This is a genomic window from Aeromicrobium sp. UC242_57 (assembly GCF_044452305.1).
Lineage (GTDB): Bacteria > Actinomycetota > Actinomycetes > Propionibacteriales > Nocardioidaceae > Aeromicrobium.
The window spans coordinates 1,098,262-1,208,325 of the sequence record NZ_JBIOAM010000005.1 but is presented as its reverse complement, the minus strand read 5'-3'; the positions used below and the strand labels follow the sequence as shown (position 1 = coordinate 1,208,325).

Genomic DNA, 110,064 nt, shown 5'->3' with positions numbered 1-110,064 from the left:
GTCGCGCAGGTGCGGCAGGACGTACGGGTTGTCGGCGTCGCGGTCGGCTTCTGCGCGAGGCCGAGTCCGACGGTGCGGTGACCCCAGCCCAGCACCTGGGCCAGCGGCGTCGCGTTGACGCCGGGGTTGTTGCGCAGATAGGTGTCGTTGACGAGCACGACTCCGGCGCCGCCGTCGGTCACCTGGCTGCAGTCGAAGCGGCGGATGCGTCCTTCGACAACGGGGTTGCTCGCATCGTCGCGTCCGACACCGCCGACGAGGTCGGGCACGTCCCAGCCGCGGGTCTGAGCGTTCGGGTTGCGCTTGGCGTTGGCGAAGTTGATCTGGGCGATGGCTCGCAAGTGGACGTCGTCGATGCCGTAGCGCGAGTCGTACTCGTCAGCGACCTCGCTGAACATGAACGGCCACATGTAGGTCGCGTCCTGGCCTTCGTGGCCGACCCAGGCGGCTGCTCCGAGGTGCCCGGCCGCGGCGTCGCCGCTGACGGTCTTCTCCAGCTCGATGCCGACGACCAGGGCGCTGTCGTAGTGACCGGCCTTGAGGTCGGCCATCGCGGCCAGCACCGCGATGCTGCCCGAGGCGCAGGCGGCTTCGTGCCGTGACGACGGCGTGCCCCACAGGTCGGGGCGGACGGTCGCGGGCATCGCGCCGGCTGGCCCTGTCCGGCGAACAGCTGGCCGAAGGCGTTCGCGACGTGGACGACGCCGATCGAGGCTCCGCCGATCGACGCTGCTTCGAGCGTGTGGTCGACGACTTCGCTGGTCAGATCGGCGAAATCCTTGCCTTCGCGCGTCAGGTTGCGGGCGAAGTCGCTCTGGTAGCCGCCAAGGACCCAGATGTTCTCGCTCATCACGCTCTCCTCTTCGTCGCCGCACAGCGGGGTTGCCAATGTGCGGCAACCGTACTACAACTAACAGAGTATCTCCACCAGTTGAATCAGTCACTCGAATGAGGAAGCGATGTCTGAAGCCTTCGTCCTGGACTACGTCCGGACCCCACGCGGCAAGGCCAGCCCCAAGGGCGGCCTGCACGCCCACTCGGCCCTCGACCTGGTCGTCCACCTGCAACAGGCGCTCGTCGAACGCAACGACCTCGACGTCGAGCAGATCGACGACATCGCGATCGGCTCGGCCTCCCAGGTCGGCGAGCAGGGCAGCAACATCGCCCGCACCGCGGCGCTCCTCGCCGGCTGGGGCGACAGCGTCCCCGGCTACACGCTCAACCGGTTCTGCGCGTCCGGCGTCGACGCCGTCGGCCAGACCGCTGCACGCATCCGCGGCGGCGACCTGCAGCTCGCCGTCGCCGGCGGCGTCGAGAGCGTCTCGCGCGTGCCGATGTTCGCCGACAAAGGTCCGCTGTGGGCCGATGACGACATCATCCGCACGATCGGCTCGGTGCACATGGGCATCGCCGCCGACCTCAACGCCACGATCGAAGGCCTGAGCCGCGAGGACTCGACACCTACGGCCTGGAGACCCAGCTCAAGGCGGCCAAGGCCCGCACCGACGGTGTCTTCGCTCGCTCGCTCGTGCCCGTCCCGGCCAAGGGAGACAGCCCCGGCCTCGACCACGACGACTCGTCCGGCCCGGCACCACGCTCGAAGGACTCAGCCAGCTGCCGCCAGCATTCGCCGAGCTCGGCGCCTCGGGACAGGACGCCATCGCACTCGGTGCCTTGAAGGAGATGGGTGCCTACTCCGGCGTCTCGGAGATCCAGCACCTGCACACCGTGGGCACCGCCCCCGCGATGGCCGACGCCTCCGCACTGCTCCTGGTCGGATCGGCCGAGGCCGCCGAACGCGCCGGAGTCGCACCGCGGGCCCGCATCATCGGATCGGCATCCACCTCGGTCAACCCCGTCGTGATGCTGACCGCTGGCCAGAGCGCCGTCGAGCAGGTCATCGCCCGCGCCGGCCTGACGCCCGCCGACATCGACGTCTTCGAGTTCGCCGAAGCGTTCTCGGCCCTGTGCCTGCGCTTCCGGCGCGACCTCGACGCCGGCCCCGACCGGATGAACCCCAACGGCGGAACCATGGCGATGGGCCACGCCTTCGGTGCCACCGGCGCGATCCTCGTCGGCAGCTGCGTCGAAGAGCTCGAACGGCGCGGCGGACGCTACGGAGTCGCCGCCGTCAGCGGTGCCGCCGGGCTCGGCGTCGCCGTCCTCGTCGAGAGGATCTCGGCATGAGCCGCCCGCTCGAAGGACAGGTCGCCATCGTCACCGGTGGCGGCAAAGGACTCGGCCGCGCCTTCGCGCTGCACCTCGCCTCGCAGGGTGCCGCGATCGTGGTCAACAACCGCAACCGAGTCGTCGACGCCGACGGCCGCAGTGCCGCCGACTACGTGGTCGACGAGATCGTCGCAGCAGGTGGCCGCGCCGTCGCCAACTACGGTGACGTCGCCGACGCTCCAACCGCCGACGCGCTCGTCCGGGCCGCACTCGACACCTGGGGACGTCTCGACATCTGTGTCACGAGCGCCGCGATCAGCGCACCGCAGCTGTTCCACAAGCTCGACGTCGACGACTTCACCCGGCTCATCGACATCAACGTGACCGGCACGGCGCTCATCGCGTCAGCCGCGATGCGCGTCATGCGCGAAGCCGGACACGGCCGCATCATCCTGGTCGCGTCCACCTCGGGCCTGCACGGGTTCCCGACCGTCGCGGCCTACGCCGCCAGCAAGGGCGCCGTCATCGCGCTCGGTCGCACCGTCGCCGCTGAAGGTGCCGGCAAGGGCGTGCTGACCAACGTCATCCTGCCGTACGCCACGACGCAGATGACCGAGGACGGCATGGACATGCAGTACGCCGACACCCTGCAGCCCGACGCCGTCGCCCCCATCGTCAGCGTCCTCGCCGATCCCGCCTCGACGATCAACGGGCAGGTCATCGTCGCCGCCGCCAACGGCCTGCGGGTCGCCGATGCGGTCGAGGGCGGAACGGTCACCTTCGACGGCTCCACCCTCGGCCCCAACACCCTCGCCGAGCTCATCACCCAGAGCCGCGACGGCAAGCAGCACACCTACACCCACGCGCACGAGGCGTTCCTGGACTTCGCGTCGCGCCGCCTGAGCCCCACTTTGTTGGTTGAGGCGCCCGAGGAACGAGGGCGTCTCGAAACCAATCTCACCCCTTCACCAGAAAGCCACTCATGAACGACATCCCCTGGGGCGATCTCGCCCTCAACCTGCTGGCCGTCATCGCCGCCACGATCGTGTTCATCGGCGCGATCATGGCCACCGCGATCAAGATCAAGAACCAGTCGATCATCGACATCTTCTGGGGCCCCGGATTCGTCGTCGCCGCCGTGGTGTCCTACCTGGTCTCGGCTCGCGGCGACGGCAACGACACCCGCCGCCTCGTCGTGCTGGTGCTGACCGCCGTCTGGGGCCTGCGCCTCGGCGCCTACATCGGCAAGCGCAACATCGGCCACGGCGAGGACCGGCGCTACACCTCGATGATGCGCCAGCGCAAGGATCAGGCACTCATCCCGTTCCTGATCCGTCGCATCTACGGCATGCAGGGCGGGCTGATCATCCTGATCTCGCTGCCCGTGCAGTTCGCGATGTACCAGAGCGAGGCGATCGGCATCATCGGCTCGATCGGTATCGCGATCTGGCTCATCGGCTTCCTGTTCGAGGCCGTCGGCGACTGGCAGCTGGCCCGGTTCAAGGCCGATCCGGCCAACGCCGGCAAGGTCATGGACCGGGGACTGTGGGCGTGGACCCGTCACCCCAACTACTTCGGCGATGCCTGCGTCTGGGTCGGCCTGTTCCTGCTGGCACTCGGCGCCCCGTGGGGTCTGGTCGCCATCGTCTCCCCGATCGTCATGACCAAGCTGCTCACGAGCTTCAGCGGCAAGGCCGTCCTCGAGCGCGGCATGCGTCGCAGCAAGGGTGAGGCGTACGAGGCCTACGTCGCAAGCACCAGCGGCTTCTTCCCGCTTCCGCCGCGTCGCAACAAGACCGTCACCCCGAGCTGATGCACACCACCGGGACCCTCACCGGCTGTTCGTCCTCGAACGGACCGGTGACGACATCTGGGTCGGGAAGACCGACGGCGTCAAGCTGCCGCAGCTGTTCGGGGGGCAGCTCGTGGGCAGTCGATCATTGCGGCCGGCGCCAGCGTGGACGACAAGCTCGTCCACTCCAGCCACACGACGTTCCTGCGCGGCGGGCTGTCGGGGCTGCCTGTGACCTACCAGGTCAACCGGTTGCGGGACGGTCGGAACATGGCGACCCGCGAGGTCAGCGCCTGGCAGGGAGATCGGCTGCTGTGCCGTTCGACGATCTCGTGCGCCGCACCGTCCGAGGGCTTGTCGCACAGCCGGCTTGCGCCGCAGTACCCCGGACCCGACGACTGCCCCAGCCTGCAGGAAGTGTCGGCCGTCGACGGCGGGCTCGGCGAGTACTGGGACGACTTCTCGACCGTCGAGGTGCGCCTGGCACCTGATCCGGCCGAGCAGGCCCCGCACTCCGCCGCCCCACCGAATGCCATGTGGATGCGGTGCACCGACCAGCTGCCGGACGATCCGCTCGTGCATCGTGCGACGTTGGCCTACATCAGCGACCTGATGTTGATGTCGACCGCCGTCACGCCGCACGGTCACGTGTCAGGTCACGAACGTAGCCTGGCCAGCCGCTGGAACGCCGTCTCCTTGGACCACTCCATGTGGTTCCGCGGTGACATCCGGGCCGATGAGTGGATGCTGTTCGAGCACACCACTCCCCTGGCCCACGAAGGTCGTGCCCTCATCGAGGCCGCCGTCTTCGACCAGGCCGGCACGTCACTGTGCCAGGTCGCCCAGAAGCTTCTCATCCGTCCCATCTGACATCGGAGAACCCATGACCCAGTCCACCCACCCGAACATCGTCCTGCTCGACCGGATCATCGCCGCCGCCGAGGCCGGCGACCCGGCCGATCTGTTCGACATCTACACGCCCGACGCCGTCATCTGGCACAACCACGACAACAAGGAGCAGACCGTCGAGCAGAACGCCAAGCTCCTCGTCGGGATGAGCCGTTGGGTGTCGGATCGTCGCTACACCGAGCGTCGCGTGACGGCGTTCGAGGGCGGCGCGGTCCAGCAGCACGTCCTGCGCGGGACCCGGGTCTCGACCGGCGAAGAGGTCGCCCTCCACGCCTGCGCCGTGATCACCGTGAACTCTGAAGGCAAGATCACGAGGTTGGACGAGTACATCGACAGCGCCGAGGCCGCCCAGCTCGCCCCCTAACCACGCTGAGGAGGGGGTTACCGCCCTTCGAGGAGGTACTTGTGGCCCCGCGACGAAGTTGTCGCAGGGCCACAACCACCTCGTCGCGGGGCGGTAAGTACCTCGTCAGCGGTCAGCCGCGGAGCTGAGCGGAGAGCGGGCAGTCGAAGGGATCGCGGGCCCGGATGCCGACATTGTTGAGGTAGTCGATGACGATCCCGTACGACGTGAACAGCCCGACCTCCATGTAGTCGATGCCCTCGCGTTCACAGTGCGCCTTGACGTACGGCTGGGCCTTGCGCAGGTTGCAGCGCGGCATGCTCGGGAAGAGGTGGTGCTCGATCTGGTAGTTCAGACCGCCCATCGCCCAGTCGACGACCGGGTTGCCCTTCACGTTGCGCGACACCATGACCTGGCGGCGCAGGAAGTCGAGCTTCATCCCGGCCGGGATGATCGGCATCCCCTTGTGGGCCGGCGCAAACGAGGCGCCCAGGCAGAAACCGAAGACAGCCATCTGAACCGCGAAGAACGCCAACGCCTTGCCCAGCGGCAAGAAGGCCAGCAGCACCCCGACGTACACCGTCAGTCGCGTGACGACGAGGAACAGCCGACCCGGCGCCACGGCTGGGTGGACGTCTTGTCGCGGGCAGCACGGATGCTCTCGGCGTGCAGGTTGAGCCCTTCCAGCGTCAGCAGCGGGGAAGAACAGCCAGCCCTGCCGCTTGACGAACCAGCCGGCGAAGCCCGTCGTCCGCTGGGCCACGATGCCGGGGGTGAAGGCGATCGCACCCGGACCGATGTCGGGGTCGTAGCCTTCGAGGTTGGGTCCCTTGTGGTGCATGTTGTGCTTGGCCCGCCACCAGGCGAAGCTCAGACCGGCGAACCCGCCGGCGAGGATGCGCGCCGTCCACGCATTCCACGACGCCGAGGTGAACATCTGCCTGTGCGCCGCATCGTGACCGAGAAAGCCGAACTGGGTCACGATGACACCGAGCAGGGCGGCCAGGATCAGCTGGAACCACGAGTTGCCGAGCCAGAAGAATCCGACCCCAGATAGCGAAGAACGCCGCGACGTGCGCGCCGATCTGCCACCAGTAGTAGATGTGCCGCCGCTCCAGCAGTCCTGCTTCGCGGACGGTCTGCAACAGCTCGGTGAAATGGCTGACGTACGGCTCGCTCGGAGCCTGCCTGACCGGAAGTTCCTGCGTCATGTGTGGCCCCTTTTCATCCATCCTGACACAACCGGCCCATCCCGCCCACCAACTTTGTCGGTTTCCCACGAGGCCCAGGGAAAACAGCACCGTCCGAGGGTGCCATCACGCACCAAGGGTCTTCCGCACGTACCTCGCGCTGTAACACGAGGTACGTGCAGAAGACCCTAGGTCTCGTGGGAAACCGACGCGGCGGGAGCGGTCGGGGGCGGCTAGGCCAGGACGAGCAGCAGGTCGCCGCCTTCGGCCTGACGGGTGTCACCGATGACGAGCCTGGCGACGGTTCCGGCGTTGGGCGAGGTGATGGACGCTTCCATCTTCATGGCCTCGATCGTGGCGACCGTCTGACCGACCTCGACCGTGTCGCCCTCGGCGACGAGCGCGTGGACGACGCCCGCGAACGGCACCGCGACGTGCTTGGCGTTGCCGGTCTCGGCCTTCTCGGCCGTGGCGACCTGGAGTCGACCGACTGGTCGCGCACCTCGGTGGGCCGCAGCTGTCCGTTGATCGTGCCGAGGACGTTGCGCATGCCGCGCTCGTCGGCATCACCGATCGCCTCGACACCGAACAGCAGGAGCTGTCCCTCGGCGACCTCGACCTCGGTCTCGACGTCCTGCTTCAGGCCGTACAAGAACGCCTCGGTCGGCACCATCGTCAGATCGCCGAACTCGACGCGCGCTGCGTCGAACTCCTTGGTCGGGCCAGGGAACAACAGCCGGTTGAGCGTGTGTCGACGGTCGTTCTCGAGCCCCGCGATGTCGTCGGACGACAGCTCGGTCACGGCCGGCTTGGAATGGCGCCCCTGTAGGGCCTTGGTGCGGAACGGCTCGGGCCAGCCGCCGGGCGGATCGCCCAGCTCGCCAGACAAGAAGCCGATGACCGACTCGGGGATGTCGAACGAGGCCGGGTCGTCGGCGAAGGCCGCCGGATCTGCACCGACGGCGACGAGGTGCAAGGCGAGGTCGCCGACGACCTTGGACGACGGCGTCACCTTGACGACGTTGCCGAGGATGTCGTTGGCCGCGGCGTACATGTCCTCGATCTGCTCGAACTTCTCGCCCAGCCCCAACGCGATGGCCTGCTGGCGCAGGTTCGACAGCTGTCCGCCGGGAATCTCGTGCCGGTACACCCGGCCGGTCGGCGCAGGCAGGCCCGACTCGAACGGTGCGTACAGGCGGCGGGTCGCCTCCCAGTACGGCTCGAGCGCGTTGACCGCGTCGATGTCGAGTCCCGTGGTGCGGGCCGCGTAGTTCGTCGCTGCGACCAGACCGGACATCGACGGCTGCGACGTGGTGCCGGCGAGCGCCGCCGAAGCGACGTCGACCGCGTCGACACCCGCCACGATCGAGGCGACGAGCGTCGCCATCTGACCGCCGGCGGTGTCGTGCGTGTGCAGGTGCACCGGCAGGTCGAAGCGCTCGCGCAATGCCATGACGAGCGTCCGTGCGGCCGGGGCACGCAGCAGACCGGCCATGTCCTTGATCGCGAGGATGTGCGCTCCGGCCTCGACGATCCGGTCGGCCAGCTCGAGGTAGTAGTCGAGCGTGTAGAGCTTCTCGGCCGGATCGGACAGGTCGCCGGTGTAGCAGAGCGCGACCTCGGCGACTGCCGTGCCAGTGGCCCGCACCGCCTCGATCGCGGGGCGCATCTGGTCGACGTCGTTGAGGGCGTCGAAGATGCGGAAGATGTCGATGCCGGTTGCTGCCGCCTCGGCCACGAAGGCATCGGTGACCTCGGTCGGGTACGGCGTGTAGCCGACGGTGTTGCGCCCCCGCAGCAGCATCTGCAGGCAGATGTTGGGGCGCCGCCGCACGGATCGCGGCCAACCGGTCCCACGGGTCTTCCTTCAAGAACCGCAGGGCCACGTCGTAGGTCGCGCCGCCCCAGGCCTCGATGCTCAACAGCTGTGGAGTCATGCGGGCGACGTACGGTGCGACCTGCACCAGGTCACGGGTGCGCACGCGGGTCGCGAGCAGCGACTGGTGGGCGTCGCGGAAGGTCGTGTCGGTGACGGCGACATTGTCCTGCTGGCGCAGGGCCGCCGCGAATCCCTCGGGGCCCAGCTCGAGCAGCTGCTGACGCGAACCCGCAGGCGCCGGAGCGGTCAGGTCGATCTCGGGCAGCTTGGACACCGGGTCGATGCTGGTCGGCGATGCGCCGTTCGGCTTGTTGACCGTGACATCGGCCAACCACGACAAGATCTTGCCGGCCGGGTCGGAGGCGCCTTGGGCCTCCAACAGCTCGGGGTGCTCCTCGATGAACGACGTCGTGACGTGTCCGGCCCGGAAGTCGTCATTGGCCAGCAGACCCTTGAGGAAGGGGACGTTGGTCGACACGCCGCCGACGTGGAACTCCGACAGCGCCCGCTCAGCACGGGTCACGGTCTCCTCGAAGTTGCGCCCACGACACGTCAGCTTTCGACAGCAGCGAGTCGAAGTGGGCACTGACGACGGCGCCGGTGAACGTCGTGCCGCCGTCGAGGCGCACGCCTGGTCCGCCCGGCGACCGGTACGACGTGATGGTGCCGGTGTCGGGGCGGAAGCCGTTGGCCGGATCTTCGGTCGTGATGCGGCACTGCAGCGCGAAGCCGCGCGCCAGGATGTTCTCCTGCACGTCGAGACCCAGGTCTGCGAGGGTCTCGCCCGCCGCGATACGCATCTGCGCCTGCACCAGGTCGACGTTGGTGACCTCTTCGGTGACCGTGTGCTCGACCTGGATGCGGGGGTTCATCTCGATGAAGACGTAGCGCCCGTCAGCGCCGAGCAAGAACTCGACTGTGCCGGCACATGCGTAGTTGATCGAGCGCGCGAACCTGACGGCGTCGGCGCACATCGACTCGCGGATCTCTTCGGGCAGGTGCGGTGCCGGAGCGATCTCGACGACTTTCTGGTGCCGGCGCTGCACCGAGCAGTCACGCTCACGCAGGTGGACGGCCGAGCCGGCCGAGTCGGCCAGGATCTGCACCTCGATGTGACGGGCGTCGACCACGGCCTCTTCGATGAAGCAGGTGGGATCTCCGAAGGCACCGTCTGCTTCACGCATCGCCGCTTCGATGGATTCGCGCAGCTTGGCCGGATCGTCGACCCGGCGCATGCCACGGCCGCCACCGCCGGCAACAGCCTTGACGAACAGCGGGTAGGTCAGCACGTCCGAGGCGCCCAGGAGCTCGTCGACGTTGGCCGACGGCTCGACGGACTTGAGCACCGGGAACGCCTGCGGCCTTGGCCGCTGCGATCGCCGAGGCCTTGTTCCCGGGTGGCTCGAGGACTTCTTTCGGCGGACCGATGAAGGTGATGCCCGCAGCGTGGCACTCCTCGGCCAGATCGGGGTTCTCCGACAAGAAGCCGTAGCCGGGGTAGACGGCGTCGGCACCTGCTTTGACCGCGGCAGCAACGATCGCCTTCGGGTCGAGGTAGGCCCGCACGGGGTGCCCCGCTCACCGATCTCGTACGCTTCGTCTGCACGTACGCGGTGTTCGGAGCCTCTGTCCTCGTAAGGGAAGACTGCTACGGTTTCGACGCCCAGTTCATGGGCGGCACGGATGGCACGGATCGCAATTTCGCCGCGGTTGGCGACCAGGATCTTCTGGAACAACGGGATCGTCCTTGCTCGAAGAAGTGAAACCCCAACCCTAGTCGCCAGATGTTCCAACTAGCGAGACCCCCGTCTCACATAATGGTACGCCATCTCGGTCAGAGTGGTGTCAGCCCCGAGATCTTCCACACCTTTCCGACCTTCTTCGCCTCGATCGACAGCTGTGCCGCCGGATAGCTCGCCTCATTGTCCTTGGCCCGCTGGCTCGACTGGTCGAGGAACACCAGCAGGCTCGCCTTGTCGTCGCTCAGCGACTTGACCCCAACTGCCTGCACCGTCGCCGTGAGCACGAGCTTTGGCCGGGCGCTCGCTTCGCGAGCGACTCGATCAACGTCTCGTACTCCTTGCTCGCGTCACCGGTCAGCACCTCCCGAGCCGCCGTCTGCGTGCGGGCAGGATCTGCGTAGTCGTAACTCAGGACGCTGGTCAGCGCCCTCGAGACCTCGGACTGCACCCGCGACGTCGCCGCCGAGTCAGTCAGCGCCTTGTTCTGCGCCGAGTCGGTCGAAGTCAGGTCGTGCGCCATCCACCAGCCGAGCAGGCCGACCGCGACCAACAGTCCTGCCAGGGCGATGCGCCGGCTGTTGCGAACTACCGTCATGACAGGTCCACCGCTACTTGCTGCAAGTTCTCCAACTTCCATTCACCCTTGACCTTCACCAGATCTGCACTGAATCGGTTGCGCTTGACCGTCGGCTCAGCATCGGGCTTCGCATCGTCGGTGACCGTGATCTCGACGGCGGCGATGACCGTGGCCGTCGTGTCGTCGAGGCTCGTGACCGCGGCGTCGATGACCTTGCCGACCGAGATCTTCTTCTGATCGGCCAGCAGCTGACGATTCTCTTGGTCGACCTGCGCCAGCTGGTCGTTCAGCGTGCCGGTCGTGACGGCCGCCCAGCCCTTCAACCCCTCGTCGACCTTGCGGTAGTCGAGCGAGTTGAGCGTCACGATGTGCTGGCGCGCCGTCATCAACACGGTGTCGCGAGTCTTGGCCAGGGCGACGGCATCGTCGTTGGCGGCACTGCGCCATGCGAAGAGCCCGGACGCGGCGACCGCGAGTGCGAGAACGACCAGCGCCCACTGCAGCCACGGCTTGCGGGACGCAGGCGCATCGACGGCCCCTGTCGTGGAGTCTGACGTCGTGGACTCGTCCTGCATCGGGACCTCTATCTGTTGGGTGCTCATTCGCCGCCGCCCATGAGGTCTTCCAGGGACGTCGGGACGCTGATCTTTGCCGCGACCGGAGCGCCACTCTTCGACGCCTTGCCCTTCGCGGGCTTCGACGCCGATTTTGGCACGCTCTTGGGTCCGCGCACGTTGACCCCGGTCGACGGTGCCCGCGTGCAGCCAGCCGAGGTGTTGAACGCCTTGCCACCAGAGGTCTGCAGACCAGGTCGCACCGTGGTTCCGCCATATCCGCTCGTGCACGGAAGCGGATCGAAGTAAGTCTGGGCGAGCCCGAGATTGACCCCCTTGGAGGTGTTGATCGCCCAGCCAATGCTGAGTGCCTCGGGGATGCGGATCAGCGCATCCTCGACTCCCGCAGCATTCGTGCCGAAGACCTGCGCCGTCGACACAAGATTGCTCATCAGCACGCCCAGCGGGGTGCCGACCTCGTCGAACAGACGATTGAACGAACGCGCGGCCGCCGGCGAGTTCGCGATGAGGATTCGCAGATCCCCATCGGAGCTGGCCAGTGTCTCGGCAAGCAGGCTCAGATCGCTGCTGAAGTTCTTGATGCTCGTCGCCGATTCCTGCTGCGTGCTGAGCACCGTCGAGGAGTTCTTGATCAGACCGGCGGTGACCAAGAAGTTCTTGTCAGCGGTCTCGGCGAACTCCTCGGACGTCTCGAGCAGCCTGGTCAGGTCATCGTGAGAGCCGCGGAACCACTCATATCCTTCGTCGATGACGGTCTTGAGCGAGTCTTGGGGCACCGAACCAGCGAAGTCGCGACCCGAGCGAAGCACCTCGTCGATCGGCGGTGGCAGCGACTCGGCCGTGCCGACGAGGTGGTCACCGTCGGCCAGCACCTTGTCGGTCGTGCCGGCGCCGCGCAGATCGATGTACTGCTCACCGATCGTGGAGCGGTTGGCGACCCGCACCGTGACATCGGCCGGGATCTGCGGCGCACCGGACTCGATGTGCAGCCGGGCCGTCATCCCGTCCCTGGTGGGGAGTCAGCTCCTTGATCCGGCCGACTGGCACACCTCGGTAGGTCACCTCGCCGTTGGCGAAGGTTCCGCCGGCATCGGGCAGGGCCACCGTCACGCTGTACCCCCCACCGAACACGTTGAGGCCGACGTACTTGACGCCGAGGTACAGCGTGGCGAGCGCTCCGATCACCGCGAAGGCGACGAGCTTGATCTTGATGCGACCGGTCAACATCAGTTGTCACCGTCCTTGTTTTCACGGCTCGGATCCGGCGAGGGTGAGTCGCTGGACGACGGCGTGGTCGGATCTGGGCTGGGAGTGGAGCCCGACGTCTCAGACGGTTGGGGCGAGGGCGAGCCCGTCGGGGACGGCGAGTCGCTGGGCGACGGCGTCGGCACCGTGATGGTGGGCTCGGTCGCTCCGGGAACCGGCGAGCTGGTCGGCGGGAGCAGCGTCGGAGCAGCGTCCTCTTCAGATGCTCCTCGGAAGCTCGTGCCCGACACCCCTGAGGCTCCGACGGGCTGCGGCCAGACACAGCCGATCGCAGCACAGCCCGACGGCACGGTACGGAAGTTGGTCTCGATGAAGACGTTGAGGTAGTCGCCCTTGATGGCGCCGAGCACCGAGTCGGGGAACGGGTACGTCAACAAGATCTCGAGCGAGTTCGGCAGGTCGGCGCCAGCCTTGGCCAGCTGCTGCAGGATCGGCTCGAGCGCCTTGAAGTCGGCGATGATGTCTTCTTGCGCCTTGTCGAGCGTGTCGACCGTGACGCCGGACAGCTTGTCGAGTGCCGTGAGCATCGCGACGAACTGCTTGCGCTGCTCGACCATGACCTTCATGCCGGGGCTGGCTCGTCGAGCACCTTGACGATCTTGTCCTTGTCGGCGTCGAGGGTCTTGGACAGCTCGTTCAGTCCGTCGAGGGCTGCGGTGATCGACTCCTTGCGGTCGTCGAGCCCGGAGACGAAGGTGTTCATCTCGTTGAGGAAGCCCTTGATCTGCTCGGGTCGTCCCACGGAGATCTGCTGCAGCTCCCCGCGAGATCTCCTGGAACTGGCCGATTCCGCCTCCGTTGAGCACCATCGACAACGCTCCGAGAACCTGCTCGACCTGTGCGGCCTGCGAGGTCTCGGCGATCCCGAGCTTGGCTCCGGTCTTCAGAGCCGGCCCGGCGACCGGTGTCTCTGGGCGCACCAGGGCGACGTACTTCTCGCCCAGCAAGGAGGTCTGCTGCAGGCGGGCGGTCGTGCCGGCCGGCAGGTCGACGTCACCGTTGACCTTGATCCTGACCCGGGCGCTGTGTCCGTCGGAGTTGAGCCGGATCTTGTCGACTCGTCCGACTGCGACGTTGTCGACCTTGACGCTCGACTGCGGCACGAGGTCGAGGACGTCGTCGAAGTCAGCCTCGATCGTCATAGGACTCGAACCGAGGTCGGCACCGCCGGGCAGTGGCGTGTCGTAGACACCGCCGCTGAGCATCCCGCAGCCGCCCAGTGTCAGGGCGGCAGCCGCCGCGACGGAGGCGACGGATGCGATCTTGAGCTTCCTCATCAGTTGCCTCCCACACCGGGCAGCAGCACCGGCGGCGCGGACTTCGAGGTCTGCGCGCTGAGACCATCGTCGGCCCAGATCGTGACCTCGTTCAGGTTGCCGCGGCCATCGAGCGAGTTCTGCTGCGGGTTGTAGGCCTTGAGGTAGTTCTGCAGCAGCAACGGGATGAGTCGCACTGATTCCTCCAGGGAGTCCTTCTGCTTGACCAAGACCTGTGTGGGACCGAGCAGGTTCTCGACGCTGGTCTTGAGGTTGTCGCGGTTGTCGTCGATGAAGTCGTCGACGATCCCCAGCGCGTCACCCAAGTTGGCGACGGCCTCGGCCAGGTCTTGGCGGTCTTCGGCCAGGTAGTCGGTGACGGCCGCGAACTGCCGGTTGACGTTGGCGACGCCGCGGTCATTGGCCACGAGCATGTCGTTGAACTCCTTGAAGTTCGCCAGGGTCGCGAAGAAGTCGTCACCGGTGTCGGAGAGGGTTCCGGTCGCCTCGCCGAACTCGGAGATCATCTGGTTGATGTCGGCGCCCTGACCCTTGAGGTTCTCGGCTGCGACGTCGAGCAGGTCGGAGAGCGCACCGTCTTTGTTGGCGCCATCGGGCCCGAGGCGATCACCGGCATCGATGAGGCTCGCATAGAGATCGTCGATCTCGACCGGAACAGCCGTCCGCGACGTGGCCAGCACGTCGCCGTCCTTGAGCTTGGCGCCACCGTCGTAGGGCTCGGTGAGCTGGACGAACCGGTCGCTGACCAGGGTCGGCGCCACGATCACCGCATTGGTGTTCGCCCCGACGTCTTGGCCTTTGTTCGGCTTCATGGAGACCGTGACGCTGCCGCCGGTCGGCTCGACTGCGGTGACGGTGCCGACTCGTACGCCGAGCACCTGCACCTCCGATCCAGGGTAGAGACCGATGGTCGCATCGAACTTGGCCTTGAACTCGGTGCCTTGGCCGGAGACCACCGTGCGGTAGCCCACGAATCCGGCGAGCAGGACCGCCGCGATCAGCGCGAAGCGGATTGTCTTGCGGCGCGTCATTCTCCGCCTCCCTTGGCAGGATCACAGTTGCGTTCGACATCGTTCTGCAGCACTGGGTTTCCGCTGGCGTCGAAGAGGCCACATATATAGGAGTCGACCCATCGGCCGTTGCCCAGCGCGGACGCGAGGACCCGGTAGTAGGGGCCGAGCTTCTCCAGGGCCGCATCGAGGTTCTCCTGGTTGCGGCTGAGGATCGCCGAGACACGGTCGAGCTTGGCCAGAGCCGGCTTGAGCTGCTTCTCGTTGTCCTTGACCAGGCCGGACAGCTCGACGCTGAGCAGCGAGGTGCCCTTCAGCATCTTGCCGACCGCCTCGCGGCGCTGCTCGAGCTCGCCGAGAAGCGAGCTGCCGTCGTTGATGATCTTGGCGAACTCGCCATTGCGGTCCTTGAGGGTGCCGCTGACCTTCTTGGTCGACTCGAGCAGCCCGGCGAGCTCGTCGTCGCGGCTCGAAATCGTGCGGGACAGATCAGTCAGGCCGGCGACCATCGTGCGGACCGACTCGGGGGTGTCCTTGAAGACGTCGCTGAGCACTTCGAAGCTCTCTTCCATCTTCTCGGTGTCGATCTCCTCGATGTTGGTCGACAGATCGGAGAAGGCGGCGTTGACGTCGTAGGGCGTCGTCGTGCGAGCCAGGGGGATGGCGCCCTTGAGCGGCTTGCGCCCCTGCGGGTCGAGCGACAGGTACTTCTGCCCCAGCATCGTCTTGACCTTGACTGCGGCGGAGGTCTGGTCGCTGAGGTCGACGTCCTTGACCCGGAACTTGACCTCGACGACCTTGCCCTCGAGGGTGAGGTCGGTGACCTTGCCGACCTTGACGCCGGCGATGCGGACCTCGTTGCCCTTCTTGAGGCCACCGGCCTCGGCGAAGTTGGCGCTGTAGATCTTGCCGCCGCCGATGATGGGCAGCGAGTCGGCGCGGAACGTCACGATGAAGATCAACGCCAGGGCGGTGAGCCCGGCCAGCGCGACGACGACGAGGTTCCGTTCGGCGAACGCTACGGGGTACTTCTTGCGGGCCATCAGCGGCACCTTCCTGCGATGGGCTTGACTCCCAGGTCGCCCATGTAGCCCTCAGGCAGCGGGATGCGGCCCTCGATCGAGCAGACATAAAAGTTGAGCCACGAGCCGTAGCTGCCGATTCGGCCGATGCGGTCGAGCTTGGTGGGCAGCGTCTTGAAGAACTTGTCGAGCGTCGGCTCGGCGTCGGCGAGGTTGGTCGACAGGTCGTCCAATGCCGCGATGGATCCCTTGAGCGGCGCCCTGGTCTGCTCGAACAGCCGCCGACACTGGTCGTCAGGTCGCCGAGGCCCTCGAGGCTGCTGCCGATGGCCTTGCGGTCCTCGGCCAGACCGCTAACGCTTGCTGCAGCGTGATCAGGGTCGTGTCGAGCTGGCTCGACCGATCGTTGACGACCGTCAGCACCGAGTCGAGGTTGGTGATGAGCTCGCCGATGACCTGATCTTTGTCGGCCAGGGTCGAGGTCAGGCTCGCCGCGCTGGACAACAGCCCTTCGACAGTTGCCCCCTCACCTTGGAAGACCGAGATGATCTGCTCGCTGAGCTTGTTGACGTCGTCGGGGTTGAGGAACTTGAACAGCGGCTGGAAGCCGTTGAACAGCATCGTCAGGTCGAGCGCCGGCCGGGTCTGGTCGAGCCCGAACGTGTAGCCGGCGGTCAAGGCGGTTCCGGGCGTCGTCGGCGGGGTCAGCGAGATGTAGCGCTGCCCGACGAGGTTGCGGAACCGCAGCTCGGCTGTCGTGCCGGCAGTCAGCGGCGTCGAGTCGAGGATCGTGAACGTGACCTTGGCGACCCGGTCATCGACGACCTCGACGCTCTTGACGGTGCCGACCTTGACCCCGGCCATGCGGGCGTCATCGCCCTTGTTGAGGCTCGTCGCATCGGAGAAGAGCGCGTGGTACTCACGCGCCGAGCCTCCGGTGGAGTTGCGGATCGTCGCCGCGAGGGCTGCGGTCGCGAAGACCGTGACCAGCGTGAAGACGATGCTCTTGATGAGGACGTTGGTCATGAAAGCGTCACCTTCGTGTTGCGCAGGGTCGGCCCGACCAGCAGGCTGCCCCAGTCTGGGTACTCCGCCGGCGCCATGGCCTGCGTCGGTGCCAGCAGCTCAGCGATCAGCTGGTTCTCGGCCGGCGAGTTGGCGTCGCCGAGGCCGGTCGCAGCCAGGTTGCGGAGCTTGTCGGTGGGCGGCGGCGCGATCGTCTCGGGCTCGTCGGAGCTGTCCGACTTCGAGGCCACGATCTTGTCGGAGGCGGGCTTGGTGCCCGTCCGGCCGGTCACGTAGGGGCACCGGGCCTTGCCGCCGCTGGTGTACTTGACCGCGTCCTTGCCCGGCAGGTACTTGCCTCGTCCCTCGACGACGTTGAGTCGCACGTGGATGCCGGGCTCGGTCGTGCCCTTGCCGAGGGTCTTGTCCATCTCGGGGATGAACTGACGGGCAGCCTTGAGCAGGCACGGGAACTGGCTGGCGTACGGTGCGGTGGCCTCTAGTGCTGCCCGGCTCTCGTCGGACAGGATCTCGATCGTGTCTTGGTTGTCACTGACCCATCCGGTCGTCGTGTCGGCGGCGCCGATGACGCTGGCGTAGACGTCGGCGAGCTTCGTCCGTTCGGCGACCATGGTCTTGGACGTCACGGTCAACGACTCGAGCGCCGACAGCAGGTCGGGCACGGCCTCGTTGTAGGTCGAGGCGACCGAGGCGAGCTTCTCGAGGTCTTCGGTCATGGTCGGGACCAAGGGATTGAGTCTTCTCGAGGTAGCGGTTCCAGGTCTCCAGCGAGTTACCGATGTCGGCACCTCGGCCGCGCAACGTCGTCGCCATCTCACCGAGCAGCGAGGAGAGCTTTTCGGGCTGGATCGACTTCAGCAGCGGCAGCAGCTCGTCGAAGACCTCTTCGCGCTCGACGGCCTGGTCGGAGCTGTCCTGGGCGATCGTGTCGCCGGCGCTCAGGGTGTCAGCCCCGGTCGCCGCAGCAGGGACGATCAGCGAGACGAACCGCTCACCGAACAGCGTCTTGGGCAGCAGCCGCGCCGTGGTGTCCTTCGGCAGCTTCTTGGCAGCCGATGGCTCGAGCGCCAGGGTCAGGATCGCGCCACCGGGTGCGGTGCCGACGCTCTTGACGGTGCCGACCGGCACACCGTTGAGCTGACGTCGGAGCCGTCTTGCAGGGCGTTGCCGATCGTTCCGGTGGTCAGCTTGATGTCGGTGGTCTTGACGAAGGTCTTGTTGTAGGCCGCCATCGCGACGAACAGGAACACCCCGATCAGGACGAGGTAGCCGACGCCGAGGATGGCGTCGCCGAGGCGAGGTGGTTTCATCCGGCGATCCTCACGGTCGTGGTGGTGCCCCACAGCGCCATCGACAGCACGAGGTCGAGCACGGCGACGATCACGATGCTGCGCCGCACGGCGGTGCCGACGGCGATGCCGACGCCAGCTGGGCCGCCCTTGGCCTTGAAGCCCGCCCGGCAGTGGATCAGGATGATCAGGACCGAGAAGACGAGCACCTTGAAGAACGACAGCAAGATGTCGATCGGGGGCAGGAACAGGTTGAAGTAGTGGTCGTACGTTCCGGCGGACTGGCCGTAGAAGTAGACCGTCACGAGTCGCGCGCCGACGTACGAGGTCAGCAGGCCGATGACGTACAGCGGGATGATCGCGATGAAGCCGGCGATGACCCGGGTCGTGACGAGGTAGGGCACGCTCGGCACCGCCATGACGTCGAGCGCGTCGACCTCTTCGTTGATGCGCATGGCGCCGAGCTGGGCGGTGAAGCCCGAGCCGACGGTGGCTGACAGTGCCAGCGCTGCGACCAGCGGCGCGATCTCACGGGTGTTGAAGTACGCCGAGATGAAGCCGTTGAGGGTCGACGTGCCGATCTGGTCGAGGGCCGCGTACCCCTGCATTCCGACGACGGTGCCGACGAACAGGGTCATGCCGAGCATGACGCCGATCGTGCCGCCGATGACGGCGAGGCCGCCGGCGCCGAAGCTCACCTCGGACAGCAGGCGGGCGATGTCGCGGGGGTAGCGCCGGAGCGTGGCTGGGATCCACAGCAGCACGCGAGCGTGGAACCGGATGTCGGCTCCCATCTCGGCCAGGTTGTCGACCGGCTTGTCGTACCAGCGCGGGTCAGGGACGTTGATTCCGGTCATGTCAGGCTCCCTTGCCCGGCACCAGCTGCAGGTACAGCGTGGTGATGACGAAGTTGACGAAGAACAGCAGCAGGAAGGTGATGACGACCGACTGGTTGACCGAGTCGCCGACGCCCTTCGGGCCAGGAGCGGTGTTGAGACCGCGGTAGCAGGCGATGACGCCGGCCAAGAAGCCGAAGATGACGGCCTTGATCTCGCCGACCCACAGGTCGGAGATCTGCGCGAGTGCTGTGAAGCTCGAGAGATAGGCACCCGGGGTGCCGCCTTGCACGACGACGTTGAAGAAGTAGCCACCGAGCACGCCGACGACCGAGACGAGGCCGTTGAGCAGGATGGCTGCTCCCACACAGGCGAGCACACGGGGCACGACCAGGCGTTGGACCGGAGAGACACCCATGACCTTCATGGCGTCGATCTCGTCACGGATGCTGCGTGCACCGAGCTCGGCGCAGATCGCGGCACCACCTGCGCCGGCGATGACGAGCGTCGTCACGATGGGTGCCGCCTGTTGGATCACCGCGAGCACGCTGGCCGCGCCAGTGAACGACTGCGCGCCGACCTGCACCGTCAGGGTGCCGAGTTGCAGCGCGATGACGGCACCGAACGGGATCGCCACCAGGATCGCGGGGACCCACGAGACGCTGACCACGAACCAGAATTGTTCGAGGGCCTCACGAGCCGCGAACGGCCTCTTGAACATCAGGCGCACGGTGTCGAGCGCCAGGGCGAACAGGTCGCCTGTCGAGCTCAGGGCACGGGTGACGAGCCCACGTCCGGGGTAGGCCAGGTGCTCGCTCACGTTCATCGTCGTCGGCGACGTACAGGGGGCGCTGCGCCGGAGGCAACCCGGTCGCGGTGACGTTCGCCGCTCGCACGGGGTGCACCCGAGCGGGGCAGCAGCTGCCGCGGCAGCACCTCGATCGAGCGCGCACCGGCGTGGCGCGACATCAGCATCGTCTCGCCACCGGGGTATGGCGGGGAGGCATCGTGATCGATGGGCTCCTGCGTCCGGTGGTCGGTCTCTTCGCTCATGCCGATCGGGCCGTCGGGGGTCGCCGCTCATGAACTGCGAGACGACCGGGTGGTCGGTCAGCAGGAACTCTTCGCGCGGACCGAACATCACGAGCTCGCGGCGGTACAGCATGCCGAGGTTGTCGGGCAGCGTCCGCGCGAGCTCGATGTTGTGGGTGACGACGAGCATCGTGGCGTCGGTCGCGGTGTTGACGTCCATCAGCAGCTGGGCGAGGTTCGAGGTGCGGACGGGGTCGAGGCCCGAGTCGGGCTCGTCGATCAGAATGATGTCGGGGTCGGTAACCAGCGAGCGGGCCAGACCGGCGCGCTTCTTCATGCCGCCGGAGATCTCACCGGGCACCTTGTGCTCCTGGCCGACCAGGCCGACCATCTCGAGCTTCTCCATGACGATCTGGCGGATCTCGGTCTCGTTCTTGCGGGTGTGCTCACGCAAGGGGAAGGCGACGTTGTCGTAGACGTTCATCGAGCCGAACAGCGCGCCGTCCTGGAACAGCACGCCGAACTTCTTGCGCATCTCGAGTCGCTGGGACTCCTTGGCGCGCACCATGTCTTCGCCGTCGATCAGGATCGAGCCGGCCTCGGGCTGGACGATGCCCATGACCGACTTGAGGAACACGGACTTGCCGGTGCCGGAGGGGCCGAGCAGGGCGGTGATCTCGCCTTGCGGGAAGGTCAGGGTCACGTCACGCCAGATGTTCTGGCGTCCATAGCCTTGGTGAGTCCTTCGACCTCGACGGTGCCGCCCATGCGTCCTCCGGTTCATGGCCCGGCGCCGGTGCACACGGGACTAGTTGTCTAAGTACTTCGTACTGAGTGGTGTCTGGTGGGACGGCGTCGAACGACCTGATGGGTGGTCGACGCCACGTCCGAGAACCTAGGTGTGTCTCGCGTCACGGCGCTACCAATGAGCATCGAGAGGCACTTTCGTAATCAAAACGTAATCTTTACTTGTCAGCGGGGTTACAAGATTTGGATGACCTTGGCCCGACCCGGCTATCGCCCCTTGCCGTTGAGCCCCGTCGGTGAGTAGAACGGTCTCGTTGCCCTTGCGTCCTGCGCCCTGCCCGCATGGAGTCGGGCCGCGAACTAGGGGAGCCATGGAGTCCGTCACACACCGCGCACGCGCGCACACGCCACCGCAATATCCGTCACCCGATGAGCTGTCCGACCACCGTCTCGACATGCTCCGCGGGCGCATCACCGACTCGATCCTGCAGGCTGCCGGCGGTCGCGACGACGACCTGCTGGGCGAGATCGTGCGTGCCGCCGTTCGGACGTTCGTCGAGTCCCGCGCCGACGTCCAGCGCGCGGTCGACTCGATCGCTCCCCTCATGGAGGAGATCGGCGCCCGTCAGGCGCGGCGCGGTTTCGACGCTGCCGACCTGTCCGCATCGTTCCGCACGGCGCTCGTGGCGACGCAGCGCGGACTCACCCTCGTCGTCGGCGACCTGGTCAACCGCGACACCCTCGTGCAGCTGCGCGAGGACCTCGTGGCCTATCTGACCGAGCTTACACATCCACACCCATGCCGGGCTCGTGCGCGACCCGGCGCCGGCTCGAGCCGACTCCGGAGCAGCGCCGCGGCCGGCTCGAGCGGCTCGCCTTCGGCGCCGACCCCGGCAGCGAGCTGCGACAAGCTGCTCACCGCCGACGGCATCGACCCGCGCCAGCCCGTGCGGGCCATCGTCTCGCTGTCGACGGCGATCCCCCGATCCATCCGCGACCACCCGATGACGCTCGGCGGCCCCTCCCCCTGCGAGGTGCTGGTCCCCGACACCTGGGATCTCGACCAGCTCTCCGCCCAGCTCGACGGGCAAGCGACCGTCGGTCCCCCGACGCCGTTGCTCGAGGCAACCGAGGCCATCACCTTGGCCCGTCAGGCCGCGAGCCTGCTGCGTGACGGCAGCGTCGTCGACCCCCGCGCGCTCGTCCCCTGCACCGACATGCTGAGCGACCTCGTCGCGCGGGCGAACCCCATGCTGGCCAGGCTGATGATCGACAAGCACCTGCACGAGTTCCACGCGATGTCCGTCCAACGACGGGTCGCACTGGGCGGCCTGCTGCTGCAGACGCTTGAGAACGGTCAGCCGATGTCGGCCGCGGCCCGCGATCTCGGGATCTCTCGGCAGACGGCGTTCAGTCGCATGAAAGCCCTGAAGGCGATGTTCGGCGAGTCGCTGAACGATCCGGCCCAGCGGCTCGAGCTGATCGTCGCGATGCGGGCGGCCCTGCTCGGTTGGCGCAAGGAGCTGCACCGCCGACCAGGCACACCTCGCTCAGTGATGCTACTCATGGGTCTGTAGATCCATGAGTAGCGCTGGGTCCAGAGTTGTCCGGGTGACCAACGAACTACAGCAGGCCCTCGGACGCAACCTGCGCAAGCGGCGCGAAGCTGGGCCTCAGCCAGGAGAAGTTCGCCGACCAGCTCGGCTACCACCGCACGTATGCGGGCGCCCTCGAACGCGGCGAACGCAACGTGAGTCTCAAGTCGCTCGAGCACCTCGCCGAGCTGCTGGACGTCGACCCGCTCGACCTCCTGCGCGACTGAGCAACCGCCTCTCGCAGGCACCCAAGAGCCCACTCGGACACCGTCGGTGCTACTGATAAGTATGTAGACCTATTCGTAGCGCTTCACCACTCTTGGCCCCATGGAGAACTCGCTCAAGCGCCGCATGGGGCACAACATCCGCCGCATTCGACGTGCACGAGGCCTGAGCCAGGAGGGCCTGGCCGAGCAGCTCGGCTTCAGCCGCAGCTTCGCCCAAGCGCTCGACAGCGGTCGCAAGAACGTCAGCCTCGACAAGCTCGAGGAGTATGCCAGCAAGCTCGGAGTCGATCCACTTGAGCTGCTTCAGGAGCCGGCCGATGCCGACCTGGACCCCGTTGCTGACAAATAAACTGTCATGCACGTGACAATATACGGTCGCTCGCACCTCCCCAGCGGCAAAAATCTGGACTCGTGATCCCACCCCTGAGTTAACTGTCGACCTGAGCATTCTTGTTGCCACTTTGAGTCTTGTCAGGTCGAGCCGTTCCGCGTGAGGGCTCCGGGAGGGAGCCACACATGACGGAGCCGAACCGGCCCGCCCGCACAGGACAGCCTTTCTCCGTCGATGACGTGCCGGTCGATCTGACCCAGATCATGCGCTCCGTCGCCCCACAGGCCGTCGAACGCATCGCGCTGCGGGTCCAGCTCGAGGTTCCGGCCTACGCGGGTCCGATCGATGGCGACCGTCACCGCCTCGTCCTCGGGACGGTCGACCAGGCAGTCAGCCACTTCCTCGACGTCGTCGAGCACAAGCCGACGTCGGATGCGCGCGTCTTCAGGCTCGTCAGCCAGCTCGGACAGGCCGAGGCCGCCGAGGGCAACTCGCTCGACTCACTGAGAGCCGCCCATCACATCGCGACCCAGGCTGCGTGGGAGGAGATCCGCAAGGCCTTGAAGGAGACCGACGCGGATCCCGAGGTTCTCAACCGCCTCGTCGACGGCCTGTTCGTCTACGTCGACCGGCTCTTGTCGTCCGTCGCCGCCGGGCACAAGTCCGTCTCGAGAGGGACCGACAACACCCTCCAGCAAGCTCGACGCAAGCTGCTCATGTCGATGCTCGCCGGCCATCCTCCCGAACGCTACGCACAACATCTGGCGGCGGCCGACTGGGAACCGCCCGAGGAAGCTCGCGGTCGCCGCCGGCGCACTCGCACCCGATGTCGACTACGCCAGCCTGCCCAAGTTCGGTCGCGAGGTGCTCGTCGGGATCATTCGCCAGCGGATCACCGTCGTGGCCAGCCCTGAGCAGGTCCACTCACTGAGCCAACAGCTGATGAAAAGCTTCCCGGAGTCAGCAGCGTCGCGGTCAGCTGGACCTTGCCGATCAACGAGGTCCGCGATGCGTGCCGATGGGCATGCCGGGCACTCGACCTGGCCGACCAAGGGCTCATCAACGAACCCGGCATCATCGACTGCTCAGAGCATCGACTGACTCTGTGGCTGCACGCCGATCCGGCCTTGGCGCGACTCGCTGCCGAAGCTGCTCGCACCGCTGCTGGCGCAGAAGCCGCACTACAAGCCGACGCTCGCCGAGACGCTCATGTGCTGGCTGCAGGCCCGAGAGAGCGCACCGATCTTGGCAGAGCGGCTCAACGTGCACTCCAACACCGTCCTGACCCGCCTGAGACATCTCAGAGACCTGTTCGGCAATCAGCTCCTCCGATCCACAGCAAACCCTCGCACTGCTCAGCGCCCTCGAAGTGGTGGTGCCGATCTGGCGAGAACAGCTCCAGTCCGGAAGCACACGCAAGTCACCGACGTGAACCGACGCAAGATCACCTGCGCTTGCTGGCAGGTGGTGCGGGAGGCAACGTTGCCTTGAGCGCGAGCAGCGCAGCAAAGGCATCGTCAGGGTCGGCCAGATGACTTCCGAACAGCACGGCCAGCTTGCGGAGCCGGATGCGCACCGACTGCGGGTGCAGGCCCAGCTCACGCGCCAGCACCGGGGCGCTCGGTCGCCGCTCAAGCCAGACCATCAACGTGCGGGCCAGCGCTTCACGACGCCGCGGGGTCTCGTGGTCGAGAGGCGCGAGCAACCGTTCAGCAAGCCGATCACGCAGCATCGGTTCTGATCGCAACCACAGGACCAGCCGTGGTCGGCGCAGTCGACGACGTCGGCGCGCGGAATCACGCCGCAGTCGGCCAACCACAGCGCACGTCTGACCAGCCTCATCGACTCAGCGATCTGTCCTACCGCGCTGGGCAGACTGACGGCAATCATCTCGACCCCCAGCACGGCGCGCACCTCGTCAGGCCAGCCGTCGCCGCCGCAGGCTTCGCCCACGACGAGAACCTCTCCCCGGTCAACCACGACCAGGACGTCGGCGCCGAACAGCCCGGGACGACCGGACCCAGCTCCTCTCGCCACGGCCCGCAGGCGATCAGCATCCGTTCGGGGATCCCCCACCGGGCGATGGCGGCCAGCTCGTTGATCTCAGCGCCGTCGCCACCTTCGAGCAGCTTGCGGCCCAGGCGCTCACGGGCAAAGTGCGGATCAGCCGCCCGCTCGTCGAGGCCAGCGCGGTGGCCCACCTCCAGCTCATCGCGTAGATGACCGACCTGGTGGAACAGCAGATCGACGACCTGGCCCAGGACGTGCGGCGTCACCCCCTGAGTGAGAGCAATGAGATGCAGCCGTCCCATGCCTCGCGTGTTGCGATGTCGAGCGCAGCCCTCATGGCTTCGAGCGTGTGCCCGGCCTCGGCCTCGGCACGACCCATCTGGCGGAAGAGGTCGTCGACCTCTGCCTCCGGCCTGGCGCGTCCCCTGCAGCAACGCACCCAGCCCGCGATGTCCGGCGACGACAGCGGTCTCGATGTGCTTGCGACGGCGACCGAGCACCGGGCCACGGTAGGCCGGGACCTCGGCCTGGATGGCCGAGGCCGTTCGGGCCGTCACCCGTGGGAGGGCAGCACGAATCTCGGCGATCACCCGGTCGGAAACGACCCTGGTGTGCACTTTTCGCCTGCTGCGGGCCACGCATCCTCCTCGACCTCTACGCTACCTATCAGTAGCATAGAGGTCGAGGCTGACAGTGTCCGAAGATCAGCCGATGACGCCGTTCGTCACCTGCAGATCGACCGTGTTGCCCGAGCCGGGGACCAGCAGGTTGATCAGCCAGGTGTTCAGGCCGCAGTGCTCGAAGTCGCCGATCGTGTACTCGCCTTCGAGGTTCCCACCCTGCGTCAGGTGGAAGTTCTCACCTGCCGGGGTGTTCGCCGGGATCGACACCGGAACCTTGGTGCGGCAGTGCGAACCGGTGAAGGTCGGGAATCCGACGATCTTGATATTCGACAGCTTGATGTAGTAGCTGGCAGTCGACTCGATCGAGGCATCGAGACCGAAGAGCTTGATGTGTCCGGTAACCGGGGCCGCTTCGACGAAGTCGACCTTGGCCGTCACCGGGATCAGCCCGATGACCTCGAAGCGGGTCGTCGTGCCGGGCAGAGGCATGGAACCGGTGAAGTTTCCGGTGTTGGCATCGATGTCGGTGCTCAGCGTCGCCGGGCCGAGATTGATCGTGGAGTCGGTGCTGGCGATGAGCGACGTGCCTGTGACGTCGTAGTCGACGCCGATCGTGACGGCATGGGCCGCAGCGGGCACGAGGGCGATCATCGCGCCAGCGCCCAGGACGGCAGCGCGGCGACGCCAACGGCGGATGGAAGTGGTAGTCATAGGTGTCTCCTCAGATGTGTGATTCGCATGGATGTGGTAGCCGCATCGGCGGGAGTGCTTGCAGGGGAACCAGCACTCCCGCCGACGCCGACCGGGTCGTCAACTACGGCTTGGCGTTGATCAGGCCGTCAGGCGAGGTGACGTTGTACTCACCCTGGAAGTGGGCCTCGTCGCCATTGGTGATGGCACCAAAGCAGCCCACGACGTTGTCGACAATCAAGTTGCCGGACGTCTCGTTGACCACCAGCGCCTGGGCATAGACCGCCGGCGGGCCAGCACTCTTCAGCTTCCGCTCGTGGAAAGCCATATCGGCAGAGCCAGTCACGTCGAACTCGCACAGCCCCGGAATCTTCGAGGCGACATGCGCAGAGACACCCGTGATCTGGCCCGCGATGACATCGGCGATCGGCGCCGTCGGTTTGGGCGTGAGATCGAAGTTGAGCGCCCAGTTGCCGATCTGGGTCACGTTCATGTCGATGCCACCCGGACCCACACACGGCGCGTAAGGGGTCGGCTTGGTGCCCCACGTGGTGCCGGTGATCCTGCCGACGTTGAGGCCGGTCGTCGTCGTCCCTGCCGTGACCGTGCCGGTCGCCGTGGCCGTGGAACAGCCCATGCTCACCGGAACGCCGTTGTGGTAGACGTCGAAGTCGATGCCGGGCGCCTTGGCCACCGCCGTCCAGTTGTGGACGCCAGTCGTGTTGGCTCCGACATCGATCTTGATCGGCCCCGCAGCCATGGCGGGATTCGCGAGCACCGCGAGGGCCGCGGCACCCAGCAGGGCTGCTGTCATCTTGATTCTCATGAGTATTCTCCTCATTTGAGTGATCGGCCCTGACGGATGTCATGGCCACGAAGAGAACGTCTACCCGCACTTCGGCAAGCGAGTACAGGACCAGAAGCGCCAAAAATCCTGCAATACCAGAAAAACTGTCATGCACCTGACACTTTTGGACGCTTCAGCTCGACGTGAACACGCCCCCGCCGTGTGTGACGAGGTGACAAGCGTGGCCAGCGCTTCCACCCCCCATCAAGCCGCTCTCGTCTTGCATCTCGTGAGCGCTTTCCTTGCGAAGGGTCGACGACGGAGGTCGAAGGCGGGAGAGGCTCGCCTACTGACACCCACCGAAGGGGGCCAGCCCTGTGCTGATCGAAAGATGCCGGGATAGGCGAAAACTGTCACGCGTCTGACACTTTTCTGCTGGTGACGGCAGAAGAATCGTCGGCCTGTGGCAACTTGCTTGCCGCCGCCCAGCCTGGCTGAAAACGTTGGGAATGTGCTGAAAACCCGACGCAAGCGCCCACTTCTCCGCGCCGCACTCTTGGTCTCTGCAGCGGCAACGCTGACCTGCAGCTACGCGATCGCGAACGCTGCCGATGGCCCCTATCCAGGGCTACCGCGCTACACCCAGCAGGGCGGCTGGGCCGGCGCAACCCAAAGCGGCGTGACTGAAGCCGCCAAGGCCCGTCAGTGGATGAGGGTGCCGATCCAGGTGGTCGCCGCCTTCACCTTTGGCAAGCCCGTGCCTTTGCAGCCATCAGATCCGTGGGAAAATGTCGAAGAGCGTGGAAACTTCATCTTCCTGGTCTCCCCCGTCGGCTCCGCACAAAACTACGGCATCTCTCCAGAATTCACGGTTCGAACTGTCGCCTTCGGCAGCATCCCGGTCGAGGCCACCGTGCAGTTGATCCAACGGCGCGAAAACGGCTACCCGGTACCCGTTGTGGCCAAGAACCGTCGTCAGATCTGGAAGAACCCTCCCGCCGGTCACACCTCGAAATACGAGGAAGCGGACACATTTGTCGCCGACTCGCTCACGGTGCGAGTCAACCGGCTTGCCGCCGACGGAGTCGAGCCGACTTGGGCAATGAATGTCGGACCGTCGAACCTGCTGCTCTCACTCTCCGGGGACGCGGAATGTTCGATGACCAGCTGGCGACCGGAGAGGCCGACGGGCTCCGCCCATGGAGGACCGGGCACTACGTTCCTGGCAAGGGGGGCCGGTTGAACGGGACCGTTGATGTTCCGCCCTTCACCGGATGTGTCACGACTGGCGGAGAGGACGTGTCACGGCTCTTGACTGCGACGGTCTCCGGCCCCAACAACGAGGTCGTGATCCACGCCAGCGCGCCAGTGTGCAGCAGACCGATTCCACCCGCAACAGTTGGCAATGGGCCTCCTCCACCAGGTTCGGCAACACCTGAAGACGCTGGTTGCAATCCCGACTTCGTTCCACCAGACGTGCCCTTGCCGTAACCCCCAGGTTGTGGCAGACACCACACTCTTGCACTCTTTTTCACTGCAACAACAAGCAAACCCTAGACGGGTTGACAGCCCCCTGCATTACTGATCGCAGTGAGCCCCGGCCTTCCAGGGGCAGCTTCTCGGTCACCAGCGCAAGGGGGGCGACATGCACACCCACAGCGGGTCTCAGCGCCTCCGCCACACCCAAGCGACGCTCCGAGCAAGCCTGCTAGTCGACCAGCTCGAAGGCGATCTGCTTCGAGGCCTCGCTCCCACGACGCCGGCACTGACCGACCGAATCGCGTCACAGATCCAGAGCGAGGTCAGCTCCTATGCGGGAGCCTCCACTGGACGCCGACGCAACCTCATCGTGCTGGCGGTCGGCAGCGCCGTGGATCACTTCTGTTCGCGTCGTCGAGCACGAGCCGCACTACGGTCCTGACGTCGAGCACCTGTTCCAACAGCTGGGCTATCGTGAGGCACAAGATGGTCACAGCCTCGACGCAATGCGCGCGGCCTATCAGATCGCGACTCGCGAAGCTCGGATCCACTTGCATGATTTGGCAGCACGACGGGCAATACCAGCGGACCTGCTGCCACAGCTGACCCAGGCACTGTTCTTCTACATGCAGTGGCTGACCGAGCAGGTGACGCTCGGCCACGCCGACGGCGAGCCGAAGGCCGGAGACGATGGCGTGGTCACAGCCCGGCATCAGCTCACTCGCCGACTGCTCGACGGTCGATCTAGCCCCTCCGTCGAACAACTCAGCTCTCGCCGCAGGTTGGCCCGTCCCCAACGAAGTGATCGTCGTTCGAGCGGAGTTCGACCTGAGCATCCGCTTGACCGAAGCTTCGACCAGGCCGCCGCACGCCACACCTGACGCATTGGTCCGCGATGAGGCGCACACCCTCACCGCTGTCGTCGCCGCTGAGGAGTCCGATCGCTTGGCACGCCATCTTCTTTCACTGCCCGGCAGCCTGCGAGTCGCGTACAGCTGGCCAGTTGCCGTCGAACACACGCGATTCGCGGCCCTGTGGGTTCGTCGCGCGCTGCACTTGAGCAGGCGCGGGTTGATCGAGGCAGACCGCATCGTCGACTGCGCCGAGCACCGCACGCAGCTGTGGATGCACGCCGACCCGGTGCTGATGCGGCACACGGTCGAGGCAATCCTCGACCCTCTGCTGCGCGAGAAGCCGCACAGCAAAGTCGTCCTGGCCGAGACCCTTCAGCTATGGCTGGAGTCACATGCCAGCGCCCCCAAGATCGCTGGTCAGCGGGGTGCATGAGCAAACCATCCGACAACGCATGCGCCGACTCAAGCACTTGTTCGGCGACCGGCTCGTCAATCCACCGCAAGCGCTCGCACTGCTGATGGCTCTTCGACAGTCGAGAGCGCTGAACCTGCTCACCGACAAAAACACTCACGCGCATGACACAAAACCGCCCCCCCATTCAAGATTCGTAGGCCGGTCCAGCCCCGTCTTCCCACGACCGCATGTCTAGAAGGCTCGCCCAGATCTAGCGTGACGTGGATCACGACTTGTGACGACTGACCGACAAGAAGGAGACCCACATGGTGTGGACACCCGGCCTGCGCAGTGCCGCCGGAGCACTCACAGTCACCCTGGCCATGGCCAGCCTGACGGCACCTGCCCAGGCAGCTGAGTCCGTAGCGACGGCCAGGGCCGGCACCCTGATTGGATGGGGAACGGCATCGACCGCGGCCGCTACGACACTCCCTGAGAGCCTCCAGGACACCCCGTTCACGGATATCGCGACGGGCGGCGGCTTCACGGTAGCGCTGACTGCGGCTGGCAAGATCGTGGTGCTCGGTGCCAGCACTGCCCCCGGTTTGGAAGCTCGAAGTCATCCCACCGGAGCTTCCAGACGGCGGGGGCCACTGAAGTGACAGCCAGCGCGAACAATGCCGGCGCCATCACTGCCGCCGGTAAAGCCGTGATCTGGGGCCAGAAGTCACCCGACACCGCCGATCCGACCGACGTGCCAGCAGACCTGGAGAATGTCGTGTCACTGGCGATCGCCAACAACTCAGCCGCAGCCGTCAAGTCCAATGGCGAGGTCGTCGCCTGGGGTCTCAACAGCTTTGGCGAAGCCACAGTCCCGGTCGGGCTGACCGGCGTCACGTCGATCACCGGCGGCGGGGCCCAGTTCTATGCTCTGAAGAGTGACGGAACAGTCGTCGCCTGGGGCCGGACGACCAACAGTCAGCTTGCGCTCCCTGCTCTGCTGACCGACACGACCGACAGCATCCATGTCGTCGATGTCTCTGCTCGCGCCCAGGGCGGACTCGCTCTGATGAGTGACGGGTCGCTGGTCAATTGGGGACAGTTCTCTGCTGGCACGAACGCTATCCCGCCTGCATTGACCGGCAAGCAGATCGCGGCCATTTCCACGTCGAACCTCAACAACAACCTGGTGCTCGCCACTGACGGAACCTTCGCCACCTGGGGTCAAAGCGACGGCATTCCCGAGTTGTCGGCATTCCCCCCGTCCTTGGCCGGTGCTGATGTTGCCGCCCTCAGCATCGGAGGTCAGCATGCCATCGCACTGGTCACCAAGGTCCTCCCCCTCGCCAAGCCGACCATCGCCGGTGCACCCACGGTCGGCCAGACGCTGACCGCGACGCCGTCAGAGTTCTCGGGCGCGCCGACAGCGGTGACGGGTCAGTGGCTGGCCGACGGAACAGAGATCGCCGGTGCCACCGCGACGACGTTGACGCTCACGGCGGCCGAGCTGGGCAAGAAGATCACCTACGCCTCGACGGCCACCAAGGCGCCTGCCGCACCGGTCATCTCGATCTCTGCGCAGACAGCAGCCGTCCAGCCTGATGTCGTGGCATCGACGACCGCGATCAGCGCGCCCACCAGGGCCTACGGATCTGCAGGCACCGCGAACGTCACGGTCAGCAACACCGCCGGCCGTCCGGTCACCGGCACCATCACCCTGACCGGCGCCGGCGCCGCGCAGACCAAGGCCGTGTCGGGTGGCAAGGCGACGTTCTCGTTGCCGAAGAACCTGAGCCCCAAGGCCTACACGCTCACGGCGAAGTACAACGGCAGCGCGCAGGTCGCCTCGTCGACCCGCACCGCCAGGTACACCGTGGTCAAGGGCAAGGTGCGTTCGACGACGTTCAAGGCGACCAAGACCCCGACGTCGAAGAAGTCCGGCAAGGCGACGGTCACCGTCACCACCCCCAGCGGTCTCGCCAAGGCGACGGGCAAGGTCACCGTGACGATCAAGAAGGGGTCGACCAAGAAGACGATCAAGACGACCCTCTCGGGAGGCAAGCGATCGATCACGCTGCCGAAGCTTAAGAAGGGCACGTGGAAGGTCCAGGTCGCCTATGCGGGTGACAAGAACTACGGCTCGGCGAAGTCGAAGTCGTACTCGCTGAAGATCAAGAAGTAGTCCCGTGAGCGGCGCACAGGGCAGAAACGCGAGCATGAAGCTCGTGACCCTGTGCGTCGCTCTCGCGGCCACTGCCGTGATCGCCGGCCTGGTCATCACGCAGACCGATGTCACCGGGGCCGAGAAGAAGGACCCCAGTGCTTTCGCTGTCGTCGGTGACGGCGAGCTTCCGACGAGCAGACCCGAGCTCGGCGAGAGCCGCGAACCGCTGTCGACCGAAGAGACTGGCTACGCGATCCACCTCGCGTCGACCGACGACAGCATTCCGAGCGATGCGACCAATGTTCACGACGAAGCCGGGCCCGAGTACCTGTACGCCGAGCTTGCCAGCCGATGTCGACTCAAGTGGACGCCAAGCCGTCATCGCGCTCTACGACTACACCGCCAACAAGACCTACCGACAGACCGTCAACCTCCAGACCGGCGCCGTCACCAGTGCGAGCGCCCGTCGCCTGCAACCGCCACCCTCGCCAGACGAGGCGGCCGCCGCGATCACGATCGCCATCAAGGCCCACAAGAAGCAGGTGTTCGCCCGCCAGTTCGAGCAGTCCGAGGGCGTCCCGCTGGTCTCCCCCGACCAGGTCAGCTACGTCGCAGGTGCCTGGGTGTTCGACGGGACGACGACCACAGGCAGGTCGTGCGGCCTCGACCGATGCGCTCAGCCATCGTCAAGACACCCTCTGGCGTCTACCTCGACTCGACGACATTCGTCGTGAACCTCAGCACCAGATCTATCGTCTCGTTGGGCAGCGCATGAGGCCGCGCATCCTCGTCGTCGCTGCTGCACTGACGCTGACCGCAGCACTCACGAGCGCGACGCCCAACCGTCCGGCGCAGGCAGCCGCCAACGACCTCGACTGTGCCGCGGCCGCGATCACCAAAGACCTCGACAACGGCGCGTCCTGGCGCATGTGCGCCTACATCCACCCGATCAAGGGGCTGGTGCTGGAGAAGATCGAGTTCAAGCCGGCCAGCGGCGTCCTCGAGTACAGCGGCTACAAGCGGGTCCTCGACCAGATCTACCTGGCCCAGCGAACGTGCCGTACGACAACGGCCATGCCTTCTACAACGACATCCCGTCGTACGGCTTCGGCAACGAGTACCTGCTCCCACAGGTGGCCGATCTCTGCCTCGGTGAACCGATCGACGTCCGACAGACCTACACCTACCGCGGGCAGCTGATCGACCGCACCATCCCCGGTATCTGCACCCATGAGGTGCCCACCGGACTCTCCACCCATTCGCAGATGACTACCGAGGCGGCCACGGCTGAGCTCACCGAGCACGGCACCGCCCTCGAGGTCTCGTCGCTGTCGCAGATCAGCTGGTACGAGTACCAGCAGAAGGTCACCTTCGACGACCACGGCCAGATCGATGTTGCACTCGGCGCTACCGGCGATCTCGCGCCCGGCAGCCCCGGCTCACCCTTCTTCGGCACCGATCCGGCGACTGGCTGGCCGGTCGGGTCGCCCATCGAAGGACAGGACTACTTCGCAGCCTCTCATTGGCACAACGCGATCTACCGGGTCGACTTCGGCATCGACGAGGCCACCCACCAGGACGTCGAGCGATGGGACTACTCGAGCACCGAGCAGCCACAGGGCCTGGTCGTCAATGGTGTGAAGTCCCACGAGTCGCAGGCCTTCAGCTCGATCCCGAGTGAGGACCATGACGAGCTCGCCTGGTGGCGGGTGCTCAACCCAGACTCCCCCAACAGGGACGGCCACCCCCGCTCGTACGAGATCGTCAACCAGTCGATGACCGACCGGTTCTACGCAGTGACCCAGCCGAGCGTCTCGTTCACGAACGCCAACCCGTGCCAGGAGTACTCCACCGACAACCTGCACCCAGGTTGCCCGGGGCAGAGCATCCTCGACTACGTCGCGCATGACGATGCGCCGCTCACCGATCCGGTGGGCTGGGTCAATGTCGGCTTCCACCACATCGTCCGCGACGAGGACCAGTCGCCCATGCCGATTCACTGGCAGCGTTTCCAGCCGTGCCCCGCGACTTCTTCGCCCTGAGCCCGGCCGTCACCGCATCGCGCATGTGCATCAACGGCCCACCGGTGGGCCTGCCCAACAGTGCCGGATCGTGCATCGCGACCAACACGGTGCGGCCCCGAGTCACCGCCGACACAGCAGGCATCCGTCCCGGCACCACGCTGACCGCCGACACCGGCACCTGGGCGGCAGCCGGCATCACCTGGAACTATGCGTTCTTGTGGTTCCGCGACGGCGTGCCCATCACCACCCCCGAAGCTGCGACGGACCCCGAGTACACCGTCACCGACGCCGACCGTGGCACCGCGATCACGGTCAAGGTCACGGCTTCGCAGACCGGCTATGGCTCGGGCACCGCTGGTCTCTGCCGACGACTGTGCCCGCCGCCCCCACGCCGACACCCACCACCCCGTCGCCCACGGCGACGACGTCGCGCCCGGTGAAGCTGGCGACGGCCACCTCGGCCAGGCTGATCCGCTCCAGAATCACGACTCGGCAGAACGCCCGTGTGCGCGTGGCAGTCACCGTTCGCGGACCGCGCCCCGTCGGCCGGGTGCAGGTGCGGCACGGTTCAAGAGTCCTGCGCACCGCATCCTTGAAGAACGGTCGGGTCACCATCACCGTGCCAAAGCTTCCGGAATGCCCGCAAATATCGGCTCCGAGTCGTCTATCTCGGCAACGCGTCGACCAAACCGAGCAAATCGGCGCTGCTAGCCCTCCGAGTCGCCCGAAAATAGACGTCAGCCTTTCACTGAAACAGTGGGACCAGGGTCCCAAACTTAACCTCCCCGTAACCTTTCTTTGTCATGTGGCTAACAAGAACCGGTCCCCGAGCACCATTTCGAACCGATTTCGCTTGCCCCTGGACCCCGAAATGTGCGTTGATCACTTCGTCGCCCTTCACCGTCGCCTCGTTCAGAACCCCCCATCTGAACAGCCTCAGACGGCGGGAGGGTAGCGAAAGGGAGAGAGGGCGCATGAGCAATCCTGGAGATCCACACCTGACGAACTACCCTGAGCCATCACACGTGTCGCGAGACCGTCTGAACCTGTTGTGCGGGCGCGTCTCGCAATCAGTGCTCGGGTCTGCCTCAGGTGGCACCGGCACGCTGATTGCCTCGACCATCAAGACAGCCGTCGAGGCCTTCGTCCTGGCTCGCGGCGACGTGCGGTGCGCGATCGGCCAGGTCGCACCCGCGATCGAGGAGCTGGGAATTCGCGAAGCGCATCGCCACCCGGACCCCTCTAGGATCGACCGATCTTTCAACCTCGCCAGTGTCGCCGTCCAGCGTGGCCTCCCCCTCGTGGTGGGCGACCTGGTCAACAAGGACTGCCTCTTGAGGCTGCGACAAGATCTCGCGGCTTATCTGATGAACCTCCATCAGCTTGCCCGCGCAGCATTTGACCGAACGACCAGGATGGCCGCCATGAGTCCGGAAACTTGTCTCGCCAACCTCCGGGCCATCGCCTTTCGCGGTGCACCCCCGCGTGACGTCGACGAGATGGCTTCGATTGCAGGACTCGACCCCGACATCAAGTACGTTCCGGTGGTCGCCGTTCGTAGCGCACTGCCCGGATCACTGCGCCGCCAGCCGAACACGCTGGTCGACAAGGACGGCATGCAGGCGCTCGTGCCGGATGCCTGGGATCTCGACAGCATGGCGCAGGTCTTCCAGACCCAGGTCGTGCTCGGCCCGGCCTCGACTCTGAACAAGGCGCACCAAGGCGTCGTGCTGACCGGCAGCGCCGCCACGATCCTGCGCGACGGATCGGTGCCGGACGAACGCGCCGTCGTGCCGTCCACCGACCTGCTCGCCGAGCTGTTGGTACGCGGCAATCCCCTGCTTGCCGAGCTGCTCGTCACCAAGCACCTGCAGTCGATGGAGCTCCTGCCGCTGAAGCGCCGGATGGCTCTCTCCGAGCTGTTGCTCCTGTCGCTCGAACGCGGCCTGCCGGTCAACCGCGTTGCCCGCGACATCGGTCTGCCGTCCCAGACGGCCCACAACCGCATGAAGGCCCTGCGCGAGATTCTCGGCGAAAAGCTCGACAATCCCGACGAACGGCTCGAGCTGATGGTCGCCGTCCGCTACGCGCGACACCGCTGGGCACTCGAGTCCGACTGACCCGCCGCCCAGCTGCATCGGGCAACTACGAAGACCCGCCATAACCGATCGCGGTCCGGTTCGTTGAACCTTGCGAGACGTGCCTGTGGCGGGTCGAGCGGGCTCCATACGTACGAGCCGCCGCAGGCACCTTCCTCACCGCGGTGCTGGCAGGATCGAATCCACCGATCAGAAGTGGATTCCGCCCGCGCCTGGCGTGGCGATCGTGAACGTACCGGTCAGCTGCAGGCCATCCCCGGTGTAGATCTGACCGCCGCACGACATGCCGCTACCTACGGTGTTCGTTCCTGAGCCGTCAAAAGCGGTGAGCGACAGGGGGAAGACGCCGGCCGACGGCGTGATCCTGATCTGTTGGGTGGTCTGGTTGAAAGTGCCAGGAAGAGTTCCGACAGCCTCCACATCGCATGACCAGACCGGTGACCCTGTCGAGTGCATCTTCACCGCCATGTTGCGAATCTCGATCGGGACGCTGGCCGCCCCCTTGGACGGTGTCGCCGTGGCGTAGATGCCCCATTCGGCCGCTGATGCGGTCTTGGTCGACTTCTGGAGGACCAACGGGTAGTTCAGCGCGGTAGCCGTGCAGGATGTGCCGCCACTTCCGACCGAGAAGTTGTTGATCGCGCCGATCTTCATGCCCGAGGCAACGGTGGCTCCGCGCTTCACATATCCACTCACTGCCACAGTCGAGCAGCTGATCGGGTAGCCATAGTCAGTCAGCATGCTGGCTGTTCCCGACAGCGCGCCTGTGGCTGCCACGTCAGCGGCCGGCGACGTGGTGCCGTCGACGGACAGCACGTTCGTAGCGAATGCCGCAGGGACGGTCAGAGCGGCCGACGCTCCAAGCATTCCAGCGACGAATGCGAATCTCTTCAACTTCATTGTGTGCACCTCATTCAGAAATCGGACAGGTCTGGCCCGGCAGCGGCTCGCCCGCACTCCATTCGGTCGAGACGCCACCAGGCCACGGTGCACCAGATGCCACATGGCGACCGGCGCACCGAGCGAGTGGTGGGGTTTGCTCCGAGGAGAAGCCCCCACCACCCACGATCAGGACGGCAGCGCGCATGCGCTGCCGAGCAGGTCCCCTACCAGTGGATGCCACCGGTTCCGGGAGTCACGAGGTTGAACGTAGCGGCCAGATTTGTCGCGTCACCGGTGTAGATCTGCCCCCCGGCTGTTACCCCTGACCCGACCGTTCCGGTGCCTGCGCCATTGAAAGCCGCGATTGCCAGCGGGTAGCTGCCACCGGCTGGGACGAAGGCGAGTCGTTGGGTGGCCTGATTGAAGGTCCCTGGTGCAAGTCCCGCAAACCTGTACTCACAAGACCATGGCACTGGCCCAGTCGATTGCACGTCCGCGCTGACGTTTCGGATCTCGACCGAGACGGAAGCCTGACCCTTTGCCGGAGTCGATGTGACGTAGATGCCCCACTCTCCCGCCGGGTTGTACTTCTTGACCGTAGACGGGGCGGCGGACGCGCACGCACAAGGATTGGCACCACTGCCCAAGGTGGCACTGGTGATCGCACCGATCTTCGTGCCAGTTGTCACGGAGGCTCCCTTCTTCATGTAGCCGCTGATCGAACCAACCGAGCAGCCGTCGTCACACCGAAGTTGGTGAGAGCAGTCGCTGTACCGGTCAGCGCCCCGGTAAACGGGACATCAGCCACGGGCGAAGTGGCGCCGTCGACTACGAGAACGTTGCTGGCGACCGCTGCGGGGGCGATCAGCAGTGTCGCAGCTGCAACCCCTGCGATGACCCAAGCAGTTCTTTTCAGTTTCATACTGAGCCCAATCTCTAGTCGAGGGACATGCGCATTTGTCTCCTAGCGGTGGAAGGCCGTACGCGCTTCAAGCGCACGACCCTCCTTCTACCAGGTGATCGGTGTGCTCAGGTTGAAGGTTGCCGTCATCTGCATTCCATCGCCGGTGTAGATCTGTCCGAACATTGTGTGCTCGGCCGCGGTGTTCGTGCCCCATCCATCGAATGCTTGCAAGGCGAGCGGGAACACCCCCGCGGTTGGCGTGATCTGGATCTGCGGGGTGGCGCCCTGAAAGATCTTTGCTGGGACGGTCCCTGTCGCCTCGAGGTCCATTCCCCATCTCGTCAAACCCGTCGAGTGCATCTTCATGGCGACGTTTCGAATCTCGATTGCAGCTGACCCAGAGCCTTTCGCCGGCGTGGAGGTCAGATGGATGGGCCACTCAACCGGCGAACCTGTCTTGGTTGACTTCTTAATGAGAAATGGATAGCCGAGTCCGGTCGAGCTGCAGCCGGTGCCACCTGTGTTACCAAACGTGAGATTGGTAATCGCACCAATCTTCGTGCCAACCGTGGCCGAAGCACCTCGCTTGATGTGGCCGCCTACTGATGCAGTCGTGCAAGATGCCGGGACACCGAAGTCGGTGATGAAGCTGATCGTTCCCGACAACGACCCAGTCACCGGCACATCTGCCGCGGGTGATGAGGTCCCATTGACGGCGACCAGGTTGCTGGCGAACGCGGCGGGGGCAATCAGCATCAAGGACGCCGCGACAACCCCGGCCGCTATCGATCTTCTCTTCCACTTCATGGCGCATCTACCTTCGCTGTCGACGAGACCAGCGGTGGGTCGTGTGGGCTCCAATTTCCGCACGACCCGCCGCCGGCTGGTGCACCCGCTGTGCAGGAGTGAGCTGTCAGCGGATGCTGAGCAGGTGGCGGGGATTGCTCCGATCTACCCCCGCCACCCACGCTGGGGACGGTCGATCAGGGAAGTCGACCGTTGTTGAGGACCAGCTCGATGGTGTTGCCGCCACCAGGAATGATCGAGTTGATCAGCGAGGTGTTCAGACCACAGTTCTGGAAGTTGCCAATGCTGTAGGTGCCGAGCAGACGGCCACCGTTGACTGTGTCGAATGCCTCACCCGTCGGTGTGTTCGCCGGGATGACGACCGGGTTGGTCGTGCGGCAGAACGGGCCGCCGAACAGCGGGAAGATGCTGGCCTTGATGTTGGTCAGACGCACGTAGTACTGCGACGACGAGGCCAACACCTGGGTGCGGCCCACACGGCTCAGCTGTCCCGTCGTGGGACCGACCGGCTCGAAGTTCACATCAGCAGTGACCGGGATGAAGCCCAGCAGCTCGAACTCGGTGCGGGTGCCAGGCAGCACCATGTTGCCGACGAAGCTGCCATCGGCCTCGACCGAGGAGTGCAGGACCGCAGGACCGAGCGTGATGTTCGAGTTCGTCGACGCAATATGCGTCGTGCCGTTGGCGTCGTAGTCGACGTCGATCGTCGCCGCGTGCGCCGGAGCGCCAGCCAGGACCAGGGCAACAGCTGCGCCAAAACTGGCCAGCGTCATGCGCCCACGGGCGCTGTTGAGGGTACGAATCTTCACTGTGTTTCCTTATCTGTTGTGGTGATCGGCAGCACTCATGTGCCGCCGAAGAACTGCTGCTACCAATGAATTCCGCCGACGCCAGGCGTGCTCAGGTTGACTGTGCCCGTCATCTGGACGGAATCGCCGGTGTAGATCTGCCCACCACACGTGGTCGCGCTGGGCACCTTGGGAGTCGAGTTGGATCCGTTGTAAGCCTGAACAGACAACGGGAAGACCCCGGCCGTAGGCGTGATCAACATCTGCTGGGTCAGCTGGTTGAACCGTGCCGGAACTTCGCCCGTAAGCTTCCATGTCGCACAACCACGTCGGCGAACCCGGAGAGTGGGCTGTCGCGTGGACGTTCTTGATCACAATCGCTGCCGTTGCAGAGCCCTTGGCTGGTGTTCCGACGAAGTGGATGGGCCACTCAACGGGAGTGCCATTTCGCGTGGACTTGGCGATCACCAACGGAATGTTGAGACCAGTCATCGTGCAACCACTGAATGACTTCGCCGTGATTGCACCGAGCTTGGAATTGGCGATGACAGTAAGCTCCGCGTTTGACGTACGCCACAGTCGATGAAGTTGAGCAAGACGCCGGTGTTCCGAAATCAGTCAGGAAGCTCGTCGAGCCGACCGAGGCACCTGTCGCTGTGACGTCGGCTGCTGGTGAAGTGGTGCCGTCAACTGACAGCGTGCTGGTCGCGAACACGGCGGGGGCACCTAGCAGCGTTGCTGCAGCAATCCCGGCAGCCAGCAACCTTTTCTTGAGCCTCATGGCATGCCTACCTTCACTTCGTATGGAGCAGGCGGCGGGTCGAGCGAGCTCCAATTCCGCTCGACCTACCGCCTGCGGTTCACCTGCAGTCCCGAAGGCCAGCAAGGTAAAGCGGATGGCGGGGCATGCTCCAAGCGATGCCCCGCCACCACGAGGGCTGGTCGATCAGGGCAGACGACCGTTGTTGAGGTTCAGCTCGATCGTGTTGCCCGAGCCGGGGATGATCGAGTTGATCAGCAGGGTGTTGAGTCCGCAGTTCTGGAAGTTGCCGATGCTGTACTCGCCGATCAGACGACCACCGTTGACGGTGTCGAAGGCTTCACCGGCCGGGGTGTTGCCGGGGATCACGACGGGGTTGGTCGTGCGGCAGAACGGGCCGGCGAACAGCGGGAAGATGCTGGCCTTGATGTTGGTCAGGCGCACGTAGTACTTCGACGTCGAGGTCAGCACCTGCTTGCGGCCTTCACGGGCCAACTGGCCAACGGTCGGACCAACAGGCTCAAAGTTCACGTTGGCCGTGACGGGGATGAAGCCCAGCAGCTTGAACTCGGTGCGAGTGCCGGGGAGCACCATGTTGCCGACGAAGCTGCCATCAGCCTCGACCGAGGAGTGCAGAACAGCAGGACCAAGTGTGATGTTGGAGTTCGTCGATGCCACGTGAGTCGTGCCGTTGGCGTCGTAGTCGACGTCAATCGTCGCGGCATGCGCCGGTGCGCCCGCCAGCACGAGTGCGGCCGTCGCACCGAGCGTGGCCAGGGTCAGGCGCCCACGGGCGCCTCGGGAGGTACGTGTCTTCACGGTGTTTCCTTCCAAGTGGGTGTGACTGATGTGTCGTTCCCGAGAACTGTCAGGCGGGGTGTGGTGGGCCGAGCAAGCTCCATACGCTCGACCCACCACGAGACGCCGATTACCAGGTAACCGGCGTGCTCAAGGTGAACGTGCCCGTCATCTGGGCAGCGTCACCGGTGTAGATCTGACCGCCACAGGTGCTGGCGGTCGCAACCTTGGTGCCAGCCCCACTGAACGTACGCAGCGCCAACGGGAAGACACCCGGTGTCGGCGTGATCTTGATCTGCGGGCTAGCACCCTGGGTGATCGTGCCCGGGACGGTGCCCTTCGCATCCAGCGCATGCCCAGACCGGCGAACCAGTCGAGTGCATCTGAGCGTCGACGTTGCGGATCTCGATCGGCGCGGAAGCCGAGCCCTTGGCAGGCGTGGCCGTCAGGTGAATGGGCCACTCAGCGGGCGAGCCAACCTTGGTCGACTTCTCGATGACCACGGGGTAGTTCAAGCCGGTTGCCGTGCAAGCAGTACCGCCACCGAAGGTCATGGTCGTGATCGCACCGACCTTGGTGCCGCTGGCGAGCGAGGCGCCACGCTTGACGTAGCCACCAACCGAAGCCGTCGTGCACGACGCCGGCGTACCGAAGTCAGTCAGGAAGCTGATCGTTCCCGACAGCGCGCCAGTAACCGGCACATCAGCCGCAGGAGACGAGGTTCCGTTGACGATGACCACTCCGCTGGCGAAGGCCGCAGGAGCGATCAGCATCGTCGCAGCAGCAGCCGCACCCGCAGCGATAATGGCCTTCTTCTTGTTCATCTTCATGGTTGTTCCCTTTCATCTGCCCGGGCCGGGATTTCCGGCCCGGAAGCTCATTCGGTGCCCGGGAAGGGCAGTCCTGGCATGGGCTCACATTGCTGGCCCGGGCCAGTGGGGGCATCAGGCCGCATGCAGATCGCGGCCACGAGTCCCTCGCTTCGCATCGTCACACGGTTGCCCGACCCCGAGACTGCGGCGGTGACCAACCGCGAGACATCCTCACCGGACTTCGTCGTGCAGCCCGCAAAGTTCGGGATGTCAACGGTGCCGTTCAGCACTCCGCCGTTGGCAACACCAAAGTGAGGAGTCGTCATCAGATTTTGCGGATTTGGCTCGATGCCGGGAAGAAAGTTGTCCGGGTTGGCGGTGAAGTACTCACGCCCGGCCAACGCAATCGTGCCTGGCTCCCGGGTTCGGCATTGCCCGGCTAGAGACAAGTTCACGCCATCCACAGTCAGTTTTGCAATGACCACCTCGACCTGTCCGTTGACGGTGGCAGGATCCCAATGTCCATTAAGGGTGCCCATTTGCGGATGATCCGGGAACGGGCTCTTGCCCGCACAATAAGAAGACTGAACCTGTTTGATCTCCAGACCGACAGGCAAGTCCTCTGAGTCGCGCAATTGCCGAATAACGACTGCTGCCTCGACGGGAATGCTGCCGAAAGCGACGGTACGAGCAGTAAACGGCCCAATCTGGCCCCACGGACGCGAGGAGCCACGCGACGACTTGAAATATGCCGTGGCGTGATAATCGCCAATCTCGCTGAACAGACTGGGACTTGAGCACGAGAACGTTCGCACCTTCACAACTCGATTGAACGCCCCGACGACCAGCGGCGGGACTCGCACCCATTGCTTCGCTCGATCAACATAGTTGATCCCAGTTGCTCTCGGTCCTACCCAGGCTCCTGGTTGGTCGAAAGCAGGCAGTCCCGGAAAGTCGGGATCCTCTGCCGCAGAGCCGCTTTGGACCCCAAGGCCGCACACCACGAGCGAAACGGCAGCAAGTCGTGCGATGCGACCGATCAGCTCGGGGTGCATTTTCCTCAGGGACGATTCAGGAACCATGACGAGAGTGTGTCCTACCTCACGGTTCACCAACATGGATGACGACAAAGTTTCCGCCGAAGTGGGATGTTCACCCCATTCCTCTGCGCCCAGCATCCAAACAAGAGCGCACCACCCCGCCGACTATGTAGCGTGCGTCACACGCCGAAAGGTTTCGGTGTTGTCGGACGCCTCCAACGTCCGTACGTGTACTTCGGCATCGAGGAGTGAGTGACGTGATCAGAGAACGAAGTAGGAACATCAAGGCCATGGCGGGGGTCATCGGAATGCTCGCGGGTGCGATCGTAATGATCCCCGGGGCTACGCAGGCAAATGTCGCCGTGTCGACCGTCGATGCTGGGGATATCGAGGTATGGGGAACCACCGACGCTTCGACCGGCGTGCCGTCGCGAAGCACCTACCTTTCAAGCCCAGCCCCCGGGGCGCCAAAAGGGCCGTGGGCGGCCGTGGCGCTCGGATTCGCGGGCGACACATCCAACCAGGCCGCAGGCACCGGAAGTGACTTCGGGATCACTGCGGGACGCGACGTCGTCCGATTGACCGGTACGCTGCCGAAGTTGGCAGTGCCCGAAGATCTGGGCAAGGTCAGCGCCGTCAGCACCTTCCGCAACACGGCCGCTGTCGTGACCTCGGACGGCAGCGTGCGAGTCTGGGGTGACGGTCGCGTCATCCCCAACCAAACGCTTACTCCCACGGATCTGGGGGCTGGTGGCAGCCCAACCGCAGCCAAAGACGTCGCGGTGGGTTCCACCGTCATCACGGTGCTGTTGACCGACGGACGAGTCGGCACCATCTCCAGCTCAGGATTCGTCATTGCCGCATACGAAGGCAGTGACATCACCAATGCGACTGCTATCGCGGCTCAGACAACAAGCTCATTCGTACTGTTGAACGGTGGCGGCGTGATCGGGTTCACCCCCGCCGGAGCTCTGACGAACATTCCTGCCGCCGTCACAGGTGACAACTTGGCTGACCCGGTAGTCGACTTCGCCATCGGCGCCCCTAGCGTCGCCGTGACTCAGTCCGGCGCAGTTCACACATGGGCAGGAAGTGGCGGGCTCGGCGACTTCCCCGCAGGCACAGTCGACGGAAAGGTCGTCAAGGTGGCGGCGTCCAACCGCTATGCTGCGGCGCTCACAGACGAGAATGAAGTAGTCGTCTGGGGACAAGACACCGACGCATTGGACTACACAGCATCAGCAGTGGTGCCCGCTGAAGTTGCAGGCGAAGAGGTCGCCGATCTGGTCGGCGGTTCGTTGACCATCGGCGCCATCGTCACGGTGCCGCTGCCAGACCTGGAAGAGACTGCCAAGCCCACCATCGCCGGCACGGCCCAGGTCAACAACACCCTGACCGGAACACCCGCCACCTTCGACGGTTCTCCGGACACGATCACCAACAAGTGGCTGGCTGACGGCACCGCGATCAGCGGTGCCACCGGCAACACGTACAAGCTCACCGCAGCCGAGCAGGGCAAGAACATCACCTTCGAGTCGACGGCAACCCGCACGGCTGACTCTGCCACGCTTGTATCGATCTCAACCGCGGTCGGCCCGGTCGCAGCGCCACCGGTCTCCTCGACGACTGGCGTCACCGCACCGAGCAAGGTCTACGGCACTGCCGGCACAGCGACTGTTACGGTCACCAACGGGTCCAGCGTCCCGATCACCGGAACGGTCACCCTGACGGGTGCGGGCGCGGCGCAGACCAAGGCCGTCGTCGGCGGCAAGGCGACCTTCGCCCTGCCGAAGACGCTGGCACCGAAGGCCTACACGCTGTCCGCCAAGTACAACGGCAGCGCTCAGGTCACCGGTTCGATCGGCTCGGTGAAGTACACCGTTGCCAAGGGCAAGGTGCGCTCGGTGACGTTCAAGAGGACCAAGACGCCGACGTCGAAGAAGTCGGGCAAGGCGACCGTCACGGTCACCGCTCCGACCGGCTTGGCGAAGGCCACCGGTCGAGTCACCGTGACGATCAAGGGCAAGTCGAAGAAGACGATCCGGGCCACCCTCTCGGGCGGCAAGCGGACCATCACCCTTCCGAAGCTCAAGAAGGGCACCTACAAGGTCACGCTGGCCTACGCAGGTGACAAGAACTACGGCTCGGCGAAGTCCAAGTCGTACACCTTGAAGATCAAGAAGTAGCACCAACCGCGAGTGGCGCAAAAGGACGGAAACTGAGCATGAAGATCCCACCCTTTTGCGCCACTCGCGCGTTCAAGGCCACCCTGGCCGGCGGCCTCACAGCCACTGCTGTGACCGCGACCCTGCTCCTCAGCCAGACCGGCGTGACCGGCACCGAGAAGCAGCCTTCAGACAGCTTCACCGTTGCTGGCGATGGCGAGCTGCCGACCAAGCGCCCGGATCTCGGCGACAGCCGAGACCCGCTGTCGACCAACGAGACCGGCTACGCGATCCACCTCGCATCCACCGCCACGAGCATCCCGGACGACGCCACCGACGTGCGCGGCGAGTCCGGCCCCGAGTTTCTCTACGCCGACCTGCCCGACGACGTCGATGGCACCGGTCGCAAGGCGCTTGTCGTGCTGTACGACTACACCGGCAACAAGACCTACCACCAGCTCGTCAACCTCAAGACCGGCGACGTGACCAGCAAGAGCGCCCAGCGCCTGCAACCGCCGCCCTCCCCCGACGAGGCCAAGACCGCCACGACCATCGCGATCAACGCCGACCCTGCCCTGCCGTTCTCGACGCAGTTCGCCGAGTCCGAAGGCGTACCGCTGATCTCGTCCGAGCAGGTGGGCTATGTCGCAGGAGCCTGGACCTTCGACGGCACCACGGTCCGCGGAAAGTCGTGCGGCACCGACCGCTGCGTCCAGCTCATGGTCAAGACCACGTCAGGCATCTATCTGAGCACCCTCGACTTCGTCGTCAACCTCAGCACCGGTGACGTCATCAGCTTGGAGAAGTCATGAGAATCCGCAAGACCGTGAGAGCACTCGCCGCCGTCTGCGGGATAACCCTGGTCGTCAGCCTGACCGGCACACTGCCCACCCAGTCTGCCCACGCAGCCGACACCGATCTCGACTGCGCCGAGTCGCTGATCCAGAAGACGCTCAGAACGGTGCCTCGTGGCGCATGTGCGCCCGCGTGCATCCGATCAAAGGTCTCGTGCTCGAGAAGATCGAGTTCGCGCCGGCCAGCGGGAGCCACGAGTACACCGGCTACAAGCGAGTTCTCGACCAGATCTACCTGTCCCAGCTCAACGTCCCCTACGACACCGGGCATGCACAGTTCAACGACATCACGTCCTACGGATTCGGCGGCGGCTACCTGATGCCCCAGGTGCCCGAGCTGTGCCTCGGCGACACGGTCGACGTCGACCAGTCGACCGTCGCCGGCGGCCAGCTGATCGAGCGCATCGTGAAGGGCATCTGCACCGACGAGGTCGCCACCGGCCTCGCCACTCACTCACAGGAGAAGCAGGGCGCCAACGGCCCCCGCGTCATCCAGCAGGGCACGGCGCTCGAAGTGTCCTCCGTATCGAAGATCAGCTGGTACGAGTACCAGCAGAAGATGACGTTCGACGACCACGGCGGTATCGACGTCGGGCTCGGCGCCACCGGCGACCTGGCGATCGGCGGCCCGGGTTCAGTCTTCTTCAGCGCAGACCAAGACCTGGGCTGGCCTGTCGGCCCGAGCGTGGACGGGCAGGACTACTACGCGACATCGCACTGGCACAACGCGATCTACCGCGTCGACTTCGGCATCGACTCCGGTCAGACCCAGCAGGTCGAGCAGTGGGACTACGCCAGTGGTGGAAACGATCAAGCCCCCATCATCGAGGGCGCCGGCACCCACAAGACCAGCGCCTTCCACGCCATCGAGGGCCAGGACAACGACCGGCTCAGCTGGTGGCGGGTCAGCAACCCGAGCTCGACCAACAAAGACGGCCATGCCCGGTCGTACGAGATCGTCAACCGCAACGTCGCCGACACCTTCATCCCGGTGACCCAGCCGCTCGTGTCGTTCACCAACGCGAACGACTGCCAGGAGTACGCCTCCGACAATCTCAATCCGGACTGCCCCAACCAGAACGTGCTCGACTACGTGGTCCAAGACGCAGCCCCGTTGACCGATCCGGTTGCCTGGGTCAACGTCGGCTTCCACCACATCGACCGCGACGAAGACCAGTCGCCGATGCCGGTGCACTGGCAGCGCTTCCAGCTCGTGCCCCGCGACTTCTTCGCGCAGAGCCCGTCGATCACGCCCGAGCGCATCTGCATCAACGGCCCCAACGAGTACGAGATCGACTCCACCAACCGGCCGTGCATCGCCCGGAACGTGTACCGCCCGCGCATCAGCGCCTCCCCACTGACCGTGGCGCCCGGAACGGTGCTGTCTGCGACCACGGGCACCTGGATCCAGAACCGTACGACCTGGAACTACTCGTACATGTGGTTCCGTGACGATGAACCCATCGTCGGCGAGGACGAGCAGGGAGACCCTGCGCCTGAGATCGGCACCCAGTACGTCGTGACCGAGGCTGACCAAGGCACCTCGATCACCGTGAAGGTGACCGCGTCCCAGGTCGGATACGGGTCGGGGACGGCTGCCTCGGTGCCGACCGTCGTGCCAGGCGGCCCGACACCCACCCCCACCGCGACGACCCCGACACCGTCGGCCACGACACCCACGCCCAAGCCACTAGTCGCTGTAGCCTCGACGACCAGCGGCAGCTCACCAAGACCAAGCTGACAACGCGGCAGAACACCAAAGTTCGCGTCACCGTCACAGCCGCGGCGTGGCCCCGACCGGACGTTTCCAGATCCGCCACGGTTCGAAGATCCTGCGGTCCGGCACCCTCAAGAACGGCAAGGCGACCATCACGCTGCCGAAGTTCAAGAAGGTGCGCTCGTACGGTCTGCGCGTCGTCTACCTGGGCAGCACCAAGGTCAAGAAGAGCCACTCCAGCTGTTGACGGTCAAGGTCGTCCGCAAGTGAAGCTCGTTGCCTCGTTGCTGTGTCTCGTGGTGCTGGCCGCCTGCGGCTCTGACCCCGAGGTCGTCAACATCGGTGGTGCACCGAGCGAGACCGTCGAGCGCCCCTGGGGGACGGTCAAGGTCTTCCCCAAGGTCGAGAAGGCCGAGCCCCCGACCCAGGTCGAGCTCGACTTCGTGCGCGACATGATCGCGCACCACGAGCAGGCCGTCGTGCTGAGCGACCTGGTGCTGCAGCACGAGAAGATCGACGAGCGGGTCACCGCGACCGCCCGCTTCATCGCGCTCGACCAGTCGAAGGAGATCACCGCGATGCGGCAGTGGCTCAAGGCCTGGAAGGAGCCCGAGACCACCGGACACCACAGCTTCGCACCACGACATGCCGGGCATGGTGGCCGACGACAAGATCAAGAACCTGGAACAGCTCGACGCGGACGAGGCGCCACTCGAGTTCGTCGAGCTGATGCTCTTCCACCACGCAGGTGCCGTCGAGATGTCGCAAGACTTCTTGCCCGACGGCAACAACTACTTCACGCTCAACATCGCGCAGCACCTGATCCGCGAGCAGACCCTCGAGATGACCTACCTGCAACAGCTGAAACCGGACCTATGACCCCCGTCTCACCTACGCTACTTATGACTATCAGACAAACGTCTCGAATTTCCCGACCACAAATCCCGGATGCTGGCGAGGTTCTCTTCTGCTGTGTTTTGGTGATATCGGCCGTCGTCGGCAGCTCCCGCCGACACAGCACCGACTCTGCGAGAGCGCCCATCCCTCCGGGCGCTCTCGCAGAGTCACCACCCCCATGTCGTTGACCGCAGCACTCGAAAGCGATATGCATGTGAATCAAGACACACCATCTGACCAGGGAGCTCGAGGTCATGGCAATCGGTTCTGGCATCGCAGTCTTGAGCGAGCCATGACGGGGCTGCACGACGAAGTCGACTCTGCTGAGCTGCGCGCCGAGGTCGTCCGCGCCGCACGTACGACGATCCCCGCTGGTGCATCGCATCACGTCCCAGGTACAAGACAGTGTCACTCCCTATGCCGGACCCGCCACGGGACGCCGCCGCCGACTGATCGACATGGCAGTCACGGCGGCCGTCAGCCACTACCTCGACACGATCGAGAAGCCATCTGCGTCAAGCCGGAGCGTCGACGAGCTGTTTCCGCCGCATGGGACACGGCGAGGCCACCGAAGGCCACGGGCTCGTCGCGATGCAGGCGGCCTTCCGCATCGCAAGCCACGAAGCCTGGGAAAAGATCCGCACCTTCGCGACCGAACAAGGCCTCTCGACTGAGACGCTCGGGCACCTGGGCGACGCGCTCTTCGCCTACATCGAGCACCTCGCCGAACAGGCCCAGCTCGGCTTCGACGGAGCGACTCGCGCCATCGACCGCAGCCCCGACCTCGCCCGCACGCGATTGATCGACGCAATCCTCGAAGGAGCGACTCCGGTCGAGATCCGCACCCACGCCAGCAAGGCAAACTGGCCGCTGCCCGGCCTGCTCGTCGTCGTCACGGTCGAACCGCCCAGCGGTCAGCCGGCTCCCCTGCTCACCGACCTCAACCCCAAGTACCTGCTGCGCACCGAACCCGGCTCGGTCATCATCGTCGCGAGCGCCCGCGACCTCGACGAGCTGCTCGACCACCTCACCCGTCACGCTGGCGAGTCCCGCGTCGCCAAGGCTGGCCGGTGCCGGTCGAGCAGTCCCCCGACGCCTGGCGCTGGACGACACGCGCGCTCCAGCTCGTCGCCCGGGGAGTCATCCCCGCGACGCGAGTCGTCGACTGCGCGACCCATCGCACCCGCTGTGGCTTCACGCCGAGCCGGCCCTGAGACAACGGATGTGCCAAGACCTGCTGCAGCCACTGCTCGCCGAGACCCCCAACTCCCGCGAGATCCTGTCCGAGACCCTGCTCGCCTGGCTCGAGTCACGTGACAGCGCGCCGGCCATCGCGGCCAAGCTGGGCGTGCACCCACAGACCGTCCGCTACCGGTGGAAGCGCATCAACGAGCTGTTTCGGTGACGACCTCCGTGAGCCCGAGTTCGTGATCCAGGTGACGATGCTGCTCAAAGCCAGCGTTCCCCTGTGGAAGGCTGGCGACCAGAGCGACTTCGAACGATTCCGGACGAAGGACGGCGAGTGACGCACAGCGCCGTGGAGCCCATGCCACGGCTCGCGCAGGCGGGCGAGCGTCGATGGGTCCGAGTCGCGGTGGCCGTCGTGCTGGGTGCGGTCAGCGTTGCAGCGACCTTCATTCCTGCGCTGGAGACAGGGGGCCTGCGATGGTTGCCGTTTGCCCTCGTGCTTCCGGCGGCACTGTGGTGCGCCTGGCCGATCCACCGATCTGCCATACGCAGCGTGGCCTCTGGGCGGCCCAATCCTGACCTGATCGCCACCACCGGGATCGTGGCAGCCCTCGGCTGGTCGGCGCACGCCGTCGCCCACCACCACTCCGGCGCCCACCTGATCCCGGTCGCCGTGACGTCGATCCTCGTCGTCGCCTCAGAGGCCATCAGCCCCGCCTCCGACGTCGCCCCGTACGTTGGAGTGCCGCGGTGGCTCGCACCTGTCGTGCTCGTGATCGCCGCCATCACCGTGGCCATCTGGTGGAGCATCGACAACAGCGCCTCGGCCGCACTGTCGGTGCTGTTGGTCACCGCCCCCGGGCGCTGCGCATCGCCACACCAGCGGCACACCTGACCGGGGGGCGACGCGGCACCGAAGCAGGCATCTTCCTGGCCGGCCAGCGCGCGATCGACACGGCGACATCGGTCGACACCATCGTCCTCGACAAGAACGGCACCGTGACCACTGGCGAGCTGAGCGTCCTGGCGATCGAGCCGGTAGAGACCGAGCACCTGCGAAATCTGCGGTGGTTCGCCGGCGCCCTGGCTCACACGTCGACGCATCCGGTCGCCAAGGCCATCTCCAAGCTGTCCGGACGCGGGAAGGTGACGCAGATCGTCGTCCACGACGGCGAAGGGCTCAGCGGGTCCGTCGACCGGCACCCCGTCCGGCTGGGTCGTCCGGTGTGGATCGGCATCGAGGCCATGGGCGGACTCGGCGTGGAGACCGCCGTGGAGGTCGACGGACGAATTCTCGGCCGGATCATCGTCGGCGACACGATTCGCCCCGACGCGCGGCAAGGCGTCGACCAGCGCGGGCGCTCGATGTCGACCCGATCATGGTCTCCGACCTTCCGGAGGCAGACACAGCGCACCTGGCCGAGACGAGTGGTATCACGACGATGCACGCGCAGTTCTCCGCCGAGGACCGCGAGCTTCTTGATCGAGAAGCTCAAGTCCAATGGCCGGACCGTCGCGATGGTCGGCGCCGGCGAAGCCAATGTCGGAGCCCTGGGCCTTGCCGACCTGGCCGTCACCGAGGCAGACGGACCGCCGGGTCGCGGTATCGGTCTCTCCCAGATCGACGTGCAGTCGGTGCACGACGCAATCGTCCTCGCCCGCTCGACGTTCTCGACCGCATCGAGCAACAGGAGGTGGGCCATGGTCGGCATGCTGGCTCCTGTGCCGTTCGCTGCTGCCGGGCTCATCGCTCCGATGTACGCACCGCTGCTGGCTGTGGTGTGCATGCTCGCGATGGCGGTGAACTCCTCGAAGACCGCGCGGGTCGGCCACCGAAATCACTGACAGCCGCTCTCTTCACTGGCCTGTGGAAAACCTGGGAGGACCGTGAGGTTCGTGTCCGTGACGCGCACTAACGTCGAATGACCGGCAACAGATACCACTGACAATCAAGGGGAGGCCTCCGTGCAGAACGACTCGACACGTGCCAACTGGCAGACCGAGCCGTGTCCTGCCTGGTGCGTCCGCACGCACCAGGACGATGATCATCCCGATGACCGCTACCACGACAGCGAGCCGACCGAGATTCCCGCCGTCTTCGCCGAACGCGATCGTGACGCCGGGCCCGGCCAGTGGACCCTCGACGCGGGTGAGCTCACGATCATCACCTCTCGCCACGTCGACACGACCGAGACGATCACCTTCGTCGGCCGAGAAGATCGGCTCGGGCATGCCTTGACGCTGACGCCCGACAGCGCGGCCCGTCTGGCCCATGCGCTCAACCGACACCTGGCACTGGTGACCGAGGGACCCGCCAGCGAACGTCGACCGCAGGGCTGAGCGGCTACTCCGCCTCTGGGAACACCCGTCGGGCGATTGCCTGCACATCACGGTCGAGGGCATCCACCTTCGTCTCGAGTCGGCCCATGCGCGTGTCCAGCCCGTCGATCCGGTGACCAAGTCCGTCGATGCGCTTGCCGAGCCCGTCGATGCCGGCGCCGACCTTGCCGACCTCGGCGCGAATCACCTGCGTGAACAGACCTGACACGACCGCGAGCATCGAAAAAACTGTCGCACCGAACAGACCCATCATGGCCCACACCTGCGGCTCGTTCATCACGATCATTCCCCTATCGTCGCCCTATTCCTTTCAGCCTTCCAGGGGAAAACGGTACAAAGACAGAGAAGATCCGCAACTGTGGAAAACCCGCGCCGAATGAATCAGCGCCGCATCTTGCGCCACACGACGACCTGGTTGTCGGCGACCAGTGCGGGCAGGTTCTGGGGCAGGCTTGGCCGCTGCCAGCTCGGCCTGCAGCTCGGCGACCCTGCCTTGGAGGGCGAGCACCTGGTTCTGCAGCTCGATGACTCGTTTGACGCCTTCGAGCCCGAGACCTTCGGCCGTCAGCCTGGCGACGGTGCGGAGCAGCTCGATGTCGTGCAGCGAATAGCGTCGCCCGCCACCACCGGTTCGTCCCGGGGCCACGAGGCCGAGCCGGTCATAGGTACGCAGCGTCTGCGGATGCAGGCCCGAGAGCTCAGCAGCGACGCTGATCACGAAGACCTTCGCGTCTGGCCCCGGAGGCTGGAACGAACCGTTGGACATCAGCTGACCGCCTCGAACAAGTCATCGCGGGGCGACGTCGACCCGCGGGCCGCGCGCAATGCCTCGACAGCAGCTCGCTCGTCGTCGGAGAGCTCGGTCGGCACCTGCACCTCGACCGTGACGAGCAGATCGCCCTTGGTGCCCGCGCCCTTGCCGCTGGCACGGAAGGTCCGACCCGACGGAGTGCCAGCAGGAATCTTGATCCGGACAGGTGGTCCGTCGAGGGTCGGGACCTGGATCTGCGCGCCCAGGGCTGCTTCGTCGAAGGTCACCGGGACGGTGATCGTCAGATGGTCGCCCTTGCGTCCGAACAGCTTGTGCGGCTCGACGTGCACCACGACGAAGAGGTCGCCATTGGGGCCGCCGTTCTCACCCTTGCCGCCCTTGCCCTTGAGCCGGATACGTTGTCCGTCCTTGACGCCTGCGGGCACCTTGACGTTGAGCGTGCGGCTCGACGGCGCGCGACCCGAGCCCTTGCAGGTGTCGCAGGGGTGCTCGACGATCAGTCCGCGGCCGCGGCACAGATCGCACGGCTCCGTCATGGCGAACACACCACCGGACGCACCGGTCTGCATGCCGCTGCCCTGGCACTTCGTGCAGACCTTCGGGGTCGTCCCTGGCTTGGCACCGGTGCCGTGACACGTCGGGCAGGCTTCGTCGCTGGTCATCCGCAACGGCAGCGTCACACCTTCGACCGCTTGGTCGAAGGTCATCGTGGCCTCGGTCTCGAGGTCGTCGCCCTTGCGAGGCTGCGGGCGTCGTGACCGACCCCGGCCACCTCCACCGCCGAACAGACCGCCGAAGAGGTCGCTGACGTCGAAGTCTGGCTGCCCCCCACGGCCGCCGAAGCCACCACCTGGGTTGCCCCGGAACTGTCCGAACATGCTGCGCTGCTCGTCGTACTCCTTGCGCTTGTCGACTGACGACAAGACCGCGTACGCCTCGGAGATCTCCTTGAAACGCTCTTCGGCGGCCGCATTGCCCGGATTGGAGTCGGGGTGGTTGTCGCGGGCGAGCTTGCGGTATGCCTTCTTGATCTCGTCAGCCGATGCATCCTTCTTGACACCCAGGACCTTGTAGAAGTCTTTGGTCGCCCAATCACTCGCTGCCATCAACCACCCCTCCTCTCCGTCTTAGTTTTCTTGATTACTGGTTTCGACAGGCTCAACCGGCTCAGCGGTCTCGACCGGCGTCTCGTCGACCTCGACCGGGCTGGCCGGATCGACCACACCGACCGTCGCCGGACGAAGCACACGGTCGCCGACCTTGTAGCCCGTGCGGAGCACGTTGTCGATCGTGGTGGTGTCGACATCGGCGGACTCACCGGCGTGGAACACCGCCTCGTGCAGCGACGGGTCGAAGGGCTCACCCTTGGCTCCGAACGCCTCGAGCTCTGTGCTTGGCGATGGCCTGCTGGATCGAGTCGGCAACTGCCTTGAAACCGCCGGTCAGCTCGCCGTGCTCATCGGCGCGGCCGAGATCGTCGAGCACCGTCAACAGCGACTGCAGGACATTGGCTTCGCCCTGCGCCCGGATCAGCCGCGATCGCGATCGACCCGGCGCTTGTAGTTGACGTACTCGGCCTGAAGCCGCTGCAGGTCGAGCGTGCGCTCGGCCAGCTTGCTGCTCGACCGTGGGCTCGGCCGGAGCCTCCGCAGGCTGAGCTTCCTCAACCTGCGGGGACTCCTGCTCCGGGACCGTGCCCTCAGGCTCGGTCACTTGTTGCCCTCAGTCGGCTCGTCGTCGACGATCTCGGCATCGACGACGTCGTCGTCAGCCGCATCGCCGGCCGGAGCGTCAGCACCGGCGGCCTGGGCCTCCGCTGCTGCGGCGGCGTACATCGCCTCGCCCATCTTCGAGCTGGACTCACCGAGCTTGGTGACTGCCGCCGCGACGAGGTCGTTGTCCTCGCCCTTCAGCGCCTCGTTGAGCGCGTCGAGATCGGCCTGCACCTCGGTCTTGACCTCGTCGCCGACCTTGTCGCCGTTCTCCGCGAGGAACTTCTCGGTGGAGTGCGCCAGCGACTCAGCCTGGTTGCGGGTCTCGACAGCCTCACGGCGCGCCTTGTCGTCCTCGGCGTACTGCTCGGCGTCCTTGACCATCTTGTCGATGTCTTCCTTGCTCAGCGCCGAGCCGCCGGTGATCGTCATCGACTGCTCCTTGCCGGTGCCACGGTCCTTGGCGGAGACGTTGACGATGCCGTTGGCGTCGATGTCGAAGGTGACCTCGATCTGCGGGACGCCACGCGGCGCCGGCGGCAGGCCGGTCAGCTCGAACGTCGCCAGCAGCTGGTTGCCCGAAGCCATCTCGCGCTCGCCCTGGTAGACCTGGATCGCGACGGACGGCTGGTTGTCGTCGGCCGTCGTGAAGACCTCGGACCGCTTGGTCGGGATCGTCGTGTTGCGCTCGATGAGCTTGGTCATGACGCCGCCCTTGGTCTCGATGCCGAGACTCAGCGGGGTGACGTCGAGCAGGAGCACGTCCTTGACCTCGCCCTTGAGCACGCCAGCCTGCAGGCTGGCGCCGAGTGCGACGACCTCGTCGGGGTTGACGCCCTTGTTGGGTTCCTTGCCACCCGTGAGGGTCTTGACGACCTCGGTGACGGCCGGCATACGGGTCGAGCCACCCACGAGGACGACGTGGTCGATCTCGTTCGGCTCGATGCCCGCGTCCTTGATGACATTGTTGAACGGCGCCTTGGTGCGCTCGAGCAGGTCGTGCGTGATCTTCTCGAACTCGGCGCGGGTCAGGGTCTCGTCGAGGAACACGGGGTTCTTGTCGGCGTCGACCGTGATGTACGGCAGGTTGATCGAGGTCGACTGGCTCGACGACAGCTCGATCTTGGCGCGCTCGGCGGCCTCGCGGACACGCGGCATGGCCATCTTGTCCTTGGTGAGGTCGAGACCCGTGTTGGTCTTGAACTTCGCGACGATCCAGTCGACGACCTTCTGGTCCCAGTCGTCGCCACCGAGGTGGTTGTCACCGCTGGTCGCCTTGACCTCGATGACGCCGTCACCGATCTCGAGCAGCGACACGTCGAACGTTCCGCCACCGAGGTCGAAGACCAGGATGGTCTGGTCGTCACCCTTGTCGAGGCCGTAGGCCAGCGCTGCTGCCGTGGGCTCGTTGATGATGCGGCTGACGTTGAGGCCGGCGATCTCGCCGGCTTCCTTGGTCGCCTGGCGCTGGTGATCGTTGAAGTAGGCCGGGACCGTGATGACTGCGTCGGTCACGGTCTCACCGAGGTAGGCCTCGGCGTCGCGCTTGAGCTTGGCCAGGATGAAGGCCGAGATCTGCTGCGGGTTGAACGTCTTGCCGTCGATCTCGTCGGTCTTCCAGTCGGTGCCCATGTGACGCTTGACCGAACGGATCGTGCGATCGACGTTGGTCACGCCCTGGCGCTTGGCGACTTCGCCGGCGAGGACTTCGCCGTCCTTGGCGAAGGCGACGACGGACGGGGTGGTGCGGGCGCCTTCGGCGTTCGCGATGACGGTGGGCTCGCCGCCTTCGAGCACGGCAACGACCGAGTTGGTGGTTCCGAGGTCAATTCCTACCGCTCTTGCCATGGTGTTTCCTCCTGCTGTGGGTGGTTCGTGAAGTTCAAAACTGTGTGTCAGATGACTTGAGTCTGATGTTATCAACTTCATCTGATGACCCAAAATTCCCCCTCGGCGAAGAAATCCCGTAGTTTCCACTCATGCGTATCTTTGCCAGCCGCATGGCTGCAGTAACCGTTTTGGCCGCACTCACGCTCGCTGGCTGTGGGGGCAGCGACAGCGATTCAGACTCGAGCAAGGCGAAGGACTCGTCCTCCGCCTCCAAGACCACCGCAGCTCCGACGCCCGAAGTCGATCCCGCCACCGGCAAGACCATCACGGGCAAGGGCTACACGTACTCGGCACCCGACGGGTGGGACGTCCCCACCCAGAAGATCCCGGGCACCGAGATGACTGACTCCTTCGTCGCAGATCTGAAGGACACCGACGGATTCGCCGACAACATCAATGTCATCAAGCAGGACACCACACCGCCGAAAGGAGCTCGACGAGTTCAAGGACGAGCTCGGTGACCAGCTCACGAAGGCCGGCGGAGACAACGTCGAGGTCAAGGAGACCGGGTCGATCGACGGCGAGACGTCGATCCACATCTCGTCGACCCAGGGGACCCAGAACCTGACCGAGCAGTACTTCGTCGTCCACGACGGCGCCACCTACTTCATCACGTTCTCGCACAGCAACGACGTGTCGGAAGACGATCGCGCAGACCTCGCCCAGTCGGTGCTGAGCAGCTGGAAGTGGACCTCCTAGGAGATCTACCTGCTACGACTGCGCTGATGCTGCTCGACCGCCCGGGACGCCCTTCCCGGGCGGTCGACTCGTCTGCCCCTTAAGGTGTCGGCATGACCGACACGACGCGCGACGCTCTCGCCCAGACGATCCTCGGCATCTTGTGGGAGACCACCGACCGACAGGTCTCGCGCGAGATTGCGCACCTGGCAGACATCGCCGTCGACACCTCCGACGACGGCTCGCACGTCGCCCCTCCCGGCCTGCTGATGCCCGAGTCGGGCTGCATCACGGTGCGCGTCGTCGCCACGGCTCGCGGCCACAACGGCGTCGACGAGGCCATGCGTGTCGCCGTCTGGCCGACCGCTGACGGCGGGGACGACCCGGCTTTCGTCGTGACCCGCTCCGACACCGACCGGACGCTGCCGATCGCGCTCGCCGACGTGCAGCCCGAGATCACCGCCCACCTGCGCAGCCAGGTCAACGACTTCATCGCCGCGATCATCGCTCACATGGTCGCCGAGCTCGACGTCAAGATGCAGCGCACGTACATCCGCGAGTCGCAGGGCGAGCTGGCGGAGTACAGCGAGGAGTAGGGCGACTGGTGGATACACAGGTGAGTCACCTGCAAAAAGGTGGCACACTCCGGCTATGCCGACCTCCTTGCCCCGCCACCAGATCACTGAGACACCACAGATCGCGCGTGCGATCGATCTCGCCTCTGCTCGCTGGCCGGGCGAGTCCCGCGCACGGCTGCTGCGCCGCCTCGTGGAGGCCGGCGGTGCCAGCCTGCAGATCGCAGAGGACGAGGACACGGCGCGCCGGAGAGACGCCGTCAACTCGAGCAGCGGAACGTACGCAGACGTCTTCAGCTCCGACCACCTCGCCGAGCTGCGACAGGACTGGCCAGCTTGATCGCGCTCGATGCGAGCATTCTCATCGCGCACCTCAACCCACGTGACAGCCACCACACTGCGGCCACCGACTTCCTGCTGTCCGCGATCTCCGAACCGTTCCTGGTCCACTCGATCACGATGGCCGAGATCCTGGTCGGCGGAGCGAGGTTCGGGCGCGAAGCAGAGATGCACGCAGACCTAGTGGCCGTAGGCGTGCAGCTACCGTCCCCAGACGAGCAGGAGCCGCTGCGTCTGGCCCGGCTCCGAGCCGGCACGAAGCTCAAGCTCCCCTGACTGCTGCGTCCTCGACACAGCCATCACCCATGGTGCGGCACTCGCGACCTTCGACCGCGCCCTCGCTGAGGCCGCCAGAGCCCACCGGGTCACCGTCCTACCGACCCCGTAAACCACAGGACGTCATCCCGAACGAGCCGGTAGGCCTACGTTCGAGATGACGTCCTGAGTGGATCTACGCCTTGACGAGCTCGGGCTCGCCCTTCTCCTCTGCATCCAGGTGCTTCGTGAGCGACTCACCCTCGATGTCGAGGTTCGGCAGCGCCTTGTCGAGCCACTTCGGCAGCCACCACATGCGGTTGCCGAGCAGCGCCATGAACGCCGGGACGATCGTCATGCGGACCAGGAACGCGTCGGCGAGAACACCGATCGCGAGGCCGAAGCCGATCGACTTGATCACGACCTCGTCGCCCAGGGCGAAGGCGCCGAACACGCCGATCATGATCGCGGCCGCAGCCGTGACGACGCGGGCGCCGTACTGGAATCCGAGGACGACCGACTCAGTCGCCTCCTTGCCGTGCACGAACTCCTCGCGCATGCGGGAGACCAGGAACACCTCGTAGTCCATCGCCAGACCGAACAGGATGCCGGTCAGCAGCAGCGGCAGCATGAACAGCACCGGACCGGACTTGTCAATGCCGATCAGGTCGGCGAACCAGCCCCACTGGAAGACCGCGACGGTCGCACCCAACGAGACACCGACCGAGAGCAGGAATCCACCGACTGCCTTGAGCGGGACCAGGATCGAGCGGAACACGATCAGCAGCAGGATGAACGCCAGCCCGACGACGACCAGCAGGTACTTCGGGAACGCCTTGGCGAGCGACTCGGAGATGTCGACACCCACAGCGGTCTGGCCTGTCACGAGCACCTGAGCACCGGTGTCAGACTCCACCCCGTCGACTGCCTGACGCAGCTCGTCGACGAGGGTCTGCGTGTCGGCGTCAGAGGGCCCGCTCTTGGGGATCACCGTGATCAGCGCGTACTGCCCCTGGTCGAGCTGGTCGTTGAAGGCCTGGACGGCCTCCGCCGGAGCATCTGCCGCCGGTACGGGAGAGATGACCGTGGCGACATCGGTCTTGACCGACTCGACCCGCTTGACCGCGGCTGACACGGCTGCCTCCGGATCGCTCGCGCCCTTGGTGTCGACGACGACCATCAACGGCCCGTTCGTGCCAGCGCCGAAGCTGTCGGCGATCAGGTCGTAGGCGACGCGGGGTCCGCTTCCTTCAGCGGCCGCGCCGTCATCGGGCAGGGCGAGCTGCATCGACGCCACCGGGATCGCGACGACGCCCGCGACGACGAGTCCGCCGATGAGGGTCTTGATGCGGTGCTTGGTGACCATGTCGGCCCAACGACGTCCGGCAGGCGCCTTGGTCGTGGGGTCCTCGGGATCGCGCACGTTCATGAACGGCACCTTGCCCCAGCCGATCTTGTTGCCGGCGAAGCCGAACAACGCGGGCAGCAGGCTCAGCGCGATCATGACGGCGACCGCAACGGTTCCGGCAGCTGCCAGACCCATCTGGGTCAAGAAGTTGATGTTGACGACCGACAGGCCCGCCAGCGCGATGACGACGGTGAGTCCGGCGAAGACCACGGCCGACCCGGCCGTTCCAACGGCCCGTCCGGCGGCTTCTTCACGGTCGCGCCCGATGTGCACCTCGTGGTTGTACCGAGACACGATGAACAGGGCGTAGTCGATGCCGACCGCCAGACCCAGCATCAACGCCAGCGTCGGCGTCGACGAACCGAGGTCGATGAATCCGGTCAGCGTCGTGATGGTCGTGACGCCGATGCCGACGCCGATGATGGCCGTCAGCAACGGCATGCCGGCCAGCAGCAAGGAGCCGAAGGTGATGAGCAGGACGATCACGGCCACGCCGAGACCGATCAGCTGCGGTCAGACCCTGCGCAGGCATCTCCTGGAGGGCGTCACCGCCGATCGCGACCTTGAGACCCGCGGCCTCGGCGGCCTCTGGCGCCTCCTCCAACGCGGTACGGTCGGCGTCGGTGAGCTCGATCGACTGCTTGGCGTACGAGATCGACGCGTAGGCGGTCCGGCCGTCCTCAGAGGTGGCCGACAGGACGCGCGCCTCGGGCGGCGTCGTGACGTTCGCCGAGTCGATCGCCGCGAGGGTCTCCTCGACGGCAGCGGCGTTCGCGGGGTCGGCGAGGGTCTGACCCTCGGGCGCCTGGAACACGATGCGCGCGGTGGCTCCGTCGGGCGCCGCGTCGGGAGTGCGCTCCTTGATCAGGTCGAATGCCTGGGTCGACTCGATGCCCGGGAGCGTGAAGGTGTCGGAGGTCTTGCCCGAGAGGGTCGCCGAGGCGATACCCATGAGCAGGAGCAGTCCGACCCAGAAGCTGACGACGATGCGCCGGTGCCTGAACGACCAGCGTCCGAAGCGGTAGAGGTGCCAAGCCATGAGGTGTTGTTCTCCCTGTGAGAAGTGTGGTGCGGGTCAGTGGATTCCGAGGACGGGCAGCAGCGCGCCATCGATGTAGCGGCGAACGAACTCCGGTGCCGGAGCCTCGCCTTCGAGCAGGTGGTGCAGGACGATCGGTGCGATGAAGACGTAGTCGGCAAACACCAGCCCCGGACAGTCGGCAGCGACCTCGCCGCGTTCGACAGCCCTGGCGATGACCGCTCGGATGCTCTCGCGTCCGGGCTCCAGGATCTCGGCTCGCACGGCTTCGGCGAGCTCTTCGTCCTGGCGGATCGCGTGCATGATCGCCGCGAGCAGGTCAGCGTCGTGCTCCTGACCTTCCTTGTGGTCGAGCATCGCCATGAGGTCACCCCGCAGGGTGCCGGTGTCGGGCAGATCTGGCTCGACCTCACCGGCACATCGCATCGCCTCGACGACCAGCGCAGACTTGCTGCCCCACTGCCGGTAGAGGGTCGCCTTGCTCGACTTGGTCGCCTCGGCGATCTGGTCCATCGTCAGCTTGTCGTAGCCATGTTTGGCCACGGCTGGAGAGTTCCGGCATAGAGCTCCGTGAGCCTCTCGGCTGTCAGACGACTCATGAATTCTCCTTGGCGTACATCACCGATGGGTACGAAACTGTTTCGTTTCGATAATACGGATCGAACCAACAGAAACGAAATAGTTTCGCAGTGACATGAGTCACGACTGTCTGCGGCGGGCGGTAGCGTCAGCGCCATGCAGACGTTCGACGACGACCAACGCCGCCGCCGGCTCGGCAGCCGACATCGACTTGCCGGCGAGCGCGATGCGGACGTCGTGGCTGCGGCGGCGTCCGTCGTGGCGCTGCACGGCACCGATCCGGCATCGACCTTCCTGGCCGCTCGAGCCAGGACGACGGGCTTCACCACCGCCGGTCTCGAGCAGGCCCTGTACGACGATCGCAGCCTGGTCCGGGTGCTCGCGATGCGCCGCACGGTCTTCGTCGTGCCAGCGCCCGAAGCTTCCCGTCCTGCTGTCGGGTGCCTCCGACGACGTCGCCCGCATCGAGCGCAAGAAGATGCTCGGCATGCTCCAGGCGTGCGGACTCGAAGCCTCCCCCGCGTGGCTCGACGAGGTCGAGCAGATCGCGCTCGACCGGCTGCGCGAGGTCGGCGAGGCGAGCGCCGCCGAGCTCGCCGACACCGACCCGCGACTCGCGACCCGTCTGGTCCTGTCACCCGGCACCCGTTACGAGACGACCCAAAAGCTCGCCAGCCGCTTGCTGCTCGTGCTGTCGGCCGAGGGCCGGGTCGTGCGGGGCCCGTCCGACCGGGGTCGTGGACGTCCACCCAGATGCGCTGGGCGGCGCTCGACCAGCGGAGCCCGGCCGCCGCAGCTTCCGCTCGACCCGCTCGAAGCGGAAGCCACCTTGGCCCGGCGCTGGCTCGAACGCTTCGGTCCCGCCTCGCCCGACGACCTGACGTGGTGGACCAAGTGGACCAAGACTCGCACCCGTCGGGCACTCGCGGCCTGTGGAGCCGTCGAGGTCGAGCTCGCGGGCGGACCTGGCATCGCCCTGCCCGACGACCTCGGCTGATCCCGACATCGCCACCTGGACGGCCCTGCTTCCGCCCCTCGATCCGACGACGATGGGCTGGAAGCAGCGCGACTGGTATCTCGGCGGCCACGGTCCGGCCCTGTTCGACATCAACGGCAACGCCGGTCCGACTGTGTGGGCAGACGGCCGGATCGTCGGCGGCTGGGCTCACCTGCCGACCGGCGAGATCGCGATCAAGCTTCTCGACGACGTCGGAGCTTACGGCCCGAGACAGCATCGATCAGCAGGCTGTCGAGCTGGCCGCATTCCTCGGCGACGTCCGCATCACGGCGCGGGCGCGCGGCTACTCCCCCGTCGAGCGCGGCTGCTCGGCCAGTGAAGCCGTGTCATGACAGCTCGGCGATCCGGGCCTGCAGGATCGCCCGCTCCTGACCGTTCTTGGTCAACGTCACGGCGCGTAAGAGCTCGCCGCGAGCTTCGTCGTTGCGGCCCAGCTGTATCAGCAGATCGGCTCGCACCGCCGGCACCAGGTGGTATCCGGCGAGCTCCGGCACGTCGGCCAGCTGGTCCAGCAGCGCGAGGCCCACCGCCGGCCCCTCCGCTTTCGACAGGGCGACCGCCCGGTTGAGCTCGACGATCCCCGATCCCGTCGTCGCCGCCAGCGAGGCGTACAGCGAGGCGATGCGCCCCCAGTCGGTCTGCTCGGCGCGACGAGCCCGTGCATGACAGGCAGCGATCTCCGCCTGTAGGACATAGGGTCCGGGTGCGCCCCCGAGCGCGTCGGCCTGCGCCAAAGCCGCGATTCCTCGTCTGATCAGCTGGCCATCCCAGCGCGAGCGGTCCTGATCGAGCAGGAGGATCGGGGCGCCGTCGTTCGAGGTACGGGCTGCTGCCCGCGAGTGCTGCAGCTCCATCAACGCGATCAGACCCCGGACCTCGGGATCGGACGGCACCAGCGTCGACAGGATGCGGCCCAGCCGGATCGCCTCGGCACATAGCTCTGGACGCATCCAGTCATCACCCGACGTCGCCGAGTAGCCCTCGTTGAACAGCAGGTAGATGACCCGCATGACGTCGGCCAACCGCTCGACCCGCTCATCCCCCGACGGCTCGTCCGCGGGTGCGCTGACCTGGGCCAAGGTCTTCTTGGCCCGGGTGATGCGAGCACTGATCGTCGGCGCCGACGTGAGGAACGACCGAGCGATCTCCTCGACGGTCAGCCCGGCGAGCAGGCGCAAGGTCAACGTCACCTGAGCATCCGAGCCCAGTGCCGGGTGGCAGCAGATGAACATCAGCCGCAGCACGTCGTCCTCGACATGGTCGACAGCCGAGGCGATGTCGTCCACGACGTCGCCTCCGCGACGCTCGGCGAGATCGGCGTACGCCTGGTCCTGACGCTCGCGGCGTCGGAAGCCGTCTATGGCTCGACGCTTGGCGACCGCCATCAGCCAGGCTCCCGGATTGGCCGGCACGCCTTCCTGTGGCCATTGCGCGAGTGCGGCGACCAGGGCGTCCTGCGCGAGGTCCTCGGCCAACCCGACGTCACGCGTGATGCGCACGAGTGCTGCGATCAGTCGGGTCGACTCGAGGCGCCAGACGGTCTCCACCGCGACGACGGTCATGTGCTCGGCGGTGTCACGATCTGTCGGATCTCCGCCATCAACGACAGCCCAGGCCAGTGCTCGGCGTGCAGGTCGATGAAGTCGCGCGACCAGGTCGCCATGGCCTCGGGCGAGGGCGACTCGACGACGAAGAAGCCGCCGATGACCTCCTTGGCCTCGGCGAATGGGCCGTCCAGCTCGGTCACCGCGCCGCCACCGACCCGGTAGGCGATGGCGCTGGAAGCTCTCTGCCAGACCGCCGTCGTCGACGATCTGCCCGTTGCTCGTGTCGGCACGAAATGCCGTCATGGCCTCCATCATCCCCTCAGAAGGCGGGCCGGACTCGGCGTTCTCGTCGTGATGGATCAGGACCACGTAACGCATGCTCACGCCCCCATGTCGTCGGGTCCGAACACCTGGCGCACCACGCTGGTGCCTTCGAAGCCGGGCCAGGTGTCGAGATGGATCTGCATGAACCGGCGCGAGTACTCGACCGCTTCGTCCTGTGACCGCACGTCGTACATCGCGTAGCCGCCGATGACTTCCTTCGCCTCGGCGAAGGGTCCGTCGAGCACGGTCAGCTGCCCACCCGTGACTCGGACGTGCGGGCTGTGCTGGACCGGCGCCAGACCACCTTGATCGACGACGACGCCCTTGGACATCATCTCCATGCCGAACGCCCCGATCGCCTCGAACAAGCTCCCGGCGGAGGCGGCCCGAAGGGCTGGGTGGGATCGGACTCGATGTAGGTCAGAAATCGCATGATGTCTCCTTCGGTGGCAGCTGGCCCTCGTGGACAGCCTTCACCATCACGTCGAACCAGGTCCAGCAGATTCGACACGCTCTGCCAGAAAGTTCAGATTTCTTCGGAGACCATATTTGAACATGTTCAAGTATTCAGGTACGGTCATGACAAGAGTTGAACACGTTCAAGAATCGGAGATTGCCATGAGCTGGACCCTGCATCAGCTACATCACCTACCTGCTGATCGTCATCCCCATCACGATCTGGGTTGCCTCGACCCTCTCCCGCAACGGCAAGGTCTTCCTGACCGACGTCTTCAAGGGCGAGGACGGGCTGGCCGAGGCCGTCAACACGCTTCTCGTGCTCGGCTTCTACCTGATCAACCTCGGCTTCGTCATGCTGTTCCTGCGCGCCGGCGACGACGTCGTCGACATGACCGGCCTGTTCGAGCTGCTGAGCGTCAAGGTCGGCACGATCTTGCTGATGCTCGGATTCGTCCACTTCATCAACGTCATGGCGTTCTCGTCACTGCGCCGCAAGGGACGCCACGACGCGGCCCGCGTGCAGGCCCCGACGCCCTACCCCCAGTTCCCCGCGCAGCCGCAGCGCTGACCCCCGGAGGCTAGATTGAGTTCCGTGCCCGAGACCCCCGCGCTGTCCCCGAAGGCAGAACAGACCCGGCAGTCGATCATCGACGCAGCCATGCGGCTGTTCCAGGCCAAGGGCTACGACAAGGCGACGATGCGGGCCATCGCCGACGAGGCCGGAGTGTCGATCGGCAATGCCTACTACTACTTCTCGTCCAAAGAGCATCTGATCCAGGCGTACTACGACCGGATCAACGCCGATCATGCCGCCGCAGCTCAGCGGGCGCTCACCGGCGCGAGCTCGTTCAGCGACCGGCTGACCGGAGTCCTGCTCGCCTGGGTCGACGTCGCCGAGCCGTATCACGAGTTCGCCGGCAAGTTCTTCAAGAATGCGGCCGAGCCGTCCAGCCCACTGTCACCGTTCAGCGCCGACTCCGAGGCGACCCGAGAAGCAGCGATCGACCTGCATCGCGAGGTCATCGACGGGTCTGATCTCAAGCTCGCGAAGGGCCTGCGTGCAGAAGCTGCCCGAGCTCTTGTGGCTCGCGCAGATGGGGGTCGTGCTGTTCTGGGTGCACGACACGAGCGAGGGACAAGAACGGACCCGTCAGCTCGTCCGTCAGGTCGTGCCGGTGCTCGACCGGGCCCTCCGGCTGACCCGGCTGCCCGGCGTCCGCGGTCTCGTCGACGACATCGTCGGAGTCGTGCGGACCATCAAGCCCTGACCAGTGCGCCGCTCAGAAGGCGGCGACCACGACGCCGATCGCAACACCGACGACCAGGACGCCGAGAACTCCAGCCAGGACGGCCGGACCCGCGAAACCGGTCAACGGCTGCCCCGTACGCATCGCCACCTCGGCCCGCCGCCAGCGGATCCACGCCTGGCTGATCGCCAGGGCGGACGCCACGAGCAGGACCAGCGAGAAGGCGGTCCTGGCCCACAGGTCCAGGTCGACAGCCGGAGCATGAACTGCGACGGCGCCTGCCAGCAGAGCCAGCGACGTGCGCAACCACGCCAAGAACGTCCGCTCGTTCGCCAGGGTGAACCGGGTGTCGGGCTCGTCGCCCTGCCCGTAGACGCCCCGCGGGAAACGGGAGTCGTTCACGCCGCCACCGCGTGACGGTCGCACATCGACTCGGTCTCCAGACAGCCCTCGCAGCGGACCATCTGCCGCACGCACGACACGTCTCCGCAGTCAGCGACGTGATTGGTCGCCGCTCCGCACGAGTCGCACTCGCCGACCAGGGCCGTGTGATCGGAGAAGTCCATCGTGATGCGGTCGTCGAAGACGTACAGCGACCCCTCCCACAGGCCGTCGTCGCCGAAGGCATCGCCATACGTCGCGATGCCGCCGTCGAGCTGGTACACCTCCTGGAATCCGCGATTCTTCATCAGCGGCGTCAGCACCTCGCAGCGGATCCCACCGGTGCAGTACGTGACGATCGGCTGATCCTTCAGGTGGTCGTACGCCCCGCTGTCGAGCGCCGCGATGAACTCGCGGGTCGTCTCGACGGGCGGGCGGATCGCCCCCTTGAAGTGCCCGATGTCGGACTCGATCTGGTTGCGACCGTCGAAGAACACGACGGGCTTCTCCGCCACGAGCGCGTGCAGCTGCTCGGGGGTCACATGGGTGCCGCCGTCGACGACGCCGCTCTCGTCGACCGTCAGCTCGTCAGGCGCACCGAAGGTCACGAGCTCGTCACGCACTCGGACGCTGAGCCGCGGGAAGTCGGCCGTCGTGCCGTCGTCGAGCGCGCGTCCCTCGCTCCACTTGAAGTCGATGTCCTTGAACGGCACATACGCCTTCGTGCCCCGGACGTACTTCTTCAGCTGGATGACGTCACCGCCCAGGGTCGCGTTGATGCCGTCCTTGGAGATGATGATGCGGCCGCGGATGTCGAGCGACTCGCACAACGTGCGCTGCCACAGGCGAATCGCATCGGGGTCGGCGAGCGGCGCGAAACCGTAGAACAGGAGGACTTTGGGGGTGGCCACGCGGCAATTCTAGTGCTGGTGGATAACTCGTCTGCTGACCGCCGATGCGCGTCTCGCCGGTGCCCAGGTGCCCTGCCGGATCGAGCTCGTCGCCTAGGGTCGATGACATGACTCAGCTTCACGAGCTGGATGCCACCGCCCAGGCCGCAGCACTCCGGGCAGGTGACGTGACCTCCGTCGAGCTGGTGCAGCACCATCTCGACCGCATCGACCAGCACAGCGCCACGCTCGGCGCCTTCATCACGGTGACCGGCGAACGGGCTCTCGCACAGGCCGCACGTGCCGACGCGAGCCTCGCCACCGGCGACACAGCCCCCTTCACCGGAGTGCCGACCGCGATCAAGGACCTGACCCTCACCGCTGGCGTCACGACCTCGATGGGGTCGACCGTGATGCGCGACTTCGTGCCGCCCGTCGACGCGCACCTCGTCACCTTGATGCAACGCGCCGGGTTCATCAGTCTCGGCAAGACCAACACCCCCGAGTTCGGACTCTCCTCCTACACCGACAACGACCTGATCGGTCCGGCCCACCCCGTGGGACGTCGACCGCAACGCTGGCGGTTCCAGCGGAGGGGCCGCCGCTGCGGTCGCAGCAGGGTTGGTGCCGGTCGCCCAGGGCAGCGACGGTGGCGGGTCGATCCGCATCCCGTCGAGCGCCTGCGGCGTCTTCGGATTCAAGCCGAGCCGCGGTCGGGTCAGCGTCGGTCCGACCGGATCCGAGTGGAGCGGCCTCGCCGTCGACGGCCCCATCGCCCGCACGGTTCGCGATGCGGCGGCCCTGCTCGACGTCCTTGCCCGCCCCATGCCCGGCGACCCGAGACCGATGCCCGCACCAGCCATCCCCTTTGCCGATTCGACGCGGCGCCCACCCGGCAGGCTCCGCATCGCCCGCTGGTCAGCCACCCACCTCGAAGGCGTCGCACCGGGGCCTGAGGCGGTCGCGGCGTGGGACGACGCCAGTCGTCTCCTGCAGTCGCTCGGGCACGAGATCGTCGACGTCGCCAACCCATTTCCGCAGGCACTCGAACCGCAGTACAACGTCATCTGGTCCAGCGGTGTCGCTGGCGCGCCGATCCCTGCCGAGGACGAGCACCTGCTGCGCGCCAACACCCGCTACTGGCGGGCTCGCGGGGCCCGGGCAACAGCGATCGAGCTGGCCCACGCGATGCAGTTCGTCGAAGCCACGACGCGCGACGTCGTCATCGGACTGCAGGCCTATGACGCGTTCCTCACCCCGACGCTTGCCCTGCCCGCACAACCGGTCGCCTGGTTCAACGAGTCTGGTGACCCGGCTGAGGACCATCGGCGCGGCTGCCTGTTCACCCCCTACACGGCGCTCTACAACATGAGCGGCCAGCCCGCGGCGAGCCTGCCGCTCGGCTGGACCGACACCGGCCTCCCAGTCGGAGTCATGCTGGCCACGCATCCGGGTCAGGACAACCTGCTGTTCAGCCTGTGCGCGCAGGTCGAGGCCGCCGCACCGTGGGCCCAGCACCGACCACCAGCATTCGCCTGACCGACCGCGTCGTGCGAGAGCTTAGTCGCGGGCGGTCATGATGATCGGATCACCGTCGGTGATCGCGATCGTGTGCTCGACATGAGCACCGCGCGAGCCGTCGGCGCTGCGGATGGTCCAGCCGTCGTCGTCCATCACGATCTCGTCGGTCGTGTGCAGGAACCACGGCTCGATCGCGATGACGAGTCCAGGCTTCAGCGGGAGTCCGCGACCGGCCTTGCCGTCATTGGGGACGTGCGGGTCGCCGTGCATCGTCCGACCGACACCGTGCCCGCCGAACTGCGTGTTGATCTTGAGCCCGTGCTTGCGCCCCACGGCGCCGATCGCGGCCGAGATGTCACCGATGCGGTTGCCGGGACGGGCCACGGCGATGGCCGCATCAAGGGCTTCCTGCGCCTGGGCGATCAACCGGACATCCTCTTCACGAGGGGTGCCGACGATGACGCTGACCGCGGAGTCGCAGACCCACTTGTTGACCGACACCGCGAAGTCGAAGCTCACCAGGTCGCCGTCACGCAGCTTGTACTTGTGCGGGAGGCCGTGGAGCACCGCGTCGTTGACCGACGTGCACAGCACCTTGCCGAACGGGCTCGCGCCGAACGAGGGGTGATAGTCGATGTAGCAGGACTCCGCGCCCTCCTTGCGGATCATCTCGTGCGCCAACGCATCGAGGTCGATCAGGTTGACGCCGACATCGGCTGCCTCGGACAACGCCGTCAGCACCGACGCGACGAACCGGCCCGCCGGGCGCATCTCGTCGAGCTGGGTGGGGGTGAGAAGTTCGATCATCGGGTTTCCTGCCGTTCGCGAGACATGCCGACCAGTGTCACGGCCACGGCAGCGACCACCGCGGCGGTTCCGACCAGGGCCATCGGCGCGCTGCCGTAGACGTCATTGCCCTCGGCCGTCGTGACCGACGAGACCAGCGAGGCGCCACCCAGAAGACTGAGCAGCATCGCGCAGATCGTGTGGAGCGAGCTGCGGTGCGACCAGGCCTGAAAGGCCACGACCGCTACGACCGCCGCAGCGGCCACCACCGCGACCCGGACGGCCGTGGCGGCCGATCCGAAGTCGACCTCAGCCAGCTGCGCCAGGACGTACGCGATCAGGACGACCCCTTCGGCCACGACCATCACGATGAAACTTGGTGCCTTCGTCACGTTGTACCTTCCCTCGGGGCAACCCTACGCGTTCGGCGCCCCACCCGAGACGTCGCTGCCCAGTGATGGAGATCGCCGGGAGCGGCCGCCCCGCTCACGAGCCGGGTTCGTCGCCTTCCCGTCCAGCCACAGGACGTCGGTCGGGTCGTTGTGCGCGCCTCCGGTGCCGACGTGCTTCGTGCTGATCGTCGGGCCGTTCTTGACGACGTGGACGATCGCCATGGCATGGCCACGGCCCAGTCCGTAGTCGGTCTTGAGCCAGTCGATGATGACGCCGGCCTTGACGTCTGGAGCGTCGAAGCCGCGTCCCTTCGCCTCGTCCACCAACGCCCGCGGCGTCAGTCCGGTCTTCAGCTCGACGGCGTCGAGATACGCCTGGAACGACATGGGGTCCTCCTCTGTGCTGTTCTTCTTCTGACACCTCTATGTCGAACGAGCAGCGCAGAATTCGACACGCAGCTCCAGCTATTCGAGCGACGACCGGAATCGTTGCATGCCCGAGATCCAGCGGTCCTGATCGGCCGCCTTGCGGGCATACATCTCGCCGACCTCGGGATGGGGAAGAGCGAAGAACGTCTCGGCGGCGATCGCCTCGAGCAGCACGTCCGCGACCTCCAGCGGGGTCAGCGTCGCTCCGGCCGTCACGACAGACTTCATCGCCATGCGACCAGTCGCATCCTCGCTCGACTCGCCTTCGTGCAGCATGTCGGTGCGCACCCCCATCGGGCACAGGCAGCAGACTTGCACCCCTTGGTCGCCGTACGTCGCGGCCAGCCACTCAGCGAATCCGACCGCCGCGTGCTTGGTCACCGAGTAGGTCGGTGAGCCCAGCTGGGTGAGCAGGCCGGCCGCCGACGCCGTGCTGACGAAGCACCCCCGGCCCCGTTCGACCCAGCCCGGCACCAGGGCCTGGGCCGCTCGCACCTGACCCATGACGTTGACGTCCCAGCCGAGCGCCCAGTCGGACTCCGGCGCCTCGAGGCCGAAGCCCCGGAAGACGCCGGCGTTGGCGACGTACACGTCGACCGGATCCGAGGCGGCCGCGACCAGCGCCGCGATGTGGCCTGCGTCAGCAGCATCGCCGGCGACGAAGGTGACCCGGCCGACGTGCTCCTGCGCGAGACGCGAGGCAGTCGCCTCGAGCCGCTCGCCGTCGAGGTCGCCGGAGCACGACAGACGCGCCCTCCTCGAGGAGACGCTGGGCGATCCCCTCCCCGATGCCGCTCGCGGCACCGGTCACGACGGCTGTCGCGCCCCGGACGTCCATCAGGCGTGCCGCTTGAGCTCAGCCTTGGCGAGAGCGTTCTTGTGCACCTCGTCGGGACCGTCCGCGAAGCGCAGCGTGCGCATGCCGGCGAACCACTCGGCGAGCGGGAAGTCCTGGCTCAGTCCGCCCGCACCGTGCACCTGGATCGCCTTGTCGAGGATCCACTCGACGGTCTGCGGCGTCGCGATCTTGATGGCCTGGATCTCGGTGTGCGCCGCCTTGTTGCCCGCGGTGTCCATGAGCCAGGCGGCCTTGAGGATCAGCAGCCGCAGCTGCTCGACCTTGACCCGCGACTCGGCGATCCAGTCGCGCACGACGCCCTGCTCGGCGATCGGCTTGCCGAAGGCGACCCGCTCCGACGCCCGCTTGCTCATCATCTCGATGGCACGCTCGGCGATGCCGAGCGAACGCATGCAGTGGTGGATGCGACCGGGTCCCAGCCGCGCCTGGGCGATCGCGAAGCCCTCGCCCTCACCGCCGATCAGGTTGCTCGCGGGCACCCGCACGTCGGTGAAGCGCATCTCGGCGTGACCGCCGTGATCGCGGTCGTGATAGCCGAAGACGTGCATCCCGCGGATGATCTCGAGGCCTGGGGTGTCCCGTTCGACCAGGATCATCGACTGCTGACGGTGCCGCGCTGCTTCTGGATCGGTCTTGCCCATCACGATGAAGATCTTGCAGTCGGGGTTCATCGCGCCGGTGATCCACCACTTGCGGCCGTTGATGACGTACTCGTCGCCATCGCGGACGATGCTCAGCTCGACGTTGGTGGCGTCGGACGAGGCGACCTGCGGCTCGGTCATCGCGAAGGCCGAGCGGATGTCTCCTTCGAGCAGGGGCGTGAGCCAGCGGCTCTTCTGCTCGGCGGTGCCGAACATGCCCAGCACCTCCATGTTGCCGGTGTCGGGCGCAGCACAGTTGAACACCGCAGGAGCCATCTGGATGCTGCGTCCCGTGATCTCGGCGATCGGCGCGTACTGCAGGTTGGTCAGCCCTGCGCCGTGCTCGCTCGGGTCGAAGAAGTTCCAGAGTCCCTGCGCCTTCGCCTTCGCGCGCAGCTCCATGACGATGGGCGGAACGTCCAGCGATCCTCGGCGATGCTCTGCTCGATCTGCTGCTTGAGGATCGGCTCGGCTGGGTAGACCTCGGCGTCCATGAAAGCGGTGACCCGCTCGATCAGCTCATTCGTCACGTCGTCGAAGGCGAAGTGCATGTCAGGCCCCTGCGTAGACGTAGACGACCTCGGCGATGCAGACCGGCTTGGTCGCACCTTCGACCTCGATCACGAAGGTGATGACGACCTGGGTGCCGATCGCGATGTCGTTGGTCTCCTTGAGCGTCGCGGTGGCCCGCAGCCGTGACCCCACCGGGACCGGCGAGGGGAACCGGACCTTGTTGGCGCCGTAGTTCATGCCGAAGGCGATGTTCTCGACGGAGTAGATCTCGGCGGCCAGGACCGGGAGCAGGGAGAGAGTCAGGTAGCCGTGGGCGATCGGGCCACCGAACGGCCCCTTGGCCGCACGCTCGGGATCGACGTGGATCCATTGGTGATCGCCGGTCGCGTCGGCGAACGTGTTGACCTGCTCCTGGGTCACGGTCATCCAGTCGCTGGTACCGAGCTCCTGCCCGGCCACGGCCTTCAGGGCGTCGATGCTGTCGAATACACGGGTCATTCAAAAACCTCCGGCTAGGTAAGCGCTTGCTTAGTTGGCACCCTAGCCCGTGTCGGTGCCAGGGTCTAGAGCAGCATCCTGGCGACGATCGGGACCGCCCCGAGCAGACCTGCCACGACGAGCACTCCTTTGTCGAGTCTCGTCCAGGGGGCCGGTTCGGCCCACGTCCGCCCGTGGGCGTTCGTGAATCCACGTGCGTCCATCGCGATCGACGTCGTCGTCGCCCCACGCATCGCATGGACCAGCAGCGCGAACGACATGTTCGCCGCGTGGCGCCCCTGTGCCAACGGGCTGCGGCTGGCGCCGAACCCCCTGACCCGTCGCACACGTTCGAGCTGCTGCCAGGCCAAGCCGAAACCAGTGAACTTCTGCAGCGCTGCCGCGAACGCTGCCATCAGCCGCGCAGGCAGGTGCAGCGTCTGCGCCAGGTAGTCCGCCAGCCGGGTCGGGTCGACGTAGCCCGCCATGACCGACCCGGGCCAGGCCAGCACCATGATCCGCAGGCCGGCCGTGAAGGCCTGCTCGACGTCACGGCCGCCGAGCCGCCAGGTCGAGTAGACGATCGTCGCCGAAGCGAAGGCGGTGAACAGCAAGCACACGAGCGGATAGCGCCAACCCGGAAGCAGCAGCAACGCTGCGAGCAGATAAGGCACCCAGCGCGATCAGGCCGACCTCGAGACTGCGCACCCAGAACGATCCGACCAACGACAGGAGACCGACCGAGATCAGGGCCAGTGGATTGGCCCGGAGCACCAGGCCCCTCACATCATCACCCCCGCAGCCATGCGGTGCTCGACGTCAAGCGGCAGATCGGGGTCGTGCGTCGAGACACTCACCGTCGCACCCGCGTCGCGGGCCGCTGCGATCCACCCAGCCACCGCAGCCCAGGTGCCAGGGTCCTGCCCGACGGTGGGTTCGTCCAGCAACGCGACTCCCGGCCGGTGCCCGAGCGCCGCGGCGATGGCCAACCGTCGCTGCTCGCCCCCGGACAGCCGATAAGGGTGAGCGCCTGCCAGGTGCGCCAGGCCGAAGAGGTCGAGCACTGCCATGACATCGATGTGTCGTTCGAGCCGAGTGGCAGTGTGACAGACCTCGTCGGCGACCTTAGTGGTCAAGAAGCCGTGCTCCGGGTTCTGCGGCACCCAGCCGACCGATGCCGCCAGAGCGGTCGATCGCAGCCGGCGTAGATCAGGTGTCACCGTGCCCGAGGCAGGCTTGAGCAGCCCGCCGAGCACCGCCAACGCGGTCGACTTGCCCGCGCCGCTGCGTCCCGTGAACCCCGTGACCTGGCCGGGCGCGATCGACGTGGTCAGACCCTTCAGGGCCATGGTGCGCTGCGTCCCTCGCAGCGTGCGCATGACCAGCTCGACCGAGACGTCCTGCGCCGTCACGGTCGGGGCCTCGCCGACCGGGCCGACCAGCCCAGCGGGGACGTCGAGCGGGCGCGGCGCGGTCATGCCGGGCATCCAGACTCCAGACGGCGCGCTCCCAGCCAGAAAAGCTCGCGACGGTCCCATCGCTGACCACCACGCCACCCGGCCCCAGGACAACCACCCGGTCCACGTGCGGCAGCCACGGCCCGATCCGGTGCTCGACCACGATCAACGTACGGTCGCGGGTTGCCGCCAGCACCGCCTCACGGACGCTTGTCGCGGTGTCCGGATCGAGCATCGACGTCGGCTCGTCGAGCAGCAGGACATCGGGGTGCATCGCAAGGACCCCCGCCAGCGCCAGACGTTGCTGCTCGCCGCCGGACAGGGCACCCGTGAAGTGATCACGTGGATACGTCAGGCCGACCGCAGCCAGCGCCGTGTCGACCAACGGCCAGATCTGTGCGGCCGGGAGAGCCGCGTTCTCCAGGCCGAAGGCGACGTCGCGGCCGATCCGTTCGGCCACGATCGCGTCGGCCGGATTCTGCAGCAGCAAGCCCAGTCTGCCGTCGACATGGGCTGTTCCGCTCAGCTCGCCTGCGATCGTCGACCCGAGAGCGCCGGCCAGTCCGTGCAGCAAGGTCGACTTGCCGGCGCCGCTCGGGCCGACGAGCAGCACCCGCTCGCCGGGTTCGACGGTCAGGTCGAACCCGGCGATGACGGGGTGTCGGCGGCCCATGGGGCGCCAGGTGAAGTCGCGGAAGCGGACTTCGCCGGTGGACATGGCTAGACCTCGTCGACCTGTTCGCGTCCGGCCTCGAAGGCGTCCAGGGCACCAGCCCGGGCGAGACCCCGGACCAGGAGGAATCCACCGATGCCCGCGATGATGATGCCCGAGGCCACGAAGACCCCCAGGTGCGCGAGCTTGTAGCCCCAGCCCCAGTACGAGTACCAGTTGGACCACTCGTAGAGGACCTCGAACACGGCGGCCAGTGCAGCACCTGCGGCCGCGAACACGACGCCGAAACGACGGTAGAGGCCGATCGCCAGGACGATCTCGACGCCCGCGCCTTGGAGCAGGCCCGAGACGATCGCGGTCATGCCCCATTCATTGCCAGGGAGCAGCGCCGAGATGCTGGCAGCGATCACCTCGCCGGCCAGTGCGGCACCGGGCTTGCGGACGATCAGGCCGATGACGACACCGGCGATCAGCCAGCCGCCACCGAACAGCGCGACGCTCGGCGGAAACGACAGCATCCCTGCGGTGCTGGCGGCGGCGTACAGCTTGCCCCACCCCCAGAAGATGACGCCGAAGGCGACACCCAGGGTGGTGATGGTGACCAAGTCGATCGTGCGATAACGCACCAAGGACCTGCCTGTAGACGTGATGGCAGAACTCATCGTGACTCCCTTCGCCGGTACTAACCGGAGCAGGTTCAAGGGTCTGCGGCGGATCCGCACTCTCAGCGCCCTCTGCTTGAGGCGCTCCCCTGTCTTGTGCAGTCGAGGCTACACCCGCCCGCTGGGGACGAAGGAATCTGATCGTGCCATCAGGCGCGTCGGCAGTGACTCGGAGACGACAAGGCCCCGGGGGGGTTCGCTGGCTGACGCCGCTACGCCGTTTGTCCCGGGGCTCTCTGTCAGTAGCCAACCTTACGCTCAGCATCAGACAGAAACGCACGTTGCACGCCGAGCTCGACGAAGTACGGCTTCTCCGCAACAGAATCGCGCACCACGAGCCGATACACGCTCGGAACCTGAGTGACGACATCACTCGCATCTTCGACATCGCTGCCCGGATCGGACCCGAACTGGGAGATCACCTAACGGCAACGTCTCGGGTGCGACACGTCATCACTCACAAACCGAGCCCATGAGGTCAACGAGGTCGGCCAGGCTCAGCGGCCGGTCAGGACGTTGCCGATGCGTGCCAACCGGCTAGGGCCAGCGAGGCCCTTGTTCTCGCGGCGATCTGCTTCGCGGTAGAGCCCGTACATCGCCTTGACCCCGAGCCAGCGGAACGGTTCTGGCTCCCACCGCCGCACCGACCGGTTGACCCACGGCAGCGACGTGAGATCGGTGTCACGACCGAGCGCGAGGTCGGCGAGCGTGCGACCGGCCAGGTGGGTCGTGGTGAGGCCACTGCCGACGTAGCCGCCGGCCCAGCCGAGACCCGTCGACGGATCGAACGAGACACTCGCGCACCAGTCGCGCGGCACGCCCAGCACCCCACACCAGGCGTGGTCGATGCGGGCAGGCCGTACCGCCGGGAACATGCCATGCAGGATCGTGGTCAGCGACTCCACCGTCCAGTCCTGGGTCTGGCCGTCGACGTCGGTACGTGAACCGAACCGGTACGGGATCCCCCGCCCGCCCAAGGCGATCCGGCCGTCCGCGGTGCGCTGCGCGTAGCAGTACGCATTCGCGTTGTCGCCCAACAGCTCGGCGCCCGACCAGCCGATGTCGTCCCACACCGAGTCGGGTAGCGGCTCGGTGACGATCATCGCGGAGTTCATCGGCAGCCACGTACGTCGCTGGCCGCGGATGCTTGCGGTGTAGCCCTCGAGGCACCTCAGGATCCGCGGAGCCCGCACCCGTCCGCGATCCGTCGTCACGACGCCCGGCTCGATGCGCTGTGCACGGGTCCGTTCGAGGATGCGCACCCCACGGCGTTCGACGGCGGCCGCGATCCCGGCGACGAGCTTGGCCGGGTGGACGCGTGCGCAGTGCGGGCTGAACGTCCCGCCCAACGCGCCTGCCACGTGCAGCCGACGGTCGAGCCGTCCGCGGTCAGCTCTTGCTGATGCTCCGCGCCGATCCCCCAGGCGGCGTCAGCGCCGAGCCCTTCCCGCATGCGGATGAGCTGGGCGTTCGACCGCGCCACGTACAGGACGCCGTTCTTGACGATGTCGGCTTCGATCTGCTCGGCCCGACACACTTCGATGACGTCGTCGACGGCCCGCTCCATGGCTCCGACCAGAGCCGTCACACCGTCGCGCCCGTGCGTCGCGCCGTAGCGTTCCTTGCTGCCCGACAGCTCGGCCGACAGCCATCCTCCGTTACGACCCGAGGCACCGAAGCCGGCGAACTCGGCCTCCAGCACCACGATGTCGAGCTGCGGGTCGACAGCCGCCAGGGCATAGGCCGTCCAGAGCCCGCTGAGCCCGCCTCCCACGATGCAGACATCACAGTCGAGGTCACCGTCGAGGGACGCCCGTGGCATCGGCACGCCGACCTGGTGCCACCAGAACGAGACGCCGCCGTTGATCACGGTTTCATGCTGCCACCACAACGGCGCAACAGCACTGCGACACCAGAGAGCGGGGAGGGCCCCGTAGGACCCTCCCCGCTCTACCCGCTGCTTACTTGACCTTCACCGCCTTCGTCCCGGTCGAGCTGCCGGAGTAGTTGGCGCTGCCGGAGTAGACCGCCTTGACCCAGACGGTCGTCTTCTTGTTCGCGACCTTGACTCCCGTGCTGACGACGCCCTTGGCGGCTGCCGAGAGCGACACGGTCTTCTTCAGGACGTAGCCGCCCTTGCCGGTCCTGACGTAGATCTTGACCGAGCCGGTCGGGAACGTCCCGGCCGTCCCGCCCTTGACGGTCGTCTTGACGGTCAACGTCTTGCCCTTCTTGACCGACGACTTCGACGTGACCGTCGCAGCCGTGGCCTTCTTGGTGATCTTCAGCTGCGCCGAGGCGACGCCGCTCGGATCGACCTTGTCGGTGCCGTTGAAGACGGCACTGACGTCGTGGCTGCCAGCTGCCAGACCTGCCGGGATCGTGAACGTCGCCACGTCACCTGAGCCCAACGGGAGGTCGAGCGACTTACCGGCGTAGGTCACGGTGACCGTCCCGCCGTCGCCGTTGGCGACTGCAACCGATCCCTTGACCGCCGACCCGTAGACCGCGGAGTCCGTGGCCAGCAGCATCGCGATTCCAGACTTGCCCTTCGTCAGGGTCAGACCGACGACGTTGGACTCCGACTTCTGGGCCGTCGCCGTCTTGGCGAAGGTCGCGGTGATCGCATGCTCGCCGGCCTTGAAGCCGTCGACCGCCAGGGTCGCGACGCCGTCTGCAACGGTGCCGGTGCCCAGCGACGTGGTGCCGTCGAAGAACTCGACGGTTCCCTCCGTGTCGATGCCTGCCACCTGCGCGGTGAGCGTGACTGCCTCGTTGATCTCCGGGATAGCCGGCGACATCGACAACGTCGTCGCCGTGGAGTGGAGCACCTCGACAGATCCCGTGGACGTGAAGCGCGTTCCCGCACCGACCGCCGAGAGCTCGGTGACGCCGAGCGCCGCATCGGTGGGAACCGGAGCGGTCACCGTGACCTTGCCAGCGCCATCGGCGATGCCGGTAGCCAGTGCCGTCCCCCCGATCGAGAAGGCCACGGACTCGCCGACCCGGTAGCCCGTCGCCGTGGCTGGACGCTGTCGCCGGGCGCCGCGATCTCCTGTCCGACCGTCACCTTGCCGGTCGTCTTCGATGCCGCGAGCTCAGCACACGCGTCGCCCTGGACACCGGGTGCCGGAAGGGCCGCAGCCGATCCGGTCACACCGTCGTCCTCGACGACGACCAGGCTGCCCAGAGCCTTCTTGCCCTGCACCGCGCCGCTCACGTTGATGATCGAGCTGGTGATCGCCGTGCTCGCCGTCGTGCTGGCCAGTGTGTCGCCGTTGACCTGCGCAGTCACGACCTTGCACGTCTCACCCGGCGCGAACGACACCTTCTCCATCGTGATGCCGCCGCGACTCGTGGTCGAACCCAGCACCGAGACATAACCCGTGACGGGCTTGGTCGACGGCGCATCGAGGTACACCGCGATGTCGGCCGAGCCTGGTGCATTGCCCTCGGCGACGGTCGGGACGGCCAGGTCGACGGTCCGCTCGTTCTTGACGACCGGGGTTCCGACGCTCGAGCTCTCGAATGCCAGGTCCGACAGGAACACCGAGCCGGTCGTCGTTGCGTCCGCGCCGGTCGCTGCACCGAATCGCACCTCACGGATGTCCGCCAGGTTGAGTCCGGCGTCGGCGAGCGTCGACGTCGCGATGTTGACCTGCTGCAGCACGATCTTCTTCAGTCGAAAGCTCGGTGGGCGATGTCGATGCCGGCATCCGGCTGACTGCCAGCGAGTTGAGCGCCGAGACCGGCGACGAGTAGGTCACGCCACTGCCGTCGACGACTGTGATCTTCACGTCCGTTCCGGTGAGAACCGACTCGTCGGCGGCCATCTTGACCGACAGGCGGTCGTATCCGATTGCCTTGCGAGCAGCGGCCGGAACCGTGACTCGCACCTCGCTGGGCGTCTGGGTCGTGGTGCCGGTCGACAGCGCGGTCCACGACAGCTTCGTCATGGGTGTCGCTGGAACGTTGCCACCGTTGGTCGCGGGAGTCCAGTGCGGTGTCGCGCTGGTTCCTATGGCCGTCGAGCAGGTCGGCAGCTGCGTCGGGAGCGTACGCCCCCAGGCGCTGGCACACAGTGTGGCTGTCGCAGCGCCCTGCGTGCGGATCAGCGAGCTGGTCGACTCAAACGTCGCGATCGTCGCGCGTTCGGAGGCCGGAGCCGTCGACACGCTGCGGATGTCCTCACCGTTCAGGACGGCCGGGACCGCGCCCGACCCGTCGAACATCGGCAGGAACTGCTTCTCGTCACCCATCGTGAGACGGAACCAGCCAGCCATGTAGGCCGTGCCCATGTCGTACTGCTCCTGGGCCGTCATGCGGATGTTGGTGGCCGACCGCGGGCCGCAGACTGCGTCGGTCGAGGTCGCGCCCCAGTCATCGCTGACGACATAGGGGTAGACGCCGGGCGTCCAGACCGTGTTGTAGAAGTTGTGGTTGGCGCCCATCGCCCACACGGCACTGCGCAACGAGTTGTCGTCGAAGGCGTAGCGCGTGTCGTCGAGCATGTGCTGGCCCTGCTGGTTGGAGACGTCGCCGTCGCAGTAGGGCAGGACGACGTTCATCGCGACGTTCGGCACCGTCATGCGGTTGAAGTCGACCGGCGCGAGGGGCAGGATCGTCTTGATCCCCCAGGGCTTGTCGAGCGCCTGGTTGAGGGTGGCCGCCGAGGTGACGCCCTCACCGCCGCGCGAGTGGCCCATCATGCCGACGTTCGTCAGGTCGAAGCGGCCGACGAAATCTGCGGCGCTCAGTCCTTCGGTGCCGACGGTCAGTCCCGGCAGCGGGCCCTGGTCGGCGAGCGCGTCGGCCAGCGTGACGTCCTTGTCCTTCTGCGTGTCACGGTAGCTGACCGGCTCACCCTTGCTCGCCTTGTCGAGCATCGTCAGGGTGTCGAGCAGCAGCTGGCCGCGGGCCTGGGCGCCGCGGTCGAGAGCGAGCTCGTTGTCATTGGAGTTGACCGCATTGGCCGCGATCGACACGACCGCGTAGCCGTGGCTGGCCAGCGCGCGAGCCGTGCCGTCATAGCCGGCGAAGCTCGGGATGTTGACCTGGTTGGGGCCGCACGGCCAGCGCAACGGGTTGGACACTCCGCCGCTGCCAGCCGGCGACGTGCAGGACGTGTGACGACCGTGCAGCAGGAGCACGGTCGGGCGAGCCCCACCGGTCTTGGGCAGGTAGACCTTGCCCTGCAGCTCACCGCGGACGCCGCCGATCCCGGCCAGCGGGATCGCCTGGGCGCCAAAGTTGTAGACCGCCTCGGTGAAGGCGTAGGAGCCGGTCGAGGCGGGGTTCTCGTCGAGAGGTTCGGGGTCTGCACTCGCTGCCGGGACCGCTGACGACTTCTGCGCGACGCCACCGCTCGGCTTGCTGAACCAGCCTGCCTCGGCGCTGTCCGCATCGACGACGTCCGGGTCGGTCGTGAAGACAGACAGGCTCTTGCCGTCCGCTGCTTCGGTCGCGAGACCGATCGAGAACGCCGTCGACCTCGATCGTCGGCGCGTCCGAGACGATCGGAAGCTTCTTGTCGAGATCGACCGTGACGAGGTAGCCGCCGGGCGCCTGGGTCACTTCCCAGCCGGATCCTGAGGCGAGATCGTCATCGGCCGCTATCGCCATGGAGGGCAGGCAGGCCAGCGGGATGGATACGAGTGCGGCGGCCAGTCCGGTCCGCCACCCGTGTCGTCGTTCTGAGATCACACAGACTCCTTTGATGAGGTCCTCAGAGTCCGACACACGGGTTTCAAATCGTTTCAAAATGCGTTTCACAACGATTTCGCCGCGGCCCATCACGTTAAATCTCAGCGCCCCGCAGGTGCCCTTTCGTGTGCTATCCGCGCGCGGGCTCCATCGTCATCACCAGCCGTAGGACACAATGTGGCCATGTCCGTGCGCACTCCTGATCCCAATCCCGGCTGGCTTCCCGACTTCGCACTCGACGAGACGCGGGCGCGGGTCCCGATCTTGTACGTCGAGGCCGTTCCCGTCCGGATCAACCCCTTGGGTCAGGTCGACTCGATCGGCGTGCTGCTACGGGGATCGTCGACGACCGGAGTCATCAGTCGCACTCTCGTGTCGGGGCGCGTCCTGCACGGCGAGTCGGTGCGCGAGGCGCTGCTGCGCAACCTCGAGAAGGATCTCGGCCCGACCGCATTCCCCAGCTCCCGGCGTCCACGGTGCCGTTCTCCGTCGCGGAGTACTTCCCGCTGCCCGGTGTCACGGCACTGCACGATCCACGCCAGCACGCCGTCGCGCTGGCGTACGTCGTACCCGTGACCGGCGACTGCAAGCCTCGCCAGGACGCCCTCGAGCTGACCTGGCTCACCCCCACCGAGGCCGCTGACCCCGAGGTGCTGAACGACATGGAGGGCGGACGAGGCTCCCTGCTGAAGGAAGCCCTGGCCCACATGGGCGTCCTGACCCAGTAGCACCTGCTCGCACCTGAGGCGGTGACTGAGCGACCTGTTCCTGCGCGTGACAGGTCGCTCAGTCACCGCCTCGACGCTGTCCGCCGATGCCCTGTGCTTCCGGCCGACCTACAGGAGTAGTCTGAATCCTGAGACGATTCGTATCAGGATGTGGGCAGATGGCAGTCGCGACGACAACCCCGAACCGCTGGATCATGCTCGCCGTCTCGATGATCGGCCAGTCCGCCAGCAGCATGTACGTCAACGCGACACCGTTCCTGATCCCGTACCTCCACCTCGAGCAGGGACTCAGCCTCGTCGAGGCCGGACTCGTCGCCTCGTCGGCCACGGTCGGCATGATGCTGACGATGTACGCCTGGGGCGCGATCGTCGACCGCATCGGCGAACGGACCTCGATGTCGGTCGGGCTGGCGATCCTGGCCACCGGCGCCACGGCCGCGGCCTTCAGCACGTCATTCATCTGGCTGGCGATCTTCCTGTTCATCGGCGGCATGGGCGGTGCCAGCACCAACTCCGCCAGCGGCCGGGTCGTGATCGGCTGGTTCCCGCCCGACCGGCGCGGCACCGCGATGGGCATCCGGCAGACCGCCCAGCCGGTCGGCGTGGGACTGGCTGCGCTGCTGATCCCCAACCTCGTCGACGCCTTCGACCTGCGCACAGCCGTCTTGTCGATCGCCGTCATCTGCGGGCTGACAGCCTTGCTCACCGCGGTCCTGATCGTCGACCCTCCGCGGCCGACCCGCGCCGAGGCCGCCGACCTCGGCCAGCTCGACAACCCCTACCGGCGCGATGACCGGCTCTGGCGCATCCACCTCGCATCGATGCTGCTCGTCGTCCCCCAGTTCACGGTCTGGACGTTCACCCTGGTCTGGCTCATCGACGAGAAGGGCTGGTCGACGCTGGCCGCCAGCATCCTGGTCGCCGCCACCCAGGTGCTTGGCTCGCTCGGTCGCATCGCTGCCGGCACGTGGTCCGACCGGGCCGGCAGCCGGTTGCGACCCATGCGCAGCGTCGCCGCCGTAGCTGCCGTCACGTTGGTCGCGCTCGGCGTCTTCGAGAGCACTCCTCTGGCGATTGGCATCATCGTGATGGCCTCGGTCGTGACCGTCGCAGACAACGGCCTGGCCTTCACCTCGGTCGCCGAGATCAGCGGCCCCTACTGGTCAGGTCGCGCACTGGGAGCCCAGAACACCGGTCAGTACCTCGCAGCCGCGGCGTCCCCGCCCGTCATCGGAGCCCTCATCACCGGCACCGGCTACGGCTGGGCGTTCGGCCTGGTCGCAGTGTTCCCCCTGATCGCGATCCCGCTGGTTCCGGTCAAGGGCGAGACCCCCAGCACCTAGGGTCAACGCCATGAACGACTTCTACCCCTCGGAGCCGGGCGAAGGCACATTCGTGCCGAGCACCAATCAACAGGCGTTCGCGGCGTACGAAGAGGCGTGGGTCCAGCGCGACGCCACCGGCAGCACGTCATCTGATCTGCTGGTCGCCGCTCTGAGAGGACGCAACGTCCCGGCTGGCTCTTATGCCGCAGGCACCCGGTTGCACCGCGCCCTGTTCGAGTCGTGGGACAAGGGACGCCGTCCCCCTCGGATGCACGGCGTGATCCTGAAGTACCGCTTCGGGAGGCTCCGGGACGGCCTGAAGGACGATTTGCCCGAACGGCTGGGAGCTGCCCCCGGGCCTCCGCCCGGCCAGCAAGTGGAGCCTGCGGGACGAGAAAAAGCTGCCGTTCCGGCCGACGGGGCTCTTCACGGCCCGCGTCGGCGCCTGGTTCGACCTGGCCGACGAAGACGAGGACGACGACCCGGTGAGAGCCATTCCGGTCTGGCTCGACACCATGGCCCTTCCGGAGCACACTCCCGTCATGGTCGGTCGCGAGCTGGCCGGGCACACCGACCTGCCGACCTGGGTGCACCAGCAGGTCTACGGTGCGACCAAGCGAGGACGTCGAGTCGTGGTCACCGGCGACCTGTGGGTCAAGCGTCGCAAGGACGGCAGCTACCGGATCAAGAAGGTTCACGCCGAGCTGCCCAAGCGAAAGACTTCGAAGACCGTCGGCATGTGAGACACGGTTCACCCCGCCTGCTTTGGCAAGCCTTACTCAGTGAACCGCACAACCACCGGATAATGTCAGGCCTAACTGTCAGGGTCGTATCACAGGAAATGGGGCCTCCATGCAGGTCGTCGCGATCGTCGTATCGCTTGTCGTCACGCTCGTTGCACTGCCGCTCATCGTCAAGGCAGTCCTCGAGATGCTGCAGGTCATCCGTACGGGCAAGCCCGCCATCGGACGCACCGACAACCCGGCCAAGCGCACCACGAACATGCTCATCGAGACGTTTGGGCACACCCGGATGCTCCAGTGGCACTGGGTCGGCATCCTGCACTGGTTCGCGTTCGCGGCGTTCATCGTGCTCAGCACCGCTGTCGCGCAGGCCTTCTTCCAGCTGTTCAAGGCTGACTTCACCTGGCCGATCATCGGTCAGTTCTTCCTGTATGAGTGGATCGGCGAAGTCCTGGGCCTGCTGGGCGCGCTTGCGATCCTCCCGCTGATCATCTACCGACAGGTCAAGCACCGCGCCGTCTCGAGCGCAAGAGCCGCTTCTTCGGCTCACGCATGGGCCAGGCGTACTTCGTCGAGGCCATGGTGTTCCTCGAGAGCATCGCGATCCTGTTCATCCGCGGCGCTGAGTACAACCTGGCGAAGGCGCACGGCGGCGAGCACGCCGAGCACGCGACTGCCTTCCACTTCCCGATCTCGCAGTACTTCGGCAACCTGTTCCCGACCGGTCCCGACTCGATCGACACGCTCGAGAACATCATCTACTTCATCGCGATGGTCAAGGTCGTCTCTGCGATGATCTGGCTCGTCGTGATCGCCCTGAACCTGACGATGGGCGTCGCCTGGCACCGCTTCCTCGCCTGGCCCAACATCTGGTTCAAGCGCAACAGCAGCGGCAAGACGGCCCTCGGCGGCCTGCAGCCGATCTACGTCAAGGGCAAGCCGCTCGACCTCGAAGACATGGAAGACCTCGACGAGGAAGACTTCGCCCAGCTCGGCGTCGGCAAGGTCGAGGACTTCACCTGGAAGGGCATCCTCGACTTCTCGACCTGCACCGAGTGCGGACGTTGTCAGAGCCAGTGCCCCGCCTGGGCGACCGACAAGCCGCTGTCACCCAAGCTCCTTGTCATGGGCCTGCGCGAGCACGCCTATGCCAAGGCCCCGTTGCTCGCCCTCTCCGAGGAGGAGCAGGAGAAGCTGACCGACGAGCAGAAGCAGGAGCTCGAGCGTCCGCTGATCGGTGACGAGTCGATGTACGGCGTCATCGACCCCGACGTCCTCTGGTCGTGCACCAACTGCGGCGCCTGCGTCCAGCAGTGCCCCGTCGACATCGAGCACGTCGACCACATCGACGACATGCGTCGCTTCCAGGTGCTCGTCGAGTCCAACTTCCCCGCCGAGCTCAACAACATCTTCAAGGGCCTTGAGCGCAAGGGCAATCCGTGGGGCATGGCGCCCAAGGACCGCATGGACTGGGCCAAGGGCCTCGACTTCGAGGTCAAGCAGGTCGGCAAGGACATCGAAGATCTCGACGAGGTCGAGTGGCTGTTCTGGGTCGGCTGCGCCGGCGCCTACGAAGATCGCGCCAAGAAGACGACCCAGGCCGTCGCCGAGCTGCTCGACATGGCCGGCGTCTCGTTCGCCGTGCTCGGAGACGGCGAGACCTGCACCGGCGACTCGGCTCGTCGGGCCGGCAACGAGATCGTGTTCCAGCAGCTCGCGATGCAGAACGCCGAGGTCTTCAAGGAGACCAAGGTCAAGAAGGTCGTGTCGACCTGTGCGCACTGCTTCAACACCCTCAAGAACGAGTACGCCGAGTTCGGTGTCGAGCTGGAGGTCGTGCACCACACGCAGCTGCTGAACCGCCTCGTGCGCGAGGGCAAGCTGACCCCGGTCGCACCTGACGCGTCGGCTCCCGCCGTCGAGAAGAAGAAGATCACGTATCACGATCCCTGCTTCCTCGGCCGCCACAACCAGGTCTACGAAGCACCGCGTGAGCTGCTCAGCATCATCCCGGGCACCGAGCTCACCGAGATGCCCCGCAACACCGAGAAGTCGTTCTGCTGTGGCGCCGGTGGTGCCCGCATGTGGATGGAAGAGACCATCGGCTCGCGCATCAACGTCAACCGCACCGAAGAGGCCATCGCGACCGGCGCTGAGCAGATCGCGGTCGGTTGCCCGTTCTGCCGGGTCATGCTGTCGGACGGCCTGACGCTCAAGCAGTCGCAGGGCGAGGCCCGCGAAGAGGTCGAGATCATCGACGTCGCTCAGATGCTGCTCGCTGGCGTCAAGCGCGCTCCGGCCCCGGCTGTCGTCGAGGCGGAGCCTGATGCGGCCGACGAGGCCAACCCCGCGTCGATCAGCGACCCGGCTGCAGTTGGTGCTGCGGCTCAGGCGAGCGAGCCCGCCGCGGAGGAGCCTGCCCCGCCGGCCGACGACCAGACCGTCGCCGCCGAGCACAACGTGCCGGTCGACGAGTCGGGTACGGCCGACGAGAGCGCATCGGAGGCAGCCCCCGCGGCTCCGGTCGTCCCGGCCAGCGAGAAGGAAGATGCGGCGTGGGCCAACGTCGGTGCGGTCAACACCGATCTGGTGCCCGACGAGACCGCGACGCCTGAGCCCGATCCGGAGCCCGAACCGGCCCCGGCTGAGGACCCGGCTGAGGCTCCGGCCGAAGCACCTGTCGAAGAGGCTGAGGCTCCGGCCCCCGCCGAGAAGGTCGAAGCTCCCGCCGAGGTCGTCGCGGTCGAGGACGCTGAGTCGACGGCCGACCCGGTCAGCGATGACGTCGTCGAGCCAGCGATGCCAACCCCAGCGGCGAGGAGCTGACGGCGGCAGCGACCGAGGCTGTCCCCGACGTCGACCACCACAACCAGGCGACCGATGACGACGCCGTGGAGGAATGGGTCGAAGAGGGCGGCACCCAGAAGCCGACCGACGACGAGACCAAGCCCTGAGGGCTACTCCTTGGGAGAATCTCTCCAGCTGAAAGGGCGGACCTTCGGGTCCGCCCTTTTTGCCATTTCTACCCGGCATATGACGCTAGATTGGTCCTGCTCGGGGGAGTTTATTTTTCTGTCGTCCCCCGAAAGCAGATCACTCGTGTCACGTTTCCCAGGAACTCCCACATGGGCGCGCGTCAGCGCGATCGCCCTGGCCGTCCCGGCCCTTCTCACCTTCGTCCCCGGATCCGCGCAGGCGACGAGCGTCGGCGAAGCCCCCGGCGCCATCCGCGCCATCGGCTGGGGAGACACTCTGGTCCCTCAGGACAAGACTTTCAGCCAGGTCTCAGAGGGCTACTGGTCTGGTATCGGTCTGACTCCAGAAGGAAAGATCGAGTCCTGGGGCAGCACGTTCCAAGGGTCGCTCGACATTCCAAGCAGTCTCGCCTCGAAGGTCGTCACGAAGATCTCTCAGGGCTATAACCATGGTCTGGCCCAGACTGATGATGGCGAGCTCACGACCTGGGGCTACTACCTCGACGGCGGGCAGGCACCAGCCGCGATCCCTCAAGAGGTCGCCGACGCTGACATCGTCGACTTCGCCGCCGGCTTCAACAGCGATATCGCGCTGACGTCCGATGGCGAGGTCCTGGCCTGGGGCAACAACGCCTACAACGGCTTGAACATCCCGTCCACCCTCGACGACAAGACGGTCACCCAGGTCTCCAATGGCGCGTTCGGCCCAGCCGTGCTGACCTCTGACGGCAAGATCACGACCTGGGGCTACCTGATGGCGACCCCGAGCGAGTACGACGACGAGAACTTCGTCGCGCTGGAGTCAGGCGGGTCCTCCGTGCTGGCCGTCAACGACGAGGGAAAGCTCTTCGTGTGGGGAAGCTACGGCATCGGCGCCCAGCCGATCCCGTCAGCCCTCGACGACAAGACCATCACGGCCTTCTCGACCCAGGGCGACTGGGCCATCGCATCGACACAGGACGGTCAGATCATTACCTGGGGCTCGGCCGACAGAGGCCAGACGCAGCTGCCCAGCTCGCTGACCGGCAAGAAGATCGTCGACCTGCAGGCCACCCGCTACGGCGCTCTGGCCACGTACGCGGCGCTGGCTCCTGAGGAACAGCCGTCCATCAACGGGACACCGTCATTCGGCGACTCAGTCACTGTCGAGCCCGGAACCTACTCGGCCACCCCCGACTCCTACACCTACCAGTGGAACGCGAACGGCACCCCCATCGACGGAGCAACCGGAACGTCCTACTCGCCGACCGCCGACAACGTCGGTCAGACGCTGACCGTCACCGAGACGGCCCACAAGACCGGCTGGGCCAGCGCATCGTCAACCTCTGAGGCATCCAGCGCGGTCTCCGGCGCACTGACATCCGAAGGACAGCCGTGGATCAACGGGACACCGTCATTCGGCGACTCAGTCACTGTCGAGCCCGGAACCTACTCGGCCACCCCAGATTCGTACGACTACCAGTGGAACGCGAACGGCACCCCCATCGACGGAGCAACCGGAACGTCGTACTCGCCGACCGCCGCCACGGTCGGCAAGACCCTGACGGTGACCGAGACGGCACACCGCGACGGCTGGGCCAGCGGATCATCCACCTCTGAGGCATCCAGCCCCGTCGCACCCGCCTACTTCGGCATCAGCCCTTCAACGAAGTTCTCCGGTGCCGTCCGGGTCGGCAAGACCGTGACGGTGCGAGTCACCGGTTCTGAGCCGACCGCCGACCGCTACAGCTACCAGTGGACTCGCAACGGTGCGAGCATCAGTGGCGCCCGCGGCACGTCGTACAAGCCGACGAAGGCCGACCTCGGTCGCACGCTCGGCGTCAGGGTGACGGCGATCAAGGCCGGCTACACGCCGATCGACAGCCGGCCTGTCGCCGGACGTGTCGAGGTGGGCGCAGCCAAGCTCAAGGTCTCGGTGTCGTCGAAGGTCAAGCGCGGAAAGAAGCTGACTGTCAAGGTCTCTGGCCTGGCGCCGCGCGAGCGCTACACGATCAAGATGTTCGGCTTCACCTTCGCCAGCGGCAAGGCCGACGCGAAGGGTCGGATCAACCGCAAGCTGAAGATCCAGTCCAGCGCAGTACCCAGCCGGCAGACGGTCAAGGTCATCGGATCGTTCACCGACCGGGTGGGATCGGATCGGACCAAGATCACCAAGAAGTAGCGGAGATGCGAAAAGTCCGGTCGGGGAGGGAGCCACGGACCGGACTTTTTGCTTCTCCGAGGACAAGCGTCGCAACCGAGCGGGAGGGAGTGAGCCCGGTTCGATAGGGACAACGACGGTCCTTCGTGGAAGTCACGGGGGATACTGAAAATGTGTCTTTACGTCGATGCCCCTGCTTGAGCGGCCTGCCCTACGACAGCTGCTGCGGACGACTGCACTCCGGTGCAGCGTCCGCGCAGACTGCCGAACAGCTCATGCGGTCGCGCTTCAGCGCCTTCGCGGTGGGCGACCCGGAGTACCTGGTGAAGACCTGGCACCCCCGAACCCGCCCAGAAAGCCTCGAGCTCGAAGTCGACCAACGCTGGTACCGGCTCGACATCATCTCGACCCAGGCCGGCGGCCCTTTCGACAGTGCCGGTGTCGTCGAGTTCGAGGCGTTCTACCGTTCGCCGGCGGGCGCTGGCAGCCAGCACGAGGTCAGCCGGTTCGTCCGTGAAGCCGGCACCTGGCTGTACTACGACGGGGTCAGCCAGCCCTGACAGCCCAGCTTCTGGCTCGGTATCAATTGGTCGACAGCACCAGTGGCACGCCGGGGCGATAGGCGAGGTGGACGTACGACGGGGCATCCAGCACGGCGTAGTCGGCTGTCGCGCCAAGCCGCAGGTGACCGACGTCCTCGCGGCGCAGTGACTGCGCACCGCCGGACGTCGCCGACCACAAGGCCTCGCGCGGCGTCATGCCCATCTCCCTGACGGCAAGAGCCACGCAGAACGGCATGGACGACGTGTAGGAGCTGCCGGGGTTGCAGTCCGTCGCGATCGAGACCGTCACGCCCGCATCGATCAGCCTCCGCGCGTCGGGGTAGGGATGACGGGTCGAGAACTCGACCCCCGGCAGGAGCCCGGCGACCGTCTGCGAACCCGCCAGCGCGTCGACGTCGGCATCGGACAGGTACGTGCAGTGGTCGGCCGCTGCGGCGTCGGCTCGACGGCGAGCTGGACTCCCGGGCCGAGTCCCAGCTGGTTGGCGTGGATCCGCGGCACCAGCCCCGCCGCCATCCCGGCCGTCAGCACGGTGCGCGCCTCATCGGCGCCGAAGGCTCCGTCGTCACAGAACACGTCGACCCACCGCGCGTGCGGCGCGCACCTCTGAAGCATCTCGCCCGTCACGAGCTCGACATATGAAGCAACATCGCTCTCAGCGGGCACGACGTGGGCGCCGAGGTAGGTCGTCTCGAACGTGAACTCGCGGGCAATTGCGAGCGACCGCGCCTCGTCGACGACTGTGAGCCCGTAGCCGCTCTTGATCTCGACCGTCGTCGTGCCCTGCGCCCGCATCTCGGCGAGGTGTCTGGCGACGTTGGCGGCCAGATCGTCGTCGCTCGCAGCGCGCGTCGCAGCGACCGTCGTCCGGATGCCTCCGGCCGCGTAGGGCTGTCCGCTCATGCGGGCCTCGAACTCAGCCGACCGGTCACCGGCGAAGACCAGGTGGGTGTGGGAGTCGACGAAGCCGGGAATGACTGTGGCGCCGCCGACGTCCTGCGCAGTGTCGGCGGACGGGGCGTCGGCCGACGCACCCAGCCAGGCAACCTGCCCGTCCTCGACGATCATGGCGGCGCCGTGACGGATCGGTTGCTCGTGCTCCCACGTGACGAGCTCGCCGATGTTGGTCAGCAGGTGCGAGGTCATGTGCGGCTCCAGCACGCCTCGATCGCCGTCCGCAGGCGATGAGCGACCTCGTCGCTGACGTTCCTTGAGCCTGTCGAAAGGACGTCCTCGCTCGTCGCCGACCACAGCACCTCGACCGAACCCGCCGTCCGCACGCTCTCGCCGACCTCGATCGGCGCCGGAACCGAAAAGCCCAACGACTCGTGGCCTACCGTCGTCGCCGCATCCCACAGCTGCCTGGCCGACCAGGCGCCACGCCTCCCCGACCGCAGTCGCTCATGCATCTCGACGGCACGCGCCTCGGCGAACATGTCGATCACGGTGTTGCTGTCCGAGCCGAGGGTCAACCGCGCACCGGCCTCGCGCAGAGCGACCGACGGGCCGATCCCGTCGGCGAGCTCAGCCTCGGTGGTGGGACAGAAACAGGCGTAGGACGATGCCGACCCCAGGATCTCGATGTCGGCGGACGTCAGGTGGGTGGCGTGCACCGCAGTCGTTCGCGGCGTCCAGGCACCTCCTTCGGCCAGGAGCGCGACCGGGGTCAGACCCGTGGCCGCCAGGCACTCGTCGTTCTCTGCTGGTTGCTCCGACACGTGGACGTGCAGCGGCGCTTCGGGCAGTGCCGACGCAACCGTGGCGAGCTGTTCTCGGGGCACCGCCCGCACCGAGTGGATCGCAGCACCGATCACGACGTCGTCGGCGCCTCGATACCGGTCGACAAGCGCCGAGACCCGAGCAGCCCAGGCGTCGGCGTCGCTGTCGGCGAACCTGGTCTGCACGCCCTCGGGCTTGCGACCCACTCCCGCGGTCAGGTAGCAGGTGTCGAGCAGGGCGATCCGCACTCCGGCGTCGCGCGCTGCGGCGATCAGCACCTCCCCCATGAGGTTGGGGTCGGCGTACGGGACCCCACCGCGTTGATGGTGCAGGTAGTGGAACTCGCCAACGGTTCGGACGCCGGCGAGGTACATCTCGGCATAGGTCGCAGCGGCCAGGTCGAACAAGGAGTCAGGATCGAGCACCTCGGCGAGCGCGTACATCTGCTCGCGCCACGTCCAGAACGACTCGGCTCCCACGACACGTCCTCGCAGCGCACGGTGGAAGACGTGGCTGTGGCAGTTGGCGAACGCCGGGACCGACCTCACGCGAGATCCTTGACCACGGAGACAAGCGCCCTGACCCCGGCCACACAGTCGGCCTCGCTGGCCCATTCCTGCGGCGAGTGCGAGATGCCTGTTGGATTGCGGACGAACAGCATCGCGGTCGGTACGTGGGCGCTCAGCACTCCCGCGTCGTGGCCCGCGCCAGTCGGCAGCACTGGCGCATCCAGCAACGTGGCCAGCTGATCGCGCAGCGCGGGAGCGAACTGGACGGCCGGGCTGTGGGACTCCTGGGTCAGCTCGACCGTGGTGCCGTCGGCCTGGGCGGCTGCTGCCGCCCTCGCCACCAAGGTCTCGACAAGTCGGTCGAGCGCGCCTTCGTCGGCGGCACGTGCGTCGAGCCAGGCTCGGACCCGCGACGGGATCGCGTTGGTGCCGCCCGGCTCGACCTCCAGACGGCCGAACGTCGCGCGCGCGTCAGCCTCGGTCGCGATCTCGCGGGCGGCCAGGACTGTCGCCGCGTAGGCCAGCATGGGGTCTCGGCGGTCGGCCATCTCGGTGGCACCCGCATGATTGGCCTCGCCGCAGAAGTCGAGCCGCCACCGACCGTGCGGCCAGATCGCGCTCGCCACCCCGACGGGCGAGTCGGAGTGCACGAGCGACCGGCCCTGCTCGACGTGCAGCTCGACGAAGGTCCCAATGTCAGCCATCCAGTCGGCTCGACCGACCGCACGCGGATCACGTCCGCGATCGACCAGCACCTCGGCCAACGTCAGCCCCTCCCGATCGCGCTGGGCCAGTGCGCGAGCCGGTTCGAGCACGCCAGCAGCAAGCTGCGAGCCGGCGCAGGCGATGCCGAACCGGGCGCCCTCCTCGTCGGCGAAGCTGGCCACGACCACCGGCCGCGACGGCACGAACCCCTCGGCTCGGAGCCGGTCGATCGCTGCGAAGCTCGAGGCAACACCCAACGGACCGTCGAAGGCGCCACCGTCGGGCACCGAGTCGAGGTGCGAACCCAGCAGCAGGGCGTCATCGCCCGTCCCCCACCAGGCCAGCTGGTTGCCGTTGCCGTCCTCGACGACCTCCATGCAACGCTCGGCCGCCTCGCCGACGAACCACTCGCGCAGCAGCATGTCGGCGTCGTTCCAGGCGAACCGCCGGTACCCGCCCGACGCCTTGTCGCGTCCGACACCGATGATCGCGTCGAGCATCGCTAGGCCCCTTCGACAGGCTCAAGGAGCGCAGCCGGAATGAGGGGCGCCTCGTTCATCGGCACGCGCAGGCCGCGCTGGTCGGCCACCTCGACCGCTCGGGGGTAGCCCGCGTCGACGTGCCTCATGACGCCGGTGCCCGGGTCGTTGACCAGCACCCGCTCGATCTTGCGGGCAGCAAGCTCCGACCCGTCGGCGACGATGACCTGGCCAGCATGGATCGAGCGTCCCATGCCCACGCCTCCGCCGTGGTGCAACGACACCCAGGTGGCGCCCGATGCGGTGTTGAGCAGCGCGTTGAGCAGCGGCCAGTCGGCGATCGCGTCCGAGCCGTCGGCCATCGCCTCGGTCTCGCGGTACGGCGAAGCGACCGAGCCGGAGTCGAGGTGGTCGCGGCCGATCACGACCGGTGCGCTGAGCTCGCCGGAGGCGACCATCTGGTTGAACTTCAACCCGGCCAGATGACGCTCCTGGTAGCCCAGCCAGCAGATGCGAGCGGGTAGCCCTTCGAAGTGGACCTTCTCCTGTGCCTGCGTGATCCAGCGGGCAAGGTGCTCGTCCTCGGGGAACAGCTCGAGGATCGCCCGATCGGTGGCCGCGATGTCGGCCGGATCGCCTGACAGGGCGGCCCACCGGAATGGTCCCTTGCCCTCGCAGAACAGCGGCCGGATGTATGCCGGCACGAAGCCCGGAAAGTCGAATGCCCGCTCGAAGCCACCCAGACGCGCCTCCTGGCGGATCGAGTTGCCGTAGTCGAACACCTCGGCCCCAGCGTCCATGAACCCGACCATCGCCCGCACGTGCTTGGTCATGGAGGCCCGGGACTTCTCGGTGAAGCCCTCCGGGTCGCGGTCCGCCTCGGCGTGCCAGTCGGCGACCGTGATGCCTTCGGGCAGATAGCTCAGTGGATCGTGGGCGCTGGTCTGGTCGGTGACGATGTCGATCGGCACGCCACGTTCGAGCAGCTCGGTGAAGACCGTCGCGGCATTGCCGACCAGGCCGACCGACAATGGACGGCGTTGCTGCTTGGCCGCCAGCACCCGCTCGACTGCCTCGTCGAGATCGGTGACGTACTCGTCGAGGTAGCCGTGCTTGACCCGTCGGTCGAGCCGCGTCTCGTCGACGTCGACGACCAGCGCGACCCCCTCGTTCATGGTGACCGCGAGCGGCTGCGCGCCGCCCATGCCGCCCGCCCCTCCCGTGAGGGTCAGGGTCCCGGCGAGTGTGCCGTTACAGTGCTCATGCCTGCCAGAGGCAGCGAACTTGCGAGCGACCGCGCCGAAGGTCTCGTAGGTCCCCTGCAGGATGCCCTGCGTGCCGATGTAGATCCACGATCCGGCGGTCATCTGGCCGTACATCGTGAGACCTTCGGCCTCGAGCTCGCGAAACTCCGGCCACGTGGCCCAGTCCCCCACCAGGTTGGAGTTGGCGATCAACACCCGCGGAGCCCACTCGTGGGTACGGAACACACCCACCGGCTTGCCTGACTGCACCAGGAGGGTCTCGTCGTCCTCGAGGTTCTCGAGTGTCCGAACGATCGCGTCGTACGCCTCCCAGCTGCGAGCCGCCTTGCCGGTTCCGCCGTAGACCACGAGGTCGTCGGGGCGCTCGGCCACCTCCGGATCGAGGTTGTTCATCAACATGCGCATCGGCGCCTCGGTCTGCCACGACTTGGCCGTCAGGGCAGTTCCTCGTGCTGCGCGAATCGTCCGACCGGTCATCTGTCCGTCTCCTTCTCCGTGTGGGCGTGCAGCAGCGCGCCGGACCGCACGAGGTCGGTCGCCGCTTCGATGTCGGGTGCCAGGTAGCGATCCGGGCCAGGACCCGCGACGTGCTGCCGCAGCAGGTCGATGGCCGCTCCGGTCGCTGCGGCTGGTCGAAGCGGCGCTCTCAGCTCGATCCCTCGCGCTGCGGTGAGGATCTCGATGGCGAGCACCCGCGTCAGCAGATCGACCGACGTCCGCAGCTTGCGGGCGGCCGACCAGCCCATCGACACGTGGTCCTCCTGCATCGCGCTCGACGGGATCGAGTCGACGCTCGCCGGTACGGCCAGCCGCTTGAGCTCGGAGACCATCGCCGCTTGGGTGTACTGCGCGATCATGTGCCCCGAGTCCACTCCGGGATCATCGGCCAGGAACGGCGGCAGGCCCTGGCTGCGCGAAGCATCGAGGAACCGGTCGGTGCGTCGTTCGCTCATGCTGGCGACGTCGGCGATCGGGATCGCGAGGAAGTCCAGCACGTAGGCCAACGGTGCCCCGTGGAAGTTCCCGTGCGACTCGATCCGGCCATCGGCCAGCACGGATGGATTGTCGATCGCGGCGCTGAGCCGCGTCCCGCGACGACCGCAGCGTGATCGAGGGTGTCGCGGGCAGCGCCGTGCACCTGCGGCGCGCACCGCAACGAGTAGGCGTCCTGCACCCGACCGTCGCCGATCCGGTGGCTTGCCACGATCGGTGATCCGGCGAGCAGGTCGGTCATGTTCGCCGCCGACACGGCCTGCCCCGGATGCGGGCGCAGTGCCTGAAGATCGGGCGCGAGCACCCGGTCGGTGGCGAGCAGACCTTCGATGCTCATCGCCGCCGCCAGATCTGCGGTGTCGAGCAACCGGTGCAGGTCGTGCAGGGCCAGCACCAGCATGCCGAGCATCCCGTCCGTCCCGTTGATCAGGGCGAGTCCCTCCTTCTCGGCGAGCTCGACCGGGGCGAGACCGTGGGCCGCCAGCGCTTCGGCCGCGGGGCGCAGCGTGCCGTGATCGTCGACCTGCCCCTCACCCATCACGGCCAGGGCGCAGTGCGCCAACGGCGCGAGGTCGCCGGAGCAGCCGAGACTGCCGTACTCGTGCACGACCGGCGTCAGGCCAGCGTTCAGCATCGCCGCATAGGCCTCCGCCGTCTCGAGGCGTACCCCGGTGTGGCCGCTCGCCAGGGTCGACAGCCGCAGCAGCATCAGCGCGCGGACCACCTCGTCCTCGACCCGAGGACCGCTGCCCGCGGCGTGCGAACGGATCAGGCTCTTCTGCAGCTGGGTCCGCAACGCCGGTTCGATGTGGCGGGTCGCGAGGGCACCGAAGCCGGTCGAGATGCCGTAGACCGCCACATCGGATGCCGCGAGCGCATCGACGTACGAACGGGCTCGGCCGACCGCCTGACAGGCATCCGGGCTCAGCTCGACCTTCTCCCCGTACCGAGCCACCCGGACGACGTCCTCCGGGCTGATGGCACCGGTTCCCACCTCGACTGTCATGTCTTCATTGGACTCCTGCCGGGTCGGGTCGCGCTACGTCCCAGCAGGCAAATTCGTCTCGGATACGAGACACTCGGACATGGCCAGAACCGTTCCCGCCGCCACGGCGGCACTTCGCACCTTGCGGTTCCTGTCGGGCCAACCCGTTCCCGTCGCCGCCGCACGCATCGCCGAGGCGCTCGACCTGCCCCGCTCGTCGACCTATCACCTGCTGACCGCGATGGCCGACGAGGGCTTCGTCGTGCACTATCCCGACGACCGCACGTGGGGAATCGGCATCGCGGCCTGGGAGGTCGGCCATGGGTTCGCCCGCCAAGAGCCACTGGCCAGGCTCGCCCGCATTCCGCTGGCCAGGCTCGTCGACCAGGTCGGCGAGTCGGCACACCTGGTCGTGCTCCACGGCACCGACGTCCTCTACGTCATCGAGGAGCGCGCTCCGTCGCGTCCACCCCTCGTCACCGCGGTCGGCGTACGACTCCCGGCCCACCTGACCGCGTCCGGGCGGGCGATCCTGGCGTCCTTGCCTTCCTCACAGATCACGGCGCTGTACCCGCACCGCGATGCGTTCACGTCCCGTACCGGAGCCGGTCCCACCTCGCCGACCGAGCTGCGCCGCCTGCTGGCGACGACTCGCCAGCGCGGCTACGCGACCGAGGACGGCGAGGTCACGGCCGGCTTCGCCTCCGTCGCGGCGCCGATCGAGGCCGGCACGATCCATGCCTCGGTCGCCGTCACCTGGAGCACGCACGTGCCCGTCGACGACCTCAGCGAAGCGGTGAGGAGCACCGCCGCCGAGATCACCCGCCGGCTCCTGCCCTGACCCGCCACGAGTGACTTCCACGCCTGCGCCTCGTTGGGCCTTCTAAGACATTCGTCTCAGAAGCCGAGGAGCAGCATGCCCCGATTCCGTCAGGCGCTGGTCGCCACCGCGACCGCCGCCCTCGCCACCAGCGTCCTCACCGCGACCGCCCAGACCGCCGAGGCAGCCCCCACGGTCCGGGTCACCGCGCTGAACTTCAAGGTCAGGATCGGACCCACGGGAGCCCAGACCTGCAACATCGTCGGCGATCTCTACGTCCCCCTCGACCGCCACGGCCAAGAAGCGGGTGCCGGCGATCCTGACGACCAACGGATTCGGCGGGTCCAAGGCTGATCAGGCCGGGATCGGCAAGGCCTTCGCCCGCCGGGGATACGTCGTGCTGTCGTACTCCGGTCTCGGCTTCGGCGGATCCGGGTGCAAGATCACCCTCGACGATCCTGACTACGACGGACGTGCCGCCAGCCAGCTCGTCAGCTTCCTCGGCGGGAAGTCCGGCATCGCCTTCAAGGACGCCAAGCACACCGTGGCTGCGCCGACGCTCAAGATCGTCCGACGCGACAAGCGCGATCACGCGGGCAAGAAGAGAGCCAACGACCCCCGCGTCGGCATGGTCGGCGGATCCTACGGCGGTCAGGTGCAGTACGCCGCCGCAGCGGTCGACAAGCGGATCGACACGATCGTCCCGCTGATCACCTGGAACGACCTGTCGTACTCGCTGTCGCCCAACAACACCTCTCAGACGTCCGGCGTCAGCACCGCGACCCCAGGAGCGGCCAAGCTCGTCTGGGCACTCGGGTTCTCCGGGCTCGGCGTCGTGAACGGGCTGAACAACCTGCCCGCCGACCCGAGCCGCATCGTGGGTTGCCCGAACTTCGCCACCTTCGTCTGCCCCGCTTTGGTGACCGCCGCCGTCACAGGCAGCCTCGACGCGACCTCGATCGCCCATCTGCGGCATGCCTCCGTCGCGAGCTACATCAAGAGGGTCACCATCCCGACCCTCGTGATCCAGGGCCAGAACGACACCCTGTTCAACCTGAACGAAGGCGCTGCGACCTACACCGCCCTGCGCAAGCAGCGCACCACGACCAAGATGATCTGGATCAACGGCGGTCACTCCGGCGCCAACGCTCCTGGCGAGCTCGACTTCAAGACTGTCAACCCGGCCAACCAGCACGTCGCCAAACGCGTCGCCACCTGGTTCGACCGCTACCTCAAGGGCAAAAAAGTTCACACGGGACCGCAGTTCTCGTACTTCCGGAACTGGGTCAAGTACAGCGGCATCGCGACGCCGGCCTACGCGAGCGCCTCGACGTATCCCGTCGGCAAGGCCACGACGTACTACCTGTCAGGCACGTCGCTGCGAGCCACCACCGCCGGCATCGCGCCCGGGAAGCAGAGCTTCCTGACTCCCGTCGCGGGGCTGCCGACGTCGACCGATCCGCTCGACGTCATCGGCAGCTCGCTCCCCCTCCCGGAGGTCGACCTGCCCGGAACGTTCGCGACCTGGACGGGCACCCCGCTGACCCGCAACCTCGACGTCGTCGGAAGCCCCAGCCTGCGGCTGAAGGTCGATGCGCCGAGCACTGCCTTGACCCAGGGGGCCGGCCCGAACGGGCAGCTCGTGCTGTTCGTCAAGCTGCTTGACGTCGACGCCGCGGGCAAGGCCCGGTTCATCCGCAACCTGGTCGCACCGGTGAGGGTGGCCGACGCGTCGAAGCCGTTCACCGTGCGACTGCCCGGCATCGTGCACCGGTTCGCCAAGGGGCACTCGGTCAGGCTCGTCGTCGCGGGCGGCTCCACCAACTATCGCGGCGGCCTGACGGCCCACCCGGTCCAGGTGACGACCGGCTCGGCCGCACAGGCCCTGACCCTCCCCGTCGTCAAGTAGGCCGCGGGGGTCAGACGTCGCGCTTGGTGAGCAGCCACCAGGCCAGCGCACTCACGACGCCGACCTCTGCCAGCATCACGCCGTAGCCCGTCCAAGCATCCAACGAGTTCGGATTGAACGAGACCGGCGAGACGAGGGAGTCGGCAGCGTTGCCGGGCATCAGCTTGGCGATCCACTCGCCGAGCTCGCCGGGGATCAGCATGACCATCGTGCCCACCACGAAGACCGTCGCCAGAACGATCGAGATGGCGGCCGCGGTGTGCCGCACCAGGAAACCTACCGACATGGCCAGCAGCGCCAGCGTCGCGATGTACAGACCGCTGCCGTACATCGAACGGGCGACCGGGCCTTCGAGTGCCAGGCCGATCCCCTCACGGTCGAGGAAGTAGTTGCCACCGACGTAGCCCAGCAGTGCCGTCAGCGTGCTGACCACGAACAGGACGCTGCACACCACGACCGCCTTGGCCAGGAAGACCGTGCCCCGCTTCGGCACCGCCGCGAACGACGTGCGGATCATCCCTGAGCCGTACTCCGACGTCACCGCCAGGGCGCCCACGATCACCGCGCACACCTGGGCGATCATCATGCCCCAGGTGATGAACGATGCTGCGGACTCGTCGGCCTCGTCGCTGGCGAGCCAATCGGCGTTGCCCCAGCAGATCACAGTCGTCAGGCCAGCGCCCAGGACCACGAGGGCAGCCATGGTCCACCACGTCGACCGCACCGACCAGAGCTTTGACCCATTCGGGGCGCACTGCCTGGGCGAATCCGACCTGTTCTGCCTTCGTGGCGACGGACGCCACCGCTGTCTGAGTACTCATCGTGATGCCTTCTCTCCCGCGGTCCCTGAGCTTGTCGAAGGGGCGGCAGCCTTCGCGTGATACTCCACGCTGTCGGCCGTCAGCTCCATGAACGCGTCCTCGAGCGAGGAACGCACGAGGGTCAGCCGTGCAGCAGCAGACCGTGCGAGCCGATCAGCTCGCCGATCGCCGGGGCGTCGAGGCCCTGGACTCGCAGCTCGTCACCGGCGCGATCGACGTCGAGGCCGTGCCGGTCCAGCAGCACCTCGACGTCCGAGGTCTGCGGCGCCTTGACCCGGACGTACGAGGCCGCGTGGTCGACCATGAACTGCTGCATCGAGCAGTCGGCCAGGATCTGTCCTCGCCCGATGACGATCAGGTGGTCGGCCATCAAGGCCATCTCCGACATCAGGTGGCTGGAGATGAAGACCGTCCGCCCCTCGTCGGCGAGCTGTCGGGCGAGCTGACGGACCCAGCGGATCCCCTCGGGATCGAGGCCGTTGACCGGCTCGTCCAGGATCACGACCGGAGGATCACCGATCAGGGCCGCCGCGATGCCGAGCCGCTGCCCCATGCCGAGGGAGAAGCGGCCGGCGCGCTGCCCGGCGACGCTGTCGAGCCCGACCAGCTCTAGGACCTCGCCTACTCGTGTCGTGGGGATCCCGTTGCTGGCAGCCATCCAGCGCAGGTGGTCGCGGGCCGAACGTCCGGGGTGGATTGCCTTGGCCTCCAGCAGCGCGCCGACCTCCCGGAGCGGGGCCGGCGATGTCGCATAGCGGTGGCCGTTGACGGTCACTGACCCTTTGGTCGGGGCGTCCAGCCCGAGCGTCATCCGCATCGTGGTGGACTTGCCGGCGCCGTTGGGCCCGAGGAATCCGGTCACCCTGCCGGGCTCGACCGTGAAGTCGATGTCATTGACGGCTTGCTTGCCACCAAATGTCTTAGTCAGTCCCTGGGCCCGGATCATGCCGACCGCCGCCTGCGATGTGTTGTGGTCATGGCTCCACCTTCGGGCGAGAGGCTGGTGCCGGGCATCGGGGAACCACCCGTGCTGCCCCCTGATTGAACCCTGACTGATCGCTACTCGTCCATGGGCAGTGGTTGATAGGTAACTTGGACCCATGAGCGGCGACAACCCCGGAAGCGCGCAGTGGCGACATGCCGCCCGCGAGAACCTGTTGGCCTTTGCACGCCGCTCGAAGCGGCCAGAAGGTGGATTCGTCTGGCTCGACGACGACGGTCTGCCCGATCCCGAGAAGCAGCTCGAGCTGTGGATCAACGCCCGCATGACCTACGTGTTCTCCCTCGCCCACCTGGCGGGCGAGGCCGAGAGCCTCGACCTGGCCACGCACGGTGTCGAGGCGCTGTCGACGGCGTTCCACGACGATGCGCACGGTGGTTGGTACGACGAAGTGACGTTCGACGGCACGCCTGTTGATCGCGACAAGCGGTGCTATGGCCATTCGTTCGTGCTGCTGGCCGCCGCGACCGCCTCGGCTGCTGGCGTCGACGGCGCGGCCGCACTGCTGACGGATGCGTCACGCATCCACACCCAGCACTTCTGGGACCGGTCGAACGGACGTTGCGTCGAGGAGGTCAGCGAGGACTGGTCGGTCGTCGACCCGTACCGCGGCGCCAACAGCAACATGCACGCGGTCGAGGCCTACCTCGTCACCGGCGACGTGACGGGCGACCCAGTCTGGCACCGACGGGCGTTGTCGATCTGTGAACGAATCATCGGCATCCACGCCCGTGGTCACGGCTGGCGCATCCCCGAGCACTACGACCACGACTGGACGCCGGTCCCCACGTACAACGAGGAACGCCCTGCCGACCCGTTCCGACCCTTCGGCGCGACGCCCGGGCATGCTTTCGAGTGGTCGCGGCTGATCGTGCAGCTCGCCGCGGGTCTCGACGAGCCGCGCCCGTGGATGCTGGAGGCCGCGGAGGCGTTGTTCGCGCGTGCCGTCGACGACACGATGCGCGATGACACTCCGGGCCTGGCCTACACGACGGCTGGTCGGGTGAGCCGATCGTCCGGGAGCGCTTCCACTGGGTGCTGGCCGAGGCGGTGCTGGCGGCCGAGGCGTTGCACGACTACACGGGCTCGGCACGCTACACCGGTTTCGCGAGCCGTTGGTGGGCCGAGATCGACGAGCACTTCGTCGACGACGCGACCGGGTCGTGGCACCACGCGCTGTCACCGTCGATGGCCCCATCGACGCGCACCTGGCGTGGCAAGCCGGATGCGTATCACGCGTTCAACGCGCTGACCTTCCCCGATCTGCCGCTCGCACCGAGTGCGGCCTTGACGATCAGGACGGCGACATGACGGTCCTGGTCATCGGGGAGGCACTGGTCGACGTGGTCGAGTCGTCGGCGCATGCGGGCGGATCGCCGTTCAACGTCGCCGTCGGACTGGCTCGCCTCGAGGTGGGGACGGTGCTCGCGGCGCAGATCGCCGACGACCCGTACGGAAACGTGCTGCGCGAGGAGCTGCACCTGTCCGACGTCGACCTCGACCGGTTGTCGCCGGAGCCTGGGCGGACGTCGAGCGCGGTCGTGACGCTGGCCGCCGACGGCAGCGCGTCGTACGAGTTCGACCTGACCTGGAACCCTGACGAGCCGCCAGATCCTGCGACCTTCGAGGCGGTCCACGTCGGATCGCTGGGGACGGTGCTCGAGCCCGGTGCGGAGCTCGTCGCCGATCTCGTGGTCAGTGCGGACGCACTCGGCATCCCGGTGTCGTTCGATCCCAACATCCGGCTAACCGTCGAGCCCGACGCTGGCCGGTGGAGGCAGGTCTTCGACAGGATCTGGCCGTACGTGTCGATCCTCAAGCTCAGCGACGAGGATGCGGCCGTGCTGTTTCCCGACGAGGATCCTGCCGATCTCGTGCGCCGGTTGGCCGCAGACCACGGGATCGTCGCGGTCACCCTCGGCGGCGAGGGAGCCGTCATCGCAGGGGGCGGCGGATTCGCCACGGTGCCGCCGGCCGATGTGCGGGTCGTCGACACGATCGGCGCCGGCGACTCGTTCATGGCAGCGATGCTCGCGTGGTCGGCGACCTACGACTGGCCAGCAGGCAACGACTCGACACGACCGAGCTGCGTGATCTGGCGATGTACGCCGCCAGCGCGGCAGCGATCACCTGCTCACGGCCAGGTGCCGACCCGCCGACGCTCCGCGACCTGACGCCCTAGACCTGCGCCGTCGAGACCTGCGCCGTCGGCCGGGCGCCACGCACCGCCACACACCGGGCGGCAGCCTCGGCCCCGGCCTGCAGCGATTCTTCCGGGTCCTTGCCGGTGACCCAGCGGCTGAGGAATCCGGCGGCAAAGGCGTCTCCGGCACCCACGGTGTCGACCACGTCAGCGGCCACCGCTGCCACCTTGGCGCCGGCGAACGTCGCCCCCTGTGCGCCCAGCGTCAGGACGACACCGTCGCCCGTCAGCTGCAGAAAGCGCTGCTCGTCCTCGTTGGGCAGCACCAGATCGGCACCCGTCAGCCAGCCCAGCACGGTGTCACGGCCTGCAGCCTCCAGGAAGCCCAGCGAGCTCGGGTCGATGCTGACCCCGACACCACGTCGTCGGGCCTCGTCGACCAGCCCCACGACGACCGGCCGCACCCCGTCGTCGAAGAACGAGTAGCCCGTCAGGTGCAGCCAGGTCACGCCGTCCCAGACGTCGTCCGGGACGTGCTCCGCAGTCAGCGTCGTGTTGGCGGCCCGGTCGACGTACATCGTGCGGTCGGCTGCGTCGTCGAGGGTCAGCACGATCGTCGCGGTCGGCAGGTCCGGGTCTCCCGTGATGTGGGTGTCCACCCCGTACGCCTCCAACGCCGCCCCGTGACGTGCGACGGCATCGGCGCCACAGCGTCCGACGAAGCGGACCGGCGCATCGAGGTGGCCGAGCCAGGCCGCGACGTTGGCCGCCGAGCCGCCGGGCGTCATCCGGATCTCGGAGACAGTGTCGCTGGCGGGATTGATCGTGCCGAGCGGACGCACGCCGACGTCGTCGACCAGGTCGCCGACGACCAGGATCACAGCGCCGTCCTCATCGGGACGACCAGGACAGGGCGATCTCGCCGGCGACCCGGATGTTGTTCTCGGCGATCTTGAGGTTGACCGCGAGGCTGTCGCCGTCGGTCAGGCCGACGATCGTCTGCAGCAGGAACGGGGTCACGTCCTTGCCCGACAGGCCCTTCTCGTCGGCCATGAGCAGGGCGTCGGTGAGCGCCCGGTCGTGCACCGCCGGGTCGAGCTGATCCTGGACGGGCAGCGGGTTCGCGACCAGGATCGCGGCGTCCTGACCCAGCGCGTCGCGCGAGACCATGACGTCGGCGACGGACTTCGCGTCCGGGACCGACCAGTCGAGCTCGTAGCCCGAGTCGGTCAACCAGAAGCTCGGGAACTTGTCGGTGCCGTAGCCCAGCACGACGACGCTGAGCGACTCCAGCCGTTCGAGCGTCGCGGGGATGTCGAGGATCGACTTCACGCCTGCCGACACGACCGTGATCGGCACCTTCGACAGGACCGTCAGGTCGGCGGACTCGTCGAAGGTCTCGTTGGCTCCGCGGTGCACGCCGCCGAGTCCGCCCGTGGCGAAGACCCGGATCCCGGCAAGGTCGGCGATGTACGAGGTTGCGGCGACAGTCGTCGCGCCGCTGCCGCCACGTGCCAGCGCGATCGGGAGGTCGCGGACGCTCAGCTTGGGGATGTCCTCGTTGGCAACCCGCACGAGCTCGTCGTCGGTGAGTCCGGCCTTGAGCTGGCCGTCGAGCACTGCGATCGTGGCGGGGACGACGCCCATCTCGGTCAGCAACGCCTCGAACCGGCGAGCGGCGGCCAAGTTGTCGGGCCGGGGCAGACCGTGCGAGATGATCGTCGACTCGAGTGCGACAACGGGCCACCCTTCGTCGAGGGCGGACTGGACGGCGGGCGAGATGCTCAGAGGAATCGTCACATCGCCACCCTAGCGAGGCGGTGGATCCGCAACCTCATTCCGCCGACGCGGTGGTTTATCAACCTCATTTCGCCGAATGAGGTCTCAGATCCACCGGCTCAAGGGGAGACCAGACCGATGAGGTTGCGGATGCACCGCGCCGGCGGGCTAGATGTCGGTGCGGTGGAAGTTCGCGTGCGACCGGGACGCCGTCGGGCCGCGCTGACCCTGGTACCGGGAACCGTACTTCGCCGAGCCGTACGGGTTCTCAGCCGGCGACGTGAGCTTGAAGTAGCAGACCTGACCGATCTTCATGCCCGGGTACAGCTTGATCGGCAACGTCGCGACGTTCGCGAGCTCGAGCGTCACGTGCCCGGAGAAGCCGGGGTCGATGAATCCAGCGGTCGAGTGCGTCATGAGGCCGAGCCGTCCCAGGGAGGACTTGCCTTCCAGCCGGGCTGCGATGTCATCGGGCAGCGTGACGGCTCGTACGTCGAGCCCAGCACGAACTCGCCCGGATGCAGGATGAACGCATCGTCTCCGTCGACCTCGATCTCGCGAGTCAGGTCGGACTGATCTGCGGCCGGGTCGATGTGCGGGTACTTGTGGTTGTCGAAGACCCGGAAGAACTTGTCGAGCCGCACGTCGATGCTCGACGGCTGGATCATGCCGGGGTCGAAGGGATCGAGCGCAATGCGGCCTGCGTCGATCTCGGCAAGGATGTCGCGGTCGGAGAGGAGCACGGTCGGAATTATCGCACAGTAAAGTCGCCCCATGGAAAGGCCGATTCGCTCCTCGAACACCCTCGAGCTTCGCCGGGACGACCTCACCGGGCTGCAGGTGCGAGCCCTGCTCGAGGAGCATCTCGCCGAGATGGCCTCGCACACGCCGGCCGAGAGCGTCCACGCCCTGCCGGTCGAGCAGCTGGCCGGTCCGGGCATCACGTTCTGGAGCCTGTGGTCCGGCGATCAGCTGGCTGGGTGCGGGGCGCTCAAACAGCTTGATCCGAGCCACGCCGAGATTAAGTCGATGCGCACCACGACCCAGTTCCGCGGGCAGGGGCTCGGGGCCGAGCTGCTGCTACGCCTGCTCGCCGAGGCACGACGGCTCGGCTACTCCCGGGTGAGCCTTGAGACCGGCACGAACGACCCCTTCATCCCGGCCCGAAGGCTGTACGCCAGGCACGGATTCGTGGAGTGTGAGCCCTTTGCCGACTACGTCCTCGACCCGTGGAGCGTCTTCATGACCCTCGACGTGTCAGGGCAGGGCGAACGGGAGCCTGATACCGGCCAGGGCACCTAAGCAGGCACATCCCCGGTCATCCCAAGGCGAGAGATGACGTCGGCAAGCCCTTCCTTGAGCGTGTCCGTGTGCGCGGCGAAGACGTCCAAGGTGGAGACCCGATCCGTCGATCACGGCGATGTCGGGGCGGACGGGCTTAGTCATGGCGACAGGATCACAGTTGCCGGGCCGCATGACGCGGCAGACCTGGCCCGTTAGGCTGGACAACGGCGCCTGCGGGCGTCACGCCGATGTAGCTCAATGGCAGAGCGCTTGCTTCCCAAGCAAGATACGCGGGTTCGATTCCCGTCATCGGCTCCGAGCGAAGCGAGGCGCCGGGGGCGGGGATCGAGTGGGCCCCACCAGCGCGGCGCAGCCGCCGGCGAGGGACCCCGTCATCGGCTCCACGTTTGCGCAGGTCAGAAGGCCTGAATTTGAACGTTCGCACACCCCCGGACGGGCTGACATCTTCGCTGCACCATTCGTATGGGCCGCCATCCGACGCCTTAGGTGTGCGGGTGCCTGCGTACATGGAGTCCGCGAAACGAGTCATCAGGCGCCTCAGTATCAGGACAAGCTACTACGGGTGGCCCACTCTACGCCTCACGCAATCACGGGACCACCGTGAAAATGCCCTCGCAGCCGTCAGGTCGAAGTCGAGCCGATCGTTCTAGGTTGCGAGTCACTGTCGACGTCGACCCATGGCGCGCTACCCAATTCTTTACTACCTCGCAGATCTCGTCGACGAAGAGGCTGGCTGTGATCCAGAAGATGACCTCGTCGTCGTCCTTCTTCGTCGTCAGCCAGTGCAGTGTGACGGCCTGCTTGGGATCAGGCGTGACGAATGCGATGCGAGTGCTGTCGACTTTGTGCGGCAGCCCGCTGCCCTGATGCAGAAGCGAGCACCGAAATCCATAGATCAGCTGAGCGTCCTCCCGGCTGTCCCCCCCCGTGTTCACAAAGCCAGGCGATGGTCTTCGGCCCGGTGGCGCGGCCATTCTCAGAGCCGACTGCGGCGCAAATGTCGGGAAGGGTCAAGCAGATGACGAGCGCGGGGAAGAACAGGTCCGCGTTGATCGCTGCTTGAGCCTGGTCAATCATCGTCAGCAGCGTGTCGATGGGGTCCCCATCGTTTGGAGGCTCTGTGGTTGCCCCTTCGTAAGCGAAGAATGGGCCTTCCGGATTGCCGACGAAGTTGGCACGGCCCTCACGGCTGCCCAGCAGCACCCTAATTTCCGAGCCGATCTCGCCAGGTCGAACTGGCCTGTCATTCATCGCCGCAGACTAGCGGCGGTCAGTCTCGCGCGTGGCGACTACGGCTGATCTCAGACCATGTCCCATCCATCGTCAGGGAGCCGTGACGGCGTGCAGATCGGAACGTCGCCCAGGGTGAGTACCCAGTCCCGTTCTCCCAGTTGACGCCCGAGTTCGTAGGCGCGTTCACACGCTGCTTGCTCATCAGTGTCAATTCGATTGATCTCAAGGACTCGGCCGTCTTGGCCCATTTGCACGTAGTTCATGACCTGAATCTAGGAGAGGTCGGCCAGCATTCCCAGGTTTTCGTTAAGTACTTACATGTGGGGTCAGTAGCGATATTGGTGACGTAAACCAGCGACTACTACCCCTCCGAAGGGGATTCCGGTAAGGCATGCTGTGGGCATGAACTGGGGCCAACTCGCCATAAGCGTGATAGTCGTCGTCATCACCATCGCCGCCAACGGGCTCTACAACCATATGCGCGAGAGGCGCGAGTGGCGACGACAGGCTCGGATTGCGCTGGAGCGCTATCACCTAGGACTCAACGACTGGTCGCTCGACTGTCACGCTGCCTTTATCTCCGATTTGGATCGCCCTCTATTCAGGCACTCGATAGAGAGTGTGCACGATGCTCGCGTCGCTGCCGCCCCATTCGCGTCACTCTTGCCCCACGACGCTGCGGAGGTCATCCGGGCCCCGACTAGGCCGACCGATACTTTCGATGAGCGCCCGCCTTGGGAGGAATGCGCAGACATCGAGCGCCTCGCGCAAACACTTCGAGAAGGTATCGACGCTGCGTTCCTGCCTCGCAACCGCCTGAGGCGTCCGCAAGGCTGACGCAATCCGCTCCGTCGACCCCACGACACCCAGGGGCGCGAATCTAGGCGTCCATTTCCTCCCATGATCCTATTTCGCGCCCAGACGGGTCGTGGTTGGTGCCAATCGCGCAGCGACATGGCTCGGTCGTCACCTCGGTCACCTTGCCGTCCTTGCCGGACTCAAAGTCGACAGCTTTTTCGTGAAGGGGTCCAGTCGGCACGCGCATCTCCTTTCTGTGAATGGTGTGCCCGCACACTACTGCCTGCGCTACGGCCAATACCCGCTCGCCGCGCTCCCACCGGCCGACCTCGTCATCGTCGGCATCGGGTTCCCCGACGACATCCACGGGCAGCCCGCCGCCATGATCATCCGCATGACCGGAGCACCAACGTCCTACGTGCTCGACCAGGTCACTTCGGCGATCACTGGTGCCTGGGGCAACCGAGGTCATGTCCGACGCCGACTACGAGGCCCGACTGTTCGCAGCCTAGGCCTTGGGCCCCTGAACCATCTCTAGCCACTCACCACGGGTGAAGACCTCTCTGCACGACGTACAGATCTTGTCACCTGTATCGGAGCCTAGGTAGAGCCACGCTCGAACCGAGGGTGCTCGCATGCTGCAGGGGTTGTGGCCATGAACAAAGCCTAGCGACCCTGTCAGCCGCTCCTAGGAATCGAGTTCTTCGTGCAACGGGTGTATCCGGACACGTGACTCCCAGTCATCACCGACGAGTTGCTCAATGACGATCTTAAACTCACGCCGCTTCTGGTACTTCGAGAGCACGCCGGTTGCCCATTCCAGCACCTCGATGAGTCCATCAGCCTCGCCAGTAGCGATAGTCTCGGATCCGACATTGATTCGATAGTCAGCCATCCCGCGACCGTAGCGACCACCACGACAACGCGCCCACTATTTCCGCGAAACAGGCGATCGACCTGGACGCGTTTGCATGACCAAGCGAACGAGGACGGCCTGAGCGTATCGAGCCGCCCCCGTTCGCCGGCGACTACGCCGAGAGCGCTGCCTGCTCGTCAGACGTTGCCACCTGGATCTTGCGCGGCTTCGCCTTCTCGCTCACCGGGATCATCACCGACAACACGCCGTTGCTGTACGTCGCCGAGATGTCCTCGGTTGCGATCCCCTCACCAAGAACGAACTGCCGGTAGTAGCTTCCCGAGCGTCGCTCACGAGAAATCCACTTAGCCCCCTCGTGCAGGGCAGCGGTCCTCTCGGCACGGATAGTCAGCAGGTTGCCGTCCAGATCGATGTCAACCGATCCCGGGTCGACTCCCGGCAGGTCGGCACTCAGGAGGTACCGGTCACCGTCTCTGAGCAGGTCAACAGGGACGGCTTGGGAGCCGTTCTGCTGCATCAGGCTGGTTGCGAGGCGATCGAGACCGCCGAAAGGATCAAAGGACATAGCGTTCATGGCAGAAATCTCCTTTCACTTTGTGAGCCCGTGGACTCATTTCTTGAGTACATATATAGGCAATCGTGCGGGCCGTTCTCAAGGCCGATCCGTTGAGAAAATTCTTAAGAATTTGAGGGCGCCGGAGACCATCACCACCATCGGACGCGACGGCGAACTCGCGGCACTGCACCTCACCCCAGAGTCAGCGAGGCGACTCGTCAACGCAGTAGCCCGAGACCTGGTACCCCTCACCGACAGCCGACCGAATCTCAGCCGGCTAGTTTGCAGGATCGGCCGCTCGTCGACGCAGCAGGTCTGTCGCAGCGAGGTCGACAAGGCCTGGCGATTCGGACTCTCCCTTGATCGTCGGCGGAGGCCCGAGCACCCTCGCAGAGAAGTGCAAGTAGATCTGCGCCCTTGTTACTTCATCGACTGGCGCGACGAAGTTCTCCAAGGAGCGCAGCTGGACCGCCACGGCTGCGGCCCAGTCGCCTTTCATCCGGTGCTGACCGGCTAGACGTCCTGTGTAGGCAGCGAAGCCGCCAATGCTCACCACGA

General features: G+C 66.4%; 124 protein-coding genes, 1 tRNA gene, 18 pseudogenes and 1 riboswitch (2 of these 144 cut by a window edge). Of the genes and pseudogenes, 59 read left to right on the top strand and 84 right to left on the bottom strand.

All coding sequences use genetic code 11. From position 1 onward, the window contains the following. Window positions 1-9 carry the 5' portion of a thiolase C-terminal domain-containing protein gene (locus tag ACHMWU_RS29170; protein WP_396049280.1) on the bottom strand. It extends 384 nt beyond the left edge of the window, so only the first 9 of its 393 coding nucleotides appear in the window; it begins with the start codon at window positions 7-9; its stop codon lies off the left edge, out of view. Window positions 10-694: 685 nt separating this feature from the next. Here ACHMWU_RS29170 and ACHMWU_RS29165 point away from each other — a divergent pair. The 7 genes and pseudogenes from ACHMWU_RS29165 (at window position 695) to ACHMWU_RS29135 (ending at window position 5,234) form a co-directional block, all read left to right on the top strand. Continuing rightward, window positions 695-952: a hypothetical protein gene (locus ACHMWU_RS29165; RefSeq protein ID WP_396048965.1), complete on the top strand. Its 258-nt coding sequence runs from the start codon at window positions 695-697 to the stop codon at window positions 950-952. 7 nt (window positions 953-959) lie between these two features. Further along, a pseudogene (locus ACHMWU_RS29160) lies at window positions 960-1,397 on the top strand (acetyl-CoA C-acyltransferase); the annotation flags it as partial. A gap of 286 nt (window positions 1,398-1,683) precedes the next feature. Next, entirely contained in the window at window positions 1,684-2,187 is a 504-nt protein-coding gene (locus ACHMWU_RS29155) for a hypothetical protein (RefSeq protein ID WP_396049279.1), read from the top strand. Further along, entirely contained in the window at window positions 2,184-3,155 is a 972-nt protein-coding gene (locus ACHMWU_RS29150; protein WP_396049278.1) for an SDR family NAD(P)-dependent oxidoreductase, read from the top strand. Before ACHMWU_RS29155 ends, ACHMWU_RS29150 begins: the two co-directional genes overlap by 4 nt. Further along, window positions 3,152-3,982: a DUF1295 domain-containing protein gene (locus ACHMWU_RS29145; protein ID WP_396048964.1), complete on the top strand. Its 831-nt coding sequence runs from the start codon at window positions 3,152-3,154 to the stop codon at window positions 3,980-3,982. The genes ACHMWU_RS29150 and ACHMWU_RS29145 overlap by 4 nt, the downstream gene beginning before the upstream one ends. A 144-nt stretch (window positions 3,983-4,126) precedes the next feature. Further along, window positions 4,127-4,831: an acyl-CoA thioesterase gene (locus ACHMWU_RS29140; protein ID WP_396048963.1), complete on the top strand. Its 705-nt coding sequence runs from the start codon at window positions 4,127-4,129 to the stop codon at window positions 4,829-4,831. A 13-nt stretch (window positions 4,832-4,844) separates the two neighbouring features. Beyond that, entirely contained in the window at window positions 4,845-5,234 is a 390-nt protein-coding gene (locus ACHMWU_RS29135) for a nuclear transport factor 2 family protein (protein WP_396048962.1), read from the top strand. Between the two features lie 112 nt (window positions 5,235-5,346). Here the strand turns inward: ACHMWU_RS29135 and ACHMWU_RS29130 are convergent, their stop codons facing one another. The 24 genes and pseudogenes from ACHMWU_RS29130 to ACHMWU_RS29015 form a co-directional block, all read right to left on the bottom strand. Then, the gene (locus tag ACHMWU_RS29130) at window positions 5,347-6,195 is read right to left on the bottom strand and encodes an acyl-CoA desaturase (RefSeq protein WP_396048960.1); all 849 of its coding nucleotides are present in this window, start codon (window positions 6,193-6,195) and stop codon (window positions 5,347-5,349) included. A gap of 441 nt (window positions 6,196-6,636) precedes the next feature. Continuing rightward, on the bottom strand, window positions 6,637-6,831 hold the full coding sequence (locus ACHMWU_RS29125; protein ID WP_396048959.1) for a biotin/lipoyl-containing protein: 195 nt from the start codon (window positions 6,829-6,831) through the stop codon (window positions 6,637-6,639). Next, complete coding sequence (locus ACHMWU_RS29120; RefSeq protein WP_396048958.1) at window positions 6,744-8,237, bottom strand: hypothetical protein; 1,494 nt, start codon at window positions 8,235-8,237, stop codon at window positions 6,744-6,746. Before ACHMWU_RS29120 ends, ACHMWU_RS29125 begins: the two co-directional genes overlap by 88 nt. Window positions 8,238-8,733: 496 nt before the next feature. Next, a pseudogene (locus tag ACHMWU_RS29115) lies at window positions 8,734-8,805 on the bottom strand (hypothetical protein); the annotation flags it as partial. Next, window positions 8,792-9,082, bottom strand: coding sequence for a hypothetical protein (locus tag ACHMWU_RS29110; protein WP_396049277.1), 291 nt, complete (start codon window positions 9,080-9,082; stop codon window positions 8,792-8,794). The pseudogene ACHMWU_RS29115 and the gene ACHMWU_RS29110, both read right to left, overlap by 14 nt. A gap of 30 nt (window positions 9,083-9,112) precedes the next feature. After that, window positions 9,113-9,568 (bottom strand): annotated as a pseudogene (locus tag ACHMWU_RS29105) (pyruvate carboxylase); the annotation flags it as partial. Then, complete coding sequence (locus ACHMWU_RS29100; RefSeq protein WP_396049276.1) at window positions 9,459-9,848, bottom strand: biotin carboxylase N-terminal domain-containing protein; 390 nt, start codon at window positions 9,846-9,848, stop codon at window positions 9,459-9,461. The pseudogene ACHMWU_RS29105 and the gene ACHMWU_RS29100, both read right to left, overlap by 110 nt. A gap of 68 nt (window positions 9,849-9,916) precedes the next feature. Further along, a pseudogene (locus ACHMWU_RS29095) lies at window positions 9,917-10,018 on the bottom strand (biotin carboxylase N-terminal domain-containing protein); the annotation flags it as partial. A gap of 98 nt (window positions 10,019-10,116) precedes the next feature. Beyond that, a complete protein-coding gene (locus tag ACHMWU_RS29090; protein ID WP_396048957.1) occupies window positions 10,117-10,293 on the bottom strand; it encodes a hypothetical protein in 177 nt (58 codons plus the stop codon). Further along, window positions 10,266-10,619, bottom strand: coding sequence for a hypothetical protein (locus tag ACHMWU_RS29085; RefSeq protein ID WP_396048956.1), 354 nt, complete (start codon window positions 10,617-10,619; stop codon window positions 10,266-10,268). The genes ACHMWU_RS29090 and ACHMWU_RS29085 overlap by 28 nt, the downstream gene beginning before the upstream one ends. Beyond that, entirely contained in the window at window positions 10,616-11,176 is a 561-nt protein-coding gene (locus ACHMWU_RS29080) for a hypothetical protein (protein WP_396048955.1), read from the bottom strand. Before ACHMWU_RS29080 ends, ACHMWU_RS29085 begins: the two co-directional genes overlap by 4 nt. A 23-nt stretch (window positions 11,177-11,199) precedes the next feature. Further along, window positions 11,200-12,177: an MlaD family protein gene (locus tag ACHMWU_RS29075; RefSeq protein WP_396048954.1), complete on the bottom strand. Its 978-nt coding sequence runs from the start codon at window positions 12,175-12,177 to the stop codon at window positions 11,200-11,202. Next, window positions 12,089-12,403 carry an MlaD family protein gene (locus tag ACHMWU_RS29070; RefSeq protein ID WP_396048953.1) on the bottom strand — a complete coding sequence of 105 codons (315 nt, stop codon included), beginning with the start codon at window positions 12,401-12,403 and terminating at the stop codon, window positions 12,089-12,091. Before ACHMWU_RS29070 ends, ACHMWU_RS29075 begins: the two co-directional genes overlap by 89 nt. Next, window positions 12,403-13,719, bottom strand: coding sequence for an MlaD family protein (locus ACHMWU_RS29065; RefSeq protein WP_396048952.1), 1,317 nt, complete (start codon window positions 13,717-13,719; stop codon window positions 12,403-12,405). Before ACHMWU_RS29065 ends, ACHMWU_RS29070 begins: the two co-directional genes overlap by 1 nt. Beyond that, window positions 13,719-14,750 (bottom strand): MCE family protein, encoded by a 1,032-nt coding sequence (locus ACHMWU_RS29060; protein WP_396048951.1) that lies wholly within the window; start codon window positions 14,748-14,750, stop codon window positions 13,719-13,721. Before ACHMWU_RS29060 ends, ACHMWU_RS29065 begins: the two co-directional genes overlap by 1 nt. Next, entirely contained in the window at window positions 14,747-15,772 is a 1,026-nt protein-coding gene (locus ACHMWU_RS29055; RefSeq protein WP_396048950.1) for an MCE family protein, read from the bottom strand. The genes ACHMWU_RS29060 and ACHMWU_RS29055 overlap by 4 nt, the downstream gene beginning before the upstream one ends. Further along, window positions 15,772-15,984, bottom strand: coding sequence for a hypothetical protein (locus ACHMWU_RS29050; protein WP_396048949.1), 213 nt, complete (start codon window positions 15,982-15,984; stop codon window positions 15,772-15,774). Before ACHMWU_RS29050 ends, ACHMWU_RS29055 begins: the two co-directional genes overlap by 1 nt. 61 nt (window positions 15,985-16,045) lie before the next feature. Further along, window positions 16,046-16,777 (bottom strand): MlaD family protein, encoded by a 732-nt coding sequence (locus ACHMWU_RS29045; RefSeq protein ID WP_396048948.1) that lies wholly within the window; start codon window positions 16,775-16,777, stop codon window positions 16,046-16,048. Then, window positions 16,774-17,493 carry an MCE family protein gene (locus ACHMWU_RS29040; RefSeq protein ID WP_396048947.1) on the bottom strand — a complete coding sequence of 240 codons (720 nt, stop codon included), beginning with the start codon at window positions 17,491-17,493 and terminating at the stop codon, window positions 16,774-16,776. The genes ACHMWU_RS29045 and ACHMWU_RS29040 overlap by 4 nt, the downstream gene beginning before the upstream one ends. A 43-nt stretch (window positions 17,494-17,536) precedes the next feature. Continuing rightward, window positions 17,537-17,905, bottom strand: a pseudogene (locus tag ACHMWU_RS29035) (MCE family protein); the annotation flags it as partial. Next, complete coding sequence (locus tag ACHMWU_RS29030; protein ID WP_396048946.1) at window positions 17,851-18,087, bottom strand: hypothetical protein; 237 nt, start codon at window positions 18,085-18,087, stop codon at window positions 17,851-17,853. The gene ACHMWU_RS29030 and the pseudogene ACHMWU_RS29035, both read right to left, overlap by 55 nt. Further along, complete coding sequence (locus tag ACHMWU_RS29025) at window positions 18,084-18,860, bottom strand: MlaE family ABC transporter permease (RefSeq protein ID WP_396049275.1); 777 nt, start codon at window positions 18,858-18,860, stop codon at window positions 18,084-18,086. Before ACHMWU_RS29025 ends, ACHMWU_RS29030 begins: the two co-directional genes overlap by 4 nt. A 64-nt stretch (window positions 18,861-18,924) precedes the next feature. Beyond that, the gene (locus ACHMWU_RS29020) at window positions 18,925-19,728 is read right to left on the bottom strand and encodes an MlaE family ABC transporter permease (protein WP_396049274.1); all 804 of its coding nucleotides are present in this window, start codon (window positions 19,726-19,728) and stop codon (window positions 18,925-18,927) included. Window positions 19,729-20,154: 426 nt separating this feature from the next. Then, a pseudogene (locus ACHMWU_RS29015) lies at window positions 20,155-20,718 on the bottom strand (ABC transporter ATP-binding protein); the annotation flags it as partial. 334 nt (window positions 20,719-21,052) lie between these two features. Here ACHMWU_RS29015 and ACHMWU_RS29010 point away from each other — a divergent pair. From ACHMWU_RS29010 to ACHMWU_RS28990, 5 genes are all read left to right on the top strand, one after another. Continuing rightward, window positions 21,053-22,258, top strand: a complete 1,206-nt coding sequence (locus ACHMWU_RS29010) for a helix-turn-helix domain-containing protein (protein WP_396048944.1) — start codon at window positions 21,053-21,055, stop codon at window positions 22,256-22,258. Window positions 22,259-22,347: 89 nt separating this feature from the next. Further along, entirely contained in the window at window positions 22,348-22,503 is a 156-nt protein-coding gene (locus tag ACHMWU_RS29005; protein ID WP_396049273.1) for a helix-turn-helix domain-containing protein, read from the top strand. Between the two features lie 100 nt (window positions 22,504-22,603). Then, window positions 22,604-22,852: a helix-turn-helix domain-containing protein gene (locus ACHMWU_RS29000; protein WP_396048943.1), complete on the top strand. Its 249-nt coding sequence runs from the start codon at window positions 22,604-22,606 to the stop codon at window positions 22,850-22,852. A gap of 167 nt (window positions 22,853-23,019) precedes the next feature. Then, window positions 23,020-23,748 carry a hypothetical protein gene (locus ACHMWU_RS28995; protein ID WP_396048942.1) on the top strand — a complete coding sequence of 243 codons (729 nt, stop codon included), beginning with the start codon at window positions 23,020-23,022 and terminating at the stop codon, window positions 23,746-23,748. A gap of 205 nt (window positions 23,749-23,953) precedes the next feature. Beyond that, complete coding sequence (locus ACHMWU_RS28990) at window positions 23,954-24,325, top strand: helix-turn-helix domain-containing protein (RefSeq protein ID WP_396049272.1); 372 nt, start codon at window positions 23,954-23,956, stop codon at window positions 24,323-24,325. Here the strand turns inward: ACHMWU_RS28990 and ACHMWU_RS28985 are convergent. The 4 genes from ACHMWU_RS28985 to ACHMWU_RS28970 form a co-directional block, all read right to left on the bottom strand. After that, window positions 24,279-24,539: a helix-turn-helix domain-containing protein gene (locus ACHMWU_RS28985; protein ID WP_396048941.1), complete on the bottom strand. Its 261-nt coding sequence runs from the start codon at window positions 24,537-24,539 to the stop codon at window positions 24,279-24,281. The two genes, ACHMWU_RS28990 and ACHMWU_RS28985, sit on opposite strands and share 47 nt — an antisense overlap. A 181-nt stretch (window positions 24,540-24,720) precedes the next feature. Further along, entirely contained in the window at window positions 24,721-25,434 is a 714-nt protein-coding gene (locus ACHMWU_RS28980) for a hypothetical protein (RefSeq protein ID WP_396048940.1), read from the bottom strand. Window positions 25,435-25,548: 114 nt separating this feature from the next. Beyond that, a complete protein-coding gene (locus tag ACHMWU_RS28975) occupies window positions 25,549-26,178 on the bottom strand; it encodes a hypothetical protein (protein ID WP_396048939.1) in 630 nt (209 codons plus the stop codon). A gap of 103 nt (window positions 26,179-26,281) precedes the next feature. Then, on the bottom strand, window positions 26,282-26,983 hold the full coding sequence (locus tag ACHMWU_RS28970; protein ID WP_396048937.1) for a hypothetical protein: 702 nt from the start codon (window positions 26,981-26,983) through the stop codon (window positions 26,282-26,284). A 436-nt stretch (window positions 26,984-27,419) separates the two neighbouring features. On the opposite strand from ACHMWU_RS28970, the gene ACHMWU_RS28965 reads away from it, so the two are divergent. The 11 genes from ACHMWU_RS28965 to ACHMWU_RS28915 all read left to right on the top strand — a co-directional run bounded on the left by ACHMWU_RS28965 (window position 27,420) and on the right by ACHMWU_RS28915 (window position 35,979). Further along, window positions 27,420-28,187, top strand: a complete 768-nt coding sequence (locus ACHMWU_RS28965) for a hypothetical protein (protein WP_396048936.1) — start codon at window positions 27,420-27,422, stop codon at window positions 28,185-28,187. A 568-nt stretch (window positions 28,188-28,755) separates the two neighbouring features. Beyond that, window positions 28,756-29,304, top strand: coding sequence for a hypothetical protein (locus ACHMWU_RS28960; protein ID WP_396048935.1), 549 nt, complete (start codon window positions 28,756-28,758; stop codon window positions 29,302-29,304). Window positions 29,305-29,494: 190 nt separating this feature from the next. Next, the gene (locus ACHMWU_RS28955; protein ID WP_396048934.1) at window positions 29,495-29,710 is read left to right on the top strand and encodes a hypothetical protein; all 216 of its coding nucleotides are present in this window, start codon (window positions 29,495-29,497) and stop codon (window positions 29,708-29,710) included. Then, window positions 29,670-29,927, top strand: coding sequence for a helix-turn-helix domain-containing protein (locus tag ACHMWU_RS28950; protein ID WP_396048933.1), 258 nt, complete (start codon window positions 29,670-29,672; stop codon window positions 29,925-29,927). Before ACHMWU_RS28955 ends, ACHMWU_RS28950 begins: the two co-directional genes overlap by 41 nt. Before the next feature lie 70 nt (window positions 29,928-29,997). Further along, window positions 29,998-30,333, top strand: a complete 336-nt coding sequence (locus tag ACHMWU_RS28945) for a hypothetical protein (protein ID WP_396048932.1) — start codon at window positions 29,998-30,000, stop codon at window positions 30,331-30,333. Next, the gene (locus tag ACHMWU_RS28940; RefSeq protein WP_396048931.1) at window positions 30,330-31,853 is read left to right on the top strand and encodes an Ig-like domain repeat protein; all 1,524 of its coding nucleotides are present in this window, start codon (window positions 30,330-30,332) and stop codon (window positions 31,851-31,853) included. Before ACHMWU_RS28945 ends, ACHMWU_RS28940 begins: the two co-directional genes overlap by 4 nt. 281 nt (window positions 31,854-32,134) lie before the next feature. Next, complete coding sequence (locus tag ACHMWU_RS28935) at window positions 32,135-32,569, top strand: hypothetical protein (RefSeq protein ID WP_396048930.1); 435 nt, start codon at window positions 32,135-32,137, stop codon at window positions 32,567-32,569. A gap of 37 nt (window positions 32,570-32,606) precedes the next feature. Continuing rightward, entirely contained in the window at window positions 32,607-33,035 is a 429-nt protein-coding gene (locus tag ACHMWU_RS28930) for a hypothetical protein (RefSeq protein WP_396048929.1), read from the top strand. Continuing rightward, window positions 32,969-33,877, top strand: a complete 909-nt coding sequence (locus ACHMWU_RS28925; protein ID WP_396049271.1) for a hypothetical protein — start codon at window positions 32,969-32,971, stop codon at window positions 33,875-33,877. Before ACHMWU_RS28930 ends, ACHMWU_RS28925 begins: the two co-directional genes overlap by 67 nt. Then, the gene (locus tag ACHMWU_RS28920; RefSeq protein ID WP_396048928.1) at window positions 33,853-34,299 is read left to right on the top strand and encodes a hypothetical protein; all 447 of its coding nucleotides are present in this window, start codon (window positions 33,853-33,855) and stop codon (window positions 34,297-34,299) included. The genes ACHMWU_RS28925 and ACHMWU_RS28920 overlap by 25 nt, the downstream gene beginning before the upstream one ends. 534 nt (window positions 34,300-34,833) lie before the next feature. Continuing rightward, window positions 34,834-35,979 (top strand): helix-turn-helix domain-containing protein, encoded by a 1,146-nt coding sequence (locus ACHMWU_RS28915; protein WP_396048926.1) that lies wholly within the window; start codon window positions 34,834-34,836, stop codon window positions 35,977-35,979. 168 nt (window positions 35,980-36,147) lie between these two features. Here ACHMWU_RS28915 and ACHMWU_RS28910 read toward each other — a convergent pair whose 3' ends face one another. The 7 genes from ACHMWU_RS28910 to ACHMWU_RS28880 all read right to left on the bottom strand — a co-directional run bounded on the left by ACHMWU_RS28910 (window position 36,148) and on the right by ACHMWU_RS28880 (window position 42,887). Further along, on the bottom strand, window positions 36,148-36,858 hold the full coding sequence (locus tag ACHMWU_RS28910) for a hypothetical protein (RefSeq protein WP_396048925.1): 711 nt from the start codon (window positions 36,856-36,858) through the stop codon (window positions 36,148-36,150). A gap of 991 nt (window positions 36,859-37,849) precedes the next feature. Beyond that, window positions 37,850-38,551, bottom strand: coding sequence for a hypothetical protein (locus tag ACHMWU_RS28905; RefSeq protein ID WP_396048924.1), 702 nt, complete (start codon window positions 38,549-38,551; stop codon window positions 37,850-37,852). Between the two features lie 176 nt (window positions 38,552-38,727). Beyond that, the gene (locus ACHMWU_RS28900; RefSeq protein WP_396048923.1) at window positions 38,728-39,360 is read right to left on the bottom strand and encodes a hypothetical protein; all 633 of its coding nucleotides are present in this window, start codon (window positions 39,358-39,360) and stop codon (window positions 38,728-38,730) included. Between the two features lie 925 nt (window positions 39,361-40,285). Continuing rightward, window positions 40,286-40,918, bottom strand: a complete 633-nt coding sequence (locus ACHMWU_RS28895; RefSeq protein WP_396048922.1) for a hypothetical protein — start codon at window positions 40,916-40,918, stop codon at window positions 40,286-40,288. Between the two features lie 109 nt (window positions 40,919-41,027). Beyond that, complete coding sequence (locus ACHMWU_RS28890) at window positions 41,028-41,159, bottom strand: hypothetical protein (protein WP_396048921.1); 132 nt, start codon at window positions 41,157-41,159, stop codon at window positions 41,028-41,030. A 40-nt stretch (window positions 41,160-41,199) separates the two neighbouring features. Next, a complete protein-coding gene (locus tag ACHMWU_RS28885) occupies window positions 41,200-41,727 on the bottom strand; it encodes a hypothetical protein (protein WP_396048920.1) in 528 nt (175 codons plus the stop codon). Window positions 41,728-41,774: 47 nt separating this feature from the next. Further along, the gene (locus ACHMWU_RS28880) at window positions 41,775-42,887 is read right to left on the bottom strand and encodes a hypothetical protein (protein WP_396048919.1); all 1,113 of its coding nucleotides are present in this window, start codon (window positions 42,885-42,887) and stop codon (window positions 41,775-41,777) included. Between the two features lie 467 nt (window positions 42,888-43,354). Between ACHMWU_RS28880 and ACHMWU_RS28875 the strand changes: the two genes are divergently transcribed. The 10 genes and pseudogenes from ACHMWU_RS28875 (at window position 43,355) to ACHMWU_RS28830 (ending at window position 51,910) form a co-directional block, all read left to right on the top strand. Beyond that, entirely contained in the window at window positions 43,355-44,935 is a 1,581-nt protein-coding gene (locus ACHMWU_RS28875) for an Ig-like domain repeat protein (RefSeq protein WP_396049270.1), read from the top strand. Between the two features lie 38 nt (window positions 44,936-44,973). Continuing rightward, window positions 44,974-45,726, top strand: coding sequence for a hypothetical protein (locus ACHMWU_RS28870; protein ID WP_396048918.1), 753 nt, complete (start codon window positions 44,974-44,976; stop codon window positions 45,724-45,726). A gap of 163 nt (window positions 45,727-45,889) precedes the next feature. After that, entirely contained in the window at window positions 45,890-47,509 is a 1,620-nt protein-coding gene (locus tag ACHMWU_RS28865; protein WP_396048917.1) for a hypothetical protein, read from the top strand. A gap of 46 nt (window positions 47,510-47,555) precedes the next feature. After that, window positions 47,556-47,732 (top strand): hypothetical protein, encoded by a 177-nt coding sequence (locus tag ACHMWU_RS28860; RefSeq protein WP_396048916.1) that lies wholly within the window; start codon window positions 47,556-47,558, stop codon window positions 47,730-47,732. Window positions 47,733-47,937: 205 nt separating this feature from the next. Continuing rightward, window positions 47,938-48,364: pseudogene (locus tag ACHMWU_RS28855) on the top strand (DUF305 domain-containing protein). Window positions 48,365-48,931: 567 nt separating this feature from the next. Next, on the top strand, window positions 48,932-49,699 hold the full coding sequence (locus ACHMWU_RS28850; protein ID WP_396048915.1) for a hypothetical protein: 768 nt from the start codon (window positions 48,932-48,934) through the stop codon (window positions 49,697-49,699). Continuing rightward, on the top strand, window positions 49,617-49,787 hold the full coding sequence (locus ACHMWU_RS28845; protein WP_396049269.1) for a helix-turn-helix domain-containing protein: 171 nt from the start codon (window positions 49,617-49,619) through the stop codon (window positions 49,785-49,787). The genes ACHMWU_RS28850 and ACHMWU_RS28845 overlap by 83 nt, the downstream gene beginning before the upstream one ends. Before the next feature lie 141 nt (window positions 49,788-49,928). Continuing rightward, complete coding sequence (locus tag ACHMWU_RS28840) at window positions 49,929-50,465, top strand: hypothetical protein (RefSeq protein WP_396048914.1); 537 nt, start codon at window positions 49,929-49,931, stop codon at window positions 50,463-50,465. Beyond that, entirely contained in the window at window positions 50,372-51,415 is a 1,044-nt protein-coding gene (locus tag ACHMWU_RS28835) for an HAD family hydrolase (RefSeq protein WP_396048913.1), read from the top strand. The genes ACHMWU_RS28840 and ACHMWU_RS28835 overlap by 94 nt, the downstream gene beginning before the upstream one ends. Window positions 51,416-51,535: 120 nt before the next feature. Further along, a complete protein-coding gene (locus ACHMWU_RS28830) occupies window positions 51,536-51,910 on the top strand; it encodes a DUF6907 domain-containing protein (RefSeq protein ID WP_396048912.1) in 375 nt (124 codons plus the stop codon). A 4-nt stretch (window positions 51,911-51,914) separates the two neighbouring features. Here the strand turns inward: ACHMWU_RS28830 and ACHMWU_RS28825 are convergent, their stop codons facing one another. The 6 genes from ACHMWU_RS28825 to dnaK form a co-directional block, all read right to left on the bottom strand. Further along, entirely contained in the window at window positions 51,915-52,130 is a 216-nt protein-coding gene (locus ACHMWU_RS28825) for a hypothetical protein (RefSeq protein ID WP_396048911.1), read from the bottom strand. A gap of 90 nt (window positions 52,131-52,220) precedes the next feature. Further along, a complete protein-coding gene (locus tag ACHMWU_RS28820) occupies window positions 52,221-52,676 on the bottom strand; it encodes a heat shock protein transcriptional repressor HspR (protein WP_396048910.1) in 456 nt (151 codons plus the stop codon). Further along, complete coding sequence (dnaJ, locus tag ACHMWU_RS28815; RefSeq protein ID WP_396048909.1) at window positions 52,676-53,788, bottom strand: molecular chaperone DnaJ; 1,113 nt, start codon at window positions 53,786-53,788, stop codon at window positions 52,676-52,678. Before dnaJ ends, ACHMWU_RS28820 begins: the two co-directional genes overlap by 1 nt. 21 nt (window positions 53,789-53,809) lie before the next feature. Continuing rightward, window positions 53,810-54,013, bottom strand: a complete 204-nt coding sequence (grpE, locus tag ACHMWU_RS28810) for a nucleotide exchange factor GrpE (protein ID WP_396048908.1) — start codon at window positions 54,011-54,013, stop codon at window positions 53,810-53,812. Between the two features lie 28 nt (window positions 54,014-54,041). Beyond that, window positions 54,042-54,395 carry a hypothetical protein gene (locus ACHMWU_RS28805; RefSeq protein ID WP_396048907.1) on the bottom strand — a complete coding sequence of 118 codons (354 nt, stop codon included), beginning with the start codon at window positions 54,393-54,395 and terminating at the stop codon, window positions 54,042-54,044. Further along, window positions 54,392-56,242 (bottom strand): molecular chaperone DnaK, encoded by a 1,851-nt coding sequence (dnaK, locus tag ACHMWU_RS28800; protein ID WP_396048906.1) that lies wholly within the window; start codon window positions 56,240-56,242, stop codon window positions 54,392-54,394. The genes ACHMWU_RS28805 and dnaK overlap by 4 nt, the downstream gene beginning before the upstream one ends. 152 nt (window positions 56,243-56,394) lie before the next feature. Between dnaK and ACHMWU_RS28795 the strand changes: the two genes are divergently transcribed. The 5 genes from ACHMWU_RS28795 to ACHMWU_RS28775 all read left to right on the top strand — a co-directional run bounded on the left by ACHMWU_RS28795 (window position 56,395) and on the right by ACHMWU_RS28775 (window position 58,152). Further along, window positions 56,395-56,745: a hypothetical protein gene (locus ACHMWU_RS28795; protein WP_396048905.1), complete on the top strand. Its 351-nt coding sequence runs from the start codon at window positions 56,395-56,397 to the stop codon at window positions 56,743-56,745. Beyond that, on the top strand, window positions 56,681-56,983 hold the full coding sequence (locus ACHMWU_RS28790; protein WP_396048904.1) for a hypothetical protein: 303 nt from the start codon (window positions 56,681-56,683) through the stop codon (window positions 56,981-56,983). The genes ACHMWU_RS28795 and ACHMWU_RS28790 overlap by 65 nt, the downstream gene beginning before the upstream one ends. Before the next feature lie 92 nt (window positions 56,984-57,075). Next, window positions 57,076-57,558 carry a hypothetical protein gene (locus ACHMWU_RS28785; protein WP_396048903.1) on the top strand — a complete coding sequence of 161 codons (483 nt, stop codon included), beginning with the start codon at window positions 57,076-57,078 and terminating at the stop codon, window positions 57,556-57,558. A gap of 55 nt (window positions 57,559-57,613) precedes the next feature. Further along, window positions 57,614-57,877, top strand: coding sequence for a hypothetical protein (locus ACHMWU_RS28780; protein ID WP_396048901.1), 264 nt, complete (start codon window positions 57,614-57,616; stop codon window positions 57,875-57,877). Then, window positions 57,874-58,152, top strand: coding sequence for a PIN domain-containing protein (locus ACHMWU_RS28775; RefSeq protein ID WP_396048900.1), 279 nt, complete (start codon window positions 57,874-57,876; stop codon window positions 58,150-58,152). The genes ACHMWU_RS28780 and ACHMWU_RS28775 overlap by 4 nt, the downstream gene beginning before the upstream one ends. Before the next feature lie 175 nt (window positions 58,153-58,327). On the opposite strand, the gene ACHMWU_RS28770 is transcribed toward ACHMWU_RS28775, so the two are convergent. The 4 genes and pseudogenes from ACHMWU_RS28770 to ACHMWU_RS28755 all read right to left on the bottom strand — a co-directional run bounded on the left by ACHMWU_RS28770 (window position 58,328) and on the right by ACHMWU_RS28755 (window position 61,646). Beyond that, entirely contained in the window at window positions 58,328-60,031 is a 1,704-nt protein-coding gene (locus tag ACHMWU_RS28770; RefSeq protein ID WP_396048899.1) for an MMPL family transporter, read from the bottom strand. A 91-nt stretch (window positions 60,032-60,122) separates the two neighbouring features. Continuing rightward, window positions 60,123-60,491 (bottom strand): annotated as a pseudogene (locus ACHMWU_RS28765) (MMPL family transporter); the annotation flags it as partial. A gap of 123 nt (window positions 60,492-60,614) precedes the next feature. Then, window positions 60,615-61,121: a TetR/AcrR family transcriptional regulator gene (locus ACHMWU_RS28760; RefSeq protein ID WP_396048898.1), complete on the bottom strand. Its 507-nt coding sequence runs from the start codon at window positions 61,119-61,121 to the stop codon at window positions 60,615-60,617. Between the two features lie 156 nt (window positions 61,122-61,277). Beyond that, on the bottom strand, window positions 61,278-61,646 hold the full coding sequence (locus ACHMWU_RS28755) for a hypothetical protein (RefSeq protein WP_396048897.1): 369 nt from the start codon (window positions 61,644-61,646) through the stop codon (window positions 61,278-61,280). Here ACHMWU_RS28755 and ACHMWU_RS28750 point away from each other — a divergent pair. Continuing rightward, a pseudogene (locus ACHMWU_RS28750) lies at window positions 61,636-62,494 on the top strand (winged helix DNA-binding domain-containing protein). The gene ACHMWU_RS28755 and the pseudogene ACHMWU_RS28750 overlap by 11 nt on opposite strands. A 7-nt stretch (window positions 62,495-62,501) precedes the next feature. Here ACHMWU_RS28750 and ACHMWU_RS28745 read toward each other — a convergent pair. The 3 genes from ACHMWU_RS28745 to ACHMWU_RS28735 all read right to left on the bottom strand — a co-directional run bounded on the left by ACHMWU_RS28745 (window position 62,502) and on the right by ACHMWU_RS28735 (window position 64,414). Beyond that, entirely contained in the window at window positions 62,502-63,737 is a 1,236-nt protein-coding gene (locus ACHMWU_RS28745) for an RNA polymerase sigma factor (RefSeq protein ID WP_396048896.1), read from the bottom strand. Further along, entirely contained in the window at window positions 63,734-64,012 is a 279-nt protein-coding gene (locus ACHMWU_RS28740) for a YciI family protein (protein ID WP_396048895.1), read from the bottom strand. The genes ACHMWU_RS28745 and ACHMWU_RS28740 overlap by 4 nt, the downstream gene beginning before the upstream one ends. Window positions 64,013-64,102: 90 nt before the next feature. Then, window positions 64,103-64,414: a YciI family protein gene (locus ACHMWU_RS28735; protein ID WP_396048894.1), complete on the bottom strand. Its 312-nt coding sequence runs from the start codon at window positions 64,412-64,414 to the stop codon at window positions 64,103-64,105. A 407-nt stretch (window positions 64,415-64,821) separates the two neighbouring features. Here ACHMWU_RS28735 and ACHMWU_RS28730 point away from each other — a divergent pair, with 407 nt between their 5' ends. From ACHMWU_RS28730 to ACHMWU_RS28720, 3 genes and pseudogenes are all read left to right on the top strand, one after another. Beyond that, window positions 64,822-65,073, top strand: a complete 252-nt coding sequence (locus tag ACHMWU_RS28730) for a hypothetical protein (RefSeq protein WP_396048892.1) — start codon at window positions 64,822-64,824, stop codon at window positions 65,071-65,073. Between the two features lie 90 nt (window positions 65,074-65,163). Then, window positions 65,164-65,526 (top strand): annotated as a pseudogene (locus tag ACHMWU_RS28725) (TetR family transcriptional regulator); the annotation flags it as partial. Window positions 65,527-65,563: 37 nt separating this feature from the next. Further along, window positions 65,564-65,773, top strand: a complete 210-nt coding sequence (locus ACHMWU_RS28720) for a hypothetical protein (protein ID WP_396048891.1) — start codon at window positions 65,564-65,566, stop codon at window positions 65,771-65,773. A 12-nt stretch (window positions 65,774-65,785) separates the two neighbouring features. On the opposite strand, the gene ACHMWU_RS28715 is transcribed toward ACHMWU_RS28720, so the two are convergent. Both ACHMWU_RS28715 and ACHMWU_RS28710 read right to left on the bottom strand, forming a co-directional pair. Then, window positions 65,786-66,154, bottom strand: a complete 369-nt coding sequence (locus tag ACHMWU_RS28715; protein ID WP_396048890.1) for a YidH family protein — start codon at window positions 66,152-66,154, stop codon at window positions 65,786-65,788. Beyond that, window positions 66,151-67,044, bottom strand: a complete 894-nt coding sequence (locus ACHMWU_RS28710; RefSeq protein WP_396048889.1) for a rhodanese-related sulfurtransferase — start codon at window positions 67,042-67,044, stop codon at window positions 66,151-66,153. Before ACHMWU_RS28710 ends, ACHMWU_RS28715 begins: the two co-directional genes overlap by 4 nt. Window positions 67,045-67,088: 44 nt before the next feature. Between ACHMWU_RS28710 and ACHMWU_RS28705 the strand changes: the two are divergent. Together ACHMWU_RS28705 and ACHMWU_RS28700 are read left to right on the top strand one after the other, a co-directional pair. After that, window positions 67,089-67,514, top strand: a pseudogene (locus tag ACHMWU_RS28705) (amidase family protein); the annotation flags it as partial. Window positions 67,515-67,638: 124 nt separating this feature from the next. Beyond that, window positions 67,639-68,562, top strand: a pseudogene (locus tag ACHMWU_RS28700) (amidase); the annotation flags it as partial. 21 nt (window positions 68,563-68,583) lie between these two features. Here the strand turns inward: ACHMWU_RS28700 and map are convergent. The 18 genes and pseudogenes from map to ACHMWU_RS28610 all read right to left on the bottom strand — a co-directional run bounded on the left by map (window position 68,584) and on the right by ACHMWU_RS28610 (window position 81,055). After that, window positions 68,584-69,351: a type I methionyl aminopeptidase gene (gene map / locus ACHMWU_RS28695; protein ID WP_396048888.1), complete on the bottom strand. Its 768-nt coding sequence runs from the start codon at window positions 69,349-69,351 to the stop codon at window positions 68,584-68,586. Beyond that, entirely contained in the window at window positions 69,348-69,722 is a 375-nt protein-coding gene (locus ACHMWU_RS28690) for a hypothetical protein (protein WP_396048887.1), read from the bottom strand. Before ACHMWU_RS28690 ends, map begins: the two co-directional genes overlap by 4 nt. A 24-nt stretch (window positions 69,723-69,746) precedes the next feature. After that, window positions 69,747-70,109, bottom strand: coding sequence for a DUF4287 domain-containing protein (locus ACHMWU_RS28685; protein ID WP_396048886.1), 363 nt, complete (start codon window positions 70,107-70,109; stop codon window positions 69,747-69,749). Window positions 70,110-70,187: 78 nt separating this feature from the next. Then, window positions 70,188-70,989, bottom strand: a pseudogene (locus ACHMWU_RS28680) (SDR family oxidoreductase). Beyond that, a complete protein-coding gene (locus tag ACHMWU_RS28675; protein ID WP_396048884.1) occupies window positions 70,989-72,053 on the bottom strand; it encodes an acyl-CoA dehydrogenase family protein in 1,065 nt (354 codons plus the stop codon). Before ACHMWU_RS28675 ends, ACHMWU_RS28680 begins: the two are co-directional and overlap by 1 nt. Further along, window positions 71,978-72,202 (bottom strand): hypothetical protein, encoded by a 225-nt coding sequence (locus ACHMWU_RS28670; protein WP_396048883.1) that lies wholly within the window; start codon window positions 72,200-72,202, stop codon window positions 71,978-71,980. Before ACHMWU_RS28670 ends, ACHMWU_RS28675 begins: the two co-directional genes overlap by 76 nt. A gap of 1 nt (window position 72,203) precedes the next feature. Beyond that, window positions 72,204-72,662, bottom strand: a complete 459-nt coding sequence (locus ACHMWU_RS28665; protein WP_396048882.1) for a MaoC family dehydratase — start codon at window positions 72,660-72,662, stop codon at window positions 72,204-72,206. 65 nt (window positions 72,663-72,727) lie between these two features. Next, window positions 72,728-73,315 (bottom strand): energy-coupling factor transporter transmembrane component T family protein, encoded by a 588-nt coding sequence (locus ACHMWU_RS28660; protein WP_396048881.1) that lies wholly within the window; start codon window positions 73,313-73,315, stop codon window positions 72,728-72,730. A gap of 108 nt (window positions 73,316-73,423) precedes the next feature. Next, window positions 73,424-73,963, bottom strand: coding sequence for an ABC transporter ATP-binding protein (locus ACHMWU_RS28655; RefSeq protein ID WP_396049268.1), 540 nt, complete (start codon window positions 73,961-73,963; stop codon window positions 73,424-73,426). Continuing rightward, a complete protein-coding gene (locus tag ACHMWU_RS28650) occupies window positions 73,851-74,816 on the bottom strand; it encodes an ABC transporter ATP-binding protein (protein WP_396048880.1) in 966 nt (321 codons plus the stop codon). Before ACHMWU_RS28650 ends, ACHMWU_RS28655 begins: the two co-directional genes overlap by 113 nt. Before the next feature lie 2 nt (window positions 74,817-74,818). Further along, window positions 74,819-75,433, bottom strand: a complete 615-nt coding sequence (locus tag ACHMWU_RS28645; protein WP_396048878.1) for an ECF transporter S component — start codon at window positions 75,431-75,433, stop codon at window positions 74,819-74,821. Next, window positions 75,423-75,534: riboswitch (TPP riboswitch) on the bottom strand. It overlaps the preceding gene by 11 nt. A gap of 138 nt (window positions 75,535-75,672) precedes the next feature. After that, window positions 75,673-75,855 carry a hypothetical protein gene (locus tag ACHMWU_RS28640; RefSeq protein WP_396048877.1) on the bottom strand — a complete coding sequence of 61 codons (183 nt, stop codon included), beginning with the start codon at window positions 75,853-75,855 and terminating at the stop codon, window positions 75,673-75,675. 75 nt (window positions 75,856-75,930) lie between these two features. Further along, window positions 75,931-76,794 (bottom strand): NAD(P)/FAD-dependent oxidoreductase, encoded by an 864-nt coding sequence (locus ACHMWU_RS28635; RefSeq protein WP_396048876.1) that lies wholly within the window; start codon window positions 76,792-76,794, stop codon window positions 75,931-75,933. A gap of 104 nt (window positions 76,795-76,898) precedes the next feature. Further along, window positions 76,899-77,255, bottom strand: a pseudogene (locus ACHMWU_RS28630) (NAD(P)/FAD-dependent oxidoreductase); the annotation flags it as partial. A gap of 139 nt (window positions 77,256-77,394) precedes the next feature. After that, window positions 77,395-78,426 carry an Ig-like domain repeat protein gene (locus tag ACHMWU_RS28625; RefSeq protein WP_396048875.1) on the bottom strand — a complete coding sequence of 344 codons (1,032 nt, stop codon included), beginning with the start codon at window positions 78,424-78,426 and terminating at the stop codon, window positions 77,395-77,397. After that, entirely contained in the window at window positions 78,357-79,103 is a 747-nt protein-coding gene (locus tag ACHMWU_RS28620) for a hypothetical protein (protein ID WP_396048873.1), read from the bottom strand. Before ACHMWU_RS28620 ends, ACHMWU_RS28625 begins: the two co-directional genes overlap by 70 nt. Further along, the gene (locus ACHMWU_RS28615) at window positions 79,033-80,583 is read right to left on the bottom strand and encodes a hypothetical protein (protein WP_396048872.1); all 1,551 of its coding nucleotides are present in this window, start codon (window positions 80,581-80,583) and stop codon (window positions 79,033-79,035) included. The genes ACHMWU_RS28620 and ACHMWU_RS28615 overlap by 71 nt, the downstream gene beginning before the upstream one ends. 49 nt (window positions 80,584-80,632) lie before the next feature. After that, window positions 80,633-81,055, bottom strand: a complete 423-nt coding sequence (locus ACHMWU_RS28610; protein ID WP_396048871.1) for a hypothetical protein — start codon at window positions 81,053-81,055, stop codon at window positions 80,633-80,635. Window positions 81,056-81,319: 264 nt separating this feature from the next. Between ACHMWU_RS28610 and ACHMWU_RS28605 the strand changes: the two are divergent. The 7 genes and pseudogenes from ACHMWU_RS28605 (at window position 81,320) to ACHMWU_RS28575 (ending at window position 89,607) form a co-directional block, all read left to right on the top strand. Further along, window positions 81,320-81,864: pseudogene (locus ACHMWU_RS28605) on the top strand (NUDIX hydrolase family protein). A 158-nt stretch (window positions 81,865-82,022) separates the two neighbouring features. Further along, window positions 82,023-83,207 (top strand): MFS transporter, encoded by a 1,185-nt coding sequence (locus ACHMWU_RS28600; protein WP_396048870.1) that lies wholly within the window; start codon window positions 82,023-82,025, stop codon window positions 83,205-83,207. Between the two features lie 467 nt (window positions 83,208-83,674). Then, the gene (locus ACHMWU_RS28595; RefSeq protein WP_396048869.1) at window positions 83,675-83,932 is read left to right on the top strand and encodes a hypothetical protein; all 258 of its coding nucleotides are present in this window, start codon (window positions 83,675-83,677) and stop codon (window positions 83,930-83,932) included. A 109-nt stretch (window positions 83,933-84,041) separates the two neighbouring features. Continuing rightward, window positions 84,042-84,728, top strand: coding sequence for a hypothetical protein (locus tag ACHMWU_RS28590; protein WP_396048867.1), 687 nt, complete (start codon window positions 84,042-84,044; stop codon window positions 84,726-84,728). Further along, window positions 84,704-86,758 (top strand): (Fe-S)-binding protein, encoded by a 2,055-nt coding sequence (locus ACHMWU_RS28585; RefSeq protein WP_396049267.1) that lies wholly within the window; start codon window positions 84,704-84,706, stop codon window positions 86,756-86,758. The genes ACHMWU_RS28590 and ACHMWU_RS28585 overlap by 25 nt, the downstream gene beginning before the upstream one ends. A 273-nt stretch (window positions 86,759-87,031) precedes the next feature. After that, window positions 87,032-89,068 carry a hypothetical protein gene (locus ACHMWU_RS28580; RefSeq protein WP_396048866.1) on the top strand — a complete coding sequence of 679 codons (2,037 nt, stop codon included), beginning with the start codon at window positions 87,032-87,034 and terminating at the stop codon, window positions 89,066-89,068. A 176-nt stretch (window positions 89,069-89,244) separates the two neighbouring features. Continuing rightward, window positions 89,245-89,607, top strand: a complete 363-nt coding sequence (locus ACHMWU_RS28575; protein ID WP_396048865.1) for a YchJ family protein — start codon at window positions 89,245-89,247, stop codon at window positions 89,605-89,607. A 22-nt stretch (window positions 89,608-89,629) separates the two neighbouring features. Here ACHMWU_RS28575 and ACHMWU_RS28570 read toward each other — a convergent pair whose 3' ends face one another. The 6 genes and pseudogenes from ACHMWU_RS28570 to hutH all read right to left on the bottom strand — a co-directional run bounded on the left by ACHMWU_RS28570 (window position 89,630) and on the right by hutH (window position 96,286). Then, window positions 89,630-89,995, bottom strand: a complete 366-nt coding sequence (locus ACHMWU_RS28570) for an amidohydrolase family protein (protein WP_396049266.1) — start codon at window positions 89,993-89,995, stop codon at window positions 89,630-89,632. Further along, on the bottom strand, window positions 89,911-90,756 hold the full coding sequence (locus ACHMWU_RS28565) for a hypothetical protein (RefSeq protein ID WP_396048864.1): 846 nt from the start codon (window positions 90,754-90,756) through the stop codon (window positions 89,911-89,913). Before ACHMWU_RS28565 ends, ACHMWU_RS28570 begins: the two co-directional genes overlap by 85 nt. Beyond that, window positions 90,753-91,877, bottom strand: coding sequence for a formimidoylglutamate deiminase (locus ACHMWU_RS28560; protein ID WP_396048863.1), 1,125 nt, complete (start codon window positions 91,875-91,877; stop codon window positions 90,753-90,755). The genes ACHMWU_RS28565 and ACHMWU_RS28560 overlap by 4 nt, the downstream gene beginning before the upstream one ends. Then, complete coding sequence (locus tag ACHMWU_RS28555; protein ID WP_396048862.1) at window positions 91,874-93,043, bottom strand: allantoate amidohydrolase; 1,170 nt, start codon at window positions 93,041-93,043, stop codon at window positions 91,874-91,876. The genes ACHMWU_RS28560 and ACHMWU_RS28555 overlap by 4 nt, the downstream gene beginning before the upstream one ends. 2 nt (window positions 93,044-93,045) lie before the next feature. Beyond that, window positions 93,046-94,764: a urocanate hydratase gene (gene hutU / locus ACHMWU_RS28550; protein ID WP_396048861.1), complete on the bottom strand. Its 1,719-nt coding sequence runs from the start codon at window positions 94,762-94,764 to the stop codon at window positions 93,046-93,048. Next, window positions 94,761-96,286, bottom strand: a pseudogene (hutH, locus tag ACHMWU_RS28545) (histidine ammonia-lyase). The gene hutU and the pseudogene hutH overlap by 4 nt, the downstream one beginning before the upstream one ends. 79 nt (window positions 96,287-96,365) lie before the next feature. On the opposite strand from hutH, the gene ACHMWU_RS28540 reads away from it, so the two are divergent. From ACHMWU_RS28540 to ACHMWU_RS28530, 3 genes are all read left to right on the top strand, one after another. Next, window positions 96,366-97,106 (top strand): IclR family transcriptional regulator, encoded by a 741-nt coding sequence (locus tag ACHMWU_RS28540; protein WP_396048859.1) that lies wholly within the window; start codon window positions 96,366-96,368, stop codon window positions 97,104-97,106. Between the two features lie 75 nt (window positions 97,107-97,181). Beyond that, a complete protein-coding gene (locus tag ACHMWU_RS28535) occupies window positions 97,182-97,439 on the top strand; it encodes a hypothetical protein (protein ID WP_396048857.1) in 258 nt (85 codons plus the stop codon). Further along, window positions 97,393-98,994 carry a CocE/NonD family hydrolase gene (locus tag ACHMWU_RS28530; protein ID WP_396048856.1) on the top strand — a complete coding sequence of 534 codons (1,602 nt, stop codon included), beginning with the start codon at window positions 97,393-97,395 and terminating at the stop codon, window positions 98,992-98,994. The genes ACHMWU_RS28535 and ACHMWU_RS28530 overlap by 47 nt, the downstream gene beginning before the upstream one ends. 10 nt (window positions 98,995-99,004) lie before the next feature. On the opposite strand, the gene ACHMWU_RS28525 is transcribed toward ACHMWU_RS28530, so the two are convergent. Both ACHMWU_RS28525 and ACHMWU_RS28520 read right to left on the bottom strand, forming a co-directional pair. Continuing rightward, a complete protein-coding gene (locus tag ACHMWU_RS28525; RefSeq protein WP_396048855.1) occupies window positions 99,005-99,697 on the bottom strand; it encodes an ABC transporter permease in 693 nt (230 codons plus the stop codon). 239 nt (window positions 99,698-99,936) lie between these two features. Next, window positions 99,937-100,761: an ABC transporter ATP-binding protein gene (locus ACHMWU_RS28520; RefSeq protein WP_396048854.1), complete on the bottom strand. Its 825-nt coding sequence runs from the start codon at window positions 100,759-100,761 to the stop codon at window positions 99,937-99,939. A 154-nt stretch (window positions 100,762-100,915) separates the two neighbouring features. Here ACHMWU_RS28520 and ACHMWU_RS28515 point away from each other — a divergent pair. Next, window positions 100,916-102,126 (top strand): annotated as a pseudogene (locus ACHMWU_RS28515) (AGE family epimerase/isomerase). Next, complete coding sequence (locus tag ACHMWU_RS28510; RefSeq protein ID WP_396048853.1) at window positions 102,123-102,989, top strand: carbohydrate kinase; 867 nt, start codon at window positions 102,123-102,125, stop codon at window positions 102,987-102,989. Before ACHMWU_RS28515 ends, ACHMWU_RS28510 begins: the two are co-directional and overlap by 4 nt. A 4-nt stretch (window positions 102,990-102,993) precedes the next feature. Here ACHMWU_RS28510 and ACHMWU_RS28505 read toward each other — a convergent pair whose 3' ends face one another. The 3 genes and pseudogenes from ACHMWU_RS28505 to dcd form a co-directional block, all read right to left on the bottom strand. Continuing rightward, window positions 102,994-103,839: a carbohydrate kinase family protein gene (locus tag ACHMWU_RS28505; protein ID WP_396048852.1), complete on the bottom strand. Its 846-nt coding sequence runs from the start codon at window positions 103,837-103,839 to the stop codon at window positions 102,994-102,996. 10 nt (window positions 103,840-103,849) lie between these two features. Continuing rightward, window positions 103,850-104,758 carry a pseudouridine-5'-phosphate glycosidase gene (locus ACHMWU_RS28500; protein ID WP_396048851.1) on the bottom strand — a complete coding sequence of 303 codons (909 nt, stop codon included), beginning with the start codon at window positions 104,756-104,758 and terminating at the stop codon, window positions 103,850-103,852. Window positions 104,759-104,905: 147 nt separating this feature from the next. Then, a pseudogene (gene dcd / locus ACHMWU_RS28495) lies at window positions 104,906-105,480 on the bottom strand (dCTP deaminase). A gap of 31 nt (window positions 105,481-105,511) precedes the next feature. Here dcd and ACHMWU_RS28490 point away from each other — a divergent pair. Next, window positions 105,512-106,039, top strand: a complete 528-nt coding sequence (locus ACHMWU_RS28490) for a GNAT family N-acetyltransferase (protein ID WP_396048849.1) — start codon at window positions 105,512-105,514, stop codon at window positions 106,037-106,039. A gap of 226 nt (window positions 106,040-106,265) precedes the next feature. After that, window positions 106,266-106,336, top strand: a tRNA-Gly gene (locus tag ACHMWU_RS28485). A gap of 513 nt (window positions 106,337-106,849) precedes the next feature. Here ACHMWU_RS28485 and ACHMWU_RS28480 read toward each other — a convergent pair. Then, on the bottom strand, window positions 106,850-107,293 hold the full coding sequence (locus tag ACHMWU_RS28480) for a hypothetical protein (protein WP_396048848.1): 444 nt from the start codon (window positions 107,291-107,293) through the stop codon (window positions 106,850-106,852). A 1,045-nt stretch (window positions 107,294-108,338) separates the two neighbouring features. Between ACHMWU_RS28480 and ACHMWU_RS28475 the strand changes: the two genes are divergently transcribed. Continuing rightward, window positions 108,339-108,611 (top strand): hypothetical protein, encoded by a 273-nt coding sequence (locus ACHMWU_RS28475; RefSeq protein WP_396048847.1) that lies wholly within the window; start codon window positions 108,339-108,341, stop codon window positions 108,609-108,611. A gap of 150 nt (window positions 108,612-108,761) precedes the next feature. Here ACHMWU_RS28475 and ACHMWU_RS28470 read toward each other — a convergent pair whose 3' ends face one another. The 3 genes from ACHMWU_RS28470 to ACHMWU_RS28460 form a co-directional block, all read right to left on the bottom strand. Next, window positions 108,762-108,968, bottom strand: coding sequence for a hypothetical protein (locus tag ACHMWU_RS28470; protein ID WP_396048846.1), 207 nt, complete (start codon window positions 108,966-108,968; stop codon window positions 108,762-108,764). Window positions 108,969-109,101: 133 nt separating this feature from the next. Further along, a complete protein-coding gene (locus ACHMWU_RS28465) occupies window positions 109,102-109,524 on the bottom strand; it encodes an Hsp20/alpha crystallin family protein (protein WP_396048845.1) in 423 nt (140 codons plus the stop codon). Window positions 109,525-109,783: 259 nt separating this feature from the next. After that, a protein-coding gene (locus ACHMWU_RS28460) for a hypothetical protein (RefSeq protein WP_396048844.1) crosses the window boundary here: on the bottom strand, window positions 109,784-110,064 show its end. Its footprint extends 640 nt past the window's final position; the window shows 281 of its 921 coding nt (coding positions 641-921); its start codon lies beyond the right edge, outside the window; the stop codon is at window positions 109,784-109,786.

Coding starts and splice junctions, on each gene's coding strand:
- ACHMWU_RS29155 (WP_396049279.1), top strand. CDS start 1,684: ATGGGTGCCTACTCCGGCGTCTCGGAGATCCAGCACCTGCACACCGTG.
- ACHMWU_RS29150 (WP_396049278.1), top strand. CDS start 2,184: ATGAGCCGCCCGCTCGAAGGACAGGTCGCCATCGTCACCGGTGGCGGC.
- ACHMWU_RS29145 (WP_396048964.1), top strand. CDS start 3,152: ATGAACGACATCCCCTGGGGCGATCTCGCCCTCAACCTGCTGGCCGTC.
- ACHMWU_RS29135 (WP_396048962.1), top strand. CDS start 4,845: ATGACCCAGTCCACCCACCCGAACATCGTCCTGCTCGACCGGATCATC.
- ACHMWU_RS29110 (WP_396049277.1), bottom strand. CDS start 9,082: ATGCGTATCGCGGCGGGCGAGACCCTCGCAGACCTGGGTCTCGACGTG.
- ACHMWU_RS29085 (WP_396048956.1), bottom strand. CDS start 10,619: ATGACGGTAGTTCGCAACAGCCGGCGCATCGCCCTGGCAGGACTGTTG.
- ACHMWU_RS29080 (WP_396048955.1), bottom strand. CDS start 11,176: ATGCAGGACGAGTCCACGACGTCAGACTCCACGACAGGGGCCGTCGAT.
- ACHMWU_RS29075 (WP_396048954.1), bottom strand. CDS start 12,177: ATGACGGCCCGGCTGCACATCGAGTCCGGTGCGCCGCAGATCCCGGCC.
- ACHMWU_RS29070 (WP_396048953.1), bottom strand. CDS start 12,403: ATGTTGACCGGTCGCATCAAGATCAAGCTCGTCGCCTTCGCGGTGATC.
- ACHMWU_RS29065 (WP_396048952.1), bottom strand. CDS start 13,719: ATGAGGAAGCTCAAGATCGCATCCGTCGCCTCCGTCGCGGCGGCTGCC.
- ACHMWU_RS29060 (WP_396048951.1), bottom strand. CDS start 14,750: ATGACGCGCCGCAAGACAATCCGCTTCGCGCTGATCGCGGCGGTCCTG.
- ACHMWU_RS29055 (WP_396048950.1), bottom strand. CDS start 15,772: ATGGCCCGCAAGAAGTACCCCGTAGCGTTCGCCGAACGGAACCTCGTC.
- ACHMWU_RS29045 (WP_396048948.1), bottom strand. CDS start 16,777: ATGACCAACGTCCTCATCAAGAGCATCGTCTTCACGCTGGTCACGGTC.
- ACHMWU_RS29040 (WP_396048947.1), bottom strand. CDS start 17,493: ATGACCGAAGACCTCGAGAAGCTCGCCTCGGTCGCCTCGACCTACAAC.
- ACHMWU_RS29030 (WP_396048946.1), bottom strand. CDS start 18,087: ATGAAACCACCTCGCCTCGGCGACGCCATCCTCGGCGTCGGCTACCTC.
- ACHMWU_RS29025 (WP_396049275.1), bottom strand. CDS start 18,860: ATGGGAGCCGACATCCGGTTCCACGCTCGCGTGCTGCTGTGGATCCCA.
- ACHMWU_RS29020 (WP_396049274.1), bottom strand. CDS start 19,728: ATGAACGTGAGCGAGCACCTGGCCTACCCCGGACGTGGGCTCGTCACC.
- ACHMWU_RS29010 (WP_396048944.1), top strand. CDS start 21,053: ATGGAGTCCGTCACACACCGCGCACGCGCGCACACGCCACCGCAATAT.
- ACHMWU_RS29000 (WP_396048943.1), top strand. CDS start 22,604: ATGGAGAACTCGCTCAAGCGCCGCATGGGGCACAACATCCGCCGCATT.
- ACHMWU_RS28995 (WP_396048942.1), top strand. CDS start 23,020: ATGACGGAGCCGAACCGGCCCGCCCGCACAGGACAGCCTTTCTCCGTC.
- ACHMWU_RS28975 (WP_396048939.1), bottom strand. CDS start 26,178: ATGACTACCACTTCCATCCGCCGTTGGCGTCGCCGCGCTGCCGTCCTG.
- ACHMWU_RS28970 (WP_396048937.1), bottom strand. CDS start 26,983: ATGAGAATCAAGATGACAGCAGCCCTGCTGGGTGCCGCGGCCCTCGCG.
- ACHMWU_RS28960 (WP_396048935.1), top strand. CDS start 28,756: ATGCGGGAGCCTCCACTGGACGCCGACGCAACCTCATCGTGCTGGCGG.
- ACHMWU_RS28950 (WP_396048933.1), top strand. CDS start 29,670: ATGCCAGCGCCCCCAAGATCGCTGGTCAGCGGGGTGCATGAGCAAACC.
- ACHMWU_RS28945 (WP_396048932.1), top strand. CDS start 29,998: ATGGTGTGGACACCCGGCCTGCGCAGTGCCGCCGGAGCACTCACAGTC.
- ACHMWU_RS28935 (WP_396048930.1), top strand. CDS start 32,135: ATGTTCACGACGAAGCCGGGCCCGAGTACCTGTACGCCGAGCTTGCCA.
- ACHMWU_RS28930 (WP_396048929.1), top strand. CDS start 32,607: ATGAGGCCGCGCATCCTCGTCGTCGCTGCTGCACTGACGCTGACCGCA.
- ACHMWU_RS28915 (WP_396048926.1), top strand. CDS start 34,834: ATGAGCAATCCTGGAGATCCACACCTGACGAACTACCCTGAGCCATCA.
- ACHMWU_RS28910 (WP_396048925.1), bottom strand. CDS start 36,858: ATGAAGTTGAAGAGATTCGCATTCGTCGCTGGAATGCTTGGAGCGTCG.
- ACHMWU_RS28905 (WP_396048924.1), bottom strand. CDS start 38,551: ATGAAGTGGAAGAGAAGATCGATAGCGGCCGGGGTTGTCGCGGCGTCC.
- ACHMWU_RS28885 (WP_396048920.1), bottom strand. CDS start 41,727: ATGAAGATGAACAAGAAGAAGGCCATTATCGCTGCGGGTGCGGCTGCT.
- ACHMWU_RS28880 (WP_396048919.1), bottom strand. CDS start 42,887: ATGCTGGGCGCAGAGGAATGGGGTGAACATCCCACTTCGGCGGAAACT.
- ACHMWU_RS28870 (WP_396048918.1), top strand. CDS start 44,974: ATGAAGATCCCACCCTTTTGCGCCACTCGCGCGTTCAAGGCCACCCTG.
- ACHMWU_RS28865 (WP_396048917.1), top strand. CDS start 45,890: ATGTGCGCCCGCGTGCATCCGATCAAAGGTCTCGTGCTCGAGAAGATC.
- ACHMWU_RS28850 (WP_396048915.1), top strand. CDS start 48,932: ATGGGACACGGCGAGGCCACCGAAGGCCACGGGCTCGTCGCGATGCAG.
- ACHMWU_RS28840 (WP_396048914.1), top strand. CDS start 49,929: ATGCCACGGCTCGCGCAGGCGGGCGAGCGTCGATGGGTCCGAGTCGCG.
- ACHMWU_RS28825 (WP_396048911.1), bottom strand. CDS start 52,130: ATGCTCGCGGTCGTGTCAGGTCTGTTCACGCAGGTGATTCGCGCCGAG.
- ACHMWU_RS28820 (WP_396048910.1), bottom strand. CDS start 52,676: ATGTCCAACGGTTCGTTCCAGCCTCCGGGGCCAGACGCGAAGGTCTTC.
- dnaJ (WP_396048909.1), bottom strand. CDS start 53,788: ATGGCAGCGAGTGATTGGGCGACCAAAGACTTCTACAAGGTCCTGGGT.
- dnaK (WP_396048906.1), bottom strand. CDS start 56,242: ATGGCAAGAGCGGTAGGAATTGACCTCGGAACCACCAACTCGGTCGTT.
- ACHMWU_RS28795 (WP_396048905.1), top strand. CDS start 56,395: ATGGCTGCAGTAACCGTTTTGGCCGCACTCACGCTCGCTGGCTGTGGG.
- ACHMWU_RS28790 (WP_396048904.1), top strand. CDS start 56,681: ATGTCATCAAGCAGGACACCACACCGCCGAAAGGAGCTCGACGAGTTC.
- ACHMWU_RS28785 (WP_396048903.1), top strand. CDS start 57,076: ATGACCGACACGACGCGCGACGCTCTCGCCCAGACGATCCTCGGCATC.
- ACHMWU_RS28780 (WP_396048901.1), top strand. CDS start 57,614: ATGCCGACCTCCTTGCCCCGCCACCAGATCACTGAGACACCACAGATC.
- ACHMWU_RS28755 (WP_396048897.1), bottom strand. CDS start 61,646: ATGCCGAGCATCTTCTTGCGCTCGATGCGGGCGACGTCGTCGGAGGCA.
- ACHMWU_RS28745 (WP_396048896.1), bottom strand. CDS start 63,737: ATGACCGTCGTCGCGGTGGAGACCGTCTGGCGCCTCGAGTCGACCCGA.
- map (WP_396048888.1), bottom strand. CDS start 69,351: ATGATCGAACTTCTCACCCCCACCCAGCTCGACGAGATGCGCCCGGCG.
- ACHMWU_RS28685 (WP_396048886.1), bottom strand. CDS start 70,109: ATGTCGTTCCAGGCGTATCTCGACGCCGTCGAGCTGAAGACCGGACTG.
- ACHMWU_RS28675 (WP_396048884.1), bottom strand. CDS start 72,053: ATGGAGCTGCGCGCGAAGGCGAAGGCGCAGGGACTCTGGAACTTCTTC.
- ACHMWU_RS28670 (WP_396048883.1), bottom strand. CDS start 72,202: ATGCACTTCGCCTTCGACGACGTGACGAATGAGCTGATCGAGCGGGTC.
- ACHMWU_RS28665 (WP_396048882.1), bottom strand. CDS start 72,662: ATGACCCGTGTATTCGACAGCATCGACGCCCTGAAGGCCGTGGCCGGG.
- ACHMWU_RS28650 (WP_396048880.1), bottom strand. CDS start 74,816: ATGTCCACCGGCGAAGTCCGCTTCCGCGACTTCACCTGGCGCCCCATG.
- ACHMWU_RS28645 (WP_396048878.1), bottom strand. CDS start 75,433: ATGAGTTCTGCCATCACGTCTACAGGCAGGTCCTTGGTGCGTTATCGC.
- ACHMWU_RS28610 (WP_396048871.1), bottom strand. CDS start 81,055: ATGGCGATAGCGGCCGATGACGATCTCGCCTCAGGATCCGGCTGGGAA.
- ACHMWU_RS28600 (WP_396048870.1), top strand. CDS start 82,023: ATGGCAGTCGCGACGACAACCCCGAACCGCTGGATCATGCTCGCCGTC.
- ACHMWU_RS28590 (WP_396048867.1), top strand. CDS start 84,042: ATGCAGGTCGTCGCGATCGTCGTATCGCTTGTCGTCACGCTCGTTGCA.
- ACHMWU_RS28585 (WP_396049267.1), top strand. CDS start 84,704: ATGGTCAAGGTCGTCTCTGCGATGATCTGGCTCGTCGTGATCGCCCTG.
- ACHMWU_RS28565 (WP_396048864.1), bottom strand. CDS start 90,756: ATGACCTCGCACCTGCTGACCAACATCGGCGAGCTCGTCACGTGGGAG.
- ACHMWU_RS28555 (WP_396048862.1), bottom strand. CDS start 93,043: ATGCTCGACGCGATCATCGGTGTCGGACGCGACAAGGCGTCGGGCGGG.
- hutU (WP_396048861.1), bottom strand. CDS start 94,764: ATGACCGGTCGGACGATTCGCGCAGCACGAGGAACTGCCCTGACGGCC.
- ACHMWU_RS28540 (WP_396048859.1), top strand. CDS start 96,366: ATGGCCAGAACCGTTCCCGCCGCCACGGCGGCACTTCGCACCTTGCGG.
- ACHMWU_RS28535 (WP_396048857.1), top strand. CDS start 97,182: ATGCCCCGATTCCGTCAGGCGCTGGTCGCCACCGCGACCGCCGCCCTC.
- ACHMWU_RS28525 (WP_396048855.1), bottom strand. CDS start 99,697: ATGGCTGCCCTCGTGGTCCTGGGCGCTGGCCTGACGACTGTGATCTGC.
- ACHMWU_RS28520 (WP_396048854.1), bottom strand. CDS start 100,761: ATGATCCGGGCCCAGGGACTGACTAAGACATTTGGTGGCAAGCAAGCC.
- ACHMWU_RS28510 (WP_396048853.1), top strand. CDS start 102,123: ATGACGGTCCTGGTCATCGGGGAGGCACTGGTCGACGTGGTCGAGTCG.
- ACHMWU_RS28490 (WP_396048849.1), top strand. CDS start 105,512: ATGGAAAGGCCGATTCGCTCCTCGAACACCCTCGAGCTTCGCCGGGAC.
- ACHMWU_RS28480 (WP_396048848.1), bottom strand. CDS start 107,293: ATGAATGACAGGCCAGTTCGACCTGGCGAGATCGGCTCGGAAATTAGG.
- ACHMWU_RS28470 (WP_396048846.1), bottom strand. CDS start 108,968: ATGGCTGACTATCGAATCAATGTCGGATCCGAGACTATCGCTACTGGC.
- ACHMWU_RS28465 (WP_396048845.1), bottom strand. CDS start 109,524: ATGAACGCTATGTCCTTTGATCCTTTCGGCGGTCTCGATCGCCTCGCA.